This window comes from Simiduia aestuariiviva, assembly GCF_014192475.1.
GTDB lineage: Bacteria > Pseudomonadota > Gammaproteobacteria > Pseudomonadales > Cellvibrionaceae > Simiduia > Simiduia aestuariiviva.
In genome coordinates this window covers 792110-907452 of record NZ_JACHXZ010000001.1, presented here as the reverse complement: position 1 = coordinate 907452, position 115343 = coordinate 792110, and the positions used below count along the sequence as shown (strand labels likewise).

102 protein-coding genes and 1 tRNA gene (1 of these 103 cut by a window edge) are annotated in these 115343 nt (G+C 53.1%); 51 read left to right on the top strand and 52 right to left on the bottom strand.

All coding sequences use genetic code 11. The features are described from left to right. The 4 genes from FHS30_RS04110 to FHS30_RS04095 form a co-directional block, all read right to left on the bottom strand. Positions 1-776, bottom strand: partial view of a TonB-dependent receptor domain-containing protein gene (locus tag FHS30_RS04110; protein WP_183908574.1) — the start only. The gene continues 2065 nt to the left of window position 1, outside the view; the window shows 776 of its 2841 coding nt (coding positions 1-776); it begins with the start codon at positions 774-776; its stop codon lies off the left edge, out of view. 79 nt (positions 777-855) lie between these two features. Beyond that, positions 856-1842, bottom strand: coding sequence for a FecR family protein (locus tag FHS30_RS04105; RefSeq protein WP_183908572.1), 987 nt, complete (start codon positions 1840-1842; stop codon positions 856-858). Positions 1843-1886: 44 nt separating this feature from the next. Next, positions 1887-2441 carry an RNA polymerase sigma factor gene (locus FHS30_RS04100; protein ID WP_183908570.1) on the bottom strand — a complete coding sequence of 185 codons (555 nt, stop codon included), beginning with the start codon at positions 2439-2441 and terminating at the stop codon, positions 1887-1889. 132 nt (positions 2442-2573) lie between these two features. After that, positions 2574-3467: a LysR substrate-binding domain-containing protein gene (locus FHS30_RS04095; RefSeq protein WP_281368186.1), complete on the bottom strand. Its 894-nt coding sequence runs from the start codon at positions 3465-3467 to the stop codon at positions 2574-2576. Between the two features lie 206 nt (positions 3468-3673). Between FHS30_RS04095 and FHS30_RS04090 the strand changes: the two genes are divergently transcribed. The 5 genes from FHS30_RS04090 (at position 3674) to FHS30_RS04070 (ending at position 10350) form a co-directional block, all read left to right on the top strand. Further along, entirely contained in the window at positions 3674-5086 is a 1413-nt protein-coding gene (locus tag FHS30_RS04090; RefSeq protein ID WP_183908566.1) for an aldehyde dehydrogenase family protein, read from the top strand. A gap of 589 nt (positions 5087-5675) precedes the next feature. Beyond that, positions 5676-6194, top strand: coding sequence for a hemerythrin domain-containing protein (locus FHS30_RS04085; RefSeq protein WP_183908563.1), 519 nt, complete (start codon positions 5676-5678; stop codon positions 6192-6194). Positions 6195-6455: 261 nt separating this feature from the next. Then, complete coding sequence (locus FHS30_RS04080; protein WP_183908561.1) at positions 6456-8426, top strand: FAD-dependent oxidoreductase; 1971 nt, start codon at positions 6456-6458, stop codon at positions 8424-8426. A gap of 1 nt (position 8427) precedes the next feature. Beyond that, complete coding sequence (locus FHS30_RS04075; RefSeq protein ID WP_221197130.1) at positions 8428-9765, top strand: cytochrome c3 family protein; 1338 nt, start codon at positions 8428-8430, stop codon at positions 9763-9765. 33 nt (positions 9766-9798) lie between these two features. Continuing rightward, the gene (locus FHS30_RS04070; RefSeq protein WP_183908559.1) at positions 9799-10350 is read left to right on the top strand and encodes a Tll0287-like domain-containing protein; all 552 of its coding nucleotides are present in this window, start codon (positions 9799-9801) and stop codon (positions 10348-10350) included. Positions 10351-10479: 129 nt separating this feature from the next. Here the strand turns inward: FHS30_RS04070 and FHS30_RS17270 are convergent, their stop codons facing one another. Next, on the bottom strand, positions 10480-10611 hold the full coding sequence (locus tag FHS30_RS17270) for a hypothetical protein (RefSeq protein ID WP_281368183.1): 132 nt from the start codon (positions 10609-10611) through the stop codon (positions 10480-10482). A 278-nt stretch (positions 10612-10889) separates the two neighbouring features. Between FHS30_RS17270 and FHS30_RS04065 the strand changes: the two genes are divergently transcribed. Continuing rightward, entirely contained in the window at positions 10890-12071 is a 1182-nt protein-coding gene (locus FHS30_RS04065) for a GGDEF domain-containing protein (RefSeq protein ID WP_183908557.1), read from the top strand. Here FHS30_RS04065 and FHS30_RS04060 read toward each other — a convergent pair. The 4 genes from FHS30_RS04060 to FHS30_RS04045 all read right to left on the bottom strand — a co-directional run bounded on the left by FHS30_RS04060 (position 12049) and on the right by FHS30_RS04045 (position 16242). Next, positions 12049-13233 (bottom strand): glycine C-acetyltransferase, encoded by a 1185-nt coding sequence (locus tag FHS30_RS04060; RefSeq protein WP_183908556.1) that lies wholly within the window; start codon positions 13231-13233, stop codon positions 12049-12051. The genes FHS30_RS04065 and FHS30_RS04060 overlap by 23 nt on opposite strands. 53 nt (positions 13234-13286) lie before the next feature. Further along, positions 13287-14312, bottom strand: a complete 1026-nt coding sequence (gene tdh / locus FHS30_RS04055) for an L-threonine 3-dehydrogenase (RefSeq protein WP_183908554.1) — start codon at positions 14310-14312, stop codon at positions 13287-13289. Positions 14313-14539: 227 nt separating this feature from the next. Then, the gene (locus tag FHS30_RS04050; RefSeq protein WP_183908552.1) at positions 14540-15478 is read right to left on the bottom strand and encodes a CvpA family protein; all 939 of its coding nucleotides are present in this window, start codon (positions 15476-15478) and stop codon (positions 14540-14542) included. A 128-nt stretch (positions 15479-15606) separates the two neighbouring features. Then, the gene (locus FHS30_RS04045; protein ID WP_183908550.1) at positions 15607-16242 is read right to left on the bottom strand and encodes a helix-turn-helix domain-containing protein; all 636 of its coding nucleotides are present in this window, start codon (positions 16240-16242) and stop codon (positions 15607-15609) included. Positions 16243-16497: 255 nt separating this feature from the next. Here FHS30_RS04045 and gcvP point away from each other — a divergent pair, with 255 nt between their 5' ends. From gcvP to FHS30_RS04020, 5 genes are all read left to right on the top strand, one after another. Further along, the gene (gene gcvP, locus FHS30_RS04040) at positions 16498-19371 is read left to right on the top strand and encodes an aminomethyl-transferring glycine dehydrogenase (protein ID WP_183908548.1); all 2874 of its coding nucleotides are present in this window, start codon (positions 16498-16500) and stop codon (positions 19369-19371) included. 437 nt (positions 19372-19808) lie between these two features. Next, the gene (locus FHS30_RS04035; RefSeq protein WP_183908546.1) at positions 19809-20405 is read left to right on the top strand and encodes a hypothetical protein; all 597 of its coding nucleotides are present in this window, start codon (positions 19809-19811) and stop codon (positions 20403-20405) included. Positions 20406-20412: 7 nt separating this feature from the next. Further along, complete coding sequence (locus tag FHS30_RS04030; protein WP_183908544.1) at positions 20413-20808, top strand: hypothetical protein; 396 nt, start codon at positions 20413-20415, stop codon at positions 20806-20808. Beyond that, entirely contained in the window at positions 20783-21220 is a 438-nt protein-coding gene (locus tag FHS30_RS04025) for a hypothetical protein (RefSeq protein ID WP_183908543.1), read from the top strand. Before FHS30_RS04030 ends, FHS30_RS04025 begins: the two co-directional genes overlap by 26 nt. 40 nt (positions 21221-21260) lie before the next feature. Continuing rightward, a complete protein-coding gene (locus FHS30_RS04020; RefSeq protein ID WP_183908541.1) occupies positions 21261-21434 on the top strand; it encodes a hypothetical protein in 174 nt (57 codons plus the stop codon). A 29-nt stretch (positions 21435-21463) separates the two neighbouring features. Here the strand turns inward: FHS30_RS04020 and FHS30_RS04015 are convergent, their stop codons facing one another. Together FHS30_RS04015 and FHS30_RS04010 are read right to left on the bottom strand one after the other, a co-directional pair. Next, on the bottom strand, positions 21464-21844 hold the full coding sequence (locus tag FHS30_RS04015; protein ID WP_183908539.1) for a PilZ domain-containing protein: 381 nt from the start codon (positions 21842-21844) through the stop codon (positions 21464-21466). 21 nt (positions 21845-21865) lie between these two features. Next, the gene (locus FHS30_RS04010; protein WP_183908536.1) at positions 21866-23560 is read right to left on the bottom strand and encodes a DUF1631 family protein; all 1695 of its coding nucleotides are present in this window, start codon (positions 23558-23560) and stop codon (positions 21866-21868) included. 421 nt (positions 23561-23981) lie between these two features. On the opposite strand from FHS30_RS04010, the gene FHS30_RS04005 reads away from it, so the two are divergent. The 6 genes from FHS30_RS04005 (at position 23982) to FHS30_RS03980 (ending at position 31947) form a co-directional block, all read left to right on the top strand. Next, the gene (locus tag FHS30_RS04005) at positions 23982-26093 is read left to right on the top strand and encodes a putative bifunctional diguanylate cyclase/phosphodiesterase (protein ID WP_183908534.1); all 2112 of its coding nucleotides are present in this window, start codon (positions 23982-23984) and stop codon (positions 26091-26093) included. Further along, positions 26086-28623, top strand: coding sequence for a chemotaxis protein CheB (locus FHS30_RS04000; protein WP_183908532.1), 2538 nt, complete (start codon positions 26086-26088; stop codon positions 28621-28623). The genes FHS30_RS04005 and FHS30_RS04000 overlap by 8 nt, the downstream gene beginning before the upstream one ends. A gap of 143 nt (positions 28624-28766) precedes the next feature. Next, positions 28767-29213 (top strand): DUF4389 domain-containing protein, encoded by a 447-nt coding sequence (locus FHS30_RS03995; protein WP_183908530.1) that lies wholly within the window; start codon positions 28767-28769, stop codon positions 29211-29213. Positions 29214-29264: 51 nt separating this feature from the next. Next, positions 29265-30053 carry a LiaF transmembrane domain-containing protein gene (locus FHS30_RS03990; protein ID WP_183908528.1) on the top strand — a complete coding sequence of 263 codons (789 nt, stop codon included), beginning with the start codon at positions 29265-29267 and terminating at the stop codon, positions 30051-30053. Positions 30054-30154: 101 nt separating this feature from the next. Then, complete coding sequence (locus tag FHS30_RS03985) at positions 30155-31168, top strand: sensor histidine kinase (RefSeq protein WP_183908526.1); 1014 nt, start codon at positions 30155-30157, stop codon at positions 31166-31168. 2 nt (positions 31169-31170) lie between these two features. Then, positions 31171-31947 carry a LytR/AlgR family response regulator transcription factor gene (locus tag FHS30_RS03980; protein WP_183908524.1) on the top strand — a complete coding sequence of 259 codons (777 nt, stop codon included), beginning with the start codon at positions 31171-31173 and terminating at the stop codon, positions 31945-31947. A gap of 2 nt (positions 31948-31949) precedes the next feature. On the opposite strand, the gene FHS30_RS03975 is transcribed toward FHS30_RS03980, so the two are convergent. The 3 genes from FHS30_RS03975 to FHS30_RS03965 all read right to left on the bottom strand — a co-directional run bounded on the left by FHS30_RS03975 (position 31950) and on the right by FHS30_RS03965 (position 33713). Beyond that, positions 31950-32195: a VF530 family protein gene (locus FHS30_RS03975; RefSeq protein WP_183908522.1), complete on the bottom strand. Its 246-nt coding sequence runs from the start codon at positions 32193-32195 to the stop codon at positions 31950-31952. An 87-nt stretch (positions 32196-32282) separates the two neighbouring features. Further along, entirely contained in the window at positions 32283-32747 is a 465-nt protein-coding gene (locus tag FHS30_RS03970; protein ID WP_183908520.1) for an NfeD family protein, read from the bottom strand. 15 nt (positions 32748-32762) lie between these two features. Then, positions 32763-33713 carry an SPFH domain-containing protein gene (locus FHS30_RS03965; protein ID WP_183908518.1) on the bottom strand — a complete coding sequence of 317 codons (951 nt, stop codon included), beginning with the start codon at positions 33711-33713 and terminating at the stop codon, positions 32763-32765. 276 nt (positions 33714-33989) lie between these two features. Here FHS30_RS03965 and FHS30_RS03960 point away from each other — a divergent pair, with 276 nt between their 5' ends. Both FHS30_RS03960 and FHS30_RS03955 read left to right on the top strand, forming a co-directional pair. Further along, entirely contained in the window at positions 33990-35495 is a 1506-nt protein-coding gene (locus FHS30_RS03960) for an FG-GAP repeat domain-containing protein (protein WP_183908516.1), read from the top strand. 149 nt (positions 35496-35644) lie between these two features. Then, positions 35645-39274: an ATP-binding protein gene (locus FHS30_RS03955; RefSeq protein ID WP_183908515.1), complete on the top strand. Its 3630-nt coding sequence runs from the start codon at positions 35645-35647 to the stop codon at positions 39272-39274. Between the two features lie 42 nt (positions 39275-39316). On the opposite strand, the gene FHS30_RS03950 is transcribed toward FHS30_RS03955, so the two are convergent. The 11 genes from FHS30_RS03950 to FHS30_RS03900 form a co-directional block, all read right to left on the bottom strand. Beyond that, the gene (locus FHS30_RS03950) at positions 39317-40381 is read right to left on the bottom strand and encodes a GGDEF domain-containing protein (RefSeq protein ID WP_183908513.1); all 1065 of its coding nucleotides are present in this window, start codon (positions 40379-40381) and stop codon (positions 39317-39319) included. Between the two features lie 42 nt (positions 40382-40423). Beyond that, a complete protein-coding gene (locus FHS30_RS03945; RefSeq protein ID WP_183908511.1) occupies positions 40424-41629 on the bottom strand; it encodes an Nramp family divalent metal transporter in 1206 nt (401 codons plus the stop codon). 104 nt (positions 41630-41733) lie between these two features. Next, complete coding sequence (gene hrpB / locus FHS30_RS03940) at positions 41734-44220, bottom strand: ATP-dependent helicase HrpB (protein WP_183908509.1); 2487 nt, start codon at positions 44218-44220, stop codon at positions 41734-41736. A gap of 92 nt (positions 44221-44312) precedes the next feature. Further along, positions 44313-45719 carry an alpha-amylase family protein gene (locus FHS30_RS03935; RefSeq protein WP_221197129.1) on the bottom strand — a complete coding sequence of 469 codons (1407 nt, stop codon included), beginning with the start codon at positions 45717-45719 and terminating at the stop codon, positions 44313-44315. 269 nt (positions 45720-45988) lie between these two features. Next, complete coding sequence (locus FHS30_RS03930) at positions 45989-46996, bottom strand: GGDEF domain-containing protein (RefSeq protein WP_183908507.1); 1008 nt, start codon at positions 46994-46996, stop codon at positions 45989-45991. Next, complete coding sequence (locus FHS30_RS03925; RefSeq protein WP_183908505.1) at positions 46951-47991, bottom strand: cobalamin B12-binding domain-containing protein; 1041 nt, start codon at positions 47989-47991, stop codon at positions 46951-46953. Before FHS30_RS03925 ends, FHS30_RS03930 begins: the two co-directional genes overlap by 46 nt. A gap of 4 nt (positions 47992-47995) precedes the next feature. Then, the gene (locus FHS30_RS03920; protein ID WP_183908503.1) at positions 47996-48295 is read right to left on the bottom strand and encodes an antibiotic biosynthesis monooxygenase family protein; all 300 of its coding nucleotides are present in this window, start codon (positions 48293-48295) and stop codon (positions 47996-47998) included. 206 nt (positions 48296-48501) lie between these two features. Next, the gene (locus tag FHS30_RS03915; RefSeq protein WP_183908501.1) at positions 48502-48870 is read right to left on the bottom strand and encodes a hypothetical protein; all 369 of its coding nucleotides are present in this window, start codon (positions 48868-48870) and stop codon (positions 48502-48504) included. 108 nt (positions 48871-48978) lie between these two features. Beyond that, positions 48979-49608 carry an IMPACT family protein gene (locus tag FHS30_RS03910; protein ID WP_343048910.1) on the bottom strand — a complete coding sequence of 210 codons (630 nt, stop codon included), beginning with the start codon at positions 49606-49608 and terminating at the stop codon, positions 48979-48981. Beyond that, a complete protein-coding gene (locus FHS30_RS03905) occupies positions 49605-50153 on the bottom strand; it encodes a DUF6942 family protein (RefSeq protein WP_183908497.1) in 549 nt (182 codons plus the stop codon). Before FHS30_RS03905 ends, FHS30_RS03910 begins: the two co-directional genes overlap by 4 nt. After that, positions 50146-51351: a methyltransferase gene (locus tag FHS30_RS03900; RefSeq protein ID WP_183908494.1), complete on the bottom strand. Its 1206-nt coding sequence runs from the start codon at positions 51349-51351 to the stop codon at positions 50146-50148. Before FHS30_RS03900 ends, FHS30_RS03905 begins: the two co-directional genes overlap by 8 nt. 181 nt (positions 51352-51532) lie before the next feature. Between FHS30_RS03900 and FHS30_RS03895 the strand changes: the two genes are divergently transcribed. Next, the gene (locus FHS30_RS03895) at positions 51533-55144 is read left to right on the top strand and encodes an EAL domain-containing protein (RefSeq protein WP_183908492.1); all 3612 of its coding nucleotides are present in this window, start codon (positions 51533-51535) and stop codon (positions 55142-55144) included. Further along, positions 55122-55835, top strand: a complete 714-nt coding sequence (locus tag FHS30_RS03890) for a DUF5020 family protein (RefSeq protein ID WP_183908490.1) — start codon at positions 55122-55124, stop codon at positions 55833-55835. The genes FHS30_RS03895 and FHS30_RS03890 overlap by 23 nt, the downstream gene beginning before the upstream one ends. Before the next feature lie 36 nt (positions 55836-55871). Here the strand turns inward: FHS30_RS03890 and FHS30_RS03885 are convergent, their stop codons facing one another. Both FHS30_RS03885 and FHS30_RS03880 read right to left on the bottom strand, forming a co-directional pair. Continuing rightward, complete coding sequence (locus FHS30_RS03885) at positions 55872-56366, bottom strand: FKBP-type peptidyl-prolyl cis-trans isomerase (protein ID WP_183908488.1); 495 nt, start codon at positions 56364-56366, stop codon at positions 55872-55874. Between the two features lie 81 nt (positions 56367-56447). Next, positions 56448-56777: a DUF6122 family protein gene (locus FHS30_RS03880; RefSeq protein WP_183908486.1), complete on the bottom strand. Its 330-nt coding sequence runs from the start codon at positions 56775-56777 to the stop codon at positions 56448-56450. A gap of 168 nt (positions 56778-56945) precedes the next feature. Between FHS30_RS03880 and speA the strand changes: the two genes are divergently transcribed. Continuing rightward, positions 56946-58835, top strand: coding sequence for a biosynthetic arginine decarboxylase (speA, locus tag FHS30_RS03875; protein WP_183908484.1), 1890 nt, complete (start codon positions 56946-56948; stop codon positions 58833-58835). Between the two features lie 313 nt (positions 58836-59148). Further along, positions 59149-59415, top strand: coding sequence for an acylphosphatase (locus FHS30_RS03870; RefSeq protein WP_183908482.1), 267 nt, complete (start codon positions 59149-59151; stop codon positions 59413-59415). A 104-nt stretch (positions 59416-59519) separates the two neighbouring features. On the opposite strand, the gene FHS30_RS03865 is transcribed toward FHS30_RS03870, so the two are convergent. From FHS30_RS03865 to FHS30_RS03840, 6 genes are all read right to left on the bottom strand, one after another. Continuing rightward, positions 59520-60350, bottom strand: a complete 831-nt coding sequence (locus tag FHS30_RS03865; protein WP_183909239.1) for a universal stress protein — start codon at positions 60348-60350, stop codon at positions 59520-59522. 247 nt (positions 60351-60597) lie between these two features. Next, positions 60598-61392, bottom strand: a complete 795-nt coding sequence (djlA, locus tag FHS30_RS03860; protein WP_246341121.1) for a co-chaperone DjlA — start codon at positions 61390-61392, stop codon at positions 60598-60600. Positions 61393-61429: 37 nt separating this feature from the next. Continuing rightward, positions 61430-62503, bottom strand: coding sequence for a patatin-like phospholipase domain-containing protein (locus tag FHS30_RS03855; RefSeq protein ID WP_183908480.1), 1074 nt, complete (start codon positions 62501-62503; stop codon positions 61430-61432). A gap of 92 nt (positions 62504-62595) precedes the next feature. Further along, positions 62596-63273: a hypothetical protein gene (locus tag FHS30_RS03850; RefSeq protein WP_183908478.1), complete on the bottom strand. Its 678-nt coding sequence runs from the start codon at positions 63271-63273 to the stop codon at positions 62596-62598. A gap of 447 nt (positions 63274-63720) precedes the next feature. Continuing rightward, a complete protein-coding gene (locus FHS30_RS03845) occupies positions 63721-65094 on the bottom strand; it encodes a glutamine synthetase family protein (RefSeq protein ID WP_183908476.1) in 1374 nt (457 codons plus the stop codon). A 111-nt stretch (positions 65095-65205) separates the two neighbouring features. After that, positions 65206-66039 (bottom strand): helix-turn-helix transcriptional regulator, encoded by an 834-nt coding sequence (locus tag FHS30_RS03840; RefSeq protein WP_183908474.1) that lies wholly within the window; start codon positions 66037-66039, stop codon positions 65206-65208. Positions 66040-66293: 254 nt separating this feature from the next. On the opposite strand from FHS30_RS03840, the gene FHS30_RS03835 reads away from it, so the two are divergent. The 3 genes from FHS30_RS03835 to FHS30_RS03825 all read left to right on the top strand — a co-directional run bounded on the left by FHS30_RS03835 (position 66294) and on the right by FHS30_RS03825 (position 69409). Continuing rightward, positions 66294-66974 (top strand): GntR family transcriptional regulator, encoded by a 681-nt coding sequence (locus FHS30_RS03835; protein ID WP_183908472.1) that lies wholly within the window; start codon positions 66294-66296, stop codon positions 66972-66974. Positions 66975-67123: 149 nt separating this feature from the next. Continuing rightward, entirely contained in the window at positions 67124-68497 is a 1374-nt protein-coding gene (locus FHS30_RS03830; protein WP_183908470.1) for an aspartate aminotransferase family protein, read from the top strand. A gap of 351 nt (positions 68498-68848) precedes the next feature. Next, complete coding sequence (locus tag FHS30_RS03825; RefSeq protein ID WP_183908468.1) at positions 68849-69409, top strand: aminoacyl-tRNA deacylase; 561 nt, start codon at positions 68849-68851, stop codon at positions 69407-69409. Positions 69410-69453: 44 nt separating this feature from the next. On the opposite strand, the gene arfB is transcribed toward FHS30_RS03825, so the two are convergent. The 3 genes from arfB to dcd are packed head-to-tail and all read right to left on the bottom strand — an operon-like array spanning position 69454 to position 71660. After that, positions 69454-69867 (bottom strand): alternative ribosome rescue aminoacyl-tRNA hydrolase ArfB, encoded by a 414-nt coding sequence (gene arfB, locus FHS30_RS03820; RefSeq protein WP_183908466.1) that lies wholly within the window; start codon positions 69865-69867, stop codon positions 69454-69456. After that, positions 69864-71063 carry an L-2-hydroxyglutarate oxidase gene (lhgO, locus tag FHS30_RS03815; protein ID WP_183908464.1) on the bottom strand — a complete coding sequence of 400 codons (1200 nt, stop codon included), beginning with the start codon at positions 71061-71063 and terminating at the stop codon, positions 69864-69866. The genes arfB and lhgO overlap by 4 nt, the downstream gene beginning before the upstream one ends. A gap of 27 nt (positions 71064-71090) precedes the next feature. After that, entirely contained in the window at positions 71091-71660 is a 570-nt protein-coding gene (dcd, locus tag FHS30_RS03810; RefSeq protein WP_183908462.1) for a dCTP deaminase, read from the bottom strand. Positions 71661-71863: 203 nt separating this feature from the next. Here dcd and FHS30_RS03805 point away from each other — a divergent pair, with 203 nt between their 5' ends. From FHS30_RS03805 to FHS30_RS03790, 4 genes are all read left to right on the top strand, one after another. Continuing rightward, complete coding sequence (locus FHS30_RS03805; RefSeq protein ID WP_183908460.1) at positions 71864-72562, top strand: VIT1/CCC1 transporter family protein; 699 nt, start codon at positions 71864-71866, stop codon at positions 72560-72562. Positions 72563-72678: 116 nt separating this feature from the next. After that, positions 72679-72993, top strand: a complete 315-nt coding sequence (locus FHS30_RS03800; RefSeq protein WP_183908457.1) for a YbjQ family protein — start codon at positions 72679-72681, stop codon at positions 72991-72993. A gap of 6 nt (positions 72994-72999) precedes the next feature. Beyond that, a complete protein-coding gene (locus tag FHS30_RS03795) occupies positions 73000-73452 on the top strand; it encodes a YbjQ family protein (RefSeq protein ID WP_183908455.1) in 453 nt (150 codons plus the stop codon). Further along, complete coding sequence (locus tag FHS30_RS03790; RefSeq protein WP_183908454.1) at positions 73449-74309, top strand: M48 family metalloprotease; 861 nt, start codon at positions 73449-73451, stop codon at positions 74307-74309. The genes FHS30_RS03795 and FHS30_RS03790 overlap by 4 nt, the downstream gene beginning before the upstream one ends. Here the strand turns inward: FHS30_RS03790 and dbpA are convergent. Continuing rightward, on the bottom strand, positions 74306-75700 hold the full coding sequence (dbpA, locus tag FHS30_RS03785) for an ATP-dependent RNA helicase DbpA (RefSeq protein ID WP_183908452.1): 1395 nt from the start codon (positions 75698-75700) through the stop codon (positions 74306-74308). The genes FHS30_RS03790 and dbpA overlap by 4 nt on opposite strands. Positions 75701-76041: 341 nt before the next feature. Between dbpA and FHS30_RS03780 the strand changes: the two genes are divergently transcribed. After that, positions 76042-77343, top strand: coding sequence for a DEAD/DEAH box helicase (locus tag FHS30_RS03780; RefSeq protein WP_183908450.1), 1302 nt, complete (start codon positions 76042-76044; stop codon positions 77341-77343). Between the two features lie 28 nt (positions 77344-77371). Here the strand turns inward: FHS30_RS03780 and FHS30_RS03775 are convergent, their stop codons facing one another. The 4 genes from FHS30_RS03775 to apbC all read right to left on the bottom strand — a co-directional run bounded on the left by FHS30_RS03775 (position 77372) and on the right by apbC (position 80234). Next, on the bottom strand, positions 77372-77779 hold the full coding sequence (locus FHS30_RS03775) for a hypothetical protein (RefSeq protein ID WP_183908448.1): 408 nt from the start codon (positions 77777-77779) through the stop codon (positions 77372-77374). 127 nt (positions 77780-77906) lie between these two features. Continuing rightward, positions 77907-78446: a lipocalin family protein gene (locus FHS30_RS03770; protein WP_183908445.1), complete on the bottom strand. Its 540-nt coding sequence runs from the start codon at positions 78444-78446 to the stop codon at positions 77907-77909. 59 nt (positions 78447-78505) lie between these two features. Continuing rightward, positions 78506-78898: a TonB-dependent receptor gene (locus tag FHS30_RS03765; protein WP_183908443.1), complete on the bottom strand. Its 393-nt coding sequence runs from the start codon at positions 78896-78898 to the stop codon at positions 78506-78508. A 250-nt stretch (positions 78899-79148) separates the two neighbouring features. Then, entirely contained in the window at positions 79149-80234 is a 1086-nt protein-coding gene (gene apbC, locus FHS30_RS03760; protein WP_183908441.1) for an iron-sulfur cluster carrier protein ApbC, read from the bottom strand. 200 nt (positions 80235-80434) lie between these two features. Here apbC and metG point away from each other — a divergent pair, with 200 nt between their 5' ends. The 19 genes from metG (at position 80435) to FHS30_RS03665 (ending at position 102361) form a co-directional block, all read left to right on the top strand. Further along, on the top strand, positions 80435-82447 hold the full coding sequence (gene metG / locus FHS30_RS03755) for a methionine--tRNA ligase (RefSeq protein ID WP_183908439.1): 2013 nt from the start codon (positions 80435-80437) through the stop codon (positions 82445-82447). Positions 82448-82611: 164 nt separating this feature from the next. After that, positions 82612-83187, top strand: coding sequence for an electron transport complex subunit RsxA (gene rsxA / locus FHS30_RS03750; protein ID WP_183908437.1), 576 nt, complete (start codon positions 82612-82614; stop codon positions 83185-83187). 8 nt (positions 83188-83195) lie between these two features. Then, a complete protein-coding gene (gene rsxB / locus FHS30_RS03745; protein ID WP_183908435.1) occupies positions 83196-83795 on the top strand; it encodes an electron transport complex subunit RsxB in 600 nt (199 codons plus the stop codon). After that, positions 83792-86032: an electron transport complex subunit RsxC gene (gene rsxC / locus FHS30_RS03740; protein WP_183908433.1), complete on the top strand. Its 2241-nt coding sequence runs from the start codon at positions 83792-83794 to the stop codon at positions 86030-86032. The genes rsxB and rsxC overlap by 4 nt, the downstream gene beginning before the upstream one ends. Before the next feature lie 8 nt (positions 86033-86040). Continuing rightward, the gene (gene rsxD, locus FHS30_RS03735; protein WP_183908431.1) at positions 86041-87096 is read left to right on the top strand and encodes an electron transport complex subunit RsxD; all 1056 of its coding nucleotides are present in this window, start codon (positions 86041-86043) and stop codon (positions 87094-87096) included. Beyond that, the gene (gene rsxG / locus FHS30_RS03730; RefSeq protein ID WP_183908429.1) at positions 87096-87776 is read left to right on the top strand and encodes an electron transport complex subunit RsxG; all 681 of its coding nucleotides are present in this window, start codon (positions 87096-87098) and stop codon (positions 87774-87776) included. Before rsxD ends, rsxG begins: the two co-directional genes overlap by 1 nt. A gap of 4 nt (positions 87777-87780) precedes the next feature. After that, complete coding sequence (locus FHS30_RS03725) at positions 87781-88515, top strand: electron transport complex subunit E (protein WP_221197169.1); 735 nt, start codon at positions 87781-87783, stop codon at positions 88513-88515. Between the two features lie 179 nt (positions 88516-88694). Next, a complete protein-coding gene (locus FHS30_RS03720) occupies positions 88695-89390 on the top strand; it encodes a TetR/AcrR family transcriptional regulator (protein WP_183908425.1) in 696 nt (231 codons plus the stop codon). A gap of 318 nt (positions 89391-89708) precedes the next feature. Further along, positions 89709-90308: a c-type cytochrome gene (locus tag FHS30_RS03715; protein ID WP_183908423.1), complete on the top strand. Its 600-nt coding sequence runs from the start codon at positions 89709-89711 to the stop codon at positions 90306-90308. Beyond that, positions 90305-91498 carry a cytochrome-c peroxidase gene (locus tag FHS30_RS03710; protein WP_183908421.1) on the top strand — a complete coding sequence of 398 codons (1194 nt, stop codon included), beginning with the start codon at positions 90305-90307 and terminating at the stop codon, positions 91496-91498. Before FHS30_RS03715 ends, FHS30_RS03710 begins: the two co-directional genes overlap by 4 nt. 12 nt (positions 91499-91510) lie before the next feature. Then, complete coding sequence (locus FHS30_RS03705; protein ID WP_246341119.1) at positions 91511-93058, top strand: parallel beta-helix domain-containing protein; 1548 nt, start codon at positions 91511-91513, stop codon at positions 93056-93058. A gap of 154 nt (positions 93059-93212) precedes the next feature. Further along, positions 93213-94508, top strand: coding sequence for a homogentisate 1,2-dioxygenase (hmgA, locus tag FHS30_RS03700; protein WP_183908419.1), 1296 nt, complete (start codon positions 93213-93215; stop codon positions 94506-94508). Between the two features lie 42 nt (positions 94509-94550). Continuing rightward, on the top strand, positions 94551-95561 hold the full coding sequence (locus FHS30_RS03695) for a fumarylacetoacetate hydrolase family protein (protein WP_183908417.1): 1011 nt from the start codon (positions 94551-94553) through the stop codon (positions 95559-95561). Between the two features lie 16 nt (positions 95562-95577). Further along, positions 95578-96213, top strand: coding sequence for a maleylacetoacetate isomerase (gene maiA, locus FHS30_RS03690; protein ID WP_183908416.1), 636 nt, complete (start codon positions 95578-95580; stop codon positions 96211-96213). A 46-nt stretch (positions 96214-96259) separates the two neighbouring features. Beyond that, a complete protein-coding gene (traF, locus tag FHS30_RS03685; RefSeq protein WP_183908414.1) occupies positions 96260-97804 on the top strand; it encodes a conjugal transfer protein TraF in 1545 nt (514 codons plus the stop codon). A gap of 474 nt (positions 97805-98278) precedes the next feature. Next, the gene (locus FHS30_RS03680) at positions 98279-99526 is read left to right on the top strand and encodes a ribonucleotide-diphosphate reductase subunit beta (protein ID WP_183908412.1); all 1248 of its coding nucleotides are present in this window, start codon (positions 98279-98281) and stop codon (positions 99524-99526) included. 75 nt (positions 99527-99601) lie between these two features. Continuing rightward, on the top strand, positions 99602-99787 hold the full coding sequence (locus FHS30_RS03675) for a hypothetical protein (RefSeq protein ID WP_183908410.1): 186 nt from the start codon (positions 99602-99604) through the stop codon (positions 99785-99787). 54 nt (positions 99788-99841) lie between these two features. After that, positions 99842-100750 carry a GGDEF domain-containing response regulator gene (locus tag FHS30_RS03670; RefSeq protein ID WP_183908408.1) on the top strand — a complete coding sequence of 303 codons (909 nt, stop codon included), beginning with the start codon at positions 99842-99844 and terminating at the stop codon, positions 100748-100750. A gap of 963 nt (positions 100751-101713) precedes the next feature. Beyond that, positions 101714-102361, top strand: a complete 648-nt coding sequence (locus FHS30_RS03665; RefSeq protein WP_183908406.1) for a lysoplasmalogenase family protein — start codon at positions 101714-101716, stop codon at positions 102359-102361. Here the strand turns inward: FHS30_RS03665 and FHS30_RS03660 are convergent. Together FHS30_RS03660 and FHS30_RS03655 are read right to left on the bottom strand one after the other, a co-directional pair. Continuing rightward, a complete protein-coding gene (locus tag FHS30_RS03660) occupies positions 102342-102920 on the bottom strand; it encodes a DUF3833 domain-containing protein (RefSeq protein ID WP_183908404.1) in 579 nt (192 codons plus the stop codon). The two genes, FHS30_RS03665 and FHS30_RS03660, sit on opposite strands and share 20 nt — an antisense overlap. Continuing rightward, positions 102917-103429 carry a chalcone isomerase family protein gene (locus FHS30_RS03655; protein ID WP_183908402.1) on the bottom strand — a complete coding sequence of 171 codons (513 nt, stop codon included), beginning with the start codon at positions 103427-103429 and terminating at the stop codon, positions 102917-102919. Before FHS30_RS03655 ends, FHS30_RS03660 begins: the two co-directional genes overlap by 4 nt. A 128-nt stretch (positions 103430-103557) precedes the next feature. Here FHS30_RS03655 and FHS30_RS03650 point away from each other — a divergent pair, with 128 nt between their 5' ends. Next, on the top strand, positions 103558-104967 hold the full coding sequence (locus FHS30_RS03650) for an MATE family efflux transporter (protein ID WP_183908400.1): 1410 nt from the start codon (positions 103558-103560) through the stop codon (positions 104965-104967). Here FHS30_RS03650 and FHS30_RS03645 read toward each other — a convergent pair. From FHS30_RS03645 to FHS30_RS03605, 9 genes are all read right to left on the bottom strand, one after another. Beyond that, the gene (locus tag FHS30_RS03645; RefSeq protein WP_183908398.1) at positions 104964-105503 is read right to left on the bottom strand and encodes a DTW domain-containing protein; all 540 of its coding nucleotides are present in this window, start codon (positions 105501-105503) and stop codon (positions 104964-104966) included. The two genes, FHS30_RS03650 and FHS30_RS03645, sit on opposite strands and share 4 nt — an antisense overlap. A gap of 74 nt (positions 105504-105577) precedes the next feature. Next, entirely contained in the window at positions 105578-107701 is a 2124-nt protein-coding gene (gene pnp, locus FHS30_RS03640; protein ID WP_183908396.1) for a polyribonucleotide nucleotidyltransferase, read from the bottom strand. Positions 107702-108009: 308 nt separating this feature from the next. Further along, positions 108010-108279: a 30S ribosomal protein S15 gene (gene rpsO, locus FHS30_RS03635; protein WP_183908394.1), complete on the bottom strand. Its 270-nt coding sequence runs from the start codon at positions 108277-108279 to the stop codon at positions 108010-108012. Between the two features lie 141 nt (positions 108280-108420). Further along, positions 108421-109368: a tRNA pseudouridine(55) synthase TruB gene (gene truB / locus FHS30_RS03630; RefSeq protein ID WP_183908392.1), complete on the bottom strand. Its 948-nt coding sequence runs from the start codon at positions 109366-109368 to the stop codon at positions 108421-108423. A 10-nt stretch (positions 109369-109378) separates the two neighbouring features. Beyond that, positions 109379-109768 (bottom strand): 30S ribosome-binding factor RbfA, encoded by a 390-nt coding sequence (rbfA, locus tag FHS30_RS03625; RefSeq protein WP_183908390.1) that lies wholly within the window; start codon positions 109766-109768, stop codon positions 109379-109381. Positions 109769-109794: 26 nt separating this feature from the next. After that, complete coding sequence (infB, locus tag FHS30_RS03620) at positions 109795-112470, bottom strand: translation initiation factor IF-2 (RefSeq protein WP_183908388.1); 2676 nt, start codon at positions 112468-112470, stop codon at positions 109795-109797. 15 nt (positions 112471-112485) lie between these two features. After that, the gene (gene nusA / locus FHS30_RS03615; protein ID WP_183909233.1) at positions 112486-113991 is read right to left on the bottom strand and encodes a transcription termination factor NusA; all 1506 of its coding nucleotides are present in this window, start codon (positions 113989-113991) and stop codon (positions 112486-112488) included. Positions 113992-114028: 37 nt separating this feature from the next. Further along, complete coding sequence (rimP, locus tag FHS30_RS03610; RefSeq protein ID WP_183908385.1) at positions 114029-114484, bottom strand: ribosome maturation factor RimP; 456 nt, start codon at positions 114482-114484, stop codon at positions 114029-114031. 279 nt (positions 114485-114763) lie between these two features. Further along, a tRNA-Met gene (locus FHS30_RS03605) sits at positions 114764-114840 on the bottom strand. Between the last annotated feature and the right edge of the window lie 503 nt (positions 114841-115343).

Sequence of the window (115343 nt, the reverse complement as noted above, 5' to 3'; positions counted from 1 at the left end):
TCAATGCGCTCTAGAGCAGCGGTGGGAATGGCGTTCATGTCGGTGCCGGATGAACCTCGGCCGACCACCTGTTGAATATTGATTTGCGCCTGATGATGGCGGCGCTTGCCATCTACCATGACCAGTAATTGATCGGGGTTCATACCCCGTAACGTCGCGGGTCGCACTAAATCGGCACCGTCACTCACCATGGTGCGGGAATAATTGAAGGACGGGGCTTGGCTTTGCAATTGCTCACCCAGCGATGCGGGCGCCGCCCGCTCCAACAAGTAGCCCTGCACGATATCTATCGGCACGGTGGATTGCTGCAAGCGCCGATTTTTGGCGCGGGTGCCAATGGTCACCAGCTCTTCCATCACTGGCACCGGCAAGCTGGCCCCAGGCCGCGACGGGTCGCGCTGCTGATCGGCGGCTGGGCGCACCCTGCCCGTCACTGCGGTCTCAGAAGCCTGGGGCGCAATCAGAAAGATACCGGGTTCAAGTTGCTGCACCGTCAAAGGCAACCCCGACAATAAGCGCGCAAGGCCTTGCTCAGGCTCCAGTTCGGCTTCCAGCGCAGGCGCCTGTAGGCCTTCGAGCTCCGCTGGACGAAATACCAAGCGCAGGGTTTCCGATTGCTCTGCAAAGGCCAGCAACGAATCGGCTAAGGGTTGGGCGGGTATTGAAAATGCTTGCGGGGCGGCCAGCAGCGATTGCGGCGCCAACAGCGCCAAGACTAAGGCCAGAAACTGTGATGGGCGACATTTGAGGTAACGCTTTGTACGAAAACCTGCCACTGCGTACTTCTTTTGGTCTGTTTTTTTGATTGTTATACCAGACTTGGCGTTTACAGCGGTTGTGAATACCGCGAATGGCTCATTCTATCGGTTCGGCGTCACGATACAACAGGGTCAACAAGGGCGTTACGCGCACCGCCTTGATGGGAAAGCCGGCTTCCAACATAGTGACCGCACCGTCGGTATCACCAGTGGCGAAGGCGCCACCCACGCGCAATGCCGATAAATCCGTATCGGCGATAACCATACGGCGATAGCTGTAACGGTTCATTTCTTCTACAAACTCAGCCAGCGCTACATTGGTGAAATACAATCGCTGTTCGCGCCAACTCAAGGCCTTGCGCACCTCGTCGGCGCTGCGCTCAGTGACTAACCCCACCTGTTGCCCAAGCCGAATACTTTGCTGCGCACTGAGGCGCTTGGCTGCCGTTGCCGGCTGGTTAACATCCACCAACCCTTCAGTGACCAGTACTGATGTAGTCCCCGCTTGGGTGCGCACGCTAAATGCCGTACCCACTGCGCGCGCTTCACCCTGTGCGGTCTCCACAATAAAGGGGCGGTGCAGATTTTTGGCCACCTCCACAAACATCTCGCCCGACAAGAGCGTTAACCGGCGCTCCCGCTCGGTGAATTCGACGTCGATCTGAGTGCCGGCATTCATGGTAAGCCGGCTGCCATCCGCCAGTAGGTGGGTCTCCATCTCACCCACACCGGTGCGTAAATCCGGCTGCATCAACCAAAATACTGCCGCCAAGGCGGCAGCGGCCACACTGGCAGCGCGCGCCAAGGGCCAGCGGCGCCAAGGCGCCACGCGTGGCGCATCCAGTGCAATGGCTGCGCGCACCGGCAGACTTTGCGCGGTCTTGTCGGCCGCCAGGGCACAGGCTGCACCGGCCACCACATGCCAGTCAGCACGCGCCTGCTCAAACGCCAAGCGATGCTCTGCACTGGCGGTCAGCCACTGGCGCAGCAATGTCGATTCGGCATCGGACAAACCATCCACCTGGCGCTCAGCCCAAATACTGGCTTGCTGTGCGATGTCGGCATTGTGAACTAACTGGATCATAACATTGGGCACTGGCTGTAATTTCTAATGACTAGGGGCGCGCACTACTCTGCTTTGAGCAGGGTGCGACACTGACGCATGCCCGCAGCGACATGCTTCTCTACGGTACTTACGGATATCCCCAGCTTTTCCGCAATAGCTTTTTGCGAATATTGGTGGATTTTTCGCATCACAAAGACGCGCCGACACTGCGTAGGCAGCGATTCAATCACTTGATTCAATCGAGCCACGGCCTCTTGATCGATCACCTGCTGCTCAGGTGTGGGGGCGGCGTCCATTAACGCTTCAATATCCACCCCATCGTCCACCTCGCTCACCTTGTTGTGGCGGGCGCGATCGATCACCAAATTTCGAGCGATGGTAAATAGCAAGCTCCGGCCGCGCGCCAAATCCACGCGAGTGCCGTGCCGCTGGAAACGCTCAAATGTCTCCTGCAGCAAGTCCGCCACATCGTCATCATGACGCACGCGCGACCAGAGAAATCGCTTCAATAAAGCGGCATTCTGCTGAAATATGGCTGCTAGCTGCTGATCGTGAGTGGTGTTGCACTGCTGCTCGCGTTCAGAAGAGCCGCCTGTGTTTAAGGTAGGCTGCTGCAAAAGCACACTCTCTATGTTGAAACTGTCGTTTTTGTTAGAACTTATTGTTTTAGCGTTGGGGTTTCAGGGCTGACCACAATGGGCCAAACCACGCATAGACGGCCGTACCATAGCACGACTGCCGACGCTAAATCACCTGCCGCCAGCTTGCGCCAGTAGCCACTCACGAAACTGCGCAGCGGGGCCCTCTGCGGGCAAATCCAGATCGGCCACCAAAAAATAGCCACCCTCGCAGGGCAGGCGATCACCCAATTGAATCAAATCACCCTGCGCCAAACGATCTGCCACAAAATACCAAGGCAATACCGTAGCGCCCAAGCCCTGCAGTGCAGCCTGCAATAACAGCGGAAAGGTCTCGAGCCGCTGGCCGGGCAGGCGACCGATATCTGTTGCAGCCAAACCTGCCGCTCGCCACCAATAGCCCGTAGAGGACTCCGGACTGGTGTGGTGCAATAAGGGGTAATTGCGCAAATCTGCCGGCTTGTTAAGGGCGCCGTATTTGGCGACGAGCGCCGGTGTCGCCACGGCCACCAGCTCATCGCCCATGAGAAAATCGGCGTGCATGCCGGGCCACTGGCCCGAGCCAAACAAAATGGTGAGGTCGCACGCCACTTGCCGCTGATACAACTTATGAATATCTGTCATTAAATGCAGCGAAATATCCGGGTGGGAATCGGTAAAAGTGGCCAGCGATGGCAGTAGCCAACTGCTCGCCAGCGCCGGCTCGATACCGAGCACAATGTGATAGCCCGGCCTAAATTGGCGGATCTCTTCCGTTGCTTGCGCCAACAACTGCAACACCGGCGCCACCTGCTGGTAGTAGCGCTGACCCGCTGCGGTCAACTGCATGCGCTGGCGCACACGCTCAAACAGCGCTTGGCCCAGCAACTCTTCCAGTTGTTTGATCTGCCGACTGACCGCACTTTGCGTCAAACACAGGCGCTCGGCGGCTTTCGTCACATTGCCCGTCTCAACGGACATGGCAAAACATTGCAGACTCGCCGTAGATGGCAACTGGCCTCGCATCGCGCCTCACTTAATGCGGTTTCGGAATAGGTCGTTCAGACTAAATTGTTTTCATCGCGGTGGCTAGACAGTTTAAGCTGCGCGCTTTGGGGCATGGCGGCCCGAGCGCGCACGCGCTAGGCTTCGCCCCTAATGCCAGCCCGAATTAACCGTGCGATCGCGCGCAACCAACATGGCCAGCACCAGTAGAGATGTGAGGAATTACCATGAAAAATTACGACAGCTTTTACATCAACGGCACTTGGGTTAAAGCCCAGAGCAATGAAACCTTTGACGTAATCAACCCAGCCACAGAAGCCGTCGTGGCCCGCGTTCCCATGGGCTCCCCCGCCGATGTCGACGACGCCGTTGCGGCTGCACGCAAGGCCTTTCCCAGCTGGTCTAGCACCACTGCGCAAACCCGCTGTGACCTCATCAATAAAATTGCCTCACTGATGAAGGCGCGCGAAGCAGACTTAGTCGCCGCGGTCAGCGATGCCATGGGTTGCCCCCGTCACCTGACACCCGACCTCCAAGTAAAAGGCCCCACCTTTGCCATGGCGAATTTCGCCGAGCGCGCCTTTGTTATGGAGCAAACGCGCGAGGCCGGCAACTCACTGGTGGTTAAGGAGGCCGTGGGCGTGTGTGGGTTTATCAACCCTTGGAATTATCCATTGCACCAATTTGTTGGCAAGGTCGCGCCGGCATTGGCAGCGGGCTGCACAATTGTCATCAAACCCTCTGAGCAAACGCCCCTGCAAGATTTAATCATGGCGGAAATCATGCACGAAGCGGGCGTTCCCGCTGGCGTGTTTAATTTAGTCATTGGCGCAGGCCCCGTGGTGGGCGCTGCCATCAGCGCACACCCCGATGTTGACATGGTGTCGTTTACCGGCAGCACCCGCGCGGGCAAAATGATTGCCCAGTCCGCCGCCGAAACCGTCAAACGTGTAACGCAAGAACTGGGCGGCAAATCGCCCTACATCATCACCGACGACGCCGATCTCGAAGCGGCCGTTAAATATGGCATAGAAGATGTCATGATCAATTCAGGCCAAACCTGCACGGCACTAACGCGCATGTTCGTTCCCGCCAGTCGCTATGAGGAGGCGGTAGCCATTGCCAAAACGCACACCGAATCACTCACAGTGGGTGCCGGTGAGGATGCCTTTGTGGGCCCGATGTCTTCCGCCAGACAACTGGCTGTGGTCCAAAGTTACATTGAAAAAGGCATCGCCGAAGGTGCCCGCCTCGTCACCGGTGGCACCGGCAAACCCGATCACTTGCCAACGGGCTTCTACGCTAAACCCACGGTGTTCGCCGACGTCACCAATCAAATGACCATCGCCCGCGAGGAAATTTTTGGCCCGGTGTTGTGCATGATCGCCTACGACACACTGGCAGACGCCATAAGCATGGCGAATGACACGCCTTACGGCTTGTCGAGCGGCGTGTATGCAAATGATAAAGCAGCCGGCATTGCTATCGCTCGCCAAATTCGTGCGGGACAATGTTATGTCAATGGCGGCGCATTCAATTACCTAGCCCCCTTCGGCGGTTACAAACAGTCCGGTAATGGCCGTGAATTTGGCGACGAGGGCATGCACGAATTTATCGAAACAAAAGCCATGCAGTTATAAAGTTAATACTTAAGTACCAAGGCGGTCCTTGCGGCCGCCTCACTGCCATCAACAAAAAACACAAACTCCTTTCAAATTTCCACCCGACCCGCAAAAAAAGCGTAAAGCCTCTTTCTTTTAATAACCAAATGGCACTATAGTTTGGCGGCTTAATCCGTATATAGGTTATTAATAAGTTGCCGATATACCTTTCAGGTTTATCTCGACAAAACAGCCTAAAAATTAACCACAGTGACGCGAGTTACGGATTATAGTTAAAGTGAGTTGCTAACCGCATGGCGCGAACTATTGCTCTGCGGCGCTTAAATCATTATTTGTTGGCTAACGTCAGGTGGCGTTTATACTTTTAGTGAAAAAAGTGTTAAGTAACCTAGGTGATTTACCGATTTTTAGATATAAATCACACAATTGTACAAGCGCAGTTATACTTGGCTATTGTGCAGACCACCGCGAGGGGCATAATGGCCCACGCTCACAGCTGGTTAAGTGAGTCGTTAAAGGGATTACCTAAGTGAAATCTTGCCAGGGTGGCAAGGGTGTTGGTTTGCGTGAAGTAGCTTAATGACGAAGACACACAAGGTAGCCGTTTATGTTTGGTTTCATATCCGATTTTTTTTCTGGTCGTGACAACGTACAGAAAGAAGCCCCCAAACTGGCCGAGGCCCCCAAGGCTGGCGCCAATACTATCGCTTACGATCCCAATCTTATTGCGGCATTGGAAGCAGACCACTCCAAGCTTGTCGAACTCTACGGCAAGATGTGGGACGAGGGCTTCGAAAAGAAAAACTACGTCAAATTGGCGCGCACATTGGGTGAATTCAAATCACTCTTCCAAGGGCATCTGCTCAAGGAAAATGTGCGCTTTTACGTTTACCTAGAGCAGTCTCTAGGCAATGACAAACACACCCTAGCCGTGGTGAAAGAATTTAGATCCGACATGAACGACATTGCCAATGCCGTTATCGGCTTCTGCAAGCGCTATGGTAAAAGCCAATTTACGCCCGCCATGGAACTGCAGTTTAAAAAGGATTATACCGCCATCGGCGAAGCGCTTACCCGACGCGTACAATCTGAAGAGCGCGACCTGTATTCGCTTTATCGAGCTTAAGAATTGCCCCAGCACAGACTGGGGAGGTTTAGGCTTGAGACATAAAACAATAAATAAAGAAGGGAATCACACAAGCTGCTCTAACGGCGCGCGGGCTAACGCGCCGTTGCGTTTGGGCATTTTGTGGCCGTTAAGCCGCACTGGATCTAAAGCTTGGACACTCCAAATGAGTGGCCAGCTTTATTGCGCTCGACAATGTATTAAACCCGCGATCCAGTGAGGAAGATGAATAATTCGGCTGACACCACACAAAGGAATGACGTGAGTTCTGCAGTGCCGCACCGCCCCCGCAAGGCCGGACTTAACATTATTGTTGTCGGAACCGGCCCCGTGGGAATCCGCGCTGCCAGAATGCTAAAGGGGCAAAACCCCAGTCATCACCTGCTCGTCTTTGGCGAGGAGCCGGTCAGCCCATACAACCGCGTTCAATTATCCCTCTACTTATCGGGCGAAGTCCCTCGCGACGCACTGGACATCATGCCCGTTAGATCGGCCGAACCCGACCCTGAAATATTTGAAACCCATTACGGCCGCAAGATCACCCATATCGACCGCAAGGCGAGAACTGTCACAGACGACACAGGCCAACATTTTAGTTACGACAAACTGATTATCGCCACCGGATCGCGGGCCCGCCTGCCGGATATTCCTGGCAATTCACTACGCAATACATTTACGTTTCGCACACTCGATGACACAGAGGCTCTGTTGCAACGAAAGCGAGCCAGCCGGTCAGTCTACATAATTGGCTCCGGACCACTGGGTATTGAAGCGGCACTCGGCATGAAAACGCGCGACAACCGCGTCTACCTGCAAGCCCGCAACTATTTATTAGATGCAGCGTTAGACCAACGCGCCCAAGAAGTTTTAAGCGATAGCCTGCAAACTGCAGGTATTCAAGTGGTCAGCAACGACAACACCCGCGCCGTGCTTGGTCACGATAAAGTCATCGGCGTTGAGTTGGAGAGTGGCCGAATCATCGAGTGTGATACCGTGGTTTTCTGCACGGGCGTCGCGGCCAACACCGTACTGGCTCAGTCCTCAGGACTGGAAGTGGGCACCGGCATTCTCGTCAACGATGTCATGCAAACCAGCGACCCACACATTTACGCTGTGGGCGAGTGCTCCGAACACCGAGGTCGAACCTATGGTGTAGTGGCACCAGGCTTCGAACAAGTTAGCTCCATGATCACGCACATGAGTGGTCAACACATGCCCTACACCGGCAGCTCGGCCAATATCCAATTGAAGTTCGGTAGTCAATCAAGCGGGCTGATTGGCAATGTGCGCAACGTCAATTCCGATACTTACACGTACACCAATCGCTTAAAGGGAATCTACCGCAAACTTTTCCTAGAAGATCAGGCGCTCACCGGCTATATCCATATTGGCAGCTGGAGCGAACTGCCCTTGTTGCAGCAGGCGCAAGCGAGCGGCACGAAATTAAAACTAAAACAATTACAACAATTTGAAGAATCTGGTTTCTTGTGGGAAACCGAAAAGCCGCTACACATCAAAGACCAGCCTGATGATTACATTGTGTGTCTTTGTGAAAACGTGACCCGGGGTACCTTGTCAAAGGCCATGGAGGGCGGCAATCGCACTATGGACACACTCTGCTCGGCGACAAAGGCCGGCGTGACCTGCGGTTCGTGCAAACCCTTGCTGGCGGAAATGCTCGACGCACCCGCACCGAATTTGGTAATGCGTCATTACAAATCGATTTACTGGTATTCCGTCATCGCCATTGTATTGATGCTAGCAACGGTCTTTTTCAGGCCCATCGGCATAGGGGAAAGCACCCAACTCAGCTGGCAGCTCGAAAAACTGTGGTTTGATAATTTTTGGAAACAGGTCAGTGGCTACACGCTACTTTTCCTTAGCTTACTGGCCGGCGGATTGGGCATTCGCAAGCGCTGGAAGAAACTCAACTTTGGCCACCTCGACGATTGGCGCTACGTGCACTCCATCATCGGCGTGTTGGCGCTGGTTGTCCTTATGATTCATACCGGACTGCGCCTCGGCCACAACTTAAACTTTGTTTTGATGATGGTATTTCTAGCAGCCACGCTTACCGGTTCACTGGTAGGCGTATTTATGGCGAGAAATCACCATTGGACAGATTTAAAACTCCGGCGCCACCGGGCATGGTGGTCGCGCGTGCACTACACCTTATTGTGGATGCTACCCGCCCTCCTTTCTTATCACATCCTCGCCGTGTATTTCTTCTAACATGATTCATTATAATTTTAAATTTTGGCACTACGGCTTAGCAATTACTGCGGTATTGGCGGGAGCTCTCGGCTACAACTTAATTGAAGGTGACAAAACATTTTACATTTCTGGGCCACCAACTCACGGCCACCATCAAATTGAATTGGCGTGCACCAGCTGCCATGGCGATGCCTTTGACGATAGAGCAGTAATGCAAAACGCCTGTGAAAGCTGCCACCTAGACGCCCTCAATAAAACCAGCGACACCCATCCGCAATCTAAATTCACAGATCCCCGAAACGCGGAATTATTGCAAAATCTAGACGCCACGCAATGTGTCACATGCCACCGCGAACACAAACCCGAGATCACACGCCCGTACGGCGTCACCTTAGCTAAAGACTTTTGTGCGCATTGTCATCAGGAAATTGCTGAAGAGCGCGCAAGCCATGCAGAATTTGGTTTTGACACCTGTAGCAATTCAGGTTGTCACAACTACCACGACAACACCGCGCTCTATGAAAATTTTTTGCGCAAGCACGTAAAAGACCCTTCACTAAAGGACCGCGCAACTGTACCGGCCCTTTCAGGCATGGCACTCTGGCTTAAAGCCAATAAACAAGCGACGCCCCTGACGGCAGCCGATCAAGACGCACCGCAAGCCACGGCCGCGCACATTGCCCAGTGGGCCAACAGCCACCACGCCCAAGCCCAGGTCAACTGTACAGACTGTCACGCTCAACCTGAGTGGCAAGATCGCGGCTTAGCGGTAAGCGTGAACAGCTGTCAGCAATGCCACGAAAAACAAACGGATGGCTTTTTTGACGGCAAGCATGGCATGCGCCTGAACCCAGCCTTAGGCAATGCATTTAGTCCGATGAGCCCTGCACTGGCCACACTGCCAATGGATGCATCCGCCAAACATAAATCACTGACCTGTGTTAGCTGCCACGCCCCCCATGAACCAGACTTACAATTTGCCGCCACGGAAGCGTGCTTGGGTTGCCATCAGGATCAACACAGCAAAAACTTTAAACCTTCTGCACACGGGCAATCATGGGCTGCGGTAGAACAAGGTGAACTAGCACAGGAAGCTGCTGTCAGCTGTGCAACCTGCCACCTACCCCGCATCAAAAAAGGCCGTAAAGTCCATGTACAACACAATCAAAGTGCCACGCTACAACCGAATAGCAAAATGATTCGCACTGTGTGTACGCAATGCCACGGGGTCGAATTTACCCTTTCAGCATTGGCTGACCCTGAACTCATTAAAAACAATTTTTCCACCGCGCCCGCGAATCATCACACCAGCATGGATTTGGTACGCGACCGCATTCAACAACGCAAGAAAAAGTAACACATTTTATTTCACCCGAAAGGAGGCTACACCATGAAGCACACTATCGTCGCAACGGCACTGCTAGCCATTGGCCTGAGCAGCCTAGCCAATGCTGAAATTACGCCCCAACGAATGGCTGATGCCATCTATGCAGTTATTGAATCCGATCGCACCGTGTACACCCGCCAAGTGGTGAATCGCCTTCAAAATGAAGATGAAGTCATTACCGCTGAAGAGCACTGGAAAGAAGAGCAAGCACTGCCGCTGCCCGCGCAAATGTTGCGCATGGGCGCCGAGGGCGTCGCTAAGAAAAACGCGGGCTTCAGTTACGCGCTGTTATCTGAGTGGCCCATCAACAAACAGAATGCCCCTAAGACACCCATGGAAGAGGAAGGCTTAGTTTTTGTTCGTAAGAATTTGGGCAAAAATTTCTATGGCACTGAAACCTTAGGTGGCAAGCGCTATTTCACCGCGGTTTATGCGGATACAGCGGTGTCCGAAGCCTGTGTGAAGTGCCACAACGACCACCTAGACAGCCCAAAAACCGATTTTAAATTGGGCGACATCATGGGCGGCGTGGTCATGCGCATTCCACTGGACTAACTGTTAGACACTGCTACAGAGCGCTCGCGCTCTGTAGCATTCAATTTCCAACTCGCAACTCACGATTCCCAACTCCCAACTCAAAAGCTCAAGCAATAACCCACAGAGTTGGCCACTATAAACCGGCCGCTACACCACTAGATTGCCAAACGTCGACAAACCGTTGATGAAGCTGAGCTGCTTCACTTTGCTCATGGCAACGATGTCCGCCGCAAACCCTAACCCATACAATGATCCGCCCTTACCCGTGGCATAGGCCATGGAACCTTACCCATTGATCTATCGTCACGGCAGAAATTAAACCGCAGCCCTTGACGGCCCATAGCTCAAAGGCGACGAGACTTGTGACCACAACCCACCTCATAGTCACACTGTAGCCAGACACTGGCGTTTATGGCGCTAGCGCGATCACTTTTTATACACCGCAGATGGGAATTTACGCGACAAGCTGCTATATTGCCCGCCATATATAATAACCGGCACTAAAGTATTAGATACTGGCGCCCTCCAGGCCTGGCAATGCTCAGGAAGAGCACTCAATGACACACTACTATCTTCTGTATTTCGTCGTGGTCGGCGTATTTTTCGTGGAAGCCATCGCCTTTTATGCAGCCTGGCGACTCAATGAGTCCGAGTATGGCACGCGCGACTGGGCGATCTACGCGGCGATCATTGCCACCGGCACCGGCATCGTCAATGTCGGCTTTATGCTGAACTCGCACGTCGACCCCTTTGCCAAACAGCTCAGCGAGTCTCTCTGGTACCTGGGCACCGTTGCCAATGGCACCGCCTTTTACTTTCTCTGGCGTGGGGTCCGGCGATTTCTAGGCGAGCCCAAGATTCCCGGTGTCACAGCCTTCAACACCTTGCTAGTGTGTACTGTCGGTGTCACCGCTCACGGCGTATTTGGCCTGCCCAATAGTTGGTTGGCCATGCTGATCAGCATTATTATTGGCGCATTTTGCTCGTTGATTTTCCTTACTTTCCAGCGCAGCCATCACCTACACCATAGCCTGCGTGTGATCATGTTAATCACCTTTGGCTACATGGCTTTATTGTGGGGGGCTCGCGGCATTGCCATCTTTTTGGACCCCACGCGAGATCACCACGGGGCAGTGGATTCTGTGGTGATATACATGAGCATACTCGTGTCTATCCTCAACGCCTGCGGGCTCATTCTGCTTACCAATGAACGGCTACATCAGCGGCTGCGCACGCAAGCCACTCGCGACCCCCTGACGGGGCTGCTAAATCGGCGCGCATTCCTAGATATCAGTCAAAGCCTCATCGCACACGCCAATCGACACCAGCTCAATGTGGGCATTGCCCTGCTCGATTTAGATCACTTTAAGCGAGTGAACGATGAATACGGGCACTTAGCAGGTGACCACGCCTTGAAGCGCTTTGGCGAATTGGTGCGGCAATGTTTGCGCGAGGAAGACACCATTTGTCGGTATGGCGGTGAAGAATTTGTGGCGCTGCTTCCTGATGTCACGCCGGTGGAGCTGCGCAACATCATGGAGCGAATTCGCCGAGAAGTAGCACAACAGGCAGACCATGAATTGCCAACCACGGTGAGCATTGGTAGCTACTTGTGTGCGCCGGACAGCCTGCGACTGCAAGAGATGATCGCCACTGCAGACCGCGCGCTCTATTCAGCAAAACGCGCGGGCCGCAATCAGGTGGCCACGGCAGATCTTACAGACCCAAGTCCCGCTTAGCCTTACCAAAGGCCTCGATGGCCATGTCTAATTCTTCACGAGTGATGGCCGCCGACATCTGGGTGCGAATGCGCGCCTTGTCCTTGGGCACCACCGGATACGAGAAGGCAATGACATACACCCCGTATTCAAGCATTTTATCAGCCAGCGCCGCGGCCTTTTTCGCGTCGTATAACATCACCGGCACAATGGCGTGCTCGCCGGGCAACAAATCAAAACCGTGACGCTCTAAGCCTGCACGAAAGTAGGCCGTATTGTCTTTAAGCTGGCGACGAAGCGCGTCATCTTGCACCAATTCCATGGCCTTAATGGCGCCCGCCACAACAGGTGGCGCCACGGTGTTCGAGAACAAGTAGGGCCGTGAGCGTTGACGCAGCAACTCCACCACCTCTTTGCGGGCGCTGGTAAAGCCACCGGATGAGCCGCCTAACGCTTTACCCAAAGTACCGGTGATAATATCCACGCGGCCCATCACGCCACAGTGTTCGTGACTGCCCTTGCCTTTTTCGCCCACAAAACCAGTAGCGTGTGAATCGTCCACATGCACCAAGGCATTGTATTTCTCTGCCAATTCGCACACTTTTTGAAGATTGGCGATATAGCCATCCATCGAAAATACGCCATCGGTACTGATCAATTTAAAGCGCGCACCGTTTTTATCGGCTTCAATTAATTTCGCTTCAAGGTCTGCCATGTCGCTATTTTTAAAGCGATAGCGGCTCGCCTTGCACAGGCGCACGCCGTCGATGATCGACGCGTGATTTAATTCATCAGAAATGATGGCGTCTTCAGCTGTTAATAAGGTTTCAAACAAACCGCCATTGGCGTCAAAACAACTTGGGTAGAGGATGGTATCCTCCATGCCCAAAAACGCAGATATTTTACCTTCCAGGGATTTATGCAGCGATTGCGTACCGCAAATAAATCGCACCGACGCCATGCCGTAGCCCCACGCCTCAAGGCCCTCGGCACAGGCCTGCTTGATGTCTGGGTGCTGTGCAAGCCCTAAATAATTATTGGCGCAAAGGTTTAAAACCTTATCGCCTTTTACGGTGATCATCGCACCCTGCGGGCCTTCAATCTGGCGCTCGCTTTTATACAGGCCAGCGGCTTTGATTTCGTCTAGCTGTGACTGAAGATGCTGTTGAAATTTTCCGTACATAAACTCTCGCCTTCTAAATTTTTCGCACGCTGAATTAAATGCTGGTGATGGGATTACTCCCAGCTCAAAATAACCTTCGCGGCCTCGCCAGACTTCATCGCATCGAAGCCCTGCTGAAACTCTGTGTAATGCAAGCGGTGGGTAATTACCGGCGTAATATCCAAACCGGTTTCTACCATCACACTCATCTTGTACCAAGTTTCGTACATTTCGCGGCCGTAAATGCCTTTGATGGTCAGCATGTTAAAGATGACTTTGTTCCAATCGATGGCCGTGTCTTCGCCGGGAATACCGAGCATGGAAATCTTGCCACCATGGGCCATGTTATCCAGCATAGAGTTGAAGGCGGCCGGGCTGCCTGACATTTCCAAGCCCACATCAAAACCTTCACTCATGCCCAGCTGCGCAACCACATCTTCCAATTTCTCTTGGGTGACGTTCACGGTGCGCGTGGCGCCCAACTCTGCGGCTAACGCCAAGCGCTTTTCATTTAAGTCGGTGATGACGATATGGCGAGCGCCGGCATGACGACACACCGCCGCCGCCATAGCGCCAATGGGGCCAGCGCCCGTGATAAGCACATCTTCACCGAGCAGCGGCCACTGTAAGGCGGTGTGTACGGCATTGCCAAAGGGATCAAACAAGGCCGCCACATCCAAATCAATTCCAGGGCGATGCTCCCAGACGTTGGCCGCGGGCAGCGCCACATACTCGGCAAAGGCGCCGGGGCGATTGACGCCGATACCCGAGGTGTCGTTGCACAGGTGGCGACGACCCGCCATGCAGTTGCGGCAGTGGCCACACACCACATGGCCTTCGCCCGACACGATTTGGCCGGCTTCGAAATCCACCACATTGGTGCCCACCGAGACGATCTCACCGACAAATTCATGGCCGATCACCATGGGGGTCTTTATTGTCTTTTGCGCCCATTTATCCCAGTTATAGATGTGCAAATCGGTGCCACAAATGGCAGTCCGTTTTACTTTAATCAACACATCATTGGGGCCGACCTCCGGCTGCGGCACATCTTCGAGCCACAGTCCTTCTTTCGCTTCGCGTTTAACCAATGCTTTCATGGGATACTCCTGACAGACCTTACAGTGATAGGCCAAACCCGCCCACTTCACCAATGGGCGGAAACAATTCTTTAGGGTCCTATGACCCAACCGGGGTAAGCCGGTGGGCGGGAGATTAGCGAGAACATGGCCGCTGGTAACAGACCCGACAGTCAAATGACAATAATTTCACAAAAGCTGCAACATCGCGCAACAAATGAAAACCTTTACTGGCATTCAGGTCAGAACTATTGGCGCGCGCCGATGATGACATCACCCAATTCAAGTACCCGCTTATCGCGCGTCAGTGTCCCGAGGTCCGCGGTCTGCAAGAGCCGCCTGAAGGGCGTATCTGCCAACAACTCTGCCACGCGCGGGTGCGTTTTCACGCGCTCTATCCGATGGTAGGCATCCACCAGTTGCGCCGCCGTTTCGCGCTCCAACTGTTCGTCTGTCAACACTTCAAGTTCGCGTTGCAGTGCCCACAAGTCTTGCACGGGCGCCGTCGCGATCAACTGGTCAAAGGTGGGATCTTCCGTCAAGCCAAAGATGTCGCTCGCATCTAACAGCGCACGGGCGTCGGGCGAGCTCATTAGCGCATTGAATTCAGGCTGCACCGTGGTTTGCTGCAATAGCTTCACACCCTGCGCTGGAGACAACACAATGGCATTGATCAGCAGACTGACGGGTGACTCTGAGGGCGTGTCGAATGCGTCGGTTTCATAACCATAGTCAGACAGAGAATATTGGTTATTGAGCAAATTAGAAGGCCTTTTTGCCCCGTCGAAATCCGGCTTTACGCCCGCTAAAAATGCCACCAATGCCGCCATCACTGCACCGCCGAGCAGACCCACCAGCAACCCCATTACGCGCGACCCCCAGCCCAGCACTGGGATATCGTCCTCGGGTGTTTGGCGATCGAGATAGCGGGTCATAAGCGCACAGGCGCCCGAGTAGGCCAGCGCAAACATCAGCCCACCAAACACCAATTGGTGGAAATACAGCGGCCAATCAAACCATTGTTTGGTCAGCGACAACACCGGCGACAGCAAAGTCCCGGACACCACCAGTGCCAAAACCAACAGCTGCAGCCGAAATAAACTGCGTGAGAAACCCTGTAAAAAGCCACGCGCGCCCATGCCTAACACCAGCGCTACAGCCACCCAAAAAACCGGAGAATATGTCATAAATATCGGGCCTGTCCCTTACCCCACCTCTTGGCAGCTCCACCCTGAACTGCATAGTAAACTCATCACTTCACACCCGCTGACAAATGCCACCAAGCGCGAGTTAATTGCGGCAACTTGCACGCCGCTTAACGGCTAGTTACCCAAAGCACCTGCGCATCGTCTTTTGATACCGAAACCAAACAATGCCCCATGCGCGCGTCGTAATAAATGCTGTCGCCCTCAGCTAACTTCACTGGCTCGTAAAATTCGGTGTACACCTCGACCTGCCCCGCCAACACGAGCATGAATTCTTCGCCCTCGTGGCGCACCCAGTCTTCAAAATCGTCAAAGCTGCGAGCCCGCACCGTACACTTAAACGGCACCATCTTCTTGTCGCGCATTTGCGTGCACAACAGTTCGTGCTCATAGGTGGTCGTCGGGTGTGGCGTACCCTCATCTTTGCGCGTGATGTCGCGGCGCCCGTTGGCGGTTGGGCCATCTTGCGGCGGCACGAATAGCTGCGGGATATCGATACCCAAGCCCGCCGTCAACTTTTGCACAGCTTGGAAGGTGGGGGAGATTTGCTCGTTTTCAATCTTGGATAAGGTAGATCGTGCCAACCCCGTGAGTCGGCTAGCCTCTTCCAAGGTCAAATTATTGGCCAGGCGAATCTCTTTAAGGCGTTTACCAAGCTGCAACGGCTCCACAAATTTGCCGTCATCCTTGCGCGCCACCTCCAATACCGAGGGCTGTTCGCCAATCTTTGTGTCCTGTTCGCTCACGCTGGTCCCCTAAGGCCCTGTTTTATCAGGCTATAAACTGCTATGGGCTCGCCCCAAATCGGCTGCGATAGTACACGCGAACCCGTCTGGAAGCCACGGGCCACAAGGATACGCACAAAAGTTTCCTATAGGAAATTTAAATTGCTGATCAGGAAACCCCCTGCTACTATGCGCGCCTTAAATTCGGGCCGTCTGAGCCGCTCCATCGGCTGCTAGACTTGCCACTTTCTCCAGCTCTCGCGACAGGTAGATCCCATGACCAGCCGTATCCATCAGCTCGCTCACCACCAAGAATTCATCGGTCGCCACATCGGACCCAATACCCAAGACACCCAAGAGATGCTGAACGCCTTGGGCGTCGCCAGTATCGACGAGCTGATCGAGCAAACGATCCCCGCCAATATTCGTGGCAACACCGCCAGTGATTTGGGCGCGGCCGTGACCGAGGCTGAGGCGCTGAGTTACCTAAAAGACCTCGCCAGCCACAACAAGGTCTTTAAAACCTACATCGGCATGGGCTACCACGACACCCACGTGCCCCACGTGGTGCTGCGCAACGTGCTGGAAAACCCCGGCTGGTACACGGCCTATACGCCCTACCAGCCCGAGATTGCGCAAGGTCGATTGGAAGGCCTGTTGAATTTTCAGCAGATGATCATCGACCTGACCGGCATGGAACTGGCCAACGCCTCTATGCTGGACGAGGGCACGGCCGCCGCTGAAGCCATGGCCATGTGCAAGCGCCAAATGCGCAAGAACAAGTCCAACACTTTTTTCGTGGCCGACGACACCCACCCACAGACCATCGCCGTGATTCAAACCCGCGCGCACCATTTTGGTTTTGAGGTGGTGGTGGGCAACCCCGAAACAGATCTAGACAACCAAGATTACTTTGGCGCCCTGCTGCAATACCCCGGCACCACCGGTGAGGTAAAAGACCTAAGCGCCATCATCGACAAAATTCACGCCGCCGATGCGCTGGCCACCGTCGCCTGCGACCTGATGAGCCTGTTGCTGTACAAATCCCCCGGCGCCATGGGTGCCGACGTGGTAGTGGGCACCAACCAACGCTTTGGCGTACCCATGGGCTTTGGCGGCCCGCACGCCGGCTTCTTCGCCTTCCGCGACGCCTACAAGCGCTCAGCTCCCGGCCGTATCATCGGCGTGTCTGTCGACAGCCACGGCCGCACCGCACTGCGCATGGCCATGCAAACCCGCGAGCAACACATCCGCCGCGAAAAGGCCAACTCCAACATCTGTACGTCACAAGTGTTACTGGCATTGATGTCGGTGTTCTACGCCATCTACCACGGCCCAGAAGGTTTGAAGCGCATCGCCACGCGCATTCACCACCTGACCAACATGTTGGCCACCGGCCTGACCGAGGGCGGCTTTACACTGGCGCACGGCACCTGGTTTGACACCCTCACCGTGCAGGTGGGCGCCAATCAGCAAACCATTTACGACAAGGCCATTGCCGCCGAGATCAACCTGCGCAAGGTGGGCACCGACGGTCTCGGTATCAGCCTGAACGAAACCACCACCGCCGACGATTTGGCCGCGCTCTTGGCCGTGTTCGGCATCGACGCCGACATCGATGCACTGGACGCCAAGGCCACCAGCCCCATCACCGGCGAGCTGGAGCGCAAACTGCCCTACATGACCCACCCCGTGTTCAATAGCTATCACTCAGAAACAGAGATGTTGCGCTACTTGAAACGCTTGGAATCGCGCGATCTGGCGCTCAACCAAGCCATGATTCCCCTCGGTTCGTGCACCATGAAACTCAACGCCACCGCCGAGATGATTCCGGTCACCTGGCCCGAGTTTGGCAAGATGCACCCCTTCGCACCCATGGATCAGGCCAAAGGCTATAGCCAGCTGTTTGAAGAGTTGCAAGACATGCTCAAGGCCTGCACTGGCTACGACGCCATCTCGCTGCAACCCAACGCCGGTTCGCAAGGTGAATACGCGGGGCTCGTTGCCATCAAGAAGTTCCACGAAGCGAACGGCGAATTCGATCGCAACATCTGCTTGATCCCACAATCTGCCCACGGCACCAACCCCGCTACCGCCATGATGGTAAGCATGAAAGTGGTGGTGGTGAACTGTGACAAGCAGGGCAACGTCGATCTAGCCGACCTCAAAGCGAAAATCGATACCCACGGCAAACACATTGCCGCGCTGATGATTACCTACCCGTCTACCCACGGCGTGTTCGAAGAAGGCATCACAGATATTTGCGACATGGTGCACGCCATCGGCGCGCAGGTGTACATCGACGGCGCCAACATGAACGCACTGGTGGGGGTTGCAGCACCGGGCAAATTCGGTGGCGACGTATCGCACCTGAATTTGCACAAAACCTTCTGTATTCCACACGGCGGCGGCGGCCCAGGCATGGGCCCCATCGGTGTCGGCAAGCACTTGGAACCCTTCTTGGCGGGCCACCCAGTGCAACCCGTGCCCGGCACCGACCCCAACAACGGCACCATTTCAGCCGCGCCTTGGGGCTCGGCGTCGATTCTGCCCATCAGCTGGATGTACATCAAAATGATGGGCGCCGAAGGGATGAAGTCGGCCACCGAATACGCCATTTTGAACGCCAACTACGTGGCCAAAAAACTGGGTGAACACTTCCCCATTTTGTACAAAGGCAAAAACGGCTTTGTGGCGCACGAATGCTTGCTCGATTTGCGCCCCATGAAGGAGGCCAGCGGCGTCACTGAAGAAGACTTCGCCAAGCGTTTAATGGACTACGGTTTCCACGCACCCACCATGAGCTTTCCCGTGGCCGGCACGCTCATGATCGAGCCCACAGAGTCCGAAGCCAAAGTGGAATTGGATCGCTTTGTAGAAGCCATGATCAGTATTCGCAACGAAGTGGCGAAGGTGGAATCCGGCGAATACAGCGCCGACAACAACCCACTGGTCAAAGCGCCGCACACCCAAGACGATGTACTGGCCGCAGAGTGGGATCGCCCCTACTCCCGCGAAGTCGCCGTGCGCCCCACCGAGTTCCTAAAAGGCCACAAATACTGGCCCACGGTTAATCGCATCGACAACGTCTACGGTGATCGCAATTTAATCTGCACCTGCCCGAGTATTGAAAACTACCGGGAGGATTGATTGGTTCAGGCGAGTTAATCAATTGTGATTCAAATGGGCGCTTCGGCGCCCTTTTTTCATGGCCCTTAATGAAATCACCTTTCACCCAAATATTCACAAAGCAACATAATACGCACGTACCAACAATCGAAATTTTGCTATGTTGCGCATCAGCAAATGCTTATCATTCGGGCCGAAAGCACTAATCTCTAGCCAACTAGCCAAGCCGGTAAACCGATCAATTAGATACACACCAAAAGGAATCGACATGAACCAACAGGAAGTTTTGTCGCTGACTGCAAATCAATCTGAAGCCTATATATTCACCCTAGAGAGCCTTTATAAAAGAAGCGTCTGAGAAACTGGGGAAATCACTTGAAGACTTTGACGCTGGCACCGCAAAAACGTTAGGCGGACTCTATTCACCCGCTCAAGACCTTCTTTTAGTCACTAAAATAATGTCGGAATTAGGGATAAATGGGCAAGTCGTAACAAAGCGAATCAACAATAAAACCTACATTATCCTAAAAGGAAATCCCGGTTTACGTCAGGTACTAAGGGGCACAAGATATCTTGCGTCAAACCCTAAAATTATTAAATTTGCAATTGGTACACAGAGCGTTAATAGAACCATTGCAAAGGGTGGAATTGTAACTTTATTAATCACTATTCCTCTTTCGGTAGTAGATATCATTCTTCAGGACAGCGTAACTGTTGGCAAGATCGTTGGCACCATTTCAACAGACATTGCTAAAGTATTAGTTTCCGCTGGCATAGGGTCTCTAGCCGCTATGGCAATTGGCGCAGTAACAACCCTAGCAGCAGGCCCACTAATCGCAGCTATATTTGTCGGCATTGCCGCCTCAGTTGCCCTAGAAAGTCTTGATCAAAAATATGGTATTACAGACAAGCTTATCAAAGCTATCGATGATGAGTTGAACAGCCTTTACAACAAAACAATAGGCGAGTTTGTCAGGGGAATTCGGCAAATTGAAGCCGTACTCGAATACCAAATTAGAAATGGATTGCCCGTAGGAAGAGGAATCTTCTACTAAAATAGTAATGAATAAGAAACTGGCGCATTTTATATTACTTACCCTCGACATTGGTGCAATCCTTGGCGCCTACATTGCCTATCAACATGCTGTAAGCACGTTGTCGAGCATCAGCATGGGAATCGAAAAAATCGCCTTTGAAAGCTCAACTCTCTACTATTTTTTTGCGCTTATTATCCCAGCACTACACGCTACAGCACTCACCCATAACGATCACACAAAAAACACTAAACAGACAACCATAATAAATACCAGCTTAGCGATCATCGTATTAGTAATAATCTCAGGAAAACACATGGCGACCAACAATATAGAATCTGCACTGGCAAACGCCAACTACAAACCTTGCGAACATTTAAACAAAGGAAAATTCGAACGTGCCACATACAAAAAACAGTGCTAAGTTCGCAGCTTTACTATTGCTTATAATTAGCACCCCTACGCTTGCAGGCACTGAAGTAAATTGCAGGATCGATTCCGACAGCTTTTTAGAGCCTGGTTACAAAGAAATCCAATCTGAAAGTGTCATGCTATCTGACGCACCTGGCATGCCTAATGGCCGTGGACAAATATATTCCTCTAAAAACTTCGACATTTTTGTCAGCACCTCTGGCTACACAAGAACCAGCGAAGGGATTACCCTAGGCACCTACGACATCCAGCTAGTTGACCGTTCAAAAAAACAATCAATGGCCGCAACATCTGCAAGCGATGGTCACAAAATGGCAGCACTAACTCTTACCGGAATGGATGATAAACAATCCCCTATTAGTCGTTTGATAGTTACTTGCTTTGGAACTACACCCCTCCAGTAAAGATGAAGCAAGCTCAGAGATCAAAGGCGCAGGCAGCCGGATGCCGCGCCTATATAACTTTCAAGGAGTCTGCTCCCTTAGGCGTGGCGAATACAGCGCCGAAAACAACCCACTGGTCAAAGCGCCGCACACCCAAGACGATGTACTGGCCACAGAGTGGGATCGCCCCTACTCCCGCGAAAAAGAGAAGTTAGCGCGCTTGCTTGGATGTTAACCCTTATGGCACAGATCGCGAAAAATCGATTAGGTGAACTCGGAATCACAACAGCGGGCGACAAACGCTTTCCAACTCGCGATGTCCGAACCCTCAGACTCATACAGGCTCAAGCCCAGTAAAAATTCTTGCTCGGCGCCATAGGGTCGGACCCACTTAACTTCGGTGATCAGGGTAAAACGTAATTGCTCGCCAGTAGCTGACTGGGTTTGAACACATGTGCGCAATATATTACCCGCCAATAATTCTCGATCAGCGATTACCCGCAATCCGTTCGCCGATAAATCAAGACTGCGCGTGATAATGATTTCCGGATCAGCCGCCAAGCCTGCGCTTGGTAGTTCGATAAACACCGTCATGGCGGTGCTCAAGCGAAACTCCTGACGCTGATCATTCTGGGCATCCGACATTAGCTTAATTCCTGCGTCAATTTATGCACTGGTTCGACGAAGGCCACGTATGACCTTGGCCAGCTGGTCTTCAAAGTTGTTGCCTTGATGTAAGAGCGAAAGCTCGCCAACGGCAAAGCGGTCAATGAGCTCTGCACGGGTGGTCTCGGCATGTTTTCGGTTCAGTTCATCTACGAATATATATTTGCCAACGCCACTCAATATCACCGACAACTTAATGCGCTGCTCGCTTTCATCCTTGTGCTCCAACAACCATGCTCCCACCTGCAAGGCCGCAACCTGCGCCTCCGCCTGCTGGGCGTTTTCTGTACGGGCTTTGGTCCTGGCCGCCGCTTGTGCCAATTGCTCATCGCGATCCTGTTGAGCTTTGGCTTCATTCAATGCCCGGGCTTCCGCCATGGCCTTGTGGGCCGAGAGCCGACGGGCTTCGAGTTCGTCTTTGGCCGCTTGATGCGCCGCTTGGCGGGCTTTGTTTAACGCTGCATTGGCCTGCGCCACACAGGGCTCAAGCCATCGGCGCAAAATATCACTGGGCGTTTGTCGATTGAGCTGTCGCCCGACACCGGTGGCTAAACAGGCAGCACATTCAGATTTATTTTGCGCAAAGGCTTTGCGTCCAAAGGCATCGACAAACAGAACCTGTTGCAGGTCTGGGCGGTTCAACGCCATTTGATAGGGCCTTACGCCCTCATCTTCACGCTCGAACAAAAACCAACTGCCCTCTTTGAACGCGCTCAATTGCTCCACCAGCGACGGTGTAATGGTGGCCGAACTTGCGGCTGCGGCGACGGCAAGTGGCGCCAGAGGTTCACAGGCCAGGTCTTCTTTTTTAATGGCCGCCATTAAATGCTCATTGAGCGATTCAACCCACTGCTCATAGGCTGCGGGATCGGCCGTAGCGATGGCCAGGCTCTGCTCAAGTTGGTCTAACAACGGTGGAATACGGCTGTAAAGCTGTTGATCAGCACCAGCTTGGTCACTGTCGACATCGCAGGAAAAACACTGCCCAAGCACGGGCAACATTTTTTCCCAAAGCGTCCAAAACGTGGCGACCTTATAGCGCGCGTCCCCGTGGGTGAGAATCAAATGCTGCAACTCACCCTGCAAAACTTCTTGCAAAGGCTTTACCAATGCAATCGGAAAGGGGCGCCCGGCAAGGTGCTTATTCAACAGTGCAACCACCTGACATTTAGCCGAGTGCAAACGCATATCACTTAATTCTGATTCGCATAGCCGCTCGGTCAGCAGCGCCGCCCGTGCCTGCTTGCGCTCGCCTAGCTGTAGCAGTTGCGTGACATGGGCAATACACTGGCTTGCAGCATCGCTCTCTGCCTGCGCCAACGCTGTAGGTGCGCACTCACACAAGCTGACCACAAGTGACTCACTCTCGCGGCTCGTTTTATCGGAATCTGGGCGCCAGAGAACACCGTATTCATGTAGCCAGCGGGCAAACTGCCACAGCCAATGGTCGTGCTGCACCACCAAAGCCTCATTGTTGGCCAGCGCCTGCATGAAATCTGCATGCAGCGGTTGAATCAACTGCCGACACCGCGCATCCAACCCGTGTGGACACAAGAGCGGCGCAAATAATTGGTCCGCCATGGCCGCGCGGTATTCAACAACGGTTAACCCGTGAATCTTGGCGAGCGTGGCCCACAGCTTGGCTAACTGTCCGACATCGCCAGCGAACATGGCCTCTAGTTCAAATCGCGCCATAGGCTAGGAGGGGTTCTTTGTGAATGAAGTTATTAATATAGCGAAGGGCTGCGGTTTGGGCTGGTATTTACCGCAAACTATCTACCAAGTTCCAGCACCAAGCCCATGGCCTTGGCATTAACTCGCTAGTTGAGGGCTCTTGAGCGCGATGAGCAGTTATCAAAACGTTGCGAAATCAGCAGAAACCGCAGCCCTCCCCGTGTCCGACAAGTTGAAATTATCCATATATATCATGAGCTTAGATAAAATTTCACGCCAAACATAGCGCAAGTCAACCGCGGCAAATCCCGCCCCCAGCTCGTCCTTCAATTTAGTGGCTTCAATGCCAATGAAATGAGGGGCAAATAGCAACTATACTGTGGTAATCGTACAAAAATTGAGCAGCGCAAAGCGGCCAATGAATGCAGGGTATAAATTGCCTATGAATGCGTCAGAAAGTGATAGCTCCGCCGCTGATTGCCTCGATCACCACCGGCAGGTGCTGCTCAGCCTAATGAGCAATGCCGATATCGGCTCGGCGGTCCTCTCGGATTCTGGCAACCTCATTAGCGCCAACCCAACACTTCAGCGCTGGGCGGGTATCGCCCCGTCCACCCAAGACCTCCCGTTTCATCAAGGGATCATGTCGCTACAGAAATCTTTAAGGAGCTTTAAAGCGCGCAAGTCGCTCTTGCACTTACTGTTTGAATTCCAAATTAATCGGGTAGGCCTAAAACATCCCTTAGAGGCACAGGGCATCCTCACACGTACCAAGCAAATCGCCTCACAACATGAATATGGTTTGATATGCTGGCTCAAACCTCGCACAAAGCCCACCGACAAGGCGGCCATCAACACCGCCCTCGACAAACTGCTTTACACGGTGCCGATTGGCATTATTAGCATTAATGGCGACTGGGAATGCGAGTTTATCAACGAGGAATTTTGTTTACTTACCGAACGAACTGAAACCGAATTGGCGGGCCGAAACTGGACCTCCATTTTTGCACACCACAACGATCGCCTGCAGACATTAGTGACCCAGGTGACATTAAAAGGCGCTGCCCGTATCGAAATAGTGGTAGATCACCCTGGCAGAAGAAAGAAAACCCTCGAACTCGACTTTAAGGCACACCTCAATCCCGACGGCAGTTTAAATCATGGCGTTGGCGCCTTGGTCGACGTCTCAGATCGCGTCGAACGACAGAACGATATTCACAGACTCGCCAACTTCGACCCCGTCACAGGTTTACACAACAGGCTTTCGATCCAGCACCAACTGGAGCGCTACATCGAAATCGCGCAGAAACTGAAACAACCCATACAGCTACTGTTTATCGACCTCGACAGTTTCAAAATCATCAATGACCTATATGGACATCAAGTCGGCGACAAGCTGCTCAAGGAGGTGGGCCAACGCATCACAGCCTGCGTGCGCGAGAGTGATATTGTCTCGCGCTTTGGCGGCGATGAATTTCTATTGCTCATTCCCGGCAATATTGACCACGCAACAGTAGACAACATTGCTGAAAACATTCTTGAAAAAGTAAGCCTTTCTTACCTTATAGAAGGATTAACGCTACACACAACGGCGAGTATTGGCATCGCAGATTACAGCCCGCTATTTAACGACAACAACACCCCGTGCGCGTCGCCCCAACTGATTATGGACGACATCATTCAGCGGGCCGACATTACACTTTATAGCGCCAAACAAAACGGGAAAAATCGGTTTGCGCGGTTCACCAGCGGCAACACACAAAAAATTACGGAGCTGTACAACATTCTACAGCGCCTCCCCGACGGTATTGCCAACTGTGAGTTCTCCATGAACTACCAGCCCATCATCCACGCGCGCACAGGGAAACTCGTTGCGATAGAGGCGCTTATCCGCTGGCACAACAAAGATCTGGGCTGGATTCCACCAGACAAGTTTATTCACATCGCTGAGGCACATGGAAAAATAACGCAGGTGCAATATTGCATGCTCAACTGCGTGTGCCAGGACTTACAGGAAATTAAGTTAAAGCTGCCTCAGACGGACTGCCCCATTAGAACAGCCATCAATTTGAGCGGCAGCCAAATAGCGGATATTGAGCACCTCAACCAATATTTGAGCACACTTGAAAATCAAGGGCTGTCACCCACAGAAATAACACTGGAAATTACCGAAAATATGCTCGTGGGTGACGCCAAAGAGATTGTCGAGTACCTCAATGAACTCATTCACCGTGGCTATGCCATTGCTTTAGACGATTTTGGCACAGGCTATTCTTCGCTAAGCTATTTAGCGCGAATCCCCATCAGCACGGTAAAGCTTGACAAAAGCTTTATCGATCCTATAGAAAACAACAAAGCCCAAATGTCGCTCGTCAGCGGGGTGTTACAACTGGCTCACTCGCTGGGCCTGAAGGTCGTTGCGGAGGGCGTTGAGCACGCCAGTCAACGCAACTTGCTGATCGACATGGGCTGCGATTATATACAGGGCTATCTGATTGCCAAGCCCATGGCGCCAGAAGAATTGATAAAATGGATTTCACTGCAAAATGAATAATAAAAAACTACAAGCGCACAATGACCTTAGTTCAAAAAATGCAAAATATGTGGTGGGAATAGGCAGCTCTGCGGGCAGCCTGAGTGCATTGAAAGATTTCTGTAAAGGGCTCAAAAAAGACACCAATGCCGCCTTTATTCTATTGCAGCATTTATCGCCTGATTTTAAAAGCATCATGGACGAAATCCTAGAAAAGCATTGCCCAATACCCATAAAACTGGCCCAAGACCTTCAAGTCATTGAGAAAAATACATTCTACATTTTGGAAGAGCGCAAATACCTGAGTCTGGGCGACGGCAAGATCATACTGTCCAACATACGCCCCGATAAACTGCATCACCCCATTAATTACTTCTTCAAATCACTCGCTGAGGAATACCAAAACAGGGCGTGCGGGGTGATCCTTTCAGGCACGGGCAACGACGGCATGGACGGCATGATAGCACTGCACAATGTCGGCGCAAAACTCTACTGCCAATCACCGGAAGACGCTGAGTTCGACGGTATGCCGCGCGCGGTTTTGGACACCGAATTAAACATTTTTTCCGCACCCGCCGATGAACTGGGCCGCAGCATTAGCGAGCATCTGCGCATGCGTGGCAACTCAGACGTCAATATCGTTAAAAATTCCAGCGACTTCAAAAACGCTGAGAAGATATTCGCGCTCATTAGAAATTCGTCCAATATTGATTTCAGCGAGTATAAAATCGGCACAGCAGAAAGACGCATTCAACACCGTATGGGCGTATTGGAAATCACCGACTTTTCCGATTACTACGATTACATATTGCGCGAAGAGAAAGAAGTGGCCCTGCTTGCTAAAGACATGTTGATTGGAGTCACACAGTTTTTTCGAGATCGAGAAGTATGGGATCAGCTGTTGGAACACACCATCAAACCACTGATTCTCGAAAAGCCGGACGGTGAAACCATTCGCGTATGGGTGCCAGGCTGTGCCAGTGGCGAAGAAGCCTACACCCTTAGCATGTTGTTTGAGTACGCCCAAGAACAACTGAATGTCACCCGAGAAGTCCGTATTTTCGGGTCAGATGTGGGGCGCGCGGGCTATCGGGATTCACTCACCGGCGCCTATGACATCAGTGTAGAAAAAGACATTCCAAAGCCTTTTCTCGAACGCTACTTCGACCGCATTGACAATAAACTGATCCTCGATGAAAAAGTGCAAGCCAATGTTGTATTCACCACTCACAATGTTGCCTTCGATCCGCCCTTTTCCAACATGGATTTAGTGAGTTGTCGCAATCTTCTCATCTACTTTCAACCCAGCGCCCAAAAACGCATCATTTCATATTTTCACTTCTCCCTAAGATCCAATGGATTTTTACTGTTGGGGTTTGCTGAGTCGATCGGTGCATTATCTGACTACTATCACACCATTGACTCTCATTACCGAATCTATCAGAAGAACAGCGATACGCGCATATCACTTACCGATGCGGGCTTTAACAATAATACGCTGGCAGACCAGCGACATACGATGGAACAATCTGCGCGGATCAAAAACTACCTTAAAACGTCTGATTATTCGCTCGCAGAAAAGTCAAACATATCACGCTGCAAAGATATTATCGTAAACGCCTATGCGCCGCCTAGTTTTGTAATTGACACATTACACAACGTCGTTTACAGCTTTGGCAACACAGAGCCCTTCTCGCAAAAATTGAAACCAGGCGTAAGCTCGCTCCACATCATGTCGCAGCTGCACCAAGACGTTGCCTCGGTAGTCAATACGTTACTTAAAAAGCTTGATGCTACGCGCAAACCTGTTCGTGTCGAGAATGTTATTTTGCTTCCGGAAAACCTGAAGGTAACTGTCGAAGCAAGCTGCTTGGAAAACAACACCACCCATCAAATAGACAACTATATTGTCAGTGTTGTTACCCAGACTACAGTCAGTGCTGAGGAGACTGCCGAAGAGCGCGACTACCGACGAAACAGTTTATTGAACCAGCAAATATCACGGCTTGATGCCGCATTATTAGACGCACGGGAAATATTAACGGAACGCCAACACGACATAGAAACGTTGGCAGAAGAACTGCAATGTTCGAATGAAGAATTAATGGCAGCCAACGAGGAGTTACAATCCAGCAATGAAGAATTGCAATCGGTCAACGAAGAATTGTTTACCGTCAACAGTGAATATCAGGAGAAAATCAAAGAACTTGAGTCGGCGAATTTCGATCTCGACAACCTTTTGAAATACACCGAAATGGGGGTCATCTACTTAGACACCAACTCACTTATTCGCCGCTTTACTCCTAAGGCCCGGGAATACGTGAAGGTACTGCCGCTCGACCTTAATCGCCCATTCACCGACCTGTCACTCACCTTTGATTGTGACAAACTCCATGATCTCATCAATCAAGCAAGTATAGAAAAACGCAAAATAAGCCACCGCATTCAAAACACCGCAGGGCCTGGCATTGGCATTTCGATCAATCCCTACCTCGATAAATACGACAACCTAGAGGGCATCATCCTCATATTCCAACACCATGAAACCTAACACTTAGGTTTCTACCCATTCTGCGGCCCACAGGCGTCGCCTACCGATGCCTAACCGCCGTTAACCGAAATCCGGTCCATTCCCCCCGTTGGGTTGCTTAGTATACAGCTGACCAACTGACTTATACCCAACGGAGCAACCCAATGAACCAACCATCACAAGATCAAATTTTCGCCAACATGACCAACGGCCCCACCTGGATTCGGCTTGTCTACATGGTCATCTACGGTATTATCCTTCACCTTGCAGGCATGTTGATGTGGATACTTTGCAGCGTCCAATTTATATTTACCCTGCTATTCGGGCAGGACAATGAAAATATCCGCAAGATGTGCGCAACTATTACCCAGTACATTCAAGAAGCACTCACCTTTGTGAGCTATAACGGCGACGCTAAGCCATTTCCCTTTTGTGACAATACACAGGCAAAAACAGAGGAAAGCACAAACAGCACCACGCACACTGCGGCAGATAGCGACATTATCGATGGAAGTATCGAAGAGCCCGAGACAGCGGCAGAGGAAGGCGCTAAACAACCCTCCACTGGCACCTCAGAATCAGAGCAAGACAACACGGATTCGCGCCCATAGCGCGATTTCCGGCATAACTGACACATATACAGCACTCTTGAGAGACCCGATATGAGTAAGCACAACGACAATATGACGCCACGCACACTGTTTGGCATTGGTTTAGTGGCCTTCGCAGTGTTGCTGTTTCTCAACAATATCGGGATTCCCTTTCTGGGTTTGGTCCTGAAAAACTGGCCGGTACTGCTCATTATTGCGGGTGCCGTCCAACTGTACGGTCGCCGTGAAAAGGAGGGAACAGAAACCCGCTGTCGCCAATATTTGCCCCATACCTTAATCGGACTGGGCGTGCTGTTCCAACTCGCAAACTGGCACATTCTTAACTTCAGTATCAGTGCGCTGATAATTCCCATCATTTTACTAATTGCCGGAATAAACTTAATCCGCCAGAAGGCCAGCAGTGGCCCGAAGGGCGATAGCGATACCTCCACCATAGGCATTGTCATCGATGGTGAACTGGACCAAGAACAACCGGGTACGACTTCCGAACAACCTGGTGACACCAAAATAGATGTATTTACCATATTAGGTGGCGGCAATTTTTCCACCCGCTCTAAACGACTAACAGGTGGCAGCGTCATCGCTATTTTAGGGGGCGCCGAGGTAGATATTCGAGAAGCCGACAGCAAAAATGGGGCTATCGAAATTGATGTGCTCGCTTTTATGGGGGGTGCAGAAATCAAGGTGCCCGCCCACTTCAACGTCACCGTGAAGGTTTTGCCAATGCTGGGCGGTGTCACGAACAAAACCACTTGTCTTGCAGACAAGCTGGGGATGCCCGAAAAACATTTGGTGATTACGGGCATGGTTTTGCTTGGCGGCCTAGAAATAACTAACTAAAACAACAATAAGCTAAGTATATGCACCCTTTCTTTGGTTCCAATCGAAGCCTTATGACGCTTTTTGTCGTTTGGTCAACAATCTGCATTAGCATAGCGGCAATGTTAATCCAGCTTGCCGAACCGTTTCAAATTGTCAGTCCGATCAGTTCAATTAGCTTACTGACAATTCCCTGGTACTTCTTCCTCTTGTTTTTTTGCATTTCCAACTACTACCTGTGCGTCCGCCTACCAGCGAACAGGTACACGGCACTGCAACTGCTGGCTATCCACAGTTTGGCAGCTGCCATCACGATTGGACTATGGATGCTACTGGGTTGGAGCTGGGCGCGCGCACTGGCTGAATTAAATACCTACGAACCCAGTGTGGTATACGCACAGAGTCAGATGATTAACACTATTATTGGCCTGCTGCTGTACGGTATTTGGGTGTTGATTCACTACACCTACTTAATGGCGAAAGGCGACCATACAGAAAATGCGGATGCACTCGCGCAAAAGTTGCTTATCAGCAACATTGAACTGCAAACCATCAAAGCGAGCGTACACCCACACTTTATGTACAACAGCTTGAATATGCTGGCCAATTTATCAATTATCGCGCCCGATAAAATTCACGATAAATGTGTTCAAATGTCTGAGTTTTTACGCTACAGCGTGAACTATTCCAAGAATGAGCTGGTCACCATTGAAGAAGAGTTGAATCACGTCAAAAACTACCTCGCCATTGAGCGAGAGCGGTTCGGTGAGGGTCTTGAAGTATTCATCGAGGTGGACAACAACGCGCTCGGCCAGCCGGCCATGCCCCTATTGCTATTTCCCCTCATTGAAAACGCCATCAAACATGGCATTCAATCCCACGCTGGTGCCGGTTTCATCAAAATATCGATTAAACAAAACCAAAACAGCATTGATTTGTGTGTAAGCAATAGCTACGACCCCACCGGCAACAAAGCTCAGAGCACCAAACACGGGCTCGCGTCTTTGAAGAAGCGATTGCAAAGTTACTATGGGCCCGGGTCGCGCTTTAACGCCGAGCAAACCGACGAGGTTTACAGCGTCGCACTGTCACTGCCCTTTCTTACGCGCGCTACCGCCCTACCCCAGAGAAAATGATTATGGAATCGCCAGAACACATTAGTGCCATTATCGTGGATGATGAATCGCACGCTCGCCAAGCACTGAAAACGCTGCTGAATGCGCACCCCAACATACAGGTGCTGGCTGAATGTGAAAATGGCATAAGCGCCGTCAAAGCGGTGAATGATTTAAACCCACAAGTGATGTTTTTGGATATAAACATGCCAAAACTGGATGGCTTTGATGTCTTGGAGCTGCTGGGGGATACCGCACCGTTAACGGTGTTCATCACGGCTCACAACGACTATGCCATTCAAGCATTTGAAAAGAATGCCGTTGACTATCTCCTGAAGCCGGTCAACAAAGACCGATTACTACAGAGTGTTGAACGTATCGCGCAAAGAGTCGCCCACGAAACACCGGCGCAATACCAAGCCCAGCAGCAATCAGCGGCGCAGCAAATGAATCAACCCGGCGCGCCCATCCAGCGAATTTTAGTGCGCGATAAAGGCGATGTGTATGTCATTGCAACCAAAGACATCACCGCCATTGAGGCCGCAGACGACTATGTCGTTATCCACACGCCAGAAGCCAGCCACATCAAGCAAGAGCGACTTTCAAAGTTGGAAGACCAGTTAGACAGCCAGCAATTTTGCCGAATTCATCGGTCTACCTTAATCAATCTTGATTTTTTACAGGGCATAGAAACAGAGGCAAAAGAAACGCGCTTTGCGGTCATGAAAAGTGACAACAACAATCCCAAACAATACGCCATCAGCCGCAGCGGCTACAGCAAGTTGATTGAATTACTGTAACGCTAGCTATCGGGATTTTGGAGCCATGGATTATCGGCATTAAAGGTCGAAACGTAGAGCGCCTCAACCTTTTCGCGCGCCCAGGGCGTTTTACGCAGAAATTTCAGACTTGATTTTATTGAGGGTTCAGACTTAAAGCAGTTGATGTTGATGCGCGCACTAAGTCCGGCCCAGCCATAATGGGCCTGCAACCGTTCAACAATGTGCGCCAGTGTTTTACCGTGCAGTGGGTTATTCGCTTGAGTCATAGCTAAATCTTTTAAGGTTCAATTTTGCCTGCTAACGCAAAGCCCCTGCATTAGGGCTTTGCGCCACAGCATGTAGCCGCGCAACCGCTATAGGGCTTGCACCTTAAACGCGCCCACCTCCACTGACACCACCGTCACACGACTACCTTTGGCAAGAGATTCAATACCTGCATCCAGTTCGACACGCCATTGAATTCCCGAGTATTGCAGCGTTCCCGGCTGGCTCTGCGTTACGTCCTCAGACAGCACAAACTCGTGCCCGACGAAGTCGCTACTGTTGTCTTTTTCAATGGGTTTGTTGCCTTGCAGGTTGCGCAGCGGTTGCCATAACACCACCGCAGAAAGGCCTGAACTGATGCCAGTGCAGGAAATACCCGCAACCCAAGTTTCTGGCAACACGCCGACAAACATCAAGCCGCCGGTAATCAGAGCACCAAGCCCGGCAAACAAAAACACACCAGCCGCAAATCCCACTAGCACTTCTAAAACCAGCAGTGCAAATCCTGCGACCAACCAGAATTCTGTTTGGTGTTGATTGATGTATTCAACCATAGAGATGCCTCGCGTTTAGCTGGGAGTTTTAGGACTGTTAAGGGTACCGATGATGGTCATAGCCTCGGCAACTACGCTGGCTGCACTGCTGCTGCCATCGGGCAATAACACCACGGTAGAATCTTTTGCGATAGCACGCTTGGCATCGATGGCCTTGTCGGCAAGATCCAACTGAATGGCTTTTTGCCCCTCAGTGGTGGCCGCGACCCGGCCAACCGTATCGAGGGCTTTCGCTTTTGCATCGGCCACTGCAATAATTGCCTTCGCCTCACCTTCAGCACGCAAAATTTGCTCTTCTTTGTCAGCTTCAGCTGCCAGTACCTGGGCCTGTTTATCACCCTCTGCCACGTTGATGGCAGACTGCCGATGACCCTCAGATTCCAAGATGGTCGCGCGCTTCTCGCGCTCGGCTTTCATCTGGCGCTCCATTGCATCCAAAATGGTGCGCGGCGGCTCGATGTCTTTGATCTCATACCGCATCACCTGCACGCCCCAAGGTTCAGACGCCGCATTAATGGCATTGACGATATTGATGTTTAGACTTTCGCGCTCTTCAAAGGTTTTATCCAAATCAATTTTACCGATCTCACTGCGCATGGTGGTCTGTGCCAATTGGGTTACGGCATACACGTAATTGTCGACACCGTAGGAGGCCTTGTAGGGATCCAACAGCTTGAGGTAGAGCACGCCGTCCACTACCAAAGAAATGTTGTCTTTGGTGATCGCCGCTTGGCTGGGCACATCGTAGGCATGCTCTTTCAATGATTGGTTGTAGGCGACCCGATCAAAAATTGGCATCAGCCAGTTCAAACCAGCCACCATGGTTTTGTGATAGCGCCCAAAACGTTCGACCACATAAGCATGATTTTGCGGTACAAACTTGATGGATGACTTAAGTACGATAAAGACCAAAACGGCCAATCCCGTCCAAAAGCTAAAAATGATATTTAATAATTCTTCGCTCATGAGCACTCCTTAACGAATATTCCTTGTTGTTTTATGTTTGTTCTTACCTGCCTGCGGCGCTAGTGGAACTAAATCGCGCAAGCTATGCCTAATCATACCGACATATTGACTGCCTGTGTGCGCAATTTAGGGTCATGTCCACAGCACACAAGGCGGTTTGACAGGCACTTGGCTCCGCTCAACCCAGCGAGCGCCACGCACGCTTGAATGTCGCAGACGCGCCGCGCAAGATACGCGCTTTAACAAATACGACAAAACAAAGATAAGGGAAGACTTATGCGATATCGCATGCAGTTAGTCGCCACGGGGTTTTTATTGGCATGGTCGCAGGTTAATTTCGCACAAAGTTTTGAGGAACATCGCATCGAGGCGCCAGGGCCGCTGATTCAGCCTGCCCAAACAGCCGATTTACTGCCGGGCGGAGGCCACGAGCTGATACTGTTTACCCAGTCAAACAATGCGCGCCAATTGCACATCTATCAATGGCAAGGCGACAGTTTCAGCCAGGCCGCTCACGTAGCAATTGCGCCAGAATACTTCAGTTACGACATCTCTGAACCCAATGATCAAGGCGCACAGTCGCTGTTTTTTCTCGCCGCCGATTCCTTGGCCCAACTCGTTGTCAACGGCGCTAGCGCAGCACTGGAACAGCGCGCAGCTGTGCGATCGTTGGTGCGCGAAACCCAACCCTCGTTCATCTACAGAGATGCGTTTCTACAACCCCTACAGGGCAAGAATCAAAACGCAGCGGTGATCGCCGACTTTGATCAGTTGCACGTTATCACCCACCTCGGCACCGCACAGCAACGCCAACACACGCTGCCCATTGGCCCACAAATCATCATGGATAATCGAGGCGCCCGCTATACTCCCGCGCCAATCTATACCGCCGATATCAACGGTGACCACCGACAAGACCTAATCCGGCCCCAAGAGGGCCAACTTCACCCGTTCCTGCAGCAGGAGGACGGCACCTTCAGCGCCGGAGCACCCCTGGCAATCGCACCCGATATCAGCGGTGTCGATTGGTGGTACAAGCGCGATATCAATGGCCAAGAACTCGATCAAAGCAACCTCACCTACCGCAAGCTTGAGCGGCTGCAAGATATCAACAATGATGGCCGCCCCGACATGATCGTGCGCTACACCCGCAGTCAAGGGGTTCTCGACCGCGTCAATGATTATGAGATTTATCTGGGCCAAGCGGCCTCAAGCGCAGAACCAGGCGCACCGGTGCAGTTCCATCGCCTGCCCGACTCCACGATTAAAGCCGAGGGCACCCTCACCGGGCTCAACATTATCGACATGCACGGCGACCAGCGCCCAGAAATTCTACTCTCGCGCTTCAACATCGGCATCACGCAAATTATTGGCGCGCTGCTCTCGGGCAGCATTGATCAGCAGGTGTACCTCTTTGCACAGGATGAGCAAGGCCATTTCGGTGCCAAGCCTGCCGCCAAAGAGCAGGTAGCTCTCAAATTTAGCCTTACCTCCGGCCGCTCGGGCAGCGCCATTACTCTGCTGGCAGACATCACCGGCGATGATGTGCAAGACCTCGTGTTGTCCAAAAGCGGCCATACGCTCGAAATCTACCCCGGCAACCGCACCGAAAAACTGATCGCTAAGAAGCCCTTGGCGTATAAAACCACATTGCCCGAAGACGGCAGCCACGTGCGCGCAGCGGATCTCAACAACGATGCTAAGGCCGATCTAGTACTCGGCTATGGGAAATTAGATAGTCCTGAACTATCCAATACAATATTGCTTCTTATAACTAAATGACTGTTTAACGCGGCGGAATAGCTGGCCTTACCGGTAATTTTCGCCGCCGAAAGCAATATTTAATCATCCGTCTAAATTGCCCCGCACAAACGGCATGCCTTGACTAAACTGAGTGCATCACTCAGCAAAGCCGAGGCAGACGCCGTTACATGCCCGTACACCGCCACCACGTACCCAGTTATTGGCCACGTTTTATCGCGATCACAAGCTGCCTCGCCCTGCTGGGTTGGCTCGGCAATTACACGTCTCTGCCACTGCTGTTTGGCATAGACTTTATTTTTGGATCAATTGCCAGTTTCGTTGCCCTTGCGCTGCTCGGGCCCCGCTCAGCCATCATCGTCGCGCTGATTGCATCCAGCTATACGTGGTTGCTTTGGAATCACCCCTATGCCATTGCCATTTTTGGGGCAGAAGTGGCCTTTGTGGCGCTCTGGCACCATCTGCGACCGCAACACAATCTCGTGTATGCAGACGTCTGCTATTGGCTGCTATTGGGCATCCCGCTGGTGCTGTTCTTCTATCAGTATTTCCTGAATGTTGGATTCGAACAGTCTGTATTTATCGGCACCAAACAAGCCATGAATGGCGTATTCAATCTACTGTGCGCCAACCTACTGGTACTGGCCGCGCGCAGCGTAGACTTCAAGGGGCTGCAAGCTTCGAGATTTTGCCAGCTAAGCATTCGGAATCTGACCTTTAATCTCGTTCTCGGCGTGGTGCTGTTGGTTGGCACAACACCGATCATTATCTATCAATACCAATTGAGCACATTGTTAGAACAAGACTTAGAAGAGGAAATGGCGGTCACGGCGAAACTCCTTGCCGCCCACGCCTATCTCAATGAATCGCCGTCAGAACTCCAGCAATGGCTCGCCGAATTGCCACTAGATGAGGCGCTATTTATCGAGTTACAAAAGAACGGCACGCGCATTCAGCGCGGCGCCGTTCCCCAAATAAACGAATATGACGCGACATCAAATAGCAAACTAACTCACTTAACACTGTTTGTTGACGGCAAGCAAAAGTCGATCATCCAACAATGGAACCAGGGAATATACGTTTACCAGCAAACATCGGGCGATTGGAACATCCTGCTGGGGCGCCCCGCCAATAAAGTTGTCCAAAAGCTGCAGGCGCGCAAGCAGGGTGCCTTTTTATTACTCAATGGATTGGTATTACTCGCAATATTATTGGCCCAAGTGCTAAGCAAAATAATTGAAACTCCACTCCAGCAATTGAGACGACGCACTCACAGCATTGGTGCGCAGTCCCCTGACGAAAAAACGGCGGACACTGCCAGCAACATTATCGAGTTTAGATTGCTATTTGAGGCCTTCCGTGACATGGCAGAAAGGCTCGACAACAGCCTTTCCGAACTCAAAAACACCAACGATACCCTAGAACAGCGGGTGGAAAATCGCACCAAGGATATTCAACGCTTGTCATTGGTCGCAAGTACAACCACTAACGGCGTCGTAATTCTCAACAACAAACATGAGATTGTTTGGACCAACCAGGCATTCCACAAAATGTTGGCGAAAAACAACAATCGGGTTTGGAGCAAGCCCTTCATACCCTTTCTTCGCATGCGCGACAACGCGCAAAAAACTGCTTTTGAACAAGCCATTGTTAACGAAGACAGATTCTCCATGCAACTCGACATACTCAACGACGAGCACAATAAATTGTGGGTTGACTTGGAATGGATTAATACCACACAAGAAAAACATGGGCACGAAGGTGTCATTGTTATTCTCAGCGACATTACCGCAGAAAAGCGCATTAACGATGAATTGACACACTATGCAGCGCGCTTGGAAAGCATCAATATCGCACAAGAAAAAGCGAAACAATTGGCCGAGGGCGCAGCGCTTGCAAAAAGTCAGTTCATGGCGAGCATGAGCCATGAGATTCGCACCCCCCTAAACGGCGTTGTGGGCATGCTTGGCCTATTAACCCGCAGTGAACAATCGGAGCAACAAAACCACTACACACAACTGGCACTGCACAGTGCTGAATCGCTGTTAAATATTATCAATGAAATATTGGATTTTTCGAAAATTGAAGCTGGCCAACTTCACATTGAAAGACTCGACTTCGATATCATTAAATTAATTTCAGACTTTGCAGCCACTGCAGCTGTGCGCGCACAGGAGAAAGGCATTGAGCTGTATTTAGATGCGACGGCACTAGAGCATACGAAAATTAACAGTGACTCCAGTCGCATACTTCAAATACTGAACAATTTAATGGGTAATGCCATTAAATTTACCGAGCAGGGCCACGTTCAGCTAGATGTCCACATTAGCGAAGACAATCAGGGTCAACACCAATTAGAGTGCACCGTATCTGACACGGGCATTGGCATTGAAGCGCACGTTTTACCCCATTTATTTGAAGCCTTTACCCAAGCTGATGCATCCACGACGCGCAAGTACGGCGGCACGGGCCTGGGCCTCGCCATCACCAAGCAACTGTGTGAGATTTTAGAGGGCCAGCTCGAAGTTGACAGCGTGCCCGGCCAAGGCAGCCGTTTTTCATTCCGCATTCCCATTGACATTGCCAGCGATGATCAGCCAGCCAGCCGACTATGGCCCGACCTCGCCAACCAAAACATCCTAGTGGTCGATGACCTTGAGCACCGGCGCGCGTTAACCTTGCGCTACTTGTCGCATACGGGCGCGCACATTATTGGCTGCGCCTCACTAGACGCCAATACCGACGTCGATGTGCAATGGCTACTGGCGGGACCAGAGTCGATAAACGCCATAGAGGCGCTGCGGGCATCAGGTAAACTCAGCCAATGCCACATTTTATTACTGTGTTCTCACAGCAAACGCGAAGAGCTTGTCGCCATAGGCCGCTGGGTAAACTTTCACCATTTACCCATACCCCTCACGCCACTGGCGATGGAACATCTACTACCCAATGCAACACCGCGGATTGAAACAACCAACAAACAACCTCGCACTCGGTGTATTGGTAAGCTATTGCTGGTGGAAGACAATCATGTCAACCAGGAACTAGCGCGCTCACTGCTGGAAGATATGGGCTACCACGTACGTATGGCAGCTAACGGCGCAGAAGCCATGGACCACCTCATCGACACGCCTCGACAAGATGCTTTCGATCTGGTTCTCATGGACTGCCAGATGCCCGAAATGGATGGCTACACAGCCACTCGGCACATTCGCAATGGCAAGGCAGGCCACTTTAACAAGGACATTCCCATCATAGCCATGACGGCCAATGCCATGCACGGCGATCGCGAGCGCTGCATGGAAGCCGGCATGAGCGACTACCTCACCAAACCCTTGGATTTTGATTTAGTTGAAAAAGTCCTGGGTAATTGGCTCGCAAATGAATCACCTAAACCGATTGCCACTGAAGTAGCCACGCCAGATTCACAGCCCACTAGCGCACCCACTGAGGAATTGGTGTGGGACAAAGCAGATGCCCTAAAGCGCGTGCGCCAACGGGAAGACCGCCTACGATCGCTGATAGAACTGTTCTTGCGGGACATGCCTGCTCGCTGTGAAAAAATAGAACAGTCGGTGCAAGACAACAACCTCGAAGACATTCAACGAGTCGCTCATGAGATCAAAGGCGTCGCCGGCAACATCAGCGCGAAGTGCCTGTATAAAACCGCCAGAGAATTGGAGCTCGCATGCAAAGAAAAGCGAGCTACTCAGCCTTTGTTCGAAAGATTAAAACAGGAAATGCAGCGTACCACCCAAGCATTTAACAATTATTTAGAACAGCCTGCACAGCAGGTGTAGCAATTGCCAAATCATTAATCGCCAAGCAACCGGGCGGCACAGCTAACCCACGACACAATTTCTGCCCGATGCTTTTGCTTCATATAAATTCTTATCCGCTTGATTTAGTAGCTTATCGGCGCTCTTACCCGACTCAATGTGCACCAAGCCAAAGCTCATTGTGACCGGCTCGGAAAGGTCATCAAAAGTTTCTAACGTAAGCCCTTCACGAATTTCATCGGCGCGGTTCCATGCCTGCTGCAAGTTTACTCCAGGCAGTAAAATCAAAAATTCTTCGCCACCCCAACGCGCGATAACATCTTCATCGCGCGTAGTGCGATCAAGGTATTCGGCTATTTTCTCTAACACGTGATCGCCGGTATCGTGGCCAAACTCATCGTTGATACGCTTGAACCGATCCACATCGGCGAGGATCAACGTGCCGCCCTCAAAGCTCCGATCAAAAAAACCGCGTCGAATGCAGTGCTCAGTTACAAATCGCCGGTTGGGCAACTTCGTCAGTGTGTCGGTGATAGCCGCGGATTGAACGCGCGAATGCAATGCCTGTACGCGCACGCGAGAGTGCACGTGTACCATTTCGCTGCCCAGGCAAGCTATCAATAAACTCACCAACGTGGCCAAAAAACGAATTTTTACTTCACTGGGGTAATCCGCCGTCAGCCAAGGATTGTCAGGCCAAAACAGTACGATGACGCAGCTCACTAACAGCAAGCTAGAGAGTGCGAAGCCGGCGCGATAACCGGTTACAAAAATAACGATAGCGGCTGTCGGGTAAACCCACAAAAGCCCTGTATTGGCAACGCCACCCGTGGCAACCAACACTAAATTCAGAAAAGTCACACAACTCGCCAACACCACGGCGGCACCCACATAATTGCGCTGAACGTGCAGCCACACCATGTTGAGTACGCCGATCATGCCAATACCGACTAACAGCAACGATAACCAGAGGGCACCGCGGAAAAAACTGACACCACCAAATGTCAGCAACATGGCAATACCCACCAAACTCAACAGTTGAAACAATTGAATACGGCGATGGTTTTCCAATTGACTGAGGTCGTACTCACTCTGTTCACGACCATTGGCGTTATCAAAAAGCTGCATTGTTGCTCCTGTAAGCTCTGCAGCAAGTGTAGCAGTTGGCGCTTAGAGCACGAGTGTGACTAATTTCCAAGCACTCAAGGCGGTAACCATGACCACAACAGCTGTCGCCAGCACATTGGCGATAGCCCCATTGACGTGCTCGCCCAGCAATGCGCGCTGGTTCATCACATACAGCAGGAATATGGCAACAATGGGCAACAAAAACCCATTAAAGGCCTGCGCGAAGATTATCGCCGCCAGCGGTTTCACGCCCAGACAGGCAAAGAGCGTACCCACCCCCACCACCGCCAAACTCACCCAGCGTCGACACGCGGCCCGCTGTGCGGGCGCGAGCGACAGCGCGCCACTGACGGCAAATCCCGCCGCCATGGGTGCGGCGATGGCGCTGGTTAGGCCTGCCGCAAAGAGACCAATGCCATAGCACCAGCGTGCACTGGCCCCAAGCAGGGGTTCCAATTGTTGTGCCATGGTGGCCGGCGCGAAAGCACTGCCCGTTTGAAAAAATGCAGTGGCAGCGGTGCCGAGAATGGCCAAGGTAATTAAACCGCCCAGCGAAATAGATAAACCCGTGTCCCAGCGCGCCTGTGACAGGGCCTCGGGCAATGGCGTCGACGCCGGCCATTTTTCCGCCACACCCGACGCATGTAAAAACAAGTTATAGGGCACCACCGTGGTGCCAATGAGCGCGATGACAAGGAGTAAACTGCCGTCGGGCATGCTGGGCGACCACAGGCCGCGCGCCATGCTTGACCAATCTGGCTGCACCATCCACAGGGTAGCCACAAACACGACACTCATCAGCAGTACCAAGGCAATCAGCAGCCGCTCTAGCCACCGGTAGCGGTTGATCCACAAGAGCGTGGCCGCGAGCAGGCCTATCAAAAGAGACCAAGTCACTTGCGCTCCCCCGAGTACCGCTGACAGCCCCAGGGCGGCGCCCATAATATTGCCAGCTTCATACGCTGCATTGCCCACGCCAATGGCGCCCAACACTAACACCAACGCCGGCCACACCAACCATTTGGGGCGCAGGTGCAGGCGCAATGCTTCGGCTAAACCCGCGCGCGTCACCAAGCCCAACCGGGCCGCCATCTCTTGCAATATCCACGTCGCCAGCACCGAAAACAGCAGCGCCCAAAGCAGCGCAAAACCAAAACTGGCGCCAGCCTGACTGGCGGTAGCCATGGTACCCGGGCCGATAAATGCGGCAGCGACTAGCAATCCTGGGCCTAACTTAGGCTTATTCATGGGCATTCCTTTTCAAGAGATTATTTTTGTTTTCCTGCCATCCACTTCAAAGGTACTACCTTTGACCTTCGCCACTGGCGACCTGCCAGCAAGCGCCACCTTGCCTACGACAAATGGCGCTTGGTTTTGTGGGTCGCCGGCGCGAGCAGCGGATTATCCGGCCAGGGGTGCTTGGGGTAGCGGCCCTTCATTTCTTTTTTAACGTCGGCATAACTGCCGGCCCAAAAGCCCGCCAAATCTTGGGTAATTTGTAAGGGCCGGCCCGCCGGCGACAGCAGATGTACCATGACCGCCAAGCGCCCATCTAGGATTCGAGGCGTCTCGGTGCAACCAAACATGGCCTGCAGCTTGACCGCCAGCACCGGTGGTGAAGCCGTGTAGTCCAACGCGATAGATTGGCCCGAGGGCACCGTTACATGGGTGGGCGCAAGCAACGCCAATCGCTGTTGTTGGGGCCAGTCCAGCTTATTGAGCAGAAGACTGTGAGTATCGAGCTTTTTAAAGTCCGCCAAACTGCGGATGTCAGACAGATAGGGGGCCAGCCAGTGCTCCAGACGGGCGAGAAGACCCGCATCACTCACATCCGGCCAACCCGGTTCTTGCGCCGCGATGAGCTGCATGCGCTGACGCAAGTTGGCAGCGGCGGCCCAATCCAACAGCGATAATCCGCGCTCGCGCACAAGCGCCAACAACGCCGTAATTTTGACCTCGCCCTCGGGCTCCTGAAGTCGCTCGGTGGACACAACCACGGCACCCACTTTGCGATGGCGCTCCGCCACAAAGCGGTTGCGCGCATCATCCCAACCCATGACTATCTCCGCACGCACCTGCGACGCCAAGGAGCCCTCAAAGAGCGCGGGATTTAAGGGCGCGGCCAGAAAAACCGAATCTTGTTGGCGATGCTGCAAGCCGCCCACGGCCGCCACGGCTAGCCAAGCCTGCCCGCGCAAGCGGTCGGTGTCGCGCAACTGAGCCGCGCGACCATTGGCTAACCGGTAGTGCAAACCCTGGGCGCTGCGCTGCCGAGCAATGCGATCGGGGTAGGCCAGCGCCAAAAGCAGCCCAATTTGGTCTGTTGGCGCGCAGTCGATGACACCGCCCGCTCGCCCCAAGGATGTTGCGGCCCGGCTAAATTGCTGCACCAATTGCCGCAGGCGAGGCTGCCGATCGCACTGCTGCACGCGCAATTGAATGTCGGCCGAGGCACTGTTGAACAAGGGATCTCGCTCACTGAGCACAGCCGCCAATTGCGCCCCTAAGGTCACCGCACCAAGGTCACAGGCGCACACCAACATGTGCGCAATACGCGGGTGCATGGGCAATTGCGCCATGGCTTGGCCATGGTCGGTCAGACGCCATTGGCCGTTGTGATGGGCGACTGCGCCCAAAAGCGCCAATAAATCCACAGCCTGCGACCAGGCGCCCACCGGCGGCGGTGTCAACCACGCCAATTCACGGGGCTCGCCCACGCCCCACTGGAACAGCTGTAATGCCAATGGCGCCAAATCCGCCTGCTCTATTTCAGCCCCACGGTGGGGTGCCAATTCCTGCTGCTGTGACTCGCTCCACAGCCGATAGCAAATTCCGGGGCCCAGGCGTCCGGCCCGCCCAGCGCGCTGCACGCTAGCGGCACGTGCTATGCGTTGGGTGTGGAGGCGCGTCATGCCCGTGTTCGGATCAAAGCGCGGCGTGCGACACAACCCCGAATCCACCACAGCGCCAATGCCATCAATGGTGAGGCTGGTCTCTGCGATATTTGTGGCCAATACCACTTTGCGCTGCCCCGCGGGCGCCGGCGCTATGGCGCGCCGCTGTTCTGCCAAACTCAAATCGCCGTACAGGGGCGCCAATAAGGTGTGCGCAGGCAAATCGTGTTCCAGTCGCTCTGCTAAGCGCCGTATTTCGCCGGTGCCGGGTAAAAATACCAGTAAGCTGCCTGTCTGTTCGGCCAGCGCCAGCTGGACCACGCCGGCCAGCCGGGCAATTAAATCCTGATCGTGGCGCCAGGCCTCACCGTACCGAATAGTCACGGGATAACTGCGCCCGTCGCTGCGAATACGCGGCGCTTGGTGCAGCAGCGCTGCCACGGCTTCGCCGTCCAATGTGGCCGACATCACGAGCAGTTTTAATGGTAGTGCCCGCAAGTCGCCGTACACTTCGCGCGCCTGCAGCGTCAAGGCAAGGCCCAAATCGGCGTCTAGGCTGCGCTCGTGGAACTCGTCAAATATCACCAAGCCAATGCCGGGCAGCGAAGGGTCATCCTGCAGCATGCGCGTAAAGATGCCCTCGGTGACCACTTCGATGCGCGTGTGCGCGCTCACTTTAGACTCGAGCCTCACGCGATAGCCCACTCGCTCCCCCAGTGGCTCCCCTATGATGTCCGCCATGCGCGCCGCGGCCGCTCGGGCGGCGATACGCCTCGGTTCAAGCACGATAATTTTTTGGTCGCCCAACCAGGCCTCATCGAGCAGTGCCAAGGGCACACCCGTGGTTTTACCGGCGCCGGGCGGCGCTTCAAGCACACACTCATCGCGTGCGTGCAAGGCGGCCTTTACGTCGGGCAATACATCAAATATGGGTAAATCAGACATGGCTAACGGACTGGCTCAACGGGCCGTCAGTGTACCGGAATAAAAAAGGGGCGCCAAAGCGCCCCCAATAGTCTTGCGGGTGTGTTAAATCATTAATCGGCATACCACATGCGCGCGGCGCGGGCGGGAATGCGAATCCATTTTGTTGAGCTGCTAATAGAAAATGTTTCGCCACTCAGGGCATCGCGGTAGGTGCGATACCAGTAAAACTTGCCACTGGTATTCAATTTGACCCAACGCTCTTCGCCGCATTTGTTGATGCCCACCACGCCTTCTTTGCCACGCTGGAAGGTCAATACACATTGATCGGCCCAAACACCTTCTTGCCCTTGACCCTGCACGCGGTTGTGGAAAAACACCATGGATTTAATATCGCTTTGCTTATAGTCATCAACCCAACGGCCACTGTCGGTGCCGGTTTTGTCAGAGAACACCATGGGCGCACCATCACTGCGACCCAACACATAGGCATAGGCCAAATGTTCATCGGTAGGGTTCATAATCAAGTAGCGAAAACCGCTGTTAGTGGGAATATCGTGGGTAATGGGCATAGTGACTGCGCGGTGACCCGGTAACGCGTTGCCGCTAGCCTGTGGATTTTCCAGCGACGACATCCAACCACTGGGCATCAAGGCATTGCGCATCGCATTGAGCAGTGGAAAATCATAGGCGTCATGGTCAGTGGCGCTTAAATAGGGACCCAAGAAATTCTGGTAATCGCTGGAGCTCGTGCCGCCACCGGTGATCACTTCACCAAATACGTGCATGCCGCTTTTAATAGTACTGGTGAAAATTTGGTTGATGTGCCAATTGGTCATGTGCTTGGCCGCATCGACGCGGAAACCCTTCACGCCCAAATTCTTTAGCGCTTGCAAGTAGCTTCGCTGCTGTTCGAGGACATAGTTATTCGGATCTAAATCCGGCAGTCCGCGGTCGGGCGACGGCCCGCACAATCGCCAATTTTGCACCTGCCACACATTGTTGTAGTCGCTAATGCATTTCGCCTCGTGAAAATCCCATGGGCTCACCAAACCATTGTCGAGATTGCCAAACAGTTTTTGGTTATTCCAATAGCTGCGACGGCTGGCGTAATCGGTCAGGGCGGCATTGCCAGGGAAATCGGTTGCGCCATTGCGCTCATTGGCCATGTGGTTTAACACGATATCGGCGTAGACCACCACACCCTTCGCGTTAAGCGCATCAATCATGGCCTTAAACGATTGTTTGTTGCCCAAGCAATGATCGATGACACGCCAGTCTTGGGGCTGGTAGCGCTGATACCACTCACAACCTGAGGACTTCAACGGCGGCGCCACCAACACCGCCTTGTAGCCGATGTTAGCGATTTCAGTGGCTTTGTTTTTGACGTCGGTATAAGACCAATTGAACGCATGCAAAATGACATCTGCTCCCGCAATACTCGATACTGAACACATCAGTACCAGAGCACTCTGGGTGACTAGACGTCGGACACATTGAGACATTTCATTGCCATTCATTATTATTCTCCTTTCTGCGAGGTATTGTTTACCTGCGCCTGAGTAAAGGAGAAGTCTTCATCGCGAGCAATAGTTCTGCATACGTATTCATTGTTAAGCAGGCGGCAAGAATCAAGTGCATAAAACCGCTAAGCATTTGATTTGCGTGAAAATTAAAATCTATAACACCGACCTAAAAACGGTCTGAAAAACTGAGTTTTAGTAAGACTAACTGTGACATTCAACACCATTATTAGGCGTTGGCAAGAAACATTAGACGCACGCATGTACTATTTACTTTTAGCTACCCGAGTAATGCGGTTGCGCCCATGCTCTTTACTCGAATAGAGCGCTTTATCGGCCTGTTTGAATACTTCATCCAAGGTCATGTCGTACTCAAATTCTAAAATACCCGCGCTAAAAGTCAGCGGTCGACCAATGGGCTCGAAGATCTCACTTGCCAACGCCTCACGGATTCTATCCAAAACCAATTGAGCTTCATCCACCGACGTATTGGCAAACACAATTACAAACTCTTCACCGCCCCACCGAGCAAAGAAATCCGTTTCCCGCAGTCGGCCTTTGAGCCAATCGGCCAAATAAACTAAGGCCTCATCGCCCACATCATGGCCAAACTCATCGTTCACCGATTTAAACTTGTCAATATCCAATAGTGCAAATGCCATCGGCTTTCGATGTCGTTCAAAATTGGAGATTTCTTCGTCCATCCTACGATTCAACGCAAAACGATTTGGCGCCTGAGTAAGTTGATCGGTAATCAACAATTGTTCCGTGCGCTTTTTTTCAGCCGTTATTTCTCTATTCAATTTGGCCATTTTTCGATGGGCGTTGGCCAATTCGTTATTGAGATCTACGACTTTTTGATTGAGGTTTATCAACTGATGAACATCGTGCTCGGCAATTACAAGCAGCGAATTTTGCAGGCGAAGTATGCGGCCATTCAATGAATGCACCATTAACGCGGGATTGCCCACATTAATCAAACCTTCAAAGACAACAGCACCATCACTTTCCATGGCCGGAAGTTCGGCTAGTCTCGTTAATTCAGCGAAAGTAGGATTTACAAACGCATTCGACACACAAGTATCGTCAGAAAAATCGGCAAAGAATACGTAATCCGCGCCTACATTTGCTTTTAATAGTTTGCCATCCAGACCGATTGTGGCCAATACGAGGCACGTTGATTCCGCTAGGAACTCTGGGATATTGGCGTAGTCTGCGGCGGCTTTAATTAAATTTTCAGATCCGTCGAAACCGCCTGAGCGTGTGGAATCCATTGATCTACCTGTATGTTATCGAGCATTCCACCGAGTTGATTCGTGGCCAGCCCGCCCACGAGAATAAAGGGGCGATCCGCACCAAACTCTCGGTGAATATCATCGGTGAGCGCTTTTAACGTGGGCAACTGCTGCGTTAGCGCGACTGACAAACCAAGCAACTCGGGCTTTATTTCACGCACCATGGCAATGATATCACCCGACGGTGTATTGGCGCCTAAAAACGTGGTATCCCACCCGGCGATTTCAAAACTATCTGCCACAATACGCAATCCAATAACGTGATGATTTCCCTCTACACAACTAAACAGCGCCATCCGATCGTTCGGCGTCTCATATTCAACAAACGCCAATGTCTTTGCCAACGTATTTTGCGTGATTGAAGAAGCGAGATGCTCCTGCGCCACAGTGATCTTATTGGTCTCCCATAAACTGCCCACTTGGTACATCGCGGGCTGAATAATGCGCGTACCAATTGCGCTGTAACTTAGATCACTATTAATGGCCTGCTGCAAGCCCTCCCAAGCGTCGCGAGACTGCCCTCGCAGCACTGCGGAGAGATAGCTTTCCGTGCGCGGAATATCGGGTTGTGTACAAGTATCTACAATGGTGAGACTACGTGAATCATCGGCAAGCGCAGCTAAAGCCTGATCCAAATAAAACAGGCTCTTTGACAAGCCCTGCCCACTTTCGGCACAAAAGCGGCGCAACAATACCAGTCCATCGGTGAAATGGGCCAACGGTATATCGCGCGACTGAAAGACACCACGCAGCCATAAACAATAATTAATAAACTGTATTTCGCTATCTCGCTCTAGGGCGGATACTAGAAAGCTCAAATGTTTAGCGATGTCATCTTGGCAAATCGCCTTAATTTTTGGATCGTTTCGCCACGCTATTTTATCGGGGTGAAGGGTGAAGTATTCATCAAACACAAATCGTTTAATTGCGTCACTGTGGGCTTCTAGCACTACGAGTTCGTGGGCGTTATGCATAGTGTCAATCCGTTAAGTGAGACCACTGGGTGACAATCGTTTCGCGCTTTTCTAGCTTTAACCCCTTGGGTATCCCCGCGTGCGCCTCGCCGTACATGTGGCTTTTATGCCAAGCCTTGTAGCAGGATTCACTATTCCAGTAGGTGAGCAGCATAAACTCTTTGGGATTGGTGATATTGCGCAGGACCTCCATTTTCAGGAAACCCTCAACGGCGTCGACTTTGTGCGGCCTTGCGACGAATGCCTCTGCGACTTCGGCGTCTTTATCATTGGCCACTACAAAGCGGCTGGTTGCGACTATCATAGGCGCACGACTCTTAGGCTAATTAACTGACGGCTACCTAAACTAACGTTTAGATACCTTATATCTAGTTAACACACACGAATTAAGCAAGTGCCCCGCCTCGGCCTGACAGCGGTTATTAAAAAAGGATCTGTGACGCTGTGTGGTTACATGTAGAAACGCTATTAGCAGCGGAACGCCTCATTCTGAACCGGTAAGCGCCCCGCTCAATGCTGCCGGTTGGGCATCAGCGGGTTGCAGTTTTTAATAACCACTTTGCCTTCTAACAAATTGCCCTTGGAATACTCATAGAAGTAACAGGTGTTAGTAGCAGGGTCGTAATTTTCCACCCACAGGTTGTCATCCTTCCACGTCGTGGCAATGTGGCGTTGGCCACTGGGTATGGAGATCGTCATAACGCCGCCAAAGCGTTTGACAAACACCTGTTCGAAATGGAAGTAATAGGCGCCCCAGCCCACCAACATAATACTGCCGCCGGTGATGAAGGCCGCTTTCCAAGCCCCTCGCTTCCCCAAAAAATACAGCGAACCACAGGCTGCGGTGATAAATAAAAACCAATAGGTGTAAGTAATCACGGATAGCTCCCTTTGCGAGAATCAGCCACGGCGTGGCCAACACATTATTAGGCGATTGTGCCACTTAGCTGCCACGACGGCCTGAGTTAATCGGCCAATCAACGAAGGCTATCGGTGAGGGCAGTGGGCGGCCTCATCCACTGGCAGTTGCTCGGCACCTTGCGCGCCAATGAATGCGTCAAAATCAGCGAGTTGCACTATCGGCAACTGAACGGAAAAGATGCACTGAGAGCCGTAGTCCACTGACAGTAGGTCACCGCCACACTGTCCGAGGAAGTGTCGCAATGGCTGCTCTAGGCCATAGGGTCCAATCACTTGGCGGCAACTTTTTGGGATTTGCTGCACCAGCGCAAGCCGCTCCATGGCCATTTGGGCCGCCTGACTATAGGCCCGCACAAGGCCACCGGCGCCCAACTTAATGCCGCCAAAATAGCGAATTACAATCAACATGACATCGCCAACTTGCTTGTACTGCAGCACATTCAGCATGGGCTTGCCAGCAGTACCACAGGGTTCACCATCGTCAGCGCAAGCCGCAAGTGTTGGTGAGTAGGGGTCCCCAATAACATAGGCCCAACAGTGATGGCGCGCATCGGGAAAATCAGCGCGCGCTTGGGCCAACATGGCCATGGCGGCTGCGCGATCATTGGCGGGCCCCACACGGGCAATGAATCGGCTTTTTTTCACCACATACTCAACTTGCTCGGCCGCGGCCGGCAGCGCATAACCCTGACTCACGCGCCCGCCTCGGCGCCAGTCATCAGCGTTGGCGTTAATTGCCATTGCGCAATGATGTCGATGAGCTGCTCAATGCGCGCATTGGTGAGCTGCCGGTAATCAAAGTACGGACACACCACCCACGGCCGACCCGGATAAACGGCAAAGTGCGCATCGATCCACTGTAAATCGCCAGCCATGCCCAATTGCTGTGCCCAAGTCTTGCCGGCGATGACAGTGGGCGTCTGAAGCGCGACGGGTGCCCCCCCAAGCAGTAGCGCCTGACGCGAATGCGCTTGCAGCAACTCGCCATCGCGAAACGCCTGCCAGCGTCCGTAGTCACCCACTACCCAGCCGGGCTGCCGGCATTCGAGCCCGTAGACTAACTTTGCGTAGACGTTAAACACTTTGCGCCAATGGTTACTGCTGTTGGCGACGATGTCTGCCAGCTCTCCTGGCGCAAGGGGCGCCCGCTCACGGAGGGCGCGATAGCGCGTCTGCGGTGGGCAATTGGCAATACTTACGCAAAGCGCTGGCGCCTGCCCTCCTAGCGCGGGGCTAGACATCACCGTTCACCGTTAACTCGCTCCTTTGGGTCTGCGCTTGGATCAATAAATTGCGAGGCGTGAGACCGTAGTGGCAAAACGCCGTCACTGACACCTGCGCCCCGGCTTCCAGTAAATAGCAGGCCCGATCTAAGACCAACCACAACTCCAGTGGGCGCCGAAACAATTTCGCCACCAATTCCATGCGCCGCACACGCCTTGCGCGCTCGGCCCCCTGCGCATCAAATGCCGGTAGATCTAGCGCGCAGGAAAACGCCAACTGTTTGCGTGCCAGCGCCCATTGCACAAAATCCACAAAGCTGCCGCTCAACAGCAGCTTGGGAATAGTGGGCAGGGGCAAGTACTCGTCACACTGGCGGAGCGAGCGCTGCACTTCGTCAAAGGCCATGCGCCAATGCAGCTCGCGATTGCGCAGGCGCACGCCGCGCGCGCCCGTGGTTACCGTCTCCTGCAGCGCCTGACTTAAATCACCTCTTTGCAACACCAGCGCGCTGCTGCGCCCGCGCTGACTCAGCGGGGTATATCGATCGTCGGCTTGCAAGTGATAGCAACAGGGTGCCAATGCCAAGGACGGCGTGGGCCGCTGCGCCCAGAGCGTCAACAGCTGTCGGTGCAAATCGCCGCAGGCGTGCAGGGCCACGGCGGTATCAGCACCGGCAAAAACCTCCGGGGTCAGACGCATCACATCGGCCCGCCGAAAGTGCTGCGCCACACCGGCCGCCTGCGCCGAGCGAGCCCCTTGCTCGCACAGCTGAGACTGCCACTCGAGGCTGCATACCGAAACCGCGCCGCGGCTGGCCAGCAGTCGCCCCAAATGGCCTTTGCCCGCACACCACTCCAACACCGCACCGGGGTTGCCGCCAATGGAATCGGCAAAGGCGTGAATTTGCGACCACTTGCGTCCCGGCACGCCCTGCCCCAATCGCTCATCGGGACAGGCAGCTGCAGAATCGGTACCGCGATACTGGGCAATTAGGTCCTGCACACGCCTGCTGTCCACCCAGGGCGACAGCGCCTCGGCCAGCGCCACAGGATCGGCATCCAGCGCCCACAGTTCGTCATCCTGCAATTGCTCCAACCAGGCCGTGAGTGAGGGCACAGCCCACGGGTAGTCGCGGCAATGAAATGGCCGAAACTGCCACCATGGTCGGTGCTGCACCAGCAGGGCATCTAAACGTTCGAAATGAGACGGGATCAAAGCGGGACCGCAACCAGAAAAATAGCCATTTTACAGACCCGACAGCATCTGCACAAAACCGGCGCTCATCGACGCTGACACCAACACAGACGCCGTATGTCCGGCGCGCGAAATACAGCCCGTGTGCTAGGCTCAATGCAGGAAACAAGACTGCGGCCCCAAACCTCCAGGAATCATCGCGTTGATCAAAGCTATACCTCGCCTACTCGCCCTTATCCTTTGCTGGCCATTACTGGGCTGGGCAGATACCGATATCAATTTGCAACTGCCGTGGGACCACGAATTTCGCTTTGCCGGGTATTACGCTGCAGAGGATAAGGGGCTGTACGCGAAGCACGATATGCGCGTTAACATATTGAGTGGCTTTGGCCCTCAGGGCACACCGATCGATCCCATTGAACAGGTCCTTAACGGCAAGGCCCAATTTGGCGTGGCCGGGATTGAGCTCCTGTATCACCCACAAGCCAACGACAAACTGCGCATTTTGGCGCCCATATTTCAGCAAACCGCCACATCGCTATTCAGTTTGGCAGGCACCCCGCTAAGCAAGCTGCAAGATTTAACGGGTAAACGCATCGCCTATATTGGCGGCAGCAGCCAATACTATGAATTGCAGTCCCTGTTGCGCCAGCTCGGTATCGATACCGATAGCATTGTCTTCACTGAGCGCAATATTGATTTAAATGATTTACTCGAAGGGCGCGCCGATGTGATTTTGGCCTATGGCCCGCAAATTCAATATCAGGCACAAACGCGACAAATTGCGGTGAATGAGTTGGCGCTGAATAATTTTCATCGCCGCTATTACGGCGATATTTTGTTTACCAGCGCAGAGTTTGCTGAACGCAAACCAAAACACGTCGCCGATTTTATGACGGCATCGCAAGACGGTTGGCACTATGCACTCGACCATACCGACGAACTGGTCAACACCCTGCTGCGCAAATATCCGCGCACTTATTTACGGCAGTCAAACTTAGCCGCCTACAATCAGTTTTTAGCCAATTCACTCGGGGTCTACATCCAATATCCCGCTGTTCCCGTCGGATATTCGGACCCCGTTCGCTGGCAAGTGGTGGTTGACGCGCTGCTGCAAGTCGGCGCTATTCACACGCCACTTAACGTCAACAATTTATTGTGGAAACCGGAAGAAAATACGCAAGACTATAAACAACTGTTGCCGTATATCGCCGCCCTATGCCTCTGTATTGCGCTAATTCTTTACTTTGTCACGCGCGGGCGCCATCGCCCACTATTGGTGGTGTTAGCGTTAACCGTAATTCTGGGCACTATGCTAGTTGAACGCTGGCTGATCAACCAAAAGCACGAGCTGGTAAAAATCAATCAGCTTGAAAACAACATGCAAATGCGCGCTCAAATTGAAGGCGTGTTGAATAATACCCTCACCGGCATTCACGGCTTAGCGACGCACATCAGCGCACAACCCAACATTACGCAGGAAGATTTTAAACGTTTTGCCGCTGCCATGATGCGACGAGACCCCAGCATACGCAACATCGCATTGGCACCGGACCTGAAGGTGGACTACGTCTACCCACTGGAGGGCAACGAAGCCGCACTCGAATTGGACTACAGCAAAAATGACGCGCAGCGCGAGGCGGCCTATCGCGTGCGCGACCGCGGGGAAATGGTGCTCGCAGGGCCACTGGAGTTGGTTCAAGGTGGCAAGGCCTTTATCGCCCGCGCACCGGTTTTTGTCAGCACAGAAAATAATGAACAGATATTTTGGGGACTGGTTGCCGCCCCCATTGATGCGCCGAGATTAATGCTGCGCGCAGGCCTGAATCCCGATCATTTATTGACTCCAGAAACCACCTCCGTAACGTCAAACATTGCGATTCGCGGCAAGGATGGCAAAGGCACGCTCGGCGAGGTCTTTTACGGCAATGCAGCCATTTTTAGCCACCCCAATGCATTGACGGTTCCCATTAACATTGGCAGTGACTCATGGATACTCGCCGCCCTGCCGCCGCAAAATACCGAACTGGCGCAAAGCTCGCTATTGGCCATACGCACGCTAGCGCTGTTGGTATTTATAATATTCACCTTGCTTATCTCACTGCTGCGAAAACAAGAAGATAAACGCGAACAGTACGAAGAAAACATCCGCCAAAATCAACGGCTATTGACAGAAATTGGCGACATGGCCCAAGTGGCTGGACTGCGCATAGCGGGAGGTAATTCAATCACCGAAATTAGTAGCCAAGCCTTTAATATCATGCACATTGAGCCGCGGCCGACGCCATTTTCTGCCGATGACCTGACACGCAATTTGAGTCGCGTAGCGGGTTTAAAATTGCTATTCGTCATGCGCAAATGCCAAGATTCTAAAGAGCGGCAACAAACTGAAATTCAGGTTGAAATACCCGACGGCCAAATTCAATGGATCAAAGTCATTTTTAGCCCACAGCCCAACGGTGAATTAATTGGAGCCATTCAGGATATCACTCGCCAAAAAGTGAATGAAAACACCATTCGCGAACAAGCCACAATGGACCGCATCACCCAGCTCCCCAATCGCTGGTTTTTTACCGAACAAACGGCCATCGAGCTCACTAAAGCCAAGCGTGAAAATACTAAGGTTGCCATGTTGTTTATCGATGTGGACAACTTCAAATCCATTAACGACAGCCTAGGTCACGCCACCGGCGATGATTTTCTGCGCGCCATCGCCGCGCGGTTGCGGGCCTGCACTCGCGAGTCTGATGTCGTAGCGCGCTTAGGTGGCGACGAATTCACGGTGTTGCTCACCAATATCGATGACTATAAAAATGCCTTTAAGGTTGCCGAGCAAATCATTCGCTCCATGAATCAGGCATTTATGCTGCTCGGCAACCAAATATTTTCCAGCGTGAGCATCGGCATTTCTATTTTTCCAGACGACGCCACCACCACAGAAACACTGCTAAGTCATGCCGACCAAGCCATGTATGCCAGCAAGCAAAGCGGTAAGAATAACGCCAGCTTCTTCACCTTGGCGATGCAAGAGCACTCCGAGCGCCAGCATTGGATTTACAACGAACTGGTTCAGGCCATCGAAGAAGACCAGCTTTCGGTTGCCTACCAGCCCATCTTTAATTTGGCCGATCAAACCATCGCCGACTGTGAAGCGCTCGCCCGCTGGCATCGACCAGATGGCCAAACCATATCGCCCGTTGAGTTCATTCCAGTGGCCGAAAGTTCTGGGCTAATTAGCCGATTGGATCTAGTGGTGTTGCGAAAGAGTCTGGCCCTTCTCAACAAAACCAAAAACATGGGCGTCTCGGTCAATATCTCACCGCGCCTTTTCCATGAAACGGAAAAGGGCTTTGCCAATTGGCGCGCGATGGTCATGGAACACAGCCAAAAAACCCGCGTCACCGTAGAAATTACTGAGCGGCTATTGGTGGACGACCGACTGGACGCCGAACAACTCTTGGCGGAACTGCAACGGGAGGGGCTAGCTATTTCGTTGGACGACTTTGGCACCGGCTACTCTTCGCTCAGCTATCTATCTCGTTTTAATGTGAACAAACTTAAAATTGATCGCTCCTTTGTCATGGCCATTGGCCGCAGCAAAACACAGGAAACCCTCATAGAAACCATTTTGAGTATGGGCGAAAAACTGGGCATCGATGTGGTGGCAGAGGGAATTGAAACACAGGAACAATTGGAATTTTTACGCGAGCGTGGCTGTCGCTACGGCCAGGGTTTCCTGCTGGCCAAGCCCATGCCCGACGCTCAACTTATGAAGCTTTTGAGGGAAAAAAATGCCATACAGTCAACCAGCTAAGTCAGTGACAAATCTATTGGCGGCGACGTTATTGATCACCCTAGCCTCAACGTCTACAGCTGCTGACGTGAGTTTAAGCTTGCTATACGGCGATAACTACGCGGTGGAACCCGAGCAACAGGCCACTGGCACAATGGAGGTGGTGGCGCGAGGTGATTGGGGTGATTTGTTTGGTTTTATCGACTACAAAACTTTCCCCGACAGCGCCGCGGACAACAGCTGGTACGGCGAAATTGCTCCACGGTTTAAACTGATGGACGGCGCAATGCCGCTGTATGCAGCCTTCACTTGGGAGCGCGGAAAAGGCGACACCGAGGCCTACTTAGGCGGCGTTGGCACCGATTTTAAATTGCCCGGTTTTATCTTCGCAAAGGCCAATGTCTACTACCGAGATTCGCCCAACCACAGCGGCAACGGATGGCAAACTACCCTGTCTTGGGCCTATCCCTTTGCAGACGGCCAATGGGTGATCGATGGCTATATAGATTGGGTTTTTAGTACAGAGGAAACCGAGCCGCACCTGCATTTCAACCCGCAGATCAAATGGGATATGCAGCGGAGCTTGAATACCTCGCTGCGTTGGTACTTGGGACTAGAGTACGATTATTGGTACAACAAGTACGGCATAGACAGCGCATTTTTAGACAGCCAACAGAACACCGCCAGCCTACTCATCAAAGTGCACTTTTGACGGCGCAAAGGCCGCGCCGAAGCGCGGCATTCGGGCTCAATCGTGGTGGTGACCACCCACGCCGTGGGCGTGCCCATGAGACAACTCTTCGGCAGTGGCGTCACGCACGCTCATGACTTCCAAATCGAAGGTGAGCGTCTTGCCCGCATAGGGATGATTGGCATCCACATCCACATTGAATTTACCCACCTTTAACAGCACGGCATCTTGTGGCCCATGCTCGGTGTTAATTGCTACCGTCATGCCGGGCCGGAGCTTATTTTTTAACTTGACGTGATCCACTAGGTGCTTGATGGGAATGCGTTGAGTGGCGCCGTCACGGCGCTCACCGTAGGCCTCTGCTGGCGACAGTGTTAGCGAAACTGTGGCGCCCGCGGCCAATCCTTCCAAGCCCTTCTCCATCGCGGGCAACACGTTTTGATGGCCATGCAAATACAGCACGGGCTCGTCATCGCGTGAAGTTTCCAGCTGGGTGTCCCCGTCCTTCAGGACATAGTGAAAACTGGCGACTTTGTCTTGGGTGATTTTCATGGGTGTCTCACAAGTATAAAAGGGCGCAAGTATGGCGACCGACCTCTGCCTTGGCAAGCCAATAGCCTTATCAGCACAGGGCTAGAGAGGCAAATAGCCCTGCTGACGAACGCAATCACTGGCATCCAGTGCCATGTGAATCAACAGCCCAACGCCCCACCAGCGGGTCGGGGGCAACAGCGCTAACAAGCCGTACAACGGCCACACAAACCAACGGTGCAGCGGGTGGGCGACGATGCTGCATCGGTCGGGGTCGTAGAGGGGCACCGCCAGCAAGTGGTCTAGGTCAACAGCCATGGTCAACATCATCACCAACCACAGCCGCCACCAGCGCTTGCGATCAACCATCAGGGCCAGCAGCAGGGGCACCACGATGTGCAGCACCAGATGCAATATTGCCGCAAGACTCACTACGCTACCTCCATACAATCGTTATACTCATGCTTTCAAATACGCCTAAAATGCGTAATCCTTGCCCAATCACCCCTGCTGAGCCGCAAGCGATATAGAATTCTTGAGTTGCTGTGGGCTTAGCCTACAATCCGCCATTTTACGCCAACCGAGGGCACCCCCATCGACATGAACTGGTCTATCGACGATTCCCGGGAACTGTACAACATCACCCACTGGAGCGACGGCTATTTTGACGTCAATGACGCCGGCGAGCTGATTGCGCGCCCGGACCCGGATCAACCGGATCACAAAGTCAGCTTAATGGCACTGGTCGAAGAGGCCCGCGCAAAAGGTATGACCACGCCACTACTGGTGCGCTTCAACGATATTTTGCACGATCGCGTGGATCGCCTGTGTGGCGCCTTTGCCGAGGCCCGCGCACGACTGGGCTACGAAGGCCAGTATCGCGCCGTTTATCCCATCAAAGTGAACCAGCAGCACGACGTTGTAGAGCAACTGTTGCTGTACGGTGGTCAGGAGCGCTTCGGCCTTGAGGCCGGCTCCAAACCCGAATTGATGGCCGTGATCGGTCTGGCTAAGCCGGGCTCTGTGATCGTATGCAACGGCTACAAAGATCGCGAATACATCCGTACCGCCTTGATCGCCGAGCACCTTGGACACCAGGTTTACATCGTTGTCGAAAAGATGTCAGAAATGAACCTGGTGCTCGAAGAAGCCGAAAAAATGGGCGTTAACCCACGCATGGGCGTGCGCGTTCGCCTCGCTTCTCAAGGCAAGGGTAAGTGGCAGAGTAGCGGTGGCGAAAAGTCTAAGTTTGGCCTGTCGCCCACTCAGATTCTGTCTATGGTGGACACCCTGCGCAGCCGTAACAAACTCGACGCGCTACAACTGGTGCACTATCACCTTGGCTCACAGCTGGCGAATATTCGCGACATTCAGCACGCCCTGCGTGAAGCGGCGCGCTATTTTGCGGAGCTGCACGCCTTGGGTGCCCAGATTCAATGGGTCGATGTGGGTGGCGGCTTAGGTGTGGATTATGAAGGCACAACCAGCTCGCAATCTTCCTGTTCGACCAACTACTCCATGCAGGAGTACGCCAACAAGGTAGTAACTGCAATTATGGATATTTGCAGTGCCCACGATATCGAGCACCCCAACATTATTTCCGAATCCGGTCGTGCAATGACCGCGCATCACGCCGTGCTCATCACCGATGTCATCGGCGTTGAAGAAACCGTTGGCTATAAGTTACCCCAGCCGGTAGAAGATCACGAAGCCGCTATCTTGCAAGACCTGTGGCATGGCTTTAAAAATATTTCTCGGCGCACTGCACTGGAGATCTATCACGACGCCCTGTACGCCATTGGCGAAGCCCACAGCTTGTACGTACACGGTGCGCTCAACCTGCAGGACTGGGCGAGAGCCAGCGAGATATACGCAGCCAGCTGCGTAAAAGTACGGGACATTCTCCAAAACAATCCCGGCGTTCACGCAGAGATTCTCGATGAACTGAATGAAAAATTAGCGGACAAAGTATTCTGCAATTTCTCACTGTTTCAGTCGCTGCCGGATGCTTGGGCCATCGGCCAAATCTTCCCCGTGTTGCCACTGCACTACTTGGATCGTCGCCCTGAGCGACGCGGCATCCTGCAGGACATCACCTGCGACTCAGATGGCAAGCTCGACAAGTACGTTGAGGGCGAAGGCATTGAGCCCACGCTGCCCATGCCAAAAGTCGACGAAGACAAACCGTTGTATTTGGGCATGTTTATGGTGGGCGCCTACCAAGAAATCTTAGGCGACCTTCACAATTTATTCGGCGACACCCACTCCATGCACGTGGAGTTCAAGCCCGATGGTAGCTACGATATTCTCAATCCGCTCATGGGAGATACCGTGGCCGACATGCTCTCATGCGTGGATTTCGACGTGGATCAAATTATCAACAGCTACCGAGAAAAACTCGCGGCCAGCGACATTGATCCCAAAGTACAAGCTCTGTACCTCGAGGAATTGGAGTCCGGCATGTCAGGCTACTCCTACCTAGAAGAGTAAAAACCGAACGCCCACAAAGTACTACTTTGTGTTCGGTTTTTACGACCCCCAGCTTTGCTGGGGGGCCACTCCCCATTCCCCGTCCCGAAACATAACACCCACACTGCCCAACTCTACCGACACTGACAAAGTACTACTTTGTGTTCGGTTTTTACGACCCCCAGCTATGCTGGGGGGCCACCCACCCATTCCCCGGCCCGATTCCGATCAGCAACACCGCCAAGCCAATCAACACGCACGACCGAACGATGGCTGGATATAGGCCCGCTATACTCTTTTCATCATTGCGATTAATTCTGGCAAGGGGGCCATGATGCTCTGCAAGCAATTTGTTATCAGTGGCACGGTGCAAGGTGTGTATTATCGCGCCAGCTGCCTTGAGGTGGCCCTCGCCCTGTCGCTAACCGGCTGGGTGCGCAATTTACCCAATGGCCAAGTGGAAGCCTTCGCCTGTGGCAATCTGGAACAATTGGACCAATTTGAATCTTGGCTCCACAAAGGCCCCATTACCGCCGATGTAACATCCGTTATTGCAAAATTGCAGCCCACCGAAACTTGGTCCACCTTTACCATTCGCTGACCGAGATAAACCGAATGACCGGGACAGGTTTTGTGTCCTCCATAAAAAAAGCCAACCCCTAGGGCTGGCTTTTACGCAACGCAATACTGAATACTTTGGCCGGCTTACTTGGTGGTCGTGAACTCGTTACAGACCATAACGTCGACATCCAGAGCGCCAATCACACGTTCCGCCGTGTTACCGCGCAACAGTGTTCCAGTGGAGCCCAATTGATTTAACGTCCCCATGACGACTAAATCAGCATCAATGGCACTGGCAACACCCGCCACCACTTCATCGGTGTAACCCTGTTTTACATGGATGCGATCAGCCTCCACGCCGGTTTCCTTCGCCAATGCACCGCGATCGGGATAGAGCATCGAATCCAGGTATCCGTTAACAAAATGCAGCTCGGCACCGTAGTTGCTCGCGATGTATTTTGCCCGCTGCACAATCTGCTTATTGAGCTGACGCTGCTTGTCTTTGTCGGCTTGGAAATTTACCGCCGCTAACACCACTTTGCGCTTGTCGTGCGCACCTGGGCGAATCAATACCACGGGGCATGCGGCCTTTTTCAAGACCTGCCACTTAGATTCGGCAAAGGTAAAGCGGCGCGTTGTCTTGGCGTGCACGGGCAAGTAAATCATCTCTGCGCCACTGCGCTTAGACTCTTGGATAATGGCCGCCTGCCAATCACTCGACCAACACACTTGAATTTCACACTCCAGACCCGCCTCTTCAACGGGCTTACGAATCTGATCGCGGAACCAAAATTCATCTCTAAATAAGTGATCATTTATTGCGCGGGTGTCGACGGCTTCACCATCTACCGCCACAAAAACAACCAGCTTGGGGCTGGGCGAGCGAAACTTGGAGGTGATCAACGCACGCTCCAAGGCAATGTGTCGATCGTCGTTAGGGTCTACCACCACAAAGACTTTCTTTTCAGCTTCCATCATAAACCTCTGTTGCCTTCAGCCCGCAGGCTTTTATGTATTGTCCGATCGACGTGGTCGATCCGCGCCGCTCAATGATTTGAGCTTAAAGGGCGCATCTCACCGCCCAGTTTACGGCCGCTCGGCTCGCCTTGATTAAGTCGTAAACGACACCCTGCGCGACCGTGAAAAACCGAAGCCGTACTTTACCACAGCTCGACAAGCCTACTGTCGATTTCGGGGCGAACGTGCACTTTTTCAAGCGCTTTTAATTGGCTTTACGGGATTTGCGAATCAAGTCATAGGCCCGTTGAATATCCTGTGCGCGCTCTGTGGCAACTTTAATCACCTCATCGGGCACGCCCTGCCCCATGAGTTTATCAGGGTGGTTTTCGCTCATAAGCTTTCGATAGGCCTTCTTGAGTTCGGCATCAGACACCGACTGGTCAACCCCCAAGGCGGCGTAAGCTGTCGCTAACTCCTGCCCGCGAGGCGGCGCAGTGTGACCGCGGAATTGATCCTGCGCGCGCAACATGGCCATCAACTGCTCGAACATTGCGCCGGCAAAACCCAAACCTTGGGCAATTTCACGCAGGGCGGACTCCTCTCCGGGATGTAGCTCGCCATCGGCCATTGCCATGCCAATCACATAGGTCAGCAATACGCGGCGAAGATTCGGCTGCAACTGCGTGGCCTGAAAAAATTCCTGCACCACTGGCTGCACTTGAAAGCCCGCGCTAGTGCCTTGCTGAAACAACGCAATGGCCTGCTGGCGATGTTCATCGGCAATACCGTACTTGCTCATCACGTCTTCGGTGTGGTCAATTTCGGATTGCGTCACTTGGCCGTCTGCTTTTGCGATATGACCAAGCAATGGAAACAGCGTGTTGATAAAACGACTTTCCAATTCGCGCCGCTGCTCAGGGTTCAGGCCAGCGCCAACCTGCTGGAGCCCACGGTCGAAAAAGTGTCCCGCCAATATTCCGAGAATCAGGCCAGGGAAGTTCAAGGTAATGAACCCCAGTAACCCGCCGATGATTTTTCCTAGCATAACTAATCCCATGGGTGGCGCTTACTGCCACCGTATTTGTGTCTGTAAATTACAGCGATCGAGTTACAGCTGCCCAGTCGCCACGCTGTGCAACCTGCATAAATGCCTCACCCAATTGCAGGCTCTGTTCCTTAACGATGCGCCAGCGACGCACGCGCTCCGCATCATTGTCTTTAAAGCGTTGAAAATCTTTGCGATCGGGAATGCGTCCGGCGGGCAGCGAGGCTACGTACGCCGGCGTTGGCGCCACCATGATGACATTGTCTAGCGCCGCAGCTGAGGCCCGGCGCGACGGCAAGTATTTATCGTACCAGCCGGGCAGCAACCAACGGTAAAAGTGCGGATATAAAATCAAGCCCGGCTCGCGCCAAAAGTTCGCGGGCACAGGGTGATAGTCCACCAATCCACCATCGCGATAAACGCCGGGCGGCACCTGCGCAATGGCCGTTTTCGCCGCCATCACATAGGGTATGGAACCCGAGGCAATCACAGCGTCGCGCAAATTACTGCTCGATAGCGACAACACCTCGGTACTAATCCCGTCAGCGGACGCCACCGATGGTGCGCGGCGAGGGTCTGCAAAAATGACCCGTTCAAACTGACCGTTGAGCCGCTGTCGGCCCCGCAAGTTGCGTACAAACGCCGATGACATGCCACGCAGTAATGGCCAAGCCGTGTCCTGACTAAGCGCACCATGGCAGCGTGCCACACCGCAGTGGTAGTTAAAACGGCTCTGCGATAATAAGTCGTCTACCTGCGGCTGCATGAGAAACCGGTTGAGTATCTTCATCAACTCGCGGTGCACCACGGGTTGCGTAATCCCGTCGGCATAGTTTTGCTCGATGTAGCCCTCGGCCAATTCATTGAGCGCCCAACCAGGCTGTGATTGTCCCGCAGCAGCCAACTTCCACGCCCCGATCGAGGTCCCAAATAAGTGAATCTGTTGTTCGGCCGCGGGTAGCCACTGCTCAAAAATTGCGCGATCTAAGCCATAGATAGTCAGCCATTTTGCAGCGCCGGACGCGCCAAAAACACTGCGAATATCCTGCGGGGAAAGGCCATTTTGCAGAATGTGGCGATAGGCACTGGGGCCGGCCAGCAACTCAAAGGGTGGAGGCGCCATTGGCAATCATCTTCCTGAAATTCAAACGGCCGTTAGCGTACCTGCAGTGCCGCGCACAGGCAAATCCATTGCCAATCTTTGGCCCTAGTTGATCAGGGCAACCAGACGCGCAGTTCCGACAACGCCGTGGCGTGGGTCAGGTAGGGAATGTTCATGGTATGTGCTCGGCGTTGAATCTCGGCGAACAGGGCGGGCAAATCGTCAAATAGACGGGGGGAGACCGCACCGGCGCCGGCCACGTACCCCCACATTTGCAACAGTGCATCGCGCAGGCTCTGCTGCTCGGGACACAAACGCAGTTGCAAGCAGACTTCGCTCGCCAACCAAGCAAAATTGTCGCGCCCGCGACTGGTAGCCACCTTTACGCTAATGCTGCGGTAGGCCTCCATGGACCGAGCGGCCACCGAGTATTTGTGCTGAGCCCATAGACTCTGGGTGGAATTTGGCAGGGGGATGCGGCCAGGCGAACGGCCCGCCGTCGCCTGCAGCTCGATGAATCGCTCTGCGGGCGCATTGATCGCGGGCCACGCCAAACCTGTGGGCGCCAAGCTCGGGAGCGCTACATCGGCCACTGGCAAATCGCGCAACTCACATTCAGCAGCCAACCAAGCGGCGGCGCACTGCAGGGCGTTACCATAATGTGACCAACGCTTCGCTTCGTCGCCACTGGCCGGCCCCGATTGGTGCCCGTCAGTCAATAAGCTCACCACCAGCTGGCGCTGCGCTCGCAACTCGTCATCGTTAAGGTAACCGGGGGAAATCTCCCACACTCGCATCACTGGACCTCAAATAAACGCTGAATACTTGATCGTCCCGGATGTGCTTCGCGCGAAGTGCTCACTGCGATCGAATCGCGCGAATTCAGCAAGAGTTAAAACAACCTACCGGGGCGATTGTAGGTGCGTTGAGCCGCCAAGGAAAGACCTCCGACGACAGAGTGCGCCCAGCTCTAGTGAATAACTGGCTTATCAGCCCGCCTCTCAGGCCACAATGCCCTCATTCTCAAGGGTGGTGCCTAGGCGGACATTTGCTGAAGCTTGATACCAGTAGGTTAAAGGATAGCTTACGCCCCACACCCAGAGGCACAAACTTACGCCAACTGGTCATGCCACAGCGCCGTGCAAGACCCTTGTGGCGATTTTTGCCCACCGCTGGCCATTTCCCGGCCATAAAAAAACGGCGCCCGGGGCGCCGTTTTTCCAAACACTGTGGACTATTTAAAACGACAGTAAATAGGCGTCGTATTCCATGCGCGTCACCGTGCGACGGAACTCATTGAGCTCTTGACGCTTGGCGGCTAAGTACGAACGCTGAAACACTTCACCCAAGTGGGTGCGCACGAAATGTGATCGCTCGAATGCATTGAGGGCGTCGGGCCAGTACACCGGCAGCGACGACTGCGCCTGTGAGTAGGCATCGCCTTCCATCGCCGCCGTGGGCTGCAGCTTGCGCGAAATGCCCTCGTAGGCGCCGGCTAAAATCGACGCCAATACCAAGTAGGGATTGGCATCGGCGCCACTCACCCGGTGTTCGATGCGCGTTGCAGCGAAGTCATCGGAGGGAATTCGCAGCGCCACAGTGCGATTTTCATAGCCCCAGGTCGGCGCCATGGGCGCATAAGAGCCCGGCTGAAACCGGCGGTAGGAATTAAAGTTGGGTGCATACACGGCCATGGTTTCCACCATAGTGGACTGCACACCGGCGATGGCGTGCATGAGCGCCTCGCTGCCCTCTTCCGTTTCGTTGTTGAAAATATTGTGGCCAGATTCGTCCAAAATACTGAAATGCACGTGCATGCCGTTGCCCGCCATGTCGCCAAAAGGCTTAGCCATGAACGAGGCATTCAAATCGTGGCGACGGGCCACGCTTTTGATCACACGCTTTAACATCATGGCGTGATCGGCTGCGCTGCACGGGTCGTCTTCATGGTGCAAGTTAATTTCGTACTGCGCTGGCGCAAACTCCTTCACCAAGGTATCGACTGGCACACCGAGGGTTTCGCAAGCCTCGCGCATTTCATGAAAGGCTTCTTCGTATTCCTGCATCAGGTCGAGGCTGTAGGGCTGCCCGCCAATGGGGTAGTCGGCGTTGGCATCGCAGCCTGCGTGCACCGGACGCCCAGTGGAATCGCGCTTCAACTCCAACAAATAGAATTCCAATTCAATCGCAACCACGGGTGTTAAACCGATAGCCTTGAACTTTTCCACAATGCTATCGAGCACAACGCGCGGATCACCGATAAAGGGCTGCTCTTCGAGGTCTGCCATGTGCACAAACATTTGCCCCATGGGTCGATCGGTCCAAGGCACTCGGCTCAAACTCGCGGCCACGGGTACGCAGATGCCGTCGGCATCGCCATCGTCAAATGCGACACCGGGTGCATCGCGCCCCCAGATGTCAAAGTTCAATGTGGTCACCGGTAGCTTTAACCCGCCCTTAAAGGCTTTCAGCAAGTTGTCGCGCGGTAGCCACTTGCCCCGCAGCACGCCATTGATGTCCGGTAACAGCACTTCAATGGTTTCAATATCCGGATTTTCTTCTAGGAACTTTTTCGCCAGTTCCAAATCTTTCGCTTTACTTGGGCCAAGCATGACCATCTCCATCAGGCGCGCCACCCACTGGGGTGGCGCCTATTTAAGTATTCTTTAAAACTTAGTCGTTAATGTGCCGAATGGCACTGATTTTCGTCGCTACCGACTCACTTAACCGGGCACCGGTTGGCGGCCAAAATAGCCGCGCAAGGGATCCTGACCAGGTGCTGCGTCATAGCAACCGAGGGAATTGATAAACAGTGAAAACACCTCCGATTGCGAACTGACGTCCAGTTTTTGATAAATATTTTTCCGGTGCCGGCGCAGCGTCTCTGTTGAGATGCCCAGTTTATCTGCCGCGATACGGGTGGAATAGCCGCTAAGCATGAGCCCCAACACGTCTTGCTCGCGCGCGGTCAGCAGTGACCGGCCAAACAAGGCCACAGCCTGTTTTACCCCCGCTTCGACGCCCGGTTTTGGCCGATTTACCACCTTCACGTGCTGGCTGATTAACTGGGTCACCATGGGCGAGCAAGCGTTGAGCAACGCCAATTCGGCGGCACTGAACGGCAGCGCCTGACGGGCGCGCATTAAACATAAATGAATGTGCGTGTGGGAATCGATCTGCGTCACAAACACCACTTCATCACACACATCCAAGCCATCGTGCAAGGTGTGGCTGGCATCATCGGCGGTGGCGCGCCAATGGCTAAAGCCGGCTTCGATGTCGCCATTGTGCGTGAGCTGGTAGTAGGGATCTTTGCGGTAGAGGCCGGCTTGGTAGTCATCCACCTGCTGCTTGCGCTGGACACCGCTCAGGCGATGAAACAGCACGCTGGGCTCGGGCTGGCTATCGGTATAGCGCCAAACCTGCGGGTAGTCCACCGGTAGCGTAGCTGACAGAGCGTCCACTAGCGCTGCGTAGAAATCGGCACTGCCCAAACAGGCGACTGCCGTTGCGATCTCGCGATTCCAGACTTCTAAAGCCTGTGTATGCAGGGTCATGATTCAACTGGACCGAAGCCCATGCCTCTCTGTTTGCCTAGGGAATTGCCTGTGTTCACCAGAATAAACGAAGTATTATTCTGTTTTTTGAGCCATAAAAAAACAGGCCAGTGATCTCAGCCATTCTGCCGCCCTCACTGCCAGATCACACACTACTGCGATAAGTCTTTTTACCCATCCATCACAAAAATAATGTGATCACAAATCCAAGTTATGGGATAATCTAACCTCGGCCATTAGTAAAGTCAAACCCCATGAGCGAACCCAACACCGAATTTAAGACCCAGCAGGAGCGCGTGTACTTCCAGTTGCGCGAAGCCATTCTGTGCGGCCGCTTTGTTCCGGGTCGGGCAGTCACTATTCGCGGTATCGCAGAAATGCTCGATGTCAGCCCCATGCCCGTGCGCGAAGCCCTGCGCCGCCTCACCGCCGAACACGCCTTGGCGCTGCAAGACAATCGCCGCGTGACCGTGCCGCACATGACCGCCAGTCGACTAGAGCAGATTGTCGAGGCGCGTATCGCCCTTGAGACCCAAGCAGCACTGCGCGCTATGGCGCACATCTCCACCGATGACTTGGCCCACTTAAAGGCCCTGGACGACCAAGTGACCCAAGCCATCGAAGTACAGGACGCCGAAAGCTACATCCGCACAAATCTCGAGTTTCACCTGACCCTCTACCGCCACGGCCCCAACGAGGTCATCTTGCCGTTGATCGAAAGTTTGTGGCTACAGAGCGCGCCGTTCATGCGACTTGTGCTAAACCGAATAGGTTTGGGTTACCTCACGGACCGGCACGTACAGGCCACCGACGCTATCGCCGCGCGCGATGCACTCGCGCTCAAACTGGCCATCGCCAGCGACATCCGCGAGGGCATCGGCGCCTTAGGGCAAGAAGAGTTAGAGGTGGCCACCACTGAAGGCGAACCAATTTGAGCTGATTGCACACTCGGGGTGTTGCCAAACACCCTAATAATGTGATCACATTATTACCCACAGACACCAACGCTGTCGGCGCAGGGCGCAGTAGGCCCCACCGACAGCGCATTAAATCAACGCGCCCCGCCGGCGCTTCAGGAGGTTCTATGAGCCAGACGTATCAAAAGCGCTCCACTGCCGAGTGGCAATCCATGGATGCCGGACACTACCTGCACCCCTTTACTGACTTTAAAGACCAAATGGAGCGCGGCAGCCGAATCATCACTAGAGCCGAAGGCCCGTACATCTATACGTCTGATGGCCAGAAAATTCTGGACGGTATGTCCGGCCTCTGGTGCTGCAACCTCGGCTATGGCCAGCAAGAAATCGCCGATGCCGTGGCTGAGCAGCTCAAAGAGCTGCCCTTCTACAACAGCTTCTTCCAGTGCGCCCACCCGCCGTCAATCGAATTGTCCGCCAAACTGGCAGAAGTGGCCGCGCCCCACATGAACAATGTGTTCTACACCGGTTCGGGCAGTGAAGCCAACGACACGGTGATCCGCATGGTGCACCGCTACTGGGATCTGTTGGGCCAGCCAGAGCGCAAAATATTTATCAGCCGACACAACGCCTACCACGGCTCCACCATCGGCGGCGCGAGCCTCGGTGGCATGGGCGGCATGCACAGCCAATTTACCCGCCTACCCTACGTACACCACGTAGATCAGCCCTACTGGTATGGCGAAGGCGGCGACATGAGCCCCGAAGAGTTCGGCTTAAAAGCCGCGCGCTCAATTGAAACCAAGATTCTGGAATTGGGCGCCGATAAGGTTGCGGCCTTCATTGGCGAGCCCATCCAAGGCGCCGGCGGCGTGATTGTGCCTCCGTCCACCTACTGGCCCGAAGTGAAGCGCATTTGCGATCAATACGGCATTTTGTTAATTACCGACGAAGTCATCTGTGGCTTCGGCCGCACCGGTCACTGGTTTGGCGCCGACTATTTCAATGTCGAAGCGGACCTAATGCCATTCGCCAAGGGTGTCACCAACGGCTACCAGCCGCTGGGCGGCGTCATGGTTGGCGACCGCGTGGCCGATGTCTTAAAAACGCAGGGCGGCGAGTTCTACCACGGCTACACCTACTCCGGCCACCCGGCCGCATGTGCTGCCGCGCTAGCCACCATCAACATCCTGCAGCGCGATAAAATTCTAGAGCAAGTGCGCGACACCAAGGGCGTCTACCTGCAAGAACAATTCGCCACACTCGCCGATCACCCCATCGTGGGCGAGGCGCGCGGCGTTGGATTTGTGGGTGCAATCGAACTCACCAATGACAAATCTGCCCGCACCCGCTTTGACGACAACAGCACTGCCGGTGATCTCTGTCGTGCAGCCTGTATCGAAAACGGCCTGGTTATGCGCGCCGTGGGCGACACCATGATCATTGCACCACCACTCACCATGAGCACCGACGAAATCGATGAACTGGTGGACCGCGCGCGCAAGGCGCTGGATCTTACCGCTCAGCGACTTGGCAAATAGTTTCGTCGTAAAACTGGGGGCGCAATTGCGCCCCTTTTTTATTTCCCGCCCCCTGCCAACCCAATAACTGCGCAAGGTTAACCGTTTAAGCTTCTGTCGCAGCTGTATAAAAAACCACATACCTAGACCACATTGACATTATTCCGTCACAGATAGCACTTATACTTAACCTACCTCTAACAAAACCCCAGAGTACTAATGACTCAAGGTTGAGGTGTTGTATCGGCTTTGCTCACGCCCCAAAAACGGGTATGTTTAAGCCGAAACCGAAGGTGCTGCGGGTGCGGTATCTCTTTAACGCCCACAGCATTAACCGCGTTTGTGTATCTACACGGTATTTGGAGGCGTTGTATGGGATTAGCCAGTAACCTTGCGCATTTTTTGTCGCAACAAAAGGTCCCCTTTGAAGTCGTACCCCACCAATACGCTGAAGGCAGCGTCAATACTGCCAACAGCGCTCACATCCCCCCACTGAAACTCGCCAAGGCTGTGGTATTTCGCGATGAAGACATGTATTACACTGTCGCCGTCTTGCCCGCCTGCTACAAAGTCAAACGACACACTCTGAATCAAATTTTCGACCGCCACTTGGAGCTGGCCGGCGAAGATGAACTAGAAGTTTTGTTTGAAGATTGTGCGCCCGGCGCCATACCCATCCTAGGCCAGGCCTACGGCTTGCGAGTGATCTGGGACGATGCGCTTTCAGAGCAGGAAGAGGTCTACATGGAGGCGGGCGATCATGAAAATTTAATCAAGCTCAAACGCGATGATTTCTTGGCGCTGATGGGCAACAATTTACACGAACGTTTTTCCTGTGAGCGACAGCGCGCGAAAACTGCGCGGCTGCTGCAATACATTCGCTCCAAAGGCTATGAGTGGAACGAGCCAGATCCCGTCTTCGCTCGCAATTAATAGCGGACATAACCCACTTTTTAACCGGCACGTCATAGTGTCGGTTAAAAATCCACTTTTCCACGTCCCTGTTTGATAGCACCACGGACAGTTTTGCTTTTCAACCGCCGCTCTTTTGAACCTCGGGTAGGTCTGGTTGCCCGCCGTTTCTTGCGCACTTCACTGGCCGCCTGAATGAGGTCCCGCAGGCGTTCGAGGGCAGCGGCTTTATTTTTTTGTTGCGTCCGAAATTCCTGCGCGCGCAGTACCAGCACACCGTCTTTGGTCAGGCGCGAATCGCCACTGTTCAACAACGTTTGCCGACAGTGCTCGTTGATCAACTGCGAGTTAGCCACATCAAAACGCAACTGCACCGCCGTTGAAACTTTATTGACGTTTTGGCCACCGTTGCCCTGCGCGAGCGTAAAGCTAATATCCACTTCGCGCTCCAACTGCTCCATAAAACTTAACGGCATCATGGCAACTGCGCCTCCAGTTTTTGAATAAGATACTGCGCAATGGGAAAAGCCGAAGTGGCCGCCGGGGAAGGCGCACTGCACACATGTAACGTGCGATCAGTTTGCATAAAATGGAAATCCTGCACCAATTCACCGTTGGCCAACACGGCTTGAGCACGAATACCCGTGGGCCAAGGTTGTAAGTCTTGCAAGGTCAATGTCGGGCAATAGCTCTGCAGCCGACGAAGGTACCCACGCCGCCAACAACTGTCTCGCCATTCACGCAATGCCGCGCCCGGATAGCGCGCAAGCAATCGCCAAAAACCGGGATAAAACAACAGCGACCAAACATCTTGCCAGTGAGTGTTCATTTGATGCGCCTGACCGTAGCCCTCGCGCTGCAATCCCAACACCGCATTTGGACCCGCGGTGATTGCACCGTTCGTCATGAGCGTTAAATGCACGCCCAAAAACGGCAGTTCGGGATCGGGCACGGGGTATATTAAATGCGACAGTGTTACCGCCCCTGACCGCACGCGATAATATTCACCGCGAAACGGCAAAATGGAAAAATCCGGCACCAAACCTTGTGCGCGAATCAAGCGATCAGCCTGCAATCCGCCACACACTATGAGCGCATCCACTCTGCATTGCTCGCCGTTAGTTAGCCTTAGGTTAATGCCACTCGCACGTTCATCGATATGTTGCACGCAACTATTTAGTAAAAGACTGCCACCTGCATCAGTGAACTCTGCAACCATGGCGCACACCTGCGCGCCATAATCAACAATACCGGACGCGGGCACCCACAGCGCACCGGCACCACTCACTGCGGCTTCACGTCGTTGTAAATCGCTTGCGCACAGCGGCTGTACCACTATGCCATTGTGCGCCGCGCGATCAGCTAATGCGTGCATGGCCTTCAACTCACTTTCATGAGCGGCCACGATTAACTTTCCCGTGTTGCGACAGGGAATTTGATGGGCATCGGCATAGGCATAGGTCGCCGCCATGCCACGCCGGCAAAAGTCAGCTTTCAAGCTGTTCGGAGGATAATAAACACCGGCGTGGATGACGCCGCTGTTGCGTCCTGATTGATGAAGCGCGGGGGCGGATTCTTTTTCCAACAACAAAACGCGGGCCGACGGCCAACGTTGCTGAATGGCCCGCGCCGTTGCGACGCCCACTATGCCGGCGCCAATCACACCGAATTTCATAGCTGGGCGCGCCTTGGGGGCGGACTATCAGGTTTTAGGCAGGGTAACACCCGTCTGACCTTGATACTTTCCGCCGCGATCTTTGTATGAGGTTTCACACACTTCATCAGATTCAAAGAACAACATTTGCGCCACGCCTTCATTGGCGTAAATTTTAGCGGGCAACGGTGTTGTGTTTGAAAACTCCAAGGTCACGTGACCTTCCCATTCGGGCTCAAGCGGAGTCACGTTCACGATAATGCCACAACGTGCATAGGTGGATTTCCCCAAGCACACTGTCAGTACATTGCGCGGAATGCGGAAATACTCAACCGTGCGCGCCAAGGCAAAGGAGTTGGGTGGAATAATGCAAACGTCGCTTTGAATGTCCACAAAGCTGTTCTCATCAAAATTCTTTGGGTCGACAATGGTGGAGTGCACGTTGGTAAAAATTTTAAACTCGTTGGCACAGCGCACGTCGTAACCGTAAGAAGAGGTACCATAGGACACAATGCGGTGCCCATCGGGTGCATGGCGCACTTGGCCCGGTTCATAGGGCTCAATCATGCCGTGATCTTCGGCCATGCGGCGCATCCACTTATCTGACTTAATGCTCATGGGGCCTCTCTTATATTGCGTTAGTGGAGCCAAGCTCACTCGGGCCGTCGTCATCGACGACCGTGAAAAATGGCGCACATGATAGCCCGTTTAGCGTTAAATGGGGAGCCGTTTTCCGACGCTAGGTGTTGCACAAACACCCTAAAACACCGGCCCTTTCCCTATACTCAGGATCGGAAGCACACATTGAGGAGTCCCGCCCTATGCCGCACAGTGAACACCATTTTATACATCGCACTAACTGGCTGCGAGCTGCGGTGCTCGGGGCTAATGATGGCATTGTCTCTACCACCAGTTTACTCGCAGGCGTAGCCGCTGCAGGTATGAACAGCAACACCCTGCTGATTACCGGTATAGCCGCAACTGTGGCCGGTGCACTCTCCATGGCCGCGGGCGAATATGTGTCGGTCAGCACCCAGTCAGATATTGAGTCGGCCGACCTTGCGCGCGAACGGCAGGCGTTGCGCGATCACCGCGAAGCTGAGCAGGCCGAGCTGGCGGAAATCTACCGCGGGCGGGGGCTGGCTCCCGCGCTGGCCGGTGAGGTGGCGCAGCAATTGATGGCCCATAACGCCTTAGAGGCCCACGCCCGCGACGAACTCGGCATTTCTCACATCACCACAACCAACCCCCTGCAGGCCGCCATGTCTTCCGCCATGGCGTTCTGCGCGGGCAGTTTACTGCCCCTCTGTAGTCTCTACCTTGCAATGCTTGTGGACGTTCGCCACCCCATTTTTTGGTTGTGCACTTCGTCACTTGGGGCGCTGGCATTTTTGGGCTGGTGGTCGGCGTTACGCGGTGGTGGCCAGCCCGTTAAATCCGTCGTGCGCATTGTGCTTTGGGGTGCACTGGCCATGGGCATAACGGCGTTGATCGGCCACAGCGTCAATCTAACGCTTTAAGCTTTGCCTGCGTAACGCCAAGCGCTACTATGCAACCGACTTACGCCCTAGCGCCACCTCGTACCTCACACGCTAGTCAGCGATACATTAACAGTACCCTGAGAAAGGAATTCATCATGTTCATCACCAACATAGAAGCCGTGCCAGGCAAACGGATCACTCAGCACTTAGGCATGGTGCAGGGCAACACCGTCCGTGCAAAGCACGCGGGCCGAGACATCATGGCTGGGCTTAAAAATATTTTTGGCGGCGAACTCAAGGGCTATACAGAACTCCTCACCGAGGCCCGCGAAGAAGCCACGGCACGTATGGTGCAGCAGGCTCAAGCCATTGGCGCCAACGCGGTGATTAACGTGCGCTACTCTACATCGTCTATTTCCGCCGGCGCGGCTGAACTATTCGCCTACGGCACAGCGGTGGTATTGGAGTAACAGGCCATGGAATCGCTGATCATATTAGTCGTACTCACAACCTTAGGGTATGCGTTTGGCAGTGTGATAGAAAGGCGCCACTTTGCCTCCATCATTGCGCGCGAGCACTTGCTGCGCAACATCATGTGCTTTAGCGCACGCACTCCGCCAAGTGACATTGGGCCAGTAGACAGCCAGCTCGTGGGCGGCAACGTAGTCATTTCCATCGATTACTTTAAGCTGATAGCAGCCGCATTGCGCGGTTTGATCGGCGGACGCGTATCGGCCTACGAAACGCTGGTAGAGCGAGCCAGACGCGAAGCCATACTGCGAATGAAAGTGGCGGCGCAGGATTTGGGCGCAACTCAAATTTTTAACGTGAAACTGGAAACGGCATCTATCTACAACGGTTACCAGCAGCAAACCGGGTCGGTAGAAGTTTACGCCTACGGCACCGCGTTGATTCCGCACACCTCGTGACCGACTATCGGAATCCGCCCATTCCAGAGGGCATCAACGTGCACCCACAGCACCCGCTGAAAGAATTTTTCTGGATGCTGGCGGCCGTGGGTATTGCACTCACAGTCGCCATTGCCTTATTGATTGCCCTGGCAAACTATTTAGTCACGTTTGTCCCCTTTGAAATGGAACAACGACTCGCGCAACATATGGAAGTCAATTATTTTCAACCGGGTGATGCACCACCAACACCCGCGCTGATATACCTCCAATCCTTGGGCCATTCGCTCGCGCAAGCACAGCAAGCCCCCCACCCTATTCGCATACATCTACTCGACAGCGACGACATCAACGCCTTTGCCACGCTCGGCGGCCACATTTTTATCAGTCGCGGATTACTCGAAGTGATGCCCAATGAAAATGCATTGGCCATGGTGTTGGCCCATGAAATTGCCCACATCAGCCACCGCGATCCGATTATCGCCACCGGTCGAGGCTTGACCGTTGCGCTGGCAATTATGAGCCTGACCGGCGTAGGGGATGGTGCCATGGCGCACCAACTCGCCAGTCAATTCAGCTTAGTCACACAACTTAGTTTTAGTCGCAGTGCCGAGGCCGCCGCCGATTTGCGGGCACTGGAAACCTTGCGGCAATACTACGGGCACACCTTAGGTGCCGATGCGCTATTTAACTATTTAGTGGCTGAGCAAGGGCGAGGGAATGCGCTGGCCGAGCAGCCGCTGTTGGCGCTGCTCAATAGCCACCCGCTGCATGCGGACCGAATAGCCACCATCAACGCGTTTACCGGCAGCAATCACAACGGCCAAGGGCAACTCACGCCGTTGCCAGCGAACTGGTTGGCACCCCGCACAGATTAAACTTTGATTCTGCGCACGCGGAAGGCGCGGCCTTTTAACTTGCCGTGCTCCAACTGACTGTGCGCTTGTTTCCATGCGCCGCGCGCCACCGCAACATAGGTGCTGAGGTCGTACACCTGAATTTTTCCGATATCATCAAAGGCCACTTGGTCGTTGCGCGTTAGCGCTCCCACCACATCGCCGGGACGCAATTTTTGCTTTTTGCCACCGTCGATTTGCAGGGTGACCATCGCCGGTTCAGGCATTTGTTGGCGCTTGGCCTGGGGCAGGTTTTCAACGGCCGGCAATGCGCCCAACAACGCTACCAGCTTTTCCAATTTGAAATCTTCACGCTCGGTCAAGAGGCTGCAGGCAACGCCGCTGGCGCCGGCACGCCCAGTGCGCCCGATGCGATGCACGTGCACTTCGCTATCGCGCGCGAGATGGTAGTTCACCACCAAGTCCAATGCTTCTATATCCAACCCCCGCGCGGCCACATCGGTGGCCACCAATACGCTGGCAGATTTGTTCGCAAAACAGGTTAGCACCTGATCGCGCTGCTTTTGCTCAAGGTCACCGTGAATGGGCAATGCCACTATGCCTTGCTCACGCAACACATTGGCCACCTCCTCTGTCTCGCGCTTGGTATTGCAAAATACCACGGCGGATTCCGGCAAAAAATGCAGCAACAATTGGGCAACGGCATGCTGGCGCTGCTCGTTATTTGTCACCCGGTAAAAATGTTGCTCGATGCTGGAGGTTTGATGCTGGCTGGCCACTGTCACGCGCACGGGCTCGCGCATCACTCGCCCAGCCAAAGCTTCGATGGCGTCTGGGTAAGTGGCGGAAAATAACAGCGTTTGGCGCACTGCTGGCACCTGCTCAACAATGGCATCGACGGACGTTTGAAAGCCCATGTCGAGCATGCGATCGGCTTCATCGAGAACCAGGGTATCCACCTCTGCCAAATCGAGTGTTCCTTTGCGCACGTGCTCCTCGATACGACCGGGCGTACCCACCACTATGTGCGCACCATGCTCCAGCGAGCCCAACTGTGGTCCAAACGGCATACCGCCACACAGAGTGAGAATCTTGATGTTGTGGATGGCGCGAGCCAGCTTGCGCAGTTCCCGTGCCACTTGATCAGCCAGTTCCCGCGTGGGACACAACACCAAGGTCTGCACCCGAAAGCGCTCCACCCTTAATTTGTTCAATACTGCCAAACCAAAGGCCGCCGTTTTACCGGAGCCAGTCTTGGCCTGTGCGATCACATCCACACCCACCAACAACAGTGGCAGTGCTTGGGCCTGAATATCCGTGAGTTCGGTGTAGCCGAGATCGGCGAGATTAGTGCGAAGTGCCGCAGACAGCGGCAGTGAATCAAAGGCGCGCGACGCGCTTGGGTTAGACAAGGGTGCCCCCGGTGGTGTTGTGAACGCTAGCGAATACGCTAGTTTACACCATAAGCGGTCAAGCCTTATGGCACTTTCACGCACAGTGGGCTCACTGCCACCTTTTGCCTTTGACCGTCAATTGTGTAGCAACAGCGCGGCATCAACGATGACGCAAACCCACCTCGCCTTAGATGAGACCGCAATAGCGGCACTGTGAAAGTAGAATCGGCCATTACTGTTTGGCCAGCGAATACCTTAGTATCACTGGCCTCACTAATGCGTGGTACTTCACAGCCCGATCCTGTAAGCTGCACCGCCGCCAGCGGTGCTGGCCATTTTTTGAACAACTCGAGAACTGCATGCGTTTTGCCGACCTGGGCCTATCTGCCCCCATCCTTGAAGCCGTAGCCGAACAGGGCTATGAAACACCCTCACCCATCCAAGCCCAAGCCATACCTGCCGTCATTGCCGGTAAAGATGTCATGGCCGCCGCGCAAACGGGCACCGGAAAGACCGCAGGCTTTACCCTGCCCATTCTGGAGCTGTTAACCCGGGGCGAGCGGGCGCCGTCAAATCACGTGCGCGTACTGGTGCTGACGCCAACCCGTGAATTGGCAGCGCAAGTGGGAGAAAGTGTGGCCAACTATGGCAAGCATTTACCCCTGCGATCAGCGGTGGTGTTCGGTGGTGTCGGCATCAATCCGCAAATGATGAAACTGCGCAAAGGCGTAGATGTGCTAGTGGCTACGCCCGGCCGTCTGCTCGACCTGTTTGGTCAAAATGCAGTGAAATTTAATAAGCTGGAAATGCTGGTGCTCGATGAAGCCGATCGCATGCTCGACATGGGCTTTATTCACGACATCAAACGCATTTTGAAACTATTGCCCGCCAAGCGACAAAACCTGTTGTTTTCCGCCACCTTCTCGGACGAAATTCGAACCCTCGCCAAGGGTTTGGTGCACAACCCCGTGGAAATTGATGTGGCGCCGCGCAACACCACAGTGGAAACCGTTAAACAGTGGTTGTGTCCCGTAGACAAAAACAAAAAGTCGTCGCTGTTGATTCACTTGATTAAAGAACACAATTGGCATCAGGTATTGGTGTTTTCACGCACCAAGCACGGCGCAAACAAATTGGCGAAACAGCTGGAAGGCGCGGGCATAGAGTCAGCCGCTATTCATGGCAACAAAAGTCAAAATGCGCGCACCAAAGCGCTGGCAGATTTTAAAAACAATAAAGTACGGGTTTTGGTGGCCACCGATATCGCCGCACGCGGCATCGACATCGATCAACTGCCGCAAGTGGTTAATTTTGACTTGCCCAACGTGCCCGAAGATTACGTGCACCGCATCGGTCGAACCGGGCGCGCCGGCGCTACCGGTCAAGCGGTGTCTTTAGTGAGTGCCGATGAATTAAAACAGCTAAAAGACATTGAACGACTTACCCAGCAATTGATTAGTCGTGAGATTGTGGCGGGCTTTGAAGCCGTCAATGCGTTGCCGCCCACCAGCCTCAATACGCGTCCGATCAAACCAAAAAAACCCAAAAAGCCCTACAGTGGCCACGCCGATGGGCAGCGCGCCGCTGGTTCTGCCAAAAAGACCAAACCAGTCTCAGGCCGCTCCGGCAATCGCCGGCCGGCACCTTCTGGCAATCGCTGATTATTAATTATCTGTGATATCGGTCGAATCAGCTGGGTGGTTTTAAATTTCGAAACCGCCCTGCTGCCTTCCACACCAGCCACGCCATGACACCATTAAATAGCAACACCAAGTCCGGCCCGTAAAGCATAGGCCCCGCAACGGCCACCAAGCGCCCGACACCCACGGCTATCACCAACGAAAAACATACCAAGGCGACTCGTGGCAGCCACTCGCCGATAAACCCACCCACGTAAAATGCCAGCGCCTGCCAGAAAAGAATATGGATACAGTGTTGCGCAGTTTTGATGCGCTCTGGGATTTCGGTTTCTTCTAGCCCCGTGATCAACCACATGACGCCAATAAACGCCAACACCAATGCCGTTGCGCGCACATCCAAAAACCGAATTGTACCCGTTGAATCGTCTGCATCTGGCTCGTCAGGTGGAAGGGTCATAGGCGCTCCATGTTAGACGCTCCAAAAAACGTCTCCACTCACCTTACGCGCATATAAACACAAAACCAACGCACTACATTGCATTAGCACCGCATGCGTTAACCGAAATTCAACTAACGACCATCGCCTATTCCTGCACTGCCTGCTGTTGCACTTCTTGCTCAACCCACACGAGCGACTGCGTATCAAATCCGAGTGCGGCGGCTTGATTCATAAACTGCTGACGCAACGCCGAAGGTATCTTTGGCTCGCGCGACAGCAACCAGAGGTAATCGCGATTGTGGCCAGTCACGAAGGCGTAGCGGTATTCGGGGTCTAGATGATAGATAACATAGGCCGCATAGAAGGGCCCGAAAAATGAAACCTTTAAATGGCCGAGGTCTGGTTTAGCCACAAAATACGCGCGCCCTTGAGCGGATTTCCACTGCTCAGCCTGCGCATCGTAGCCGCGATTTAGCACCGCAATGCCACCGTCCTCTCGCAAGGTATAGGTGGCCGTTACACGACTCAATCCCCGTTCAAAACGATTATCAGATCGCGCAATTTCATACCAAAGGCCTTGATAGCGTTTGGCGTTAAAATTTTCTACCGGCGCAATACCTTTCGGTGCGCCGGTACATCCTGCCAGCAGGCCCATACAGGCCAGCACAAAAAACAAGCGCACCATAAAAACCCCCATCATCCACAATGATTATTTGATCTTTACGATGCACCGCTACTCACAGATCACTCCTGTGGGGCAGCACCGGATCTCAACGCTTTGATGAGCATGACCTTCATCAATACGAAGCCCAGCAGCACCACCATAGAAGCCACACCCAACATCGGGCCCACTACGTTTGCCGGCGCGTAGCGTCCGTACATAAGGAATAAACCGAGCAGTAAAAATACCGTGCCCACTTGGTGAGCGTAGTACTGCACCTTCGCCATGGCACTGGCGCCATCGATTTGCCACACTTTGTATACCGCCGCATAAATAAACGACACCACAAAACCCAACAACATAATGTGCGCATGGGCCACAAGCTGGCCATGATTTTTAGTTGCTGCCATGTAAATACCCAGCAGTAATCCCAACAGCCCGTAACCAAACGCAGTCAGTAAAAATTTTCTATCCATCGAACACCTCACGTATTTATGTTGTGATTATTTCAGAGGTCGCCCAACGCAGCGGCTAAGACATTGCCTTGATAAGCGATGGCAGTAAACATAACAAATGCACCGCGCGCTGCACAGTCAATTCAGTTGATATTACAAACCGATAAAAGACGCCAAAACTCAGCGCATTAAAGTGATTTGCGTAGCTGGTACGCGGGGATTGACACCACCGCCCGCCTCGCAGCGCGGCGGTGCACAAGGCTGAAGCGAATCAATCATCATCGATTTCGATGGCTGGAACCTGCGCGCCCTCTGCCAGCCAAAGATTGGCCGCCATTTGCCGAGCAATGCGACGATAGGTATCGGAGACTTCAGACTCGGGTTCCGCCACCAACGTGGGTTGCCCACGATCCATTTGCTCGCGGATCGACAACGTCAAAGGCAGTGAGCCCAGGCACTGGGTTTGATAGTCCACCGCGATGCGGGCACCGCCACCTTCACCAAAAATGTGCTCTTCATGGCCGCATTCAGAGCACACGTGAGTGGCCATATTTTCCACTACGCCCAACACCGGCACGCTCACCTTGCGAAACATCTCGATACCTTTTTTGGCGTCCAGCAAGGCAATGTCCTGCGGGGTGGTGACAATTACGGCACCGGTCACAGGCACTGATTGCGCCAGGGTTAGCTGAATATCACCGGTACCCGGCGGCATATCTATCAGCAAATAATCGAGATCATGCCAGAGCGTCAAACTTAAGAGTTGCTGTAATGCACCGCTAACCATGGGCCCGCGCCAGATCATGGGGGTTTGCTCGGTCACCAAAAAGCCCATGGAATTCAATTGGATACCATAAGCCTCGATGGGCTCCATGTGCTTTTGACCGCGGATTTGCGGCCGCACATTGCCCACGCCAAACATTTGCGGCTGGCTGGGCCCATAAATGTCGGCGTCGAGCACGCCAACCTTGGCACCTTCGGCGGCCAACGCCAGCGCCAAATTAGTGGTGGTGGTCGACTTTCCCACACCGCCCTTGCCCGAGGCCACCGCAATGATATTGGCCACATTGGGCAGGGGTTCTTTTTGATTGGCCGTCGCCTTGGGCTTAATCAGCCAACCCAGATCGGTGGTCACCGATGCCACACCTTCCACGGTACTGACCGCAATGCACACCGACTCTTCAATTTGCGATTTCAAGCTCAGTGCCGGATAACCCAATACTAGGTGCACGTTGATGTCGTTATCACTGATCTCTATGCCAGTCACTGCGTCCAACGCAGTCAGACTTCTGCCGGTGCACGGGTCCTTTACAAAGGCCAACGCTTGGTAAATGGCATCTCGATCGGGGCTGTTCATGAAATCTCCTAGCTTGGGGGGGCGCAATGCCGGACTCAGGGCGGCTAGTTTAGCCGATTTAGCGATGGGTTTTGGGGCCAATATGGCACGCATCGAATGCCTTGCGCTCAACCCTGCTATGCGCCACTAAAAATGCTATAGTTCGCCGTTTTTATGCTGCCGCGCTTGGCAGCCCACGACTTTGCCTTGAGAGATCGTCAATGAGCCAACGCCGTCAAATTCTGGTGACCAGCGCCCTGCCCTATGCCAATGGGTCGCTGCACCTCGGACACTTGTTAGAACACATCCAAACGGACATCTGGGTTCGCTTTCAACAGACCCGCGGCCACGACTGTACCTACGTGTGTGCCGACGATGCCCATGGCACCGCCATCATGCTCAAGGCCGAGGAGCTGGGTATCAGCCCAGAGGCCCATATCGAAAACATGAAGGCCGAGCACATGGCCGACTTTCAAGGCTTTTTGATCAACCACCACAACTACCACTCCACCCACTCAGAGGAGAACAAGGTGTTGTCGGCGCTGATCTACGAGCGCCTAAAAGCCAATGGCCATATCGCCAGCCGCAAGATCACCCAGGCCTTTGATCCAGAGAAACAACTGTTTCTGGCCGATCGATACATTAAGGGCACTTGCCCCAAGTGCAAAACGGACGACCAATACGGCGACAACTGTGAAGCCTGCGGTGCCACCTACGCACCGGCCGACTTGATCAACCCGCGCTCGGTCATCTCGGGCGCCACCCCCATCACCAAAGATTCAGAACACTTTTTCTTTCGCCTGCCCGCCTTTCAGGATTTCTTAAAGGATTGGACCCGCGCAGGTCACCTGCAGACCGAAGTGGCCAATAAACTGGCCGAGTGGCTGGATGCCGGCCTCCAAGAGTGGGACATCTCCCGCGACGCCCCCTACTTCGGCTTTGAGATTCCCGGCGAAAAAGACAAATTCTTTTACGTGTGGCTAGACGCACCCATCGGCTACATGGCGGCGCACAAACACCTGTGCGATCGCACCGGTGCCGACTGGGACGCCATCTGGAACAAAGATTCCAGCGCCGAGCTGTACCACTTCATCGGCAAAGACATCGTCAACTTCCACGCCCTGTTCTGGCCCGCCATGCTGTCTTCAGCCCAGTTCCGCACACCCACCAAGGTGTGCGTGCACGGATTCTTAACCGTGAACGGCAAGAAGATGTCCAAGTCCCGCGGCACCTTTATTAATGCGAAGAGTTATTTGGAGCACTTAAATCCCGAGTATTTACGCTATTACTTCGCCGCCAAACTCACCGGCGGCGTCGATGATCTGGACCTGAATTTAGAAGATTTCGTCAACCGAGTGAATTCCGACTTGGTGGGCAAAGTGGTCAACATCGCCAGTCGCACGGCCAAGTTTGTCAACAAAGCCGGTGGCGTATTGGCCGACAACCCAGAACCCGAACTGTGGGCTCAATTCGTCGACGCCGGCGATAGCATTGCCAAACTCTACGAGGATCGCGAATTCGGCCGCGCGATGCGCGAGATCATGGCACTGGCCGATCAGGCAAACGAATATATCGCCGCCAAGGCGCCATGGTCTCTGGCTAAACAGGAAGGCACCGAGGCCGAAGTGCTGGCCATTTGCTCGCTGGGCATCAATATGTTCCGCGCGCTGTTAACCTATTTAAAACCTGTGCTGCCCGCCATGACTGAAGCGGCCGAGGCATTTTTAGGCGAAACGCTGAGCTGGGAAACGCCCATCAGCTACCGCGCAGGCCAGCCCATCAACACCTTTAACCCGCTAATGACCCGTGTAGACACCAAAGCAGTAGACGCCATGATTGAAGCCAATAAACAACCTGAAGCTGAACCCGTAAAAGCCACCGGCCCACTGGCCGATGAGCCCATTGCCCCAGAAATTTCCTTTGATGACTTTGCCAAAGTGGACCTGCGCGTCGCCCTGATTAAAGATGCACAGCACGTAGAGGGTGCCGACAAACTGCTGCAACTGACCTTGGATCTGGGTGGCGAAACCCGCAACGTGTTCTCCGGCATAAAATCTGCCTATAAGCCCGAAGATCTAGTGGGCAAACTCACCGTCATGGTGGCCAACCTGGCGCCGCGCAAGATGAAATTCGGCATGAGCGAAGGCATGGTGGTGGCCGCGGGCCCCGGTAAAAAGGAAATCTACCTGATGGAACCTCACGCGGGCGCCAAACCCGGCCAACGCGTGATGTAATCCAGCGAGCGGGCCCAGCCCGCTCAGGCTTAAGCATATTCACAACCAATATAAGCACTAATAAGTACTTGTATTGATGGCTATAAATGCCACAGCGATAATAGGCGCCCACTCACTACCGGCGAACTTGCCCTTTGGGCACTGGCTAAGAGCGAAAACCTGCAATGACCGAATTTGCCGTCATCATGCTCAGCACCATTTTGGTGAACAACTTTGTGCTGGTTCAGTTTCTGGGCCTGTGTCCGTTCATGGGTGTCTCGAACAAACTCGAAACCGCCATCGGCATGGGCGGCGCCACCACCTTTGTGCTCACCCTTGCGTCTATCGCCAGCTACCTCGTCAACACCTGGGTACTCATGCCACTGGGCTTGGAGTATTTGCGCACCATTGCCTTTATTTTGGTTATTGCGGTGGTGGTGCAGTTCGCCAAAATGTTCATCGAAAAAACCAGCCCTCTGCTGTACCGGGTGCTGGGCGTGTTTCTACCCCTGATTACCACCAACTGCGCCGTGCTCGGCGTGGCCTTGCAAAACACCTCACACGCCCACAATTTTGTGGAGTCATCCCTCTATGGATTTGGGGCAGCCCTGGGCTTTTCCTTGGTGTTGGTTTTGTTTTCCGCCATGCGTGAGCGCTTAGCGGCCGCCGACGTGCCCGTGCCGTTTCAGGGTGCAGCCATCGGCATGATTACCGCCGGTTTAATGTCGCTGGCTTTCATGGGCTTCGGCGGGCTGGTATAGGCAAGATTATGATTGAGCTGATTAGCCACCACCCGATCGCCAGCGCACTCATTGCGCTCGGCAGCTTGTCGCTGATATTCGGCGCTGTGCTCGGCTTTGCGGCGGTGCGCTTTAAAGTGGAAGGCGACCCCGTGGTTGCGCAAATTGATGCTTTGCTGCCGCAAACCCAGTGTGGACAGTGCGGCCATCCCGGCTGCCGACCCTACGCGCAGGGAATTGCCAACGGCGAGCCCATCAACAAATGCCCGCCGGGCGGGCAGAGCACCATCAATGCCATCGCCGATTTACTGGATGTTGAAGCGCCCACACTCGATGAAGAGCATGGCGAAGAATCCGATATTCCCACGGTGGCCTATATTCGCGAGGACGAATGCATCGGCTGCACAAAATGCATTCAGGCCTGCCCCATGGACGCCATTTTGGGCGCCGCCAAGCAGATGCATACAGTCATTGCCGACGAGTGCACCGGCTGCGATTTGTGCGTTGACCCCTGCCCTGTTGACTGCATCGACATGATTCCCGTGCAGACCACACTCAGCAGCTGGACGTGGGAGCCGCCGAAAGCGGATCTTATCGCCACCGATCGCAAGGAACACCAGGCCGCATGACCCAAATCTGGAACATTCCCGGCGGCATTCATCCACCGGAAAACAAACAGCAATCCCTGCGCGCGCCCCTAGGCCATATAGATTTACCGGCAGAACTGGTGTTGCCGCTCAATCAACACTTGGGTGCCCCAGCCGAACCCGTGGTGGCCGTGGGCGACAACGTCAAGACCGGTCAAGTCATTGCCCAGCCGGGCGGCCAATTCTCTGCCGCCGTGCACGCGTCCAGCTCGGGCCGCGTGATCGCCATCGAAGATCGACCACTGCCACACCCGTCGGGTTTTGCGGGCCCCTGTATTGTCATTGCACCAGACGGTCTAGACACCTGGATCAACCTCGAGCCCTGCCCCGATTATCGCGCGCAGGAGCCGGTGGAGTTAGTGCAGAAAATCCGTTTGGCGGGCATAGCCGGCATGGGGGGCGCAGGCTTTCCCACGGCCATCAAACTCGCGCCAAAAGCCAACCAGCCCATCGACACGCTGATTCTTAACGGCACCGAATGCGAGCCTTACATTACTGCCGATGACCGCCTCATGCGCGATCGCCCCGAGCAAGTCATCGAGGGCGCGCGGCTTATGGCGTATCTCTTGGGCGAGCCCGATCGCGTCGTCATAGGCATCGAAGACAATAAGCCCGAGGCCATTGCCGCCTTGCGCGCAGCCGCTGAGGGCAGCCCTATCGAAATCGCGGGATTTCCCACTAAGTACCCCTCGGGTGGCGAAAAACAGCTGATCACCATTTTGACGGGCCGAGAAGTACCCGCGGGGAAAATCCCTGCCGACATCGGCATCGTGGTGCAAAATGTCGGCACGGCCGTGGCGGCCTGGCGCGCCGTGGTACGGGGTGAGCCACTCATCAGTCGCATCACAACGGTCGTGGGCGAAGCACTGGATGTGCAGCGCAACGTTGAAGTTCGACTCGGAACGCCAGTGGCGCATGTGCTTGCTGCGCACGGATTTCAAGCCGCTAAGGCCTCGCGCATCGTGTTGGGTGGCCCAATGATGGGCTACGCCATTGAAACCGGCGATGTGCCCGTGGTCAAAACAACCAATTGCATCCTAGCCCCCAGCCAGCAAGAGCTGCCCGCGCCGCCGCCAGCCCAAGCCTGCATTCGATGCGGCATGTGCAGCGAGGCCTGCCCCGCAAGCCTGCTACCGCAACAACTTTATTGGTATGCGCGCGCGCAAGACCACGAAAAGCTCGAGGCGTACAACCTGTTCGATTGCATTGAGTGCGGCGCCTGCGCTTATGTGTGCCCGTCATCCATTCCACTGGTGCACTATTATCGCGCCGCCAAAGGCGATATTCGCCAAGCCCAAGTAGACAAAGAAAAAGCCGACCGCTCGCGTGAACGCTTCGCCTTCCGCCAGGAGCGCATTGCCCGACAAGAAGCTGAAAAAGAGGCCAAGCGCGCCGAACGAGCCAAAGCCGCGGCCGCCGCAAAAGCCAAAATGGCCGAAAAGAAATCCAATGCCGGCACGGCGTCCGACCCAGTTGCCACCGCCATTGCCAAGGCCAAAGCGCAACAGGCCAGCGCCCAACAATCGCCTGTCGAGCAACGGGCGAAGCTCGAGCGCCAATTGAGCGCGGCACAGGGACGACTTGCGCTAGCACAAGAAAAATTGTCCCAAGCGGAAACCGAGGAGCAAGCAGAAAAGTGTCGCGCGGCAGTGAAAACTGCGGAAATAAAGTTAACTGACGTGCAGCAAAAACTTGCCAACGCCAAGGATGCCCCCAAAGACGACCCTGTGGCCGCTGCCATCGAGCGCGCGAAAGCCAAGCTCACGATGAGCCCCCTAGAGAAGCTCAACGCCACTATCGCTACGCTGTCGGAACGCCTACAAAAAGCTGAAGCAAAACTGGCTCAAGCCCAGACGGAGCAATCTGCACACGTGGAAGCCCTGCAACTCGGTGTCGATAAATTGCGCGCCAAGCTAAATGAAGCGCAAGAGGAATTGGCATCGCACTCACCAACCACCGCCGATGAACGCGCACCGGATGATGCCGCATCCGCGGCCATTGAACGCGCAAAAGCGAAGGCAGCGGCCAGAGCTGCTATGAGCGACACCGACAAGCTGCGCGAACAAGTCAGCTCACTGGAAGTGCGCCTAGATAAAGCCCGACAAAAGCTGGCCGACGCTGAAGCGGAAGGCAGCCCGCACGTGGACGCACTGCGCACCGCGGCGGATAAACTGGCCAATAAATTGGCCGACACTCAATCAAGATTGGAAAACGCCTGAGGCCCGCTATGGCATTGATGCGCATCAGCTCCCCCCACGCCACCGGCCCCAACCGCACCACGCAGGTTATGCTGACCGTGTGCCTTGCGACGCTGCCGGGTTTAATGGCGCTGGTTTGGCACTTTGGCCCGGGGCCACTGATAAACGTGCTGTTGGCGAGCATTTTTGCACTCGCACTTGAAGCCCTTGCGCTCAAACTGCGCAAGCGCCCCATTGGCTTCTACCTGCGCGACGGTAGCGCGCTGGTGACCGGCATTTTACTGGGGCTAGCGCTGCCGCCCTATGTGCCGTGGTGGCTGATTTTTGTAGGTGTATTTTTTGCCATCGTCATCGCCAAGCATCTCTATGGCGGCTTGGGTTACAACCCATTCAATCCGGCCATGGTCGGTTACGTGGTATTGCTGATTTCCTTCCCCCTACCCATGACCCAATGGGTACTGCCGGCTGAACTCACCCAACAAACCCCCACCCTAATAGAAACACTGTTGGGCCTAGCCCAAGGCACCCAAGGCTTACCGGACGGTATTACCGGGGCAACACCGCTCGACGCCTTCCGCCAAAACACGGGTGAACTCGTGCTGGATGTCTACGCACAGTCGCCCGTACTGGCCGCGGGGCAATGGGCGGGTGCAGGCTTCGAATGGGTCAACCTTGGCTTCTTGCTCGGTGGCGCCCTGCTACTTCAACAGCGCATTTTCACGTGGCACGCGCCCGTGGGCATGCTGGCCACACTGCTGTTACTGTCAGCGCTATTTTATGACGGGGGCAGTTCCAATTCGGCGGGATCGCCCTGGCTACATTTGCTGTCTGGGGGCACCATGCTCGGCGCCTTTTTCATCGTTACCGATCCAGTAACCTCCACCACCTCCACAAAGGGGCGATTGATATTTGGTGCGGGTGTTGGCCTATTGGTTTTTTGCATTCGCACCTGGGGTAACTATCCCGATGCCGTTGCCTTCGCTGTACTACTCATGAATTTTGCCGCCCCGTTTATTGACTATTACACCACGCCCCGCACCTACGGCCACACAAAGCCCCGCAAAGCGACGGAGAAAAGCGAATAATGCTCGCAAAATCTATTAGCGCTAACAGTCTTTTACTGGGTGGATTTGCCATTCTGACAGCGAGCCTGCTCGCCACAGTTAACCTCTTCACTCAGGGGCCCATTGCCGAAGCAGAACGCGACGCGGCGCGCAAAGCGCTATTGGAAATATTGCCGCCCGCGACCCACGACAATGCATTACTTACCGACACGCTCGACATCAAACCAGAGTGGCAAGCGCAGCTCAACGCCAAACAGGGTACCCGCATTCATCGAGCACGAAAGGATGGCGACATTGTCGCGGTGATCATTCCAACCACAGCACCAGATGGTTACAGCGGCAACATTCATTTGATAGTGGGCGTCAATAGCGATCAAAGTATCGCTGGCGTGCGCGTACTCGCGCATACTGAAACGCCCGGCTTAGGTGACAAAATCGAGTTAAAAAAATCGCCCTGGATATTGGCGTTCAACAATCGCTCACTCAACGACCCATCTATAGAGCACTGGGCCGTTAAAAAAGATGGTGGGCAATTCGATCAATTTACCGGCGCCACCATTACACCGCGCGCGGTCATCAATAAAATAAAACACACGCTCAGTTTTGTGCAAAAAAATCACGATGTATTGTTTTCTGGCGAAAGCGTAGATAACACTCAACTGCCACACTCAGCGAGGCAGAAAAATGAACACCAGCACTGACCAAATGGAAACCCCATCCACAGCAGAAAAAAGCGTGGACTATGGTGAACTCATTCGCAACGGCTTGTGGAGCAACAACCCTGCATTAGTACAATTGCTGGGCCTATGCCCTCTACTTGCAGTGTCTGGCTCTGTGGTAAATGCCTTGGGCTTGGCACTCGCGACACTTCTGGTATTAGTGGGCTCAAACACATGCGTCTCGTTAATTCGAAATCACGTTTCCGACGCAGTTCGGCTGCCGGTGTTCGTCATGATCATTGCCGCCTTTACCACTTGTACAGAAATGCTGATGAAAGCATTCACCTATGAGCTCTATCAAATACTGGGCATTTTTATTCCGCTCATCGTCACCAATTGCGCCATTCTTGGCCGAGCCGATGCCTTTGCTTCAAAACACAAATTAATCCCCTCAGTTGTCGATGGCTTGATGATGGGCACGGGGTTTGGCGCCGTACTAATAACCATAGGCGCAGTAAGGGAATTGCTCGGGCACGGGACCTTGCTGGCAAACATGGATTTACTTTTTGGCGAGCAGGCAGGTAATTGGACTGTTGTTTTGTTGAATGATTATTCCGGTTTTTTAGTGGCCATCTTGCCCCCCGGCGCGTTTCTGGTAGTGGGCTTTTTAATCGCCGCAAAAAATCTCGTTGACCAAAAATTAAAAGAAAAACGCGAAAAAAATAAAATAAAATCCGTCAAAGGTAGTAGAAGAGTACGAACCACCGGAACAATTAGCTGACGAGTTCGCATTTTGCTGCGATCCCTTCTTCTCATCTCCCGAATTATGGTTACAATGCGGAATCATAAAAAATCGGGAGGCCAACGTAGTGTCCCGAAAGTAAGTGGCCCACATTAGTGACTAGTCAGTCTCGATGTAAGGATGAGGGCCCGGGCAATACCACTACTGAGGGAAAGGGAATGACAGCAGCAATTAGCACCACTAAAGCTGACACAATTGAGTTTCAGGGAAGAAAGGCTCAACGAGCCGATAGCCGCGAAAGACGCAGGGCTATTCTCGAAGCTACACTACGGATAGTCGTCCGCGATGGGATTCGCGGCGTTCGTCACAGGGCCATCGCGAAAGAAGCCGATGTGCCTCTTGCCGCAACTACCTACTACTTTAAAGATATTCATGAATTAGTTTCTGATGCGTTTAACCTGTTTGCTCAAGACAGCCTAAAGCAAACCGAAGCGCTAGCCGAAACGGGACTCGCCGCGCTCGATAAGCTGAAAGGTGCCAACCTCGCCGATCCACAAATTTTTGATGTACTCGTCACTGGCCTTACCAACGCCATGGTCAATCACATCAAAGCGCAAATTGCCGATCGTGACCGACGAGTCATAGAGCATTCATTTAAAACGGAAGCCTTGCGCAACCCGGCACTGGTGCGCACGGCGTGCATTCCACAAGCGAATATCACCACCAGCATTATGAATTTCTTTAAGCTCTTAGGCTCTAAAGAACCGGAGGCGGATGCACACATCGTGCACGGTGTCATTTTGTTCATGGAGTATCAGCTGCTGCTTGGCGATGAAATCATGGCCATGGAGATGGCCCAGAAATCACTTCGCAGAATGATTGGCCAGCTGCTCGCGCTGGCCGTCAAACGCTAATAAAAAAGCCCGGTAACGCCGGGCTTTTTTATTGCCATTACACCCCACTCGTCACCGGTGTTGCATCGATTCAGTGCCGACACCTGTGCGCACAATGAATAGCTGATGCAGAAAGCCTAGGCAATCTTATTTCCTACAGTTGACGCGACCGCACAAAATTCGCTGCCAATCCGTATGCTGGGGTGACAATTTGACGCGCTTGCCTTCACTGGTTGCTGTAGCCATGTATAATTCATGGGGCATAGGTGGCACGAATGTACCAACCAAAAATAACTATGCTTGCCGTGAGCCCATTGGAAAGCTAAGGAATGTCCGACCATGCAGCTTCGCCATTTATTCATACTTTTGTCATGCACTTCAGCACTTACTTTTGCATCGCCACACTACCAAACCTGTGCCTCTTGCCATGGCGCTCAAGGTGAAGGCAATGCCGCGATGCAAGCACCCGCATTAGCGGGACAATCTGCGACCTATTTAGCAAGGCAATTGAACTATTTTAAGTCTGGTATACGGGGCGGTGATCAGAGCGACACCTTAGCCCAACAAATGCGAGCCATGGCAGGCATACTGCCAAGTGAGGCAGCCGTTCAATCCGTCAGCCTGTTTCTCGCAAACCTCCCGCGAACCCAGCCCGCCGTGACTATCAGTGGCGATGCCGACAAGGGCTACAAACTCTACAATATGAAATGCGGCGCTTGTCATGGGCCCAACGGTCAAGGCAACGAAGCACTCAAGGCGCCGGCATTGGCAGGCGTGGGCGATGCCTATTTAGCGCGTCAATTTACGCTGTTTAAAACCGGCGCGCGAGGCAGTCACCCAGAAGATAAACCCGGCCGACAAATGAAGATGATGTCCACACACCTTAGCAACGATGACTTACGCGACGTGTTGGCATATATAAATACTATCGGTCGATGAGAATATTTTTTGCATTTTTTTGTCTTTTCGCTTGGCCCTTAGACTTGGCTGCGAATATTGCGCTAAGTGATCGATGCCCCCCCGGATTCGAACTCACGCCCAACAATCAATGTCAATTACACAGCCTTTACGATCAATACAACTCGCTTTATGGACAAGGCGTTGGGGGCTTAAAAACAGCGCTGCCCAGCCGGCGCGATGGCTTTAGCCCACAACAAATTGATTTAGGCAGATTACTATTTTTTGACCCCCTACTTTCAGGGGATAACACTTTGTCATGCGCCAGCTGCCACCATCCAGCGCTTGGCTTCGCAGATGGTCGCGCAACCCCCCTAGGCATCAACGGCGCAAGCAATCACCGCGCCGCTCCCAGCCTTTGGAACATGGCATTTTTAACGCGCTTTTTTTGGGATGCCCGCGCCACAAGTTTAGAGGCGCAAATGCAAGGCCCACTCTATTCGCCACGGGAAATGGGCACCACGCCAGCGGCACTGCTGCAAAAGCTGAATAGCAACGAAAGCTACAAACATCTATTTAGCGTCGCATTTCCCAACGCCAACCAACACATTACCCTCGACCAAATCTACGCAGCCGTAGCAGCCTTTGAAACATCACTAGTCTCTCTTAACAGCCGCTACGACAGATATGCACACGGGCACCAAGACGCGCTGTCTGACACCGAAATAGCGGGGCTAAATATTTTTAGATCTTTCGTAGCCCGCTGCGCTGAATGCCATACCCCGCCATTATTTACTAACCAGCAAATTGCGGTTATCGGCGTAGCGGAACCAATGGGGCAATCCTTTGACTATGGCGCGGGCACTATTTTTAACAACCCTAGTTGGAAGGGTGGCTTCAAAGTGCCGAGCCTGCGCAATATCGCCCGCACCGCGCCCTACATGCACAATGGTGTGTTCAAATCATTGAAAGAAGCAGCTCAATTCTATACCAACGGCAGAGGGCATGCCCTCGATACCGAACGTAAAAAGGAACTGCTGCTTCATTGGCACATTTGGGAGCCTAATCTTACCGATGAAGAGTTGGACCAACTCGTCGCATTTATGCACACACTAACAGATGAACAATTCACACCGCCGATTCCTAAAGCACTGCCCTCCGGGCTGCCACCTATTGGAGTCCTTCCATCACCGTTAGCGGATACATTGACTAGTAAGCATCTAAAAAATTAAGGGAGAACGATCTTGAGCAATAAACTATTTGCAGTTCTGATTTCCGCAGGCTTATTAGTCGGTGGATTTTGGCTGGGCCAACATCTGGCCACCAACAGTCCCGTAGCGTTAGTGGGCGATGCCGATCGTTATACCAGTAACGCCGCTGCAAGAATTACCGCTGGCACAGCACTCGATGCGTCAGTGGGTGCATCCGGCACAGGCACAACCATCGATGTATTCAACGGCGAATCCATTCAAGCAGCGGTAAAACGCGCAAGCTCAGGCGACATCATTCGCGTATACCCAGGCACATATCAGGAAACTGTTTATATCGACAAAGATGACATCTGGCTGACCGGGGTTATTCAACGTGGCCACTGGCCCATACTCGAAGGCAATCACACACTCAATGATGCGATACTCTATTCGGGCAACAATATCACCGTGGAAAACTTTCGAATCACGCACTACAAAGGCAATGCCATCATGGGCCAAGCCGGCAATAATTTCTTAATTCGAAATAATCACGTGATCGATACTGGTGTGTACGGAATTTTTCCGCAGCTTGGGAAAAACGGCTTAATTGAGCGCAACATTTTGAGCGGTATTGAAGACGCCGCCATTTACGTTGGCATGTGCGATAACATTCACGTGAACAATAACGAAGTGTTCGAAAATGTCGCGGGCATAGAAATTGAAAATACACGGCACGCCATCGTCGAAAACAACAAAGTTTATAACAACACCGGCGGCATTTTAGCGTTTATTACACCCGGGCTACCCATTAAAACCACCTACGATGTGATCATTCGAAATAATTTTATTTCCGATAACAATCACGTGAACTTTGGTGCACCAGGATCAATTGTTGCAGGCGTACCTTCAGGTTCCGGCATTGTGGTAATGGCTGCCGATCAAGTCACCATCGAAGGCAACATCATTACCAACAACAAAAATGTAGGAATTGTTATCACCGACCACCAAAGCTTTGCCAACATTTCGCTAGATCCAGAGTCCGACCCGAACTCGGACCAAGTCGCAATTTTAAACAATGTCATGTTTAACAACGGCTACCAACCCATTAATGAAATATCCGCCTTGAAACTGGTGAATTTGATAAAAAACGATGTGGATATTGTCAATGTCGGTACAAGTGCGGATAGCTGCATCTTAGACCCAGGCAAATACGTCACACTGGGGCTCGACGATTACGGTCGGTGTAACTTTTCCGATACCCACGGCACCGTATCCTATCTTTTACCTGAGCCAGCTGAACCCCACCCCTTCACCGATACGGAAAAAGGCAAGATGGCTTACTATGGCATTTGCACAGGCTGCCATGCCTACAATGTGCGAATGATTGGGCCGCCGGTACAAATCATTCAAGCGCTCTACATGGATAACCCCGAAGGGCTGGCTGACTATATTGCCAAGCCCATTAAAAAGCGCGAAGACTATCCGGAAATGCCCGCGCAAAACTATCTATCGCCAGAGCTACGTTTGGCGGTTGCGAAGTTCATGCTGGGCGTCGACAATCAGGGGCAATTTAACGATCCCGCGCTCAACCAAAATCCTTAGCCCAACGGTTTAAAGAGAATCATGTTTGGCGTACCGGCGCGTCCCATCTTAGAGGCGGTGGCCATTGACAGCCAACCGTCACTAGTCTGCATTTGACATTGGTTACAAATGTAACTAAATTGGGCGCACCAAAAATTGATCGAGCCAAACCTGTATGGAATCTGTGTCTTATTTGACCGGCTTTAACAATGAACACGAGACAGAGGCCCTGCCAGGGGCACTGCCGGTGGGTCAGTTCAATCCACAAAAAGTGGCTTACGGCCTTTATACAGAACAATTTTCAAGTACGGCATTTACCGCCCCGCGCGCGCACAATCGCCGCACCTGGTTCTACCGTATTCGCCCCTCGGCGGTACAGAGCGACTACCAACCCTACTCTCAGGCCAGCCAACTGGTTCGCACCGGCCCCATTACCGAGCAGGTACCGGTTCCCAATATGCTGCGCTGGTCTGCGCTGCCCATGCCATCAACTCCCACGGATTTTGTCGATGGTCTGGTCACGCTCGCAGCCAACGGTGACGCCGCCACCCAAATCGGCCTGGGCATTCACATCTACCTCGCCAACCAATCCATGACCGACCGTTTCTTTTATAACGCCGATGGCGAGCTATTGCTCGTGCCCGAAGCCGGCGGTTTGATTTTGCACACTGAGTGCGGGCGATTAGACGTCGCGCCGGGCGAGATAGCGGTCATCCCACGGGGCATGAAGTTTCGTGTGGCACTGCAAGATGCACAGGCGCGAGGCTACATGTGTGAAAATTACGGGGCCTGCTTCGAGCTGCCAGAGCGCGGGCCGGTGGGCGCCAATGGCTACGCCAACGACCGCGATTTTCAATACCCTGTGGCGGCCTACGAAGATCGCGAAGGGCAATTCGATTTAATCTGTAAATACGGTGGCAATTTTTTCCAAGCCACATTGGGCCACTCGCCCCTGGATGTGGTGGCTTGGACCGGCAACTCAGCGCCCTACAAATACGATTTGTCCCGCTTTAACGTCATCAACACCGTCAGTTTCGATCACCCGGATCCATCCATATTTACGGTGCTCACATCTCCCTCAGACACCCCGGGCGTGGCCAACTGTGATTTCGTCATCTTTCCACCGCGCTGGATGGTGGCGGAAAAGACTTTTCGCCCGCCGTGGTATCACCGCAATATTATGAGTGAATTCATGGGCCTGATTCACGGCGTCTACGACGCCAAGGAAAAAGGCTTTGAACCCGGTGGCGCCAGCTTGCACAACTGCATGAGCCCACACGGCCCAGAGGCCGACGTGTTTGAAAAAGCGAGTAATGCCGAGCTGCAGCCTCAGCGTTATGAAAACACCATGGCGTTTATGTTTGAATCGCGCTATGCCTTTACCCCCACCCATTTTGCAATGACAACCGAGCTCCGTCAGCAAAACTACGTGGCTTGTTGGAATTCGTTAAAAAAACATTTTCGCCCATAAATTTTCACGCCAGCCAGGCTGGCCACAACAGGGATTCAGAATATGAAACTTGCATCACTTAAGCACGGCCGTGACGGCGCACTGATTGTCGTTAGTCGCGACTTAACCCAAGCGGTAAAAGCCACGCACATTGCACCGACGCTGCAGGCGGCACTGGATGACTGGGCTACTATGGAGCCCAAACTGCAAGCGCTTTACACTGAGCTGAATGCCGGCAAAGCCGCCAACACCTTTGCTTTTGAAGAAAGTGCCTGCGCTTCACCGCTACCCAGAGCCTACCAATGGGCTGACGGCAGCGCCTATGTGAATCACGTAGAACTGGTTCGCAAAGCGCGCAATGCAGAAATGCCAGAAACCTTTTGGACCGACCCGTTGATGTATCAGGGAGGCTCCGACGATTTTATCGGCCCGCGCGACGATATTCCGCTGCCCAGCGATGAATGGGGCGTGGATTTCGAAGGCGAAATTGCCATCATCACCGATGACGTGCCAATGAGCACCGACGCCGACAACGCCAAACAACACATCAAACTGTTAATGCTGGTAAACGACGTGTCACTGCGCGGATTAATTCCCGGCGAACTGGCGAAAGGGTTTGGGTTTTTCCAGTCAAAACCCGCATCGGCATTTTCACCTGTGGCAGTAACGCCCGACGAACTCGGTGATGCGTGGGATGGCGGCAAGGTATCACTGCCCCTGCTGTCGTACCTCAACGGCAAGCCCTTTGGTAAACCCGACGCCGGCACCGACATGACCTTTCATTTTGGCCAGCTCATTGCGCACGTGACCAAATCGCGCAACATCGGCGCGGGCGCGGTGATCGGTTCAGGTACAGTGTCCAATAAACAAGGTACAGGCCACGGCACATCTATCGAAGAGGGCGGCGTGGGCTATTCCTGTATTGCCGAAATTCGCATGATCGAAACCATTCGCGATGGCAAACCCAGCACCGGTTTTATGAAGTTTGGCGACCGCGTCAAAATTGAAATGCTGGATAAATCGGGCAATTCCATTTTTGGTACGATCGACCAAACCCTGATCAAAAACGGCTAAGTAGGCGGGAACGCACATGAAACTCTACGGCTACTTTCGCTCATCAGCAGCCTACCGAGTGCGCATTGCACTCAACTTGAAAGGCATTGCGGCCGAACAAGTGCCTGTATCGCTGATCAAGGGTGAACAACAACAGGCCACCTACACAGCACTTAACCCACAGGGTTTGGTGCCTGCGCTGGCCACAGAGCAGGGATTGTTAACACAATCCCTCGCTATCATTGAATACCTAGAGAGCCAACATCCAACGCCCGCGCTGTTGCCGGGCGACGCCTGGCAGCAAGCGCAAATTAGAGCCTTTGCCCTCGCACTGGCCTGCGACATCCACCCCCTCAATAACCTGCGCGTACTCAAATACCTAACAGGGGACTTGGCCTTGGAGGACACCCAGAAAAATCAGTGGTACGCCCACTGGATTCAAACGGGGTTCGCAGCACTAGAAAGCCAACTCACGCAGACTGCGGGGGCATTTTGTTTTGGCGACAGCCCCACTTTGGCAGACGTGTGCTTAGTACCACAGGTCTACAATGCCAAACGGTTCAACGTGGACCTGTCTGCCTTCCCCAAAGTGCAGGCCATCGCTGAACACTGCAACACCCTCCCCGCTTTTATCGACGCAAGCCCTGAGCAACAGCCAGACGCGCCAAAATGACCCATTGCAATGCCGACACACTCGCTGTGTCGGTTATACTTGGGCCATGTCTAATTCCCTAAAACATCGAGCTCTAGCAGCTGCACTGCTGCTGTTTGCTCCCGCCCATTGTTTGGCCACTACCTTTATTTCCTTTGATGCTCGCACACTCGCGATGGGTGGCGTGGGCGTCGCCACCGGCAGGCCAGCCAATGCCGCACTTTTTAACCCCAGTCTATTGGCGCAAACCCACACTGAACATTTAGACGGCACTTTTGCGCACCTCTACCTAGGCGCGCGCCTTATTGATCGCGACGACTTTTTATCTCGAGTAGACCAATTTCAAGATAACTACTCAGAAGACAAGCTAGACGCACTCTTACTATCGGCACGCGCAGCCTTCCAAGATGGTCAACTTGATGCCCACCAACTGCGGACATTGGCTAGCGAGGGTGAGGGTCTAGTGAGCGCTATAGAAGGACTCTCTAATCGGCCCATTCGAGCCGCGGCGGCCGCAGGTTTCAGTGTCGGCCATACTGCCGACGGCTGGGGCGCTGGCTTATTCGTGCGCCACTATGCCATTTTGGGCGGACAATTTGAGCTGGCTGATATCGATTTATTGCGGATGCAACAACTGGTTGCAATAACACGAGCATCGGCAGACGTCATTGAATTTGGTGAACGCTCACAAGCCTTAATCGCCGCTATAGATTATCAACGCATCGAAACACTGATCCGTCAGTCCATCCAAGATGGCCGCCTAAATTCTGAGCTACTTAGCTATCAGGATATTCCCGGCGTGGCGGAACTAATTAACGCATTTGAAGCTACCGAGCCGAGCCTACAAGTACTCTTACCCTTCATAGATCTGGACGGCCTGACCCAGGCACTTCGTGCGCAGAATCAGGGCGTCCCCTTAGAACAATTGGGGTTAGGCGATATCGACTTACGCGATTACCTCCGCTATCAGGCGCCCGAGACATTCGAATCTGAGGTGCTTGTATCAGGCGCTGAAATTCAAGAAACCGCACTAGGGGGCGCCTGGCAGCTCTACCCCGACCAGCTGACATTGGGCGTGAACCTTAAACAGTTGGACATCACCCTCATCGACTTTAGCGCGCCGGTAGCCCAAATCGAATTTGAAGACTATCAACTGGCGAAAAATCAAACTAACTATATACGGCCCAACCTCGATATCGGTATGGAGTGGGTGCTAAACGATCGATGGAATTTGGGCGCTGTGGTGCGCAATGTGGTTCCCTTTACACTCACATCAAGGCTCGGCACAAAACGCACCTTTCGACCCATAGCCCGGGCGGGGTTGGGTTACCGCGGTGATCATTTTAATGTGGGCATCGATGTTGACCTCACAACCAACGAGCCACTGGGCTTCGATCCCAAAAAGCAATATATCGGTGTGGGTGTCGAGTACTACCTATGGCAACAAACGGCGGTGCGGGCCGGCTACCGTATCAATCGATATGACCACTCACAATTGCCCTCTTTGGGATTGGGGATAGGGTTTGACCAGGGCCACCTCGATTTTGCCGTTGCGCGATCTGAGCGATTTGATGAGTATGGGGTCAGCATCCAGCTCGGTATGCACTTCTAGCAGGTCTAGCCCTGCGGCTAGCGCGTTAGTTATTCCTAACCCACTTTCACGCACAGGCCGCCTCGCGGTCAGGGTGTGATCACTGCAACGCCCGCGCTGTCTGTGCTAGCGCAGACGATTCACATTCCACCCACAAGTTATCCACAAGCAGCACCATATATTGTGTTATTGCCAATTAGAATTTGCATATCTTGTGTTAATCGTTAGAATAAATCCCATCATTTAGCGCCCTCTCAACTCTAGGCTCCCTTTGACCGCGAGCAACGGCTAAAGGCTAATAATTCAAGGCCAGAGTCAATCCAATGGCGCAGCACAAGAACGAGCCCCTGCGGGCCCTAACGTCCACTGGCGCGAGTGACGGCTCTATAGCCTACTGCTAGGCGCCGGTAGAAACGATTACAAGCAACCTGTTTGCCATCTCCGGGGTATTTCCCGGCTAATTAATTATTAAAAGCAGTTTAAGGACCATTGACCATGCTGAGTTGGGACGACTACGAAAGCGAAGCCACCACAACCAAGCCCACCGAACCGCAACCGGCGCCTGCCGCCCAGCCTGCACCACCGGCGCAAGCTACACAGGCAGCGCCGGTAGCGGCCCAAGCGGCCGCACCGACAACCCCCGCCAGCGACGCCGTAGCCAAGGCGCGCGAGGCAGTGGCCAACTTGGACACCGCCGCGGGTATTGCCGATTTAGAATTGGGGGCCGAGCGGGTACAGGTGGACGATAAGCGCATGATCAACTGTCGCGCCGACCTCAACCAATTAGTGCCATTCAAATATGAGTGGGCATGGCAGAAATACCTAGACGGTTGCGCCAATCACTGGATGCCGCAAGAAATCAACATGACCGCAGACGTGGCCCTGTGGCGCTCCAATGATGGTCTGACCGAAGACGAGCGACGCATCGTCATGCGTTCATTGGGTTACTTCTCCACCGCCGACTCGCTGGTTGCCAACAACTTGGTATTGGCCATTTACCGCCTGATCACCAATCCAGAGTGCCGCCAGTACATTCTGCGACAGTCCTTTGAAGAGGCTATTCACACCCATGCCTATCAGTACTGTATTGAATCGCTGGGTATGGACGAAGGTGCCGTATTTAACATGTACCGCGAGCTGCCCTCAGTGGCAAACAAGGCGGTCTGGAGCCTGAACCACACTAAGTCACTGTCTGACCCAACCTTTACCACCGGCACCCCTGAAACCGATCAAGAACTGCTGCGCAACTTAATTGCCTTCTATGTGGTTACCGAGGGCATCTTTTTCTATTGCGGCTTTTCACAGATCCTGTCAATGGGTCGCCGCAATAAAATGACCGGTGTGGCAGAGCAGTTTCAATACATTCTGCGCGATGAGTCAATGCACCTAAATTTCGGCATTGACGTGATCAACCAAATCAAACTTGAAAATCCGCACCTGTGGACGACAGAGTTTAAAGCCGAAGTGGTGCAGATGATTTTAGAGGGCACAGAGCTAGAGATAGCCTATGCGCGCGACTCTATGCCGCGCGGTGTTCTCGGTATGAATGCCGCGACAATGGAAGAGTATTTGCACTTTATCGCCAATCGCCGTCTGGCTCAGCTAGGCTTGCCAGAGCAATTTCCAGGCGCGCAAAACCCGTTCCCGTGGATGAGCGAAATCATGGATCTGCGCAAAGAAAAGAACTTCTTTGAAACTCGAGTCATTGAATACCAAACCGGTGGCGCACTCAGCTGGGAGTAATTGGCCGCGTCGCCCTTGCCGGCGGTCTAGGCCGCCGGCAATCACCACTTAACTCAATTGTGACAGGAGAAAAAGATGGACCAGGACCGACGCACTACTACAGACCCAATGCAGGAAGCCCTGCTGATCAGCCTCGACCAACTCAGCCAAACCCTAGAAGTCATGGGCAATGTGGTCAATCGCCTGCGCTATCAAGTGGAAGGCTTGACCAATACGCACAACAAATCCACCTGCGAGCGCCAGCTCACCCATACACATTAACGCGAGCCCCCAAGTTTCTGTCTATACTGCTTTAAATGCTTAGGAAAGTGGTAAATGGCTAGAATATTTATCGTCGATGATGTCGAAGATAACATCAAATTGCTCTGGTATAACTTGGAAGATGATGGCCACGAGGTGGCGTCAGCGACTAGCGGCCAAGGCTGCATAGAGCTTGCGCCCGATTTTCTACCTGATGTAATACTGCTCGACATGATGATGCCCGGCATGAGTGGCATTGAGACGCTGCAGGCGCTTAAAGCCATCCCCTCCGTGGAAAATGTCCCAGTGATCATGGTGTCCGCGGATGACAGTGACGATAGCATCATTGACGCCCTGGATATCGGCGCCCACGATTTCATCTCGAAACCCTTTATTTACCCTGTGCTCGAAGCAAGAGTTCGCTCTGCGGTGCGCTTGAAACAAAGCCAGGAAGAGTTGGCAGCGGCAAACGAACGTTTGGCCACCTTGGCATCCACAGATTCGCTGACTCGTTGCTTTAATCGTCGACATTTCTTCGAGTTGAGCAATGTAGAGTTCGCCAAGGCAAAGCGTCACACACGCCCCCTGTCAGTCATCATGCTCGATGCCGATAAATTCAAAGCCATCAACGACAACTACGGCCACGCAATGGGCGATGAAGCACTCAAGCGCATCGCCGACGTGTGTCGAGAATGCCTCCGAGAGACCGATATCCTGGCGCGCCTAGGGGGTGAGGAATTTGCCATCTGCTGCCCTGAAACTACGTGCGAAGGTGCCACCCACATGGCCGAGCGCATACGCCAAACCCTAGAGAAGGCGGTGGTTGAATATGATGGCCAGTCCATCAGCTTCACCCTGAGTCTCGGCGTCACTGCTATTGAAGACGGTGACTCGGCCTTCGATCAACTGATTAACCGGGCCGATCAACTGCTGTATCAAGCGAAAACCAAAAGCCGAAATTGCGTGGTATCCAGCCCTCATTAGGCCGCAACAAGGCACTTTTGCTCGCCTTGTAAGCCATGGCTTACAAAAGGTTCAGCCAAACGCCACTTCCAGCCTCCTGCTCGTTTTTGCACAATGGACACATACAAGGAAGTCGACACGGATGTGAATCAGGCCATTGACGGTCAACGGAAGCGCCCTCAGGATCAAAGGGCCAAAAAAATACGGTCAGGGATAAGGCATCAAGGATAGCGAATGGATATGCGCGATGATGCAAGGATGTCGATTAGGGACTAATCAAAAGACCGACACTTAGGGAACGATATTAAAAGGCCAGCATTGCTGGTCTTTTTCATTTCTGGCCATTCACCATCTACCTCACACACGCGTAAGCAAAAGCTGACAACGCGTGCGACATTCTGCTTACACACCTTGCCGACCTTAGCCACTGGGCAACTGACTCGCGGTTTAGCAGAATAGCTATCAACAAGGAAGTCCACAGGATGTCGCGCTAGCCACTGAAGGCAAAGGGAAGTACCTCCCGGATGGAGGTCTATAAAAGGTCAAGGAAAAGGGACGAAGACCAGCACTTAGGGAAAAAGCTTTAAGAGGGCCAGCATTGCTGGCCCTCTTTCATTTTGTGCCAAACAACCAGAATACCCAATCCTGTAGGATTTGGCTGACAACGAAAGGGCGCGAATCCGACACACACTGACGATTCCCGCCACTAGGCCGTCAAGGTGCCAATCAGCATAATAGCTATCAACAAGGACGTACACACGGAGTAACTAGGCCATTGAAGGCCAAGGGAAGCGCCCTCAGGATTAAGGGCAAAAAAACAAAGGTCAAGGAAAAAGGATCACGGACGGTTCAAGACCACATCTTAGGGAAACGGATTAAAAAGCCAGCTATGCTGGCTTTTTTTCTATGCCTTGAAACAATTAACAGACTTCACAGGCACGGCTATTCTCGTATACTGACCCGAAGCACTTTTAAGGTCGAGCCATGCACATCCCTACACTTTCCATAACCAGCCTATGGCGCACATTTTACGTTTCTAGCGCCATCTATTTAATCAGCTTATTTTTTAATCTGCCTATTTATCCAGCCGCCCTTTTAAAAGTCATTCCCTTGCTGAGCCTACTGTGGATCAGCTTGCAGAGCATCGCCGCGCCCAAATTTCTCAGCATTGCTCTGGCATTTTCTGCGCTAGGCGATCTGCTGCTGGCACTTCCATTAACCCAAAGCTTTGTCTTTGGGCTTTCTGCTTTCTTAGTGGCGCAGCTAGTTTATGCGTTCGGCTTTCTAGCGCGTAAAGCTGTTGCCCTGGAGCGCCAGCATTATCGCAGATTGATATTTGTTGCTTTGGTATGCGTATGCATGGCTACACTAATTCTGCCAAATACCGGTGGGCTAATTCTACCGGTGGCTATTTATCTTTTGGCCATAGCGAGCATGGCGGTGGCTGCTGCTCTGTTTGCACAGCGCAGCGCGGCGGTATTCTCGGGAGCACTATTATTTGTGCTGTCGGATGGGCTCATCGCGATAAATAAATTTATCATTCCTTTTGTTGGTAGCGATTTAGCAATCATGGCCACCTACTATTCGGCGCAAGCCCTCATTACTTATGGTGTTATGCGTTATCATCGCTAGCGCTACAATCGGCTGTCGCTGTCGCTGACTTTTGAAAAAACAACGTCACCTTGGCTACGGTCACGCCCCACTTTTTTATTTCCGCGATGTTAAACAAATGCTGGCTGTCCAATTGATACATCCAGTCATCAAAGTTAACGCGATAGACCGAACCATCAACAGGCAAATCCATGGTGTAACGCCATTGCAGTGCGAAGCCGCTGGAGACACCCTCGGCGCTGCCAACGATATCCGCGGCTTCGCCAGTGTAAGTGCGGCCATCTAGCGTTCGCTCGATTTTCCACTGGCGGAACTGGGTTTCACCGTCATCGTAAACGAAGTGCTCATCGAGCACTAACCGACCCCCCTCCATACAACCACTCAAATCCACCTCAAATCGACGCACAACTTTGCCACGGTAATCAGTCACCATTCCCCAAGCCCGGCTGCTGCCAGAGAAAAACGTCATTAAGTCTACAGCCTTGGGTGCGGATGGCTCGCTGGATTCATAGCTACTAATTTGTGTGCAGCCTGTGATAGCCAGTGCCATCACAATATAAATGGACAGAATAAATTTCATGGCTGAATACCCGACAGTTGCGCGCGTAATTTGGGATAACTTGCGTCTGGATGCAACCAAATCGCAGCAAAGGTCTCTGCAAACTCTTCAGCAGACACAATACCGATTGGGCGCTTGTTCAGTAAAAACTGGGCACGCTCTTGGCTATCTACCCACATCGTTAACGTATCGTTGGCTTTCACGTTTGGCCAAATGTCAGCTAACTCCGTGAGCCATTGCTCGGCACGCGTATCGTAGAGCCCAAGGCGTTGCCACTCAGTGCGCGTCTTTTCTATCAAGTCGCTCCCGTCAATGTCGCGGTAGTATAGAATTTCCAGAGTAAACGAAGCCGGCAACTGTCGAAAATCAACGATGCTTTCGCCAGCACAGGAATAAGTGCTGGCTCGATAAATTTTAAATCCCCAAACTCTCAACTCCGCCGCACCAACTGCCTTCAAGCCTGCGGGCGTCTCACAGGGCAGAGCCACCAATGAATAGCAAAGCAGTCCAAGAAACACTAACATCTTCATTCCGAACACCATTCTTTAAATTCTACGCTGTGATACGGCACTGAGCGTCCGCTGGATCGCTCTGTGTGAAATTATAGCCACTAGACTCGGGTAGAATGGCCCGATTTACATTGAGCTAATCGCCATCTATGAGTAGTACTCAGGAACCCATAACCGGAACCAGCCAAGTCCTCGACAAAGGGCTCTGGGGCATGACGCGCCCCATGCTGCTTGAGCAGGCGCTGGTACTAAGCATTCCAATGACCGACTTGTTTTTTCTAAGCCGTGTCTCAGACAACGCTGCCGCCGCCGTGGGGGCCATCACGCCCATCCTTTATTTCTCGTTTACCTGCCTTTGGGTAGTGGCCTTTGCCGGCTCAAGCCTCACGTCGCAGCGCATGGGTACCAACGACTATGGCCAGGCCAATACCACAATTGGCGTTTACGGTATTTGGCTGGTACTACTCAGCATGCTCGCCACCGCCATGGTTTTTCACGGCGGCCCTGTGGTATCAGGGTGGATGGGACTGGAATTGGGTATTAAAGTCGATGCAGACACCTATTTGCGCATCACTGCATGGATGATCGGCATATGGGGGGTACACGCATTGACGCACAGCATTCTGACTGTGTACGGTCTGCCGCACTGGAATTTAATCGCCAATAGCGCCTACTTTGTATCCAATGTGCTGGGCAATAGCTGTGTGGTTTTTGGACTCTTTGGTCTCCCTAAACTGGGCTTAATCGGAGTCGCCTGGGTTAGCGTTTTTTCATCACTCATCGGTGTATTAGTAGCGTTATTCGCCATCTACTGGCGACTAAAATTGAGTATCGTTTGGGCAAATGTGCGGCGGGATTTTAAACGGCACTCTCGTCAGCTGGGCCGTATTGCATTACCGAGTATTGCCGAGCCACTGTCGTTCGACGCTCAGATGATCGTCCTCAGCGCAATCGTGGCTGTTGGCGGCGCCACTGAACTTGCCGCTCGCGCCTACACCTTCAACACATTTATGGCGCTGTTAATCTTCACCATTGCTATCAGTACGGCTACCGAGGTATTGGTGGGACAGCGCGTGGGCGCCAAACAATTTGCCAAGGCAAACCGCCAATTACATCAAAGCCTCAAAGCTGCTTTATTTGGCGCATGCGGTCTTGGCATTACATTGACACTCTTTGCTCCACAGATCATGTCACTGTATACCAATGACAATACTATTCTCACCATGGCCTATGTCTATTTCGGTTTATCGGTATTAACTGAGCCGGGCCGCACCACCAATATTATCGTCGGCAATTCATTGCGCGGTACCGGTGACGGCTGGTTTATTTCTATTGCAGGATTACTCTTTAGTTGGTGCATCGCGGTACCACTAGCATGGTACTTTGCAATTCACCTAGATATGGGGCTGATCGGGGTTTTGATTTCTGCACTGATCGACGAAAGTTGTCGATCATTAATCTACTACCGACGCTGGCGGCAGGGACACTGGCAACACAAAAATGCCATTGCCATGGAAGAGGCGCAACAAAGGCTCAATCAAACGGGCCACGGCATCTAACAACGCACTCGCGGCTGAGCCATGAATGCCAAGAATTGGGCGTGTAGGGCCCGCGCACTTGTTGCGCGGCCGGCCAAATATAGGAGCTCTATCGCACATTCAACTGTGCACAGGCCTCCGGGGCGTTGATTGCGTCGAAGGCGAAATAATGAAGGTGCCTCACGGGACAGACTCAAGCGCGCAACATCTGTTAAGTAAGGACTTTGATTGACCATCTTCTGCGCTTGTTGCCATGTGGCATCAATTAATATCACCGTAGGATTTTCACCCAGTGATTCCGCCAATTGATCATTGATAGCGTTTTGCTGGTGCGACTCAGGCAGGCATTGTAATGACTTACCCGGCCGATCTGCCAAAGGGTAGAGCAACCAACAGTTACCCGTTGCTATGGTTGCTAGGAGCGCAGTGTCCGGCGCTTTCCGAGCCCATATAATCTGGCGTGTAGCCACCTCAGGCTGTGCCAGTAGCAGCTGGCCCGTGTTGGATTTCTTAGCCAACTCGCGTGCGTGACATAGCAGAATAAATTCCATTGCCATCGGACTGAACATTCCCTCTTCGACATAAAAAAGCCCCGGTAAAAACCGGGGCTTTGATCTGACACTAAAAGCGCTTACTCAGCTTCGGGGGCAACATCTGTTGATGCCGCATCTTCTGCAATCGCTTCTTTGATAGAAAGCTTAATGCGACCACGCTGATCCACATCCAAGCACTTCACGCGAACCATTTGACCTTCTTTGAGGTAATCGTTCACGTCATTGACGCGCTCGTCAGCAATCTGTGAAATGTGCACCAAACCGTCTTTACCTGGTAAGAAGTTTACAAACGCACCAAAGTCTACAATGCGCACTACTTTACCTTCGTAGATGGTGCCAATTTCTGCTTCAGCAGTAATGGCGCCAATGCGATCCAAAACAGCGCGAATGACATCACCATTGGCACCAAAAATACGAACTGTGCCGTCATCTTCGATATCAATTGATGCGCCCGTTTCCTCAGTCATAGAGCGAATAACGGCGCCGCCCTTACCGATGATGTCACGAATCTTGTCCGGATCAATTTTGATCACTTCAAAGCGCGGTGCGTTGTCGGAAATCTCACCACGTGGCTTAGCGATAACTTTGTTCATCTCAGCCAAGATGTGCAATCGGGCGTGCAGCGCCTGCTCGAGAGCGATCTCCATGATCTCTTCAGTGATACCTTCGATTTTAATGTCCATCTGCAACGCAGTAACGCCATTGGCGGTACCGGCCACTTTAAAGTCCATGTCACCGAGATGATCTTCGTCGCCCAAAATATCGGTCAATACAGCAAAGCCGTTATCTTCTTTCACCAGGCCCATAGCAATACCCGCTACAGGTGCTTTCAAGGGCACGCCAGCGTCCATCAATGCCATGCTGGTACCACAGACCGATGCCATAGAGGATGAACCGTTAGATTCGGTAATCTCACTAACAACGCGAAGGCTGTATGGGAATTCGTTCATGTCGGGCAGCATTGCCGCAACACCGCGACGTGCTAAACGACCGTGACCAATTTCACGACGACCCGTTGCACCCATACGACCACACTCGCCCACAGAATAGGGTGGGAAGTTGTAGTGCAACATAAAGGGATCTTTGCGTTCACCTTCTAGTGCATCAATGATCTGTGCATCGCGGGCAGAGCCGAGCGTGGCAACAACCAGTGCTTGAGTTTCGCCGCGGGTGAACAATGCTGAACCGTGTGCCTTGGGCAACACACCCACTTCTACATCGATACCGCGTACGGTTTTACTATCGCGACCGTCGATTCGTGGCTCACCGGCTACTACGCGCGCACGAACGATGTTCTTTTCGAGCTTGCCGAACGCTTCACGGATATTTTCCTTAGTGACGCCAGCTTCGTTATCAACCAACTCTTCAATGGCCTGACTGCGTAGCTCATTGAGGCGATCGTAACGCTTGGCTTTATCTGTAATGCGGTAGGCAACGCCGATTGAATCTTCGAAGCCCTTAACTAACGCGGCTTTCAGCTCAGCATTTTCAGCTGGCGCCTGCCAATCCCACACGGGCTTGGCGGTATCACGAGCCAAGTCGTTTACCGCTTGAACCACGGCTTGTAACTCTTGGTGGGCAAACAATACAGCACCCAACATGATATCTTCTGGCAGCTCATTGGCCTCAGATTCAACCATCAACACGGCGTCTTTTGTGCCCGCGACTACCATGTCCAACTCAGAATTTTTCAACTCCGAGTAACGTGGGTTTAACAGATAACCTTCAGACTGGGTGTAACCAACACGTGCAGCACCGATGGGGCCTGCGAACGGAATACCAGAAATCGACAGCGCCGCAGAGGTACCGATCATCGCGCAAATATCGGGATCGATATCGTTGTTAGCAGACAGTACCGTACACACAACCTGTACTTCGTTTTTGAAGCCCTTTGGAAATAGTGGGCGAATGGGGCGGTCAATTAAACGTGAGGTCAGTGTTTCTTTTTCGCTTGGGCGACCCTCTCGCTTGAAAAAGCCACCAGGAATTTTACCTGCCGCGTAAGCTTTTTCGATGTAGTGGACAGAAAGCGGGAAAAAATCTTGCCCTTCTTTGGCCTCTCTCGCGCCTACAACAGTACACAGTACAGCAGTATCACCTATGCTCGCGATCACAGCGCCATTAGCTTGTCGTGCTACACGGCCAGTTTCGAGGGTGACAGTTTGGTTTCCGTATTGAAACGATTTAATTACAGGATTCACTTATATCGTCCTTTTCTCTTTGCTTTCAAATAATTCTTTAACGTTAATGTAACGAATCTCGCCATCATTTCAGGGCAATGACGGCGCTATGCGAGAACTGCCGCGGCATGATTTTTCTATCTCTGCATGCCTTCGACCTTGTTCTATACCACTCAGCACGCTAGTGCGCACTAATCGCATTCAGTCTTATATTTTTGAAGCATTGAGCCTCAAAAACATAAATTCTCAGTCGTTGTAAGGCGTGAATACACTGAGTAATTCACGCGCTCAGCACATAAAAAAGCGCCCGCTTACGCGGGCACCGAAACTTAGCGGCGTAGGCCGAGTTTCTGAATCAGAGCTGTGTAGCGCTCAGCGCTCTTGCCCTTCAGGTAGTCCAGCAACTTGCGACGCTGGTTTACCATACGGATCAGACCACGACGTGAGTGGTGATCTTTTTTGTTCTCGGAAAAGTGGCCTTGCAGCTTGTTGATGTTGAAGGTCAACAAAGCAACCTGAACTTCAGGAGAACCAGTATCGCCTTCAGCCTGCTGAAAGTCTTTTACGATGTCCGCTTTTTCTAATGCACTTAGTGCCATATCATTCACCTATACGTATTACTACGTTCAATATGCAAGCTGCTTACCACAGATGTGGATATAACAACCGGTTATAAAAGGCCTGCCCGCGCATATTTACAGACAGGTCTGCGCCCCACCGGGGCCATTCGGCAGCTGAATTCAACCACCAGAATTTGTCGCTACTAGCCGTTTAGGCGCCACTCTGCCGTCATCCGCAAGGGTACCAATGCCTAAAAAACCACCAGATTGATCAAAGACACGCACCATATCACCTTCGTCACCCAAGGCAAAGGCCCGCGCATCCATCACCGGGTTCCCCTGCCGGAAATAATAGGCAGTGGCGTCGGGTAGATCCAGTGCAGGTAATTGCGCTACCGGTGCATCTACCGGTAACAACAAGTGATCAAGAGTGTCGGGGTCACCATCGCCACGGGTCTCAATAAGCGCGTCCAAGGTGTACGACTGCGTATCAGTGAACGGGCCTGCTTGGGTGCGATGCAAGGTCGCCACGTGAGCTCCTACCCCTAAAGCCGCTCCTAAATCCTCAGCGATACTGCGAATATAGGTTCCCTTGGAGCAGCTGACGCTAATATCCGCCTCGGCGACTTCGCCCGGGCGAAACGCCAATAATTCGATGGCATAAACGGTAACCTGGCGTGCCTTACGCTCAACTTCGATGCCCTGCCGCGCTAGCTTGTAGAGCGGTTGGCCGTCCTTTTTAAGGGCGGAAAACATCGAGGGAACCTGACTGATTTCGCCTTTAAACGCGGTTAACGCTTGGGCCACTTGAGCTTCGGTCACGTGAGCGGCGCTAATGGTCTCGATGACCTCACCATCCGAATCGCTGGTATCGGTGCGCTGTCCCAGCTTGAAGGTGCTAGTGTAAGCCTTATCAGCATCCAATAAGAACTGTGAGAACTTCGTAGAATCGCCAAAACACAAGGGCAAAACACCAGTAGCCAAGGGATCAAGACTGCCCGTGTGGCCGGCCTTTGCGGCATAAAACAACCGCTTGGCCTTTTGCAGAGCACCATTGGAGCTCATACCACCGGATTTATTGAGGACCAACACACCGCTGATCGAACGGCCTTTCGGTTTTCTTGCCATGAACGATTTGCTACTCGGCGGGTGCGTCTGGGTTCTTAGCCTTATCGTCGGCCACAGCGCGATCGATTAAATTGGCTAGCTGATTACCGCGAATGGTGGTTTTGTCGTACACGAACTGTAATCGCGGGGTGGTGCGTAAATCGAGGTCTTTGGCCACTAAGCTGCGTAAAAAACCCGCAGCCTTATTCAGCACTGCCAATGCCGCTTCACACTCTTCGTCGGTCTCACGACCGACAAATGTGACAAAGATTTTGGCATAAGCTAGATCGCGGGTTACCGCCACATCATTGACATTCACCATACCAATTCGTGGATCGCGAATCTCCTGCTGGATGAATCGCGAAACAGAACGCTGAAGCGCGTCGGCAATCCGATCCGTTCGTTTAAATTCTCGTGCCATATTTGGTACCTCTGCCAAGAGCCCTATTAGAGCTCTCGTGCAACCTCTTTGACATCGAACACTTCGATCTGGTCGCCGACCTTCACATCGTAGTTCTTCACGCCAATACCGCATTCCATACCATTGCGCACGTCTTTGACGTCATCTTTAAAGCGTCGCAAACTCTCGAGCTCACCCTCATAGATAACCACGTTATCGCGCAACACACGGATAGGCTTGTTTCGGTATACAGTTCCCTCAGTCACCATACAACCAGCAACCTGCCCAAATTTTGGCGAACGGAATACTTCACGAACATCGGCAATACCAACAATTTCTTCAACTCGCTCGGGCGACAACATGCCCGCCAGCGCAGAGCGAATTTCATCAAGCAGTTGGTAAATAATGCTGTAGTAACGAATCTCTACCGACTCTGCTTCTGCCAGGCGGCGAGTGCTTGCATCGGCACGTACGTTAAAGCCCAACACAATAGCGCCGGTAGCCAACGCAAGGTTGACGTCGCTTTCGGTGATACCACCCACGCCAGAAGAAACCACATTGACTTCAACTTCTTCGTTACCGATATCTGCCATTGAGCTCAAAATGGCCTCTAGAGAACCGCGCACATCCGCTTTAACAACAACCGAGAGCACTTTTTTCTCTTCGCTGCCCATATTGGCAAACATATTTTCAAGCTTGGCCGCCTGCTGGCGCATCAATTTCTCGCTGCGCTCTTTCTCTTCACGGTGTTCGGCAACTTCACGAGCCTTGCGCTCATCCGGTACAACGGCGAAGTCTTCGCCCGCACCAGGAGCATTGTTTAAGCCCAAAATTTCTACCGGCGTCGAAGGACCTGCTTCTTTAACAGTGGCGCCGTGCTCATTGACCATAGCGCGAACGCGGCCATAGGCCTGACCCGCCAACAGCATGTCACCGCGCTTGAGCGTGCCCTGTTGAACCAATACCGTGGCAATAGCACCGCGGCCCTTGTCAACTCGAGATTCGACAACCACACCTTTCGCGGGAACGTCTACCGGCGCTTGCAGTTCGAGAATTTCGGCCTGCAGCGAGATTGCTTCCAACAACGCATCAATGCCGGTGCCGGTATGGGCAGACACTTCGATGAACTGCGTATCGCCACCCCAATCTTCAGGGATGACTTCGTGTTGAACCAATTCGTTTTTCACGCGATCCGGATCAGCAGCTTCTTTGTCGCACTTGTTGATAGCCACAACAATTGGTACACCGGCAGCTTTTGAGTGCTGAATCGCTTCGATTGTCTGAGGCATTACACCATCGTCGGCTGCCACCACCAGAATCACGACATCAGTGGCCTGCGCACCACGTGCACGCATTGCGGTAAACGCCGCGTGGCCGGGTGTATCAAGAAAGGTAATTTCACCTAAGCTGGTTTTTACGCGATAAGCACCGATGTGCTGAGTAATACCGCCGGCTTCACCATCGGCCACTTTCGCTTTACGGATATGATCCAACAGCGATGTTTTACCGTGATCAACATGCCCCATAACAGTGACGACCGGCGCGCGGCTAATCATTTCACCATCGTGGGCAATAGATAGTTCCAATGCCTCTTCAAGCTCATTGTCGCTCTTGAGTTTGTAGGCATGTCCCATTTCTTCAACGATTAATTGGGAAGTTTCCTGATCCAGAGAATCGTTCAGGGTTACCATCACGCCCATCTTCATCATGCGCTTTATCAGCTCATTGACTTTAATGTTCATACGCGACGCCAAGTCGCTAACGGTAATTAACGGTGGTAATTCTACTTCCAGCACTTTTTTCGCCGTCGGCTTCTTGAAACCGTGTTTGTTATTGAGCTTGAGCGAGCCACGTGCGCGACGCGGTGTTGCCAGTTCATCTTCCAGTTCGTCGAGGCGAGCCAAATCAATACGGGCGCCTTTCTTGGGCGCAGCCGGCGCCACCACTTTCTTACTAGCGCGGTGTCCAGCTTTCTTGGTGTGCTTGGCCTTATCCTCAGCGTCATCAACTTCTACATGGCGCGTCTTCTTAGGCGCAATGCCATGCTTGCCTTTAGTTTCTTCTTCTTTTTTGGCTTTGGCTTCAGCATCGGCACGCTGTTGACGCAACTCTTCTTCAGCGGCGCGCTTGGCCTCTTCGGCCTTCAGGCGCTCTTCTTCTTCCTGCTTGCGGCGCGCATCTAACGCAGCCAATCGGCGATCTTCCATATCGTCGACGCGGGTCGTTGGGGCTTTAGTGGCAGCCGCTTCCTGAGCAGCCGGGGCTTCGGGCTCATCGGCGGGAGTGACAACCTGCTTTTTGGCCTCTGCTTCGGCTTTCGCAGCGGCTTCAGCTTCTGACTTGGCCTGTGCGGCAGCGGCTTCCGCCTCTGCTTTTGCAGCAGCTTCGGCAGCAGCCGCAGCTTCTGCAGCAGCCACTTCAGCTGGATCGCGCTTGACGTAGGTGCGCTTTTTGCGCACTTCGACATTAACAACTTTTCGCGAGGCACCAGAGCCCGTTTTCAGCGTAGTCGTCGTCTTGCGCTTCAAGGTGATTTTACGTGGCTCTGCCACTTCCTCACCGTGACTGCTTTTCAAAAAGCGCAGCAGGGTTTGTTTCTCATCATCAGAAACTGAATCATCAGCCTTTTTATGCTTCAAGCCTGCTTCCTGCATCTGCTTTAGCAGACGCTCTACGGGAGCACCGACTGATTCGGCGAGTTCGCTTACAGTTACTTCAGCCATTCTTTTTCCTCGGTATTATTGCTCGCCTGCGCTGTCTGACTCGTCAGCAAACCAGGGTTCACGTGCTTTCATAATCAAAGCGGCGGCGCGCTCTTCGTCCATACCTGCAATATCAAGCAAATCATCAACAGATTGCTCGGCCAAATCCTCCATGGTGACAACACCATTGGCGGCCAGTAGGTATGCTAAATGTTTGTCCATGCCTTCCATAGTAAGAAGGTCTTCAGCCGGCTCAGTATCCAGCTTTTCTTCCGAAGCCAGTGCCTGGGTTAACAAGGCATCTTTAGCGCGGGCGCGAAGTTCTTCGGCGATATCTTCGTCAAAGCCTTCAATTGCTAGCATTTCTTCCAGTGGCACATACGCCACCTCTTCAAGTGTAGTAAAGCCTTCGTCAACCAACACTTCAGCAACTTCTTCATCTACATCTAATGCAGCCATGAAGTTTTCTACAATGCTGCCAGACTCTTCCTGCTGCTTAGAGGCCCACTCTTCTTCGCTCATGACATTGATGGTCCAACCCGTCAATTCAGACGCCAAGCGAACATTTTGTCCGCCACGGCCAATTGCCTGAGCCAAGTTATCCTCTACAACTGCGACATCCATAGAGCCCGCATCTTCATCTACCACGATGGACTCAATTTCGGCCGGCGACATGGCATTGATAACAAACTGCGCCGGATTATCGTCCCAGAGCACGATATCAACACGCTCGTTACCCAACTCATTGGACACAGCCTGCACACGAGAGCCACGCATACCAACACAAGCGCCAACGGGATCGATGCGACCATCATTGGTTTTCACGGCGATTTTTGCGCGCGAACCAGGATCACGAGCAGCACCTTTGATTTCAATGACTTCTTCAGAAATTTCTGGCACTTCGATTTTGAATAATTCGACGAGCATTTCAGGGCACGAACGGCTCAAATAGAGCTGCGGACCACGGGCATCCGGACGCACATCTAACAACAGCGAGCGAACGCGATCATTCATGCGAAATACTTCGCGGCCGACCAGCTGATCGCGTGGCAACAGGCCTTCCGCATTGTTGCCAAGGTCGACAATTACCGCGTCTCGAGTCACCTTTTTGACCGTACCATTGATGAGTTCACCAATGCGATCACGGTATTCTTCGACGATCTGCGCGCGCTCGGCTTCACGTACTTTTTGTACGATGACCTGCTTTGCAGTTTGAGCGGCAATACGTCCAAAGCCAACGTTTTCCACTTTCTCTTCGTAGACATCCCCTGCCTTTAGGCTGGGGTCTTTTTCCGCTGCTTCTTCTAGCGTGAACTGTGTACCCAGTTCGGCCAAGGTGTCATCGTCGACCACCAACCACTGGCGAAATGTTTCATAGCTGCCATCTTTGCGATCGATAACGACGCGAATGTCAGACTCTTCTTCATAGCGTTTTTTGGTGGCCGTGGCCAACGCAATTTCTATGGCCTCAAAGATCACATCACGGTCGACGCCTTTTTCGTTGGAAACCGCTTCGGCGACCAGCAAAATCTCTTTGTTCATCATGGTTTAGCCTCTTAAATTCCATCTGGTCGCCGCACTAAAATTGCGGGACGATGTTAGCCTTTTCAATCGAATCTATTGGAAACAGGTATTCTTCATTGTCTACCTGCAGAATTACTTCATCGGCTTCTACGCCGCTGATGATGCCACTAAATTTGCGGCGACCATCAAAAGGAATACGCAAACGCAGCTCAGCCTTTTGGCCAGCGAAGCGCTTATAGTGATCGAGTGTGAATAGCGGGCGATCGACACCCGGAGAAGAGACTTCAAGGGTATATTCACCACTGATGGGGTCTTCTACGTCCAACACCGCACTGATTTGGCGACTGACTTTTTCGCAGTCTTCAAGCATAACGCCCGCTTCGCGCTCAATGAATATGCGCAAAGTCGTATGGCGACCTTGGGACAGGTATTCCATACCCCAATACTCGCACTCCAGTGATTCAACCACTGGCGCTATCAACCCTTGCAAGGTTTCTTGCTTTGTTGCCATATCTGTTTCTGTGTTCCCGGAAAACAAACAAAAAATGGGCACTAGGCCCATTCTTATTATGGCCACCCTAGAGGGTGGCATATACGTCGCGTCCGCCCTGTGCCAGGGCTCAACAATTTGCGCATACAAAAAAGCCCCATATGTGGGGCTTCTCGGCGCATCTTGCGACGCAGTTCGATAGCCAAAAGCCGATTCTGGTAATTCGGCCTTCGCCCGACTAATGCCGGCCTAGTGCAGCTAACTATAACCCAGTAAGCCACGGGTACCAAACTTCAAAATTGGTAGCGGGGGCTGGATTTGAACCAACGACCTTCGGGTTATGAGCCCGACGAGCTACCAGGCTGCTCCACCCCGCATCAACAACTTGCTTCAGAGCTGCGCTCTCAACCAAGGCCGCGAATTATAGGGATGCCCCCATGGGCGGTCAACCCCCTATTTGCATTTATTTTATTAAAACAATTACTTAGCTCAGATTGCAGCCAAGCTGCACAAATATAGACCCGGCAGCATATGACGCTACATCGCCGCGCCAGCAGCTGAATAACAGCATCCCCCAGTAGCCGCCAGCCTTTCATCCGGAATCCACCACGCCTGCAATACAGAGTGCGGTGCAGCGCGAACCAATATCATGCAAAGAGCGCCAATAATGGGAGCCCACTAACGGTACCTTAGGACCGCGCACGCGGCCCGCAAGGTAAGCGCTTGCGCGAATCAACGCCGGACGGCGTCCGGACTGGCAAATATAAAAAAAGCCCGATGCATATGCATCGGGCTTCCTTAATTGGTGCCCACTAACGGTACGTTAGGACCGCGCACGCGGCCCGCAGGGTGAGCGCTTGCGCGAATCAACGCCGGACGG

What these genes read in the sequence shown, in the direction of transcription:
- FHS30_RS04090 (WP_183908566.1), top strand. Translation starts at nt 3,674, where the DNA reads ATGAAAAATTACGACAGCTTTTACATCAACGGCACTTGGGTTAAAGCC.
- FHS30_RS03725 (WP_221197169.1), top strand. Translation starts at nt 87,781, where the DNA reads ATGGAAACCCCATCCACAGCAGAAAAAAGCGTGGACTATGGTGAACTC.
- speA (WP_183908484.1), top strand. Translation starts at nt 56,946, where the DNA reads ATGAACTGGTCTATCGACGATTCCCGGGAACTGTACAACATCACCCAC.
- traF (WP_183908414.1), top strand. Translation starts at nt 96,260, where the DNA reads ATGTCTAATTCCCTAAAACATCGAGCTCTAGCAGCTGCACTGCTGCTG.
- FHS30_RS03840 (WP_183908474.1), bottom strand. Translation starts at nt 66,039, where the DNA reads ATGACCCTGCATACACAGGCTTTAGAAGTCTGGAATCGCGAGATCGCA.
- FHS30_RS03795 (WP_183908455.1), top strand. Translation starts at nt 73,000, where the DNA reads ATGGAATCGCTGATCATATTAGTCGTACTCACAACCTTAGGGTATGCG.
- FHS30_RS03855 (WP_183908480.1), bottom strand. Translation starts at nt 62,503, where the DNA reads ATGGCGCCTCCACCCTTTGAGTTGCTGGCCGGCCCCAGTGCCTATCGC.
- djlA (WP_246341121.1), bottom strand. Translation starts at nt 61,392, where the DNA reads ATGGGATTAGTTATGCTAGGAAAAATCATCGGCGGGTTACTGGGGTTC.
- FHS30_RS04030 (WP_183908544.1), top strand. Translation starts at nt 20,413, where the DNA reads ATGAATAAGAAACTGGCGCATTTTATATTACTTACCCTCGACATTGGT.
- FHS30_RS03870 (WP_183908482.1), top strand. Translation starts at nt 59,149, where the DNA reads ATGCTCTGCAAGCAATTTGTTATCAGTGGCACGGTGCAAGGTGTGTAT.
- FHS30_RS03980 (WP_183908524.1), top strand. Translation starts at nt 31,171, where the DNA reads ATGGAATCGCCAGAACACATTAGTGCCATTATCGTGGATGATGAATCG.
- FHS30_RS03920 (WP_183908503.1), bottom strand. Translation starts at nt 48,295, where the DNA reads ATGATAGTCGCAACCAGCCGCTTTGTAGTGGCCAATGATAAAGACGCC.
- FHS30_RS04000 (WP_183908532.1), top strand. Translation starts at nt 26,086, where the DNA reads ATGAATAATAAAAAACTACAAGCGCACAATGACCTTAGTTCAAAAAAT.
- dcd (WP_183908462.1), bottom strand. Translation starts at nt 71,660, where the DNA reads ATGAGCATTAAGTCAGATAAGTGGATGCGCCGCATGGCCGAAGATCAC.
- FHS30_RS03675 (WP_183908410.1), top strand. Translation starts at nt 99,602, where the DNA reads ATGGACCAGGACCGACGCACTACTACAGACCCAATGCAGGAAGCCCTG.
- FHS30_RS03780 (WP_183908450.1), top strand. Translation starts at nt 76,042, where the DNA reads ATGCGTTTTGCCGACCTGGGCCTATCTGCCCCCATCCTTGAAGCCGTA.
- FHS30_RS03890 (WP_183908490.1), top strand. Translation starts at nt 55,122, where the DNA reads ATGCCATACAGTCAACCAGCTAAGTCAGTGACAAATCTATTGGCGGCG.
- FHS30_RS03955 (WP_183908515.1), top strand. Translation starts at nt 35,645, where the DNA reads ATGCCCGTACACCGCCACCACGTACCCAGTTATTGGCCACGTTTTATC.
- rsxC (WP_183908433.1), top strand. Translation starts at nt 83,792, where the DNA reads ATGACCCAAATCTGGAACATTCCCGGCGGCATTCATCCACCGGAAAAC.
- lhgO (WP_183908464.1), bottom strand. Translation starts at nt 71,063, where the DNA reads ATGAAATTCGGTGTGATTGGCGCCGGCATAGTGGGCGTCGCAACGGCG.
- FHS30_RS04050 (WP_183908552.1), bottom strand. Translation starts at nt 15,478, where the DNA reads ATGACATATTCTCCGGTTTTTTGGGTGGCTGTAGCGCTGGTGTTAGGC.
- FHS30_RS03835 (WP_183908472.1), top strand. Translation starts at nt 66,294, where the DNA reads ATGAGCGAACCCAACACCGAATTTAAGACCCAGCAGGAGCGCGTGTAC.
- rsxB (WP_183908435.1), top strand. Translation starts at nt 83,196, where the DNA reads ATGATTGAGCTGATTAGCCACCACCCGATCGCCAGCGCACTCATTGCG.
- FHS30_RS03925 (WP_183908505.1), bottom strand. Translation starts at nt 47,991, where the DNA reads ATGCATAACGCCCACGAACTCGTAGTGCTAGAAGCCCACAGTGACGCA.
- truB (WP_183908392.1), bottom strand. Translation starts at nt 109,368, where the DNA reads ATGGCAAGAAAACCGAAAGGCCGTTCGATCAGCGGTGTGTTGGTCCTC.
- FHS30_RS04105 (WP_183908572.1), bottom strand. Translation starts at nt 1,842, where the DNA reads ATGATCCAGTTAGTTCACAATGCCGACATCGCACAGCAAGCCAGTATT.
- FHS30_RS03845 (WP_183908476.1), bottom strand. Translation starts at nt 65,094, where the DNA reads ATGCTTGGCCCAAGTAAAGCGAAAGATTTGGAACTGGCGAAAAAGTTC.
- FHS30_RS03930 (WP_183908507.1), bottom strand. Translation starts at nt 46,996, where the DNA reads ATGGATTCCACACGCTCAGGCGGTTTCGACGGATCTGAAAATTTAATT.
- FHS30_RS03975 (WP_183908522.1), bottom strand. Translation starts at nt 32,195, where the DNA reads ATGACTCAAGCGAATAACCCACTGCACGGTAAAACACTGGCGCACATT.
- FHS30_RS04035 (WP_183908546.1), top strand. Translation starts at nt 19,809, where the DNA reads ATGTCGGAATTAGGGATAAATGGGCAAGTCGTAACAAAGCGAATCAAC.
- rimP (WP_183908385.1), bottom strand. Translation starts at nt 114,484, where the DNA reads ATGGCAACAAAGCAAGAAACCTTGCAAGGGTTGATAGCGCCAGTGGTT.
- FHS30_RS03655 (WP_183908402.1), bottom strand. Translation starts at nt 103,429, where the DNA reads ATGAAGATGTTAGTGTTTCTTGGACTGCTTTGCTATTCATTGGTGGCT.
- FHS30_RS03985 (WP_183908526.1), top strand. Translation starts at nt 30,155, where the DNA reads ATGTTAATCCAGCTTGCCGAACCGTTTCAAATTGTCAGTCCGATCAGT.
- rpsO (WP_183908394.1), bottom strand. Translation starts at nt 108,279, where the DNA reads ATGGCACTAAGTGCATTAGAAAAAGCGGACATCGTAAAAGACTTTCAG.
- FHS30_RS03775 (WP_183908448.1), bottom strand. Translation starts at nt 77,779, where the DNA reads ATGACCCTTCCACCTGACGAGCCAGATGCAGACGATTCAACGGGTACA.
- FHS30_RS03935 (WP_221197129.1), bottom strand. Translation starts at nt 45,719, where the DNA reads ATGAATGGCAATGAAATGTCTCAATGTGTCCGACGTCTAGTCACCCAG.
- FHS30_RS04015 (WP_183908539.1), bottom strand. Translation starts at nt 21,844, where the DNA reads ATGTCGGATGCCCAGAATGATCAGCGTCAGGAGTTTCGCTTGAGCACC.
- FHS30_RS03950 (WP_183908513.1), bottom strand. Translation starts at nt 40,381, where the DNA reads ATGCAGCTTTTTGATAACGCCAATGGTCGTGAACAGAGTGAGTACGAC.
- nusA (WP_183909233.1), bottom strand. Translation starts at nt 113,991, where the DNA reads ATGAACAAAGAGATTTTGCTGGTCGCCGAAGCGGTTTCCAACGAAAAA.
- FHS30_RS03770 (WP_183908445.1), bottom strand. Translation starts at nt 78,446, where the DNA reads ATGGTGCGCTTGTTTTTTGTGCTGGCCTGTATGGGCCTGCTGGCAGGA.
- hmgA (WP_183908419.1), top strand. Translation starts at nt 93,213, where the DNA reads ATGGAATCTGTGTCTTATTTGACCGGCTTTAACAATGAACACGAGACA.
- rsxA (WP_183908437.1), top strand. Translation starts at nt 82,612, where the DNA reads ATGACCGAATTTGCCGTCATCATGCTCAGCACCATTTTGGTGAACAAC.
- FHS30_RS03995 (WP_183908530.1), top strand. Translation starts at nt 28,767, where the DNA reads ATGAACCAACCATCACAAGATCAAATTTTCGCCAACATGACCAACGGC.
- FHS30_RS03830 (WP_183908470.1), top strand. Translation starts at nt 67,124, where the DNA reads ATGAGCCAGACGTATCAAAAGCGCTCCACTGCCGAGTGGCAATCCATG.
- FHS30_RS03805 (WP_183908460.1), top strand. Translation starts at nt 71,864, where the DNA reads ATGCCGCACAGTGAACACCATTTTATACATCGCACTAACTGGCTGCGA.
- rsxD (WP_183908431.1), top strand. Translation starts at nt 86,041, where the DNA reads ATGGCATTGATGCGCATCAGCTCCCCCCACGCCACCGGCCCCAACCGC.
- FHS30_RS03965 (WP_183908518.1), bottom strand. Translation starts at nt 33,713, where the DNA reads ATGAGCGAAGAATTATTAAATATCATTTTTAGCTTTTGGACGGGATTG.
- FHS30_RS03865 (WP_183909239.1), bottom strand. Translation starts at nt 60,350, where the DNA reads ATGGAAGCTGAAAAGAAAGTCTTTGTGGTGGTAGACCCTAACGACGAT.
- FHS30_RS03710 (WP_183908421.1), top strand. Translation starts at nt 90,305, where the DNA reads ATGAGAATATTTTTTGCATTTTTTTGTCTTTTCGCTTGGCCCTTAGAC.
- FHS30_RS03970 (WP_183908520.1), bottom strand. Translation starts at nt 32,747, where the DNA reads ATGGTTGAATACATCAATCAACACCAAACAGAATTCTGGTTGGTCGCA.
- FHS30_RS03765 (WP_183908443.1), bottom strand. Translation starts at nt 78,898, where the DNA reads ATGGATAGAAAATTTTTACTGACTGCGTTTGGTTACGGGCTGTTGGGA.
- FHS30_RS04085 (WP_183908563.1), top strand. Translation starts at nt 5,676, where the DNA reads ATGTTTGGTTTCATATCCGATTTTTTTTCTGGTCGTGACAACGTACAG.
- FHS30_RS03800 (WP_183908457.1), top strand. Translation starts at nt 72,679, where the DNA reads ATGTTCATCACCAACATAGAAGCCGTGCCAGGCAAACGGATCACTCAG.
- FHS30_RS03660 (WP_183908404.1), bottom strand. Translation starts at nt 102,920, where the DNA reads ATGAAATTTATTCTGTCCATTTATATTGTGATGGCACTGGCTATCACA.
- FHS30_RS17270 (WP_281368183.1), bottom strand. Translation starts at nt 10,611, where the DNA reads ATGGCCTATGCCACGGGTAAGGGCGGATCATTGTATGGGTTAGGGTTT.
- FHS30_RS03885 (WP_183908488.1), bottom strand. Translation starts at nt 56,366, where the DNA reads ATGAAAATCACCCAAGACAAAGTCGCCAGTTTTCACTATGTCCTGAAG.
- metG (WP_183908439.1), top strand. Translation starts at nt 80,435, where the DNA reads ATGAGCCAACGCCGTCAAATTCTGGTGACCAGCGCCCTGCCCTATGCC.
- tdh (WP_183908554.1), bottom strand. Translation starts at nt 14,312, where the DNA reads ATGAAAGCATTGGTTAAACGCGAAGCGAAAGAAGGACTGTGGCTCGAA.
- arfB (WP_183908466.1), bottom strand. Translation starts at nt 69,867, where the DNA reads ATGATGCCGTTAAGTTTTATGGAGCAGTTGGAGCGCGAAGTGGATATT.
- FHS30_RS04060 (WP_183908556.1), bottom strand. Translation starts at nt 13,233, where the DNA reads ATGTACGGAAAATTTCAACAGCATCTTCAGTCACAGCTAGACGAAATC.
- maiA (WP_183908416.1), top strand. Translation starts at nt 95,578, where the DNA reads ATGAAACTCTACGGCTACTTTCGCTCATCAGCAGCCTACCGAGTGCGC.
- FHS30_RS03645 (WP_183908398.1), bottom strand. Translation starts at nt 105,503, where the DNA reads ATGGCAATGGAATTTATTCTGCTATGTCACGCACGCGAGTTGGCTAAG.
- FHS30_RS04095 (WP_281368186.1), bottom strand. Translation starts at nt 3,467, where the DNA reads ATGCGAGGCCAGTTGCCATCTACGGCGAGTCTGCAATGTTTTGCCATG.
- FHS30_RS03825 (WP_183908468.1), top strand. Translation starts at nt 68,849, where the DNA reads ATGGGATTAGCCAGTAACCTTGCGCATTTTTTGTCGCAACAAAAGGTC.
- FHS30_RS03990 (WP_183908528.1), top strand. Translation starts at nt 29,265, where the DNA reads ATGAGTAAGCACAACGACAATATGACGCCACGCACACTGTTTGGCATT.
- FHS30_RS03960 (WP_183908516.1), top strand. Translation starts at nt 33,990, where the DNA reads ATGCGATATCGCATGCAGTTAGTCGCCACGGGGTTTTTATTGGCATGG.
- FHS30_RS03670 (WP_183908408.1), top strand. Translation starts at nt 99,842, where the DNA reads ATGGCTAGAATATTTATCGTCGATGATGTCGAAGATAACATCAAATTG.
- FHS30_RS04010 (WP_183908536.1), bottom strand. Translation starts at nt 23,560, where the DNA reads ATGGCGCGATTTGAACTAGAGGCCATGTTCGCTGGCGATGTCGGACAG.
- FHS30_RS03665 (WP_183908406.1), top strand. Translation starts at nt 101,714, where the DNA reads ATGCACATCCCTACACTTTCCATAACCAGCCTATGGCGCACATTTTAC.
- FHS30_RS03720 (WP_183908425.1), top strand. Translation starts at nt 88,695, where the DNA reads ATGACAGCAGCAATTAGCACCACTAAAGCTGACACAATTGAGTTTCAG.
- FHS30_RS03695 (WP_183908417.1), top strand. Translation starts at nt 94,551, where the DNA reads ATGAAACTTGCATCACTTAAGCACGGCCGTGACGGCGCACTGATTGTC.
- rsxG (WP_183908429.1), top strand. Translation starts at nt 87,096, where the DNA reads ATGCTCGCAAAATCTATTAGCGCTAACAGTCTTTTACTGGGTGGATTT.
- apbC (WP_183908441.1), bottom strand. Translation starts at nt 80,234, where the DNA reads ATGAACAGCCCCGATCGAGATGCCATTTACCAAGCGTTGGCCTTTGTA.
- FHS30_RS03945 (WP_183908511.1), bottom strand. Translation starts at nt 41,629, where the DNA reads ATGAATAAGCCTAAGTTAGGCCCAGGATTGCTAGTCGCTGCCGCATTT.
- rbfA (WP_183908390.1), bottom strand. Translation starts at nt 109,768, where the DNA reads ATGGCACGAGAATTTAAACGAACGGATCGGATTGCCGACGCGCTTCAG.
- FHS30_RS04070 (WP_183908559.1), top strand. Translation starts at nt 9,799, where the DNA reads ATGAAGCACACTATCGTCGCAACGGCACTGCTAGCCATTGGCCTGAGC.
- infB (WP_183908388.1), bottom strand. Translation starts at nt 112,470, where the DNA reads ATGGCTGAAGTAACTGTAAGCGAACTCGCCGAATCAGTCGGTGCTCCC.
- FHS30_RS04065 (WP_183908557.1), top strand. Translation starts at nt 10,890, where the DNA reads ATGACACACTACTATCTTCTGTATTTCGTCGTGGTCGGCGTATTTTTC.
- FHS30_RS04020 (WP_183908541.1), top strand. Translation starts at nt 21,261, where the DNA reads ATGCCGCGCCTATATAACTTTCAAGGAGTCTGCTCCCTTAGGCGTGGC.
- FHS30_RS03680 (WP_183908412.1), top strand. Translation starts at nt 98,279, where the DNA reads ATGCTGAGTTGGGACGACTACGAAAGCGAAGCCACCACAACCAAGCCC.
- FHS30_RS04005 (WP_183908534.1), top strand. Translation starts at nt 23,982, where the DNA reads ATGAATGCGTCAGAAAGTGATAGCTCCGCCGCTGATTGCCTCGATCAC.
- hrpB (WP_183908509.1), bottom strand. Translation starts at nt 44,220, where the DNA reads ATGTCTGATTTACCCATATTTGATGTATTGCCCGACGTAAAGGCCGCC.
- FHS30_RS03905 (WP_183908497.1), bottom strand. Translation starts at nt 50,153, where the DNA reads ATGTCTAGCCCCGCGCTAGGAGGGCAGGCGCCAGCGCTTTGCGTAAGT.
- FHS30_RS04075 (WP_221197130.1), top strand. Translation starts at nt 8,428, where the DNA reads ATGATTCATTATAATTTTAAATTTTGGCACTACGGCTTAGCAATTACT.
- FHS30_RS03650 (WP_183908400.1), top strand. Translation starts at nt 103,558, where the DNA reads ATGAGTAGTACTCAGGAACCCATAACCGGAACCAGCCAAGTCCTCGAC.
- gcvP (WP_183908548.1), top strand. Translation starts at nt 16,498, where the DNA reads ATGACCAGCCGTATCCATCAGCTCGCTCACCACCAAGAATTCATCGGT.
- FHS30_RS03715 (WP_183908423.1), top strand. Translation starts at nt 89,709, where the DNA reads ATGCAGCTTCGCCATTTATTCATACTTTTGTCATGCACTTCAGCACTT.